Raw genomic sequence first — 112,397 nt, forward strand, 5'->3', positions numbered from 1 at the left:
TGCGCCACAGCAAGGAGGGGGTGTTTTCCAACAACCAGCATATCTGCGGCACCTTGTCGATGGGATCGGACCCGGCCAAGGCCGTGTGCGACCAGTGGGGCAGCACCTACGATCATCCGAACCTGTTCCTGTGCAGCACCGGCGTGCTGCCGACGTCCGGCACCTGCAATTCGACCGAAAACGGCCTGGCCCTGGCGCTGCGCACGGTCAAGCATATTCTCGGCGAACAGGGAGCGACAGCATGATGACGAACTTCAGGCTGGCCGCTGGCGCGACCCTGCTGTCCCTGGCGGCGATGCCGGCGCTGGCCGCCGATACGGCCAGCATCGAACGGGGCCGCTACCTGGCCACGGCCGGCGACTGCATCGCCTGCCATAGCGTGCCAGGCGGGAAACCCATGGCTGGCGGCCTGTCGCTGGCAACCCCGCTCGGCGCCGTCGTGGCGACCAATATCACGCCGTCGAAAACCCATGGCATCGGCAACTACACGCTGGCGCAATTTTCCGCTGCGCTGCGCCACGGCGTGCGCGCCGATGGCGCCAACCTGTATCCGGCCATGCCCTACACGGCGTATGCCAAGGTGAGCGACGCCGATACGGCGGCCCTGTACGACTACTTCATGCATGGCGTGGCGGCGGTCGACGCGGCCCCGGCGAAAGTCACCGACTTGCCGTTTCCGTTCAATATCCGCCTGTCGATGGCTGGCTGGAACCTGCTTTTCCTGGACAAGACGCCCTATGTGGCCGATGCGTCCAAAAGCGTGGAGTGGAACCGCGGCGCCTATCTGGCGCAAGGCCTGGCGCACTGCACCACCTGTCATACGCCACGCAATGCGTTGATGGCCGAGCAGTTGTCGAAGGAACTGGGCGGTGCCGATCTTGGGACCTGGCATGCGCCCAATATCACTTCGGACGTCAACAGCGGCGTCGGCGGCTGGAGCCAGCAGGAACTGGTCGACTACCTGCGCACCGGCCGCGCCGCGAACAAGGCGCAGGCGGCAGGGCCGATGGCCGAAGCCATCGATCACAGCCTGAAGCACCTGAGCGACAGCGACCTGAACGCCATTGCACATTACGTCAAGAGCGTGCCGGCGCTGCGCGATGCGGCTGACACCAGGGCGGTGACGCAATGGGGCCAGCCTGGCAACGAGCTCTCTGCGATCCGTGGCGTGGCGCTGCCGAAAGACCTGAACAAGATGAGCGGCGCGCAGCTGTACGATGCCCAATGCGCGAGCTGCCATCATGCCAGGGGCGAAGGCAGCGCCGATGGCAGTTTGCCGTCGCTGTTCCACAACTCGGTGACGGGCCGCAGCAACAGCAACAACCTGGTGATGGCCATCCTCGATGGTGTCGAGCGCCAGGACGGCGGCAGCGGGCATCTGATGCCGGCGTTCCGCCAGACCCTGTCGGACGAGCAGATTGTTACTTTGGGCAATTACGTGCAGAAGATGTACGGCAATCCCGACGTCAAGGTAACGGCGCAGCAGGTAACGACCTTGCGCAATGGTGGTGCACCGTCCAGCCTGATAGGCCTGGTGCGTGGCGGCATCATCGTTGGGCTGCTGGCCTTGCTGCTGGTCTTCCTGTGGTGGCGCCGGCGCAAGCAGGAATGAACCCCATCTGCCGGGCATGCTAGTATACGCAAATCAATTGCGTTTTTAGGCACGCCCGGTCTTATGGTTGCAAACAGTTCCTGGATCCAGAGGTGGTTGGCATGGCTGGTCATGGCCATGCTGGTGCTGCAGCTGTTCGGCCTGACGCAACATCATCATGCCCCGGGCAGCCAGGCGCCCGACTGCGCCAGCTGCTTTGCCGGCAGCGTGCCGCCGGCCGACCAGGCGCTGGCGCCACCGGCACTGCTGGTGCTGCGCCTGGCCGGCAGCTATTCTCTTTCTTCAGCAGTGCAGCCGGCCAGCCCGGTACTGCGCAGCTTTCTGATTCCGCATGCGCACGGGCCGCCGGCCCTGGTCTCCTGATACCGCTACCACGACCGCAGGGCGCAAGCAGCCGCTGCGGCCTTGTTGTCATTGCCGATCGAGACCATCTTGCTGACCATTTCCAAACTGGAGCACCGCTACCACGGTGTGACCGTACTATCCTTGCCTTTTTTTGAACTGGCGCGTGGCCAGCACGCGCTGCTGCTGGGGCCATCGGGCTGCGGCAAATCGACCCTGCTGCACCTGCTGGCGGCCATCCTGAGCCCGCAAAACGGGCGCATCGCTATCGACGGCGTCGACCTGGCGGCCCTGGCGCCGCGCGAAGCCGATGCCTGGCGCGGCCGCCATGTCGGCCTGCTGCCGCAGCAGCTGGCGCTGGTCGCCAGCTTGTCCGTGCGCGACAATGTGCTGCTGCCGGCCTATGCCTGCGGCTTGCCTCCCGACGTGGAACGCGCCCAGGCGCTGCTGGCAGGGCTGGGCCTGGCCGACAAGGCGCACGCCATGCCGCATCAACTGAGCGGCGGCCAGCGCCAGCGCGTGGCGATCGCGCGCGCCATGTTTACCCAGCCACGCTTGCTGCTGGCCGACGAACCGACCGCCAACCTGGACGATGCCGCCTGCGCGCAAGTGGCCGCCTTGCTGGCGCGCCAGGCCAGGGACGCCAGCGCCTCGCTCCTGATCGCCAGCCACGATGCGCGCCTGATTGCCGCCTTGCCCGGTGCCGCCGTCTTGCGCCTGCCGGCGCGCGGGGAGCTGCCATGCGCCGCCTGAACGCCGTGACCATGGCGCTGGCCGCGCTGCGCCACAAACCGCTGGCCACTTGCCTCAATCTGCTGCTGATGGCGATTGGCGTGGCGATGATGACCTTTATCCTGTCGGCCTCGCGCCAGCTGGAGGACGGCGCCCTGAGAGACGCCAACGGCATCGACATGGTGGTCGGCGCCAAGGGCTCGCCGCTGCAGCTGATTTTGTCCTCGATCTACCATATCGATATCCCGACCGGCAATATCCCGGCCGCCGCGCAGGCCGAACTGGCGGCCAATCCGCTGGTGGCCGAGGCGATCCCGCTGGCGCTCGGTGACAGCTACCAGGGCTACCGCATTGTCGGCAGCACCGCTGATTATATTCGCCACTACGGTGGCCAGGCGGCCAGCGGCGTGCGCTTCGGCGGCACCATGCAGGTGGTGCTGGGGGCTGAAGTAGCACGTCGCACGGGGACCTTACTGGGTGCGCGCTTTGCCGGCTCGCACGGCCTGGTGGCCGGCGGCGAGGTCCACACCCATGCGCCGTACACGGTGGTGGGCATCCTGCAGCCGACGGGCACCGTGCTGGACCGGCTGATCGTCACGCCGGTCGCCTCAGTGTGGCGCGTGCACGAAACCGACCCGGACGAACCGCATGCGCAGGTCAATGAGGGCGAGCATGAAGCGCAGCATGAAATCACCGTGCTGCTGGTGCGCTATGCCTCGCCGCTGGCGGCCATCAGCCTGCCGCGCTGGGTCAACAGCCAGACCCGTTTGCAGGCGGCGCAGCCGGCGCTGGAATCGGCCAAATTGTTCGAGCTGGTGGGCGTGGGCGCCGATGTGCTGCGCGCGATTGCCGCCATCGTGCTGGCCGTCGCCTGCCTGTCGATGTTTGTTGCGCTGTACCACGCGCTGGAAGAGCGCAAGACGGACCTGGCGATTTTGCGCGCGCTGGGCGCGCCGCCACACAAGCTGCTGCTGCTGTTGCTGACCCAGGGCCTGGCGCTGGCTTTGGGCGGCGCCGTGCTGGGCTGGCTGCTGGGCCATGCGGCGGTAGGCCTGTTGGGCGCGCTGATGGAAGGCCAGCAGAACCTGGCGCTGTCGGCCTGGGCCATGGACCCGCAGGAAGCGTGGCTGCTGCCGGCCGCCTTGCTGGTCGGCCTGCTCGCTTCGATCGTGCCCGCCGTGCGCGCCTACCGCACCGATATCGCCGCCACGTTGGCGCATTCCTGAAGGAGACATCATGAAATCATTGCTGCTTGTTTTGCTGCTCGCCGCTGGCACCGCGCACGCGGCCAAGGTGACAACCCCTGCCACCGCCGACCATCCGCCATCGTTCTTCGCGCCATTGGAGGACATTCCCGGCGTGCTGCCCTGGAGCCTGCTGTCGAAAGCCACCACCGTCAAGGCGAAAGGCGGGCGCATGGTGCCGAAATATACGGAAGAAATCACTGCGCTGGACCAGACCGAAGTCAAGGTGCAGGGCTTCATGATGCCGCTGCAGCCAGGGCAGAAGCAGAAGCATTTCCTGCTGACGGTGACCTCGGCCAGCTGCCCGTTCTGCCTGCCGGCCGGGCCGGAAGGGGTGGTGGAAATCAACAGCAGCACGCCGGTCAAGTTCACCTATGCGCCGATGGTCATGAGCGGCAAGATGACGGTGCTGAAAAGCGACTCGATGGGTTTGTATTACCGCATCAACGACGCCAGCCTGGTGCAGCCGTGAATGCGGTATTGCTGGCGGCGGCGCTGGCGGTGGCACAGCCCAACCCTGACTTCAAATTGCCCACCCTGGACGCCAGCCGCAGCGTGACCCTGGCCGCCTTGCCCGGCCCCGTATTGCTCAACTTCTGGGCCAGCGACTGCCTGCCTTGCGTGCGCGAATTGCCGCTGCTGCAAGCGCAGTCGCAGCGCCTGCCCGGCTTGCGCTTTGTCGGCATCGCCATCGACGAGGGGCGGCGGGCGGCGCCGTTTGCGCACAAGGCGGGGGCGGCGTATCTGCAACTGGCGGCGCCGGGCCGGCAGGATTTGCTGCGCCAGTTCGGCAATCCGCTGGGCGCCTTGCCCTATACGGTGGTGCTGAACGGCGCGCACCAGGTATGCACCACGCGCCTGGGCGCCGTCGATGCGCAGTGGCTGCAAAAGGCAGCGCAAGCTTGCGTCTCTCCCTGATATTTGCAAACGGTTTGCATTAGCCGGTCTTATGTAATATCATTAGTTACATGAAACCTGACAGCAAACTTTCATCGATATTGCATGTGCTATTGCATATGGCGCATGCCGGACGCCCGATGACGTCCGACGAGATGGCCGCCTGCCTGGGCACCAATCCGGTGCTGGTGCGGCGCGTAATGGCGGGCCTGCGCGAGCGCGGCTATGTGGCCTCGACCAAGGGCCATGGCGGCGGCTGGACCATCAACTGCGATCTTGAACAAGTCACCCTGCGCGATATCTACGACGCCGTCGGCGCGCCCACCGTGTTCGCCATGGGCAACCGGGTCGAGCAGCCCGGCTGCCTCGTCGAGCAGGCCGTCAACCAGTCGCTGGCGAGTGCCTTCGATGAAGCCGAAGCCCTGCTGATCGCCCGCCTCGGCGAAGTCAGCCTGGCCGACCTGTCCTCGCGTTTCAGCCAACTGCATGCCAACCACCGGAGCCATACCCATGAAACCAACTGAACTTCAACAGCCCTATGACGTCATCATCGTTGGCGGCAGCTATGCGGGCTTGTCCTGCGCCATGCAACTGGGCCGCGCGCGCCGCCGCGTGCTGGTGATCGACGCCGGCCAGCGCCGCAACCGCTACGCCAGCCACTCGCACGGCTTTCTCACGCAGGACGGGCGCGCACCCGCTGATATCGCCGCCGACGGCAAGCGCCAGGTGCTTGCTTACCCCACGGTGAGCTGGCGCGAGGGCAGGGCACTGCAAGCCGCGCAAACGGCTGGCGGTTTCGAGGTGCTGCTGGACGATGGCAGCACCGTGCAGGCCCTGCGCCTGGTGTTGGCCAGCGGCGTGGTCGACGAACTGCCGCCGGTCGAGGGCTTGCGCGAACGCTGGGGCGCCAGCGTGTTTCACTGCCCGTATTGCCACGGCTATGAACTCGATCAGGGGCCAATCGGCGTGATCGCCACCGGCCCCTTGTCCATGCATCATGGCCTGATGCTGCCCGACTGGGGCACGGTGACGTTTTTCCTCAATGGCGCCTTTGAGCCCGATGCGGCGCAGCTGGCCGAACTGGCGCGGCGCGGCACGACGGTCGAATCGAGACTGATTTCGCGCATCACCGGCGTGGCCGACGTGGTGCTGGCCGATGGCAGCACGCACGCCATGGCCGGCCTGTTCGTGGCACCGCGCACGCAGCAGGCCAGCCCGCTGGCCGAACAGCTGGGCTGCGCGCTCGATGAAGGTCCGATGGGCCCGGTCGTGCGCACCGACGAGATGAAGTCCACCAGCCTGGCCGGCGTGTTCTGCTGCGGCGACGCCGGCCGCGCGGCCGGCAATGTGGCGTTTGCCGTGGCCGACGGCGCCATGGCCGGCGTGGCAGCGCACCGTACACTGATGTTCGGCCTGCCCCAGGCAGCTTGACCTTACGGTTTGCCGGGGTTTGATTGCCGTTCTGGCCTGGATGCCTTAAAATCATAAAATGCAACTCAATTGCATTAATAATGATTTCAAGGATGCCATGAACCACCGACTACCCAATGTAGCAGTGAAGCCAGGCTTTTTTCTGATGCAAAGGGCCGGCGTGTTTGCCTGGCCGGCCTGGCTGCGCGTGCTGGCCGTGCTGCCCGCCTGCAGCTTGCTGTGGCTGGGTGTGTACTGGGCACTGGCGTGAGCGCGCTGGCCAGCGTGCGCCAGCTGTCGGTGCGCTATCAAGGCACCGAGGCGCTGCACGGCATCAACGGGCATTTCGAACGCGGCGGCCTGTACGCGGTGGTGGGCGCGAATGGCGCCGGCAAGAGCACCTTGTTGAAAGCCATGCTGGGCCTGGTGCCGCTGGCCGGCGGCACGGTGGAACTGCACCTGCCGCGGGCGCGCATCGCTTATCTGCCGCAGCAGTGCGAGATTGAGCGCGGCTTTCCCATGCTGGCGCGCGACTGCGTGCTGCTGGGCGCCTGGCAGCGCGTGGGCTTGTTCGCCCGCGTGCCGGCCGAGGTGCAAACGAGGGTGGACCAGGCGCTGGCGGCGGTCGGCATGGCCGATCTGGCGCAAGCCCCGATTGGCGCGCTGTCGGCCGGCCAGTTCCAGCGCCTGCTGTTTGCGCGCCTGATGGTGCAGGAGGCCGAGCTGTTGCTGCTCGATGAACCGTTCAACGCCATCGATGCGGCCACCACCGCGCTGCTGCTGGCATTGATCCGCGAGTGGCACGGCCAGGGCCGCACGGTGGTAGCTGTGCTGCACGACCACGCCCAGGTGCATGCGCATTTTCCGCAGGCCGTGCTGCTGGCGCGCCGGTTGGTGGCGTGGGGTGATACGCAGCATGTGCTGAGCGCGCACCATCTTGAACGGGCGCGCGATGGTGATTGAGTTTGTGGCCGGACCGTTCCTGGAATTTGCCTTCATGCGCCGCGCGCTGGTGGCCGTGCTGGCGTTGTCGCTGGGTGCGGCGCCGCTCGGCGTGCTGTTGACCTTGCGCCGACTGAGCCTGGTCGGCGATGCGCTCAGCCACGCCGTGCTGCCCGGTGTGGCGCTGGGTTTCATGTTTTTCGGCCTGTCGCTGACCGCATTGAGCATCGGCGGTGTGCTGGCCGGCATGCTGGTGGTGCTGGCTGCTGCGCTGGTCAGCCGCCATACGCGCATCGCCGAAGACGCCAGCCTGGCAGCTTTGTACCTGGTGGCGCTGGCACTGGGCGTGATGCTCATTTCCCTGCAAGGCTCGCAGATCGACCTGCTGCATATATTGTTCGGCAATGTGCTGGGCGTCGACCGTGATGGCCTGCTGCTGGTGGCCGGCGTGGCCAGCGCCACCTTGCTGCTGCTGGCGCTGGCGTACCGGGGGCTGCTGCTGGAAAGTTTTGATCCGGCTTTTCTCGCGGCCGTGCATGGAAGCAGGGCCTGGTTCCAGCAGCTGTTTTTGATGCTGGTGGTGGTCAATCTGGTGGCGTCGTTCCAGACCTTGGGCACCCTGATGGCGGTCGGCCTGATGATGCTGCCGGCCATCTCGGCGCGGCTGTGGCACCACAGCTTGCCGGCACAACTGGTCCATGCGGCTTGCCAGGCGATGCTGGCCGGTGTCAGTGGTTTGCTGCTGTCGTATTACGCGGCCCTGCCATCGGGACCCGCGATCATCGTCTGCGCCGGATTGTTGTATGCCGGCTCCTTGCTGCTGTCGCCGCACGGCGCGCTGGCCGCGCTGCGCCGCGCGCGCAACTGATTTTTACCTTGGATTCCCCATGCTCCGTTTAAACAAAAATATGATATTGACCGCCGTGGCCTTGAGCCTGGCCCTGCTGCTGCCACAGCGTGCAGCGGCCGAAAAACTGCCGGTGGTGGCCAGCTTCAGCATCCTGGCCGACCTGGTGAAAGTGGTGGGCGGCGAGCGCGTCGCCGTGACCTCCCTGGTAGGGCCGGACGCCGATGCCCATGTGTTCGACCCCACGCCGCAGGACGCGGTGCGCATCGCGCGCGCCAGGCTGGTGGTGGTTAACGGCCTCGGTTTCGAAGGCTGGCAGCAGCGTTTGCTGCAGGCGGCCCGCTACCGGGGCGAGGTGGTGGTGGCGTCCACCGGTGTCAAGCCGCGCGGCCATGAACATCAAGCTGACCCTGATCATGGCCACGAACACGGGCACGAGCATGGCCACCTCGATCCGCACGCCTGGCAGGACCCGCACAACGTCATGCTGTATGTCGCCAATATCGCCGCCGCGCTGGCGCGGGCCGACCCGCAAGGCACCGCCATCTACCGCGCCAATGCGGCAAGCTACCAGGTGCTGCTGCGCGAACTGGACGCCTGGGCCGGCGCGCGCTTCGCGCAAATTCCCGTCAACCAGCGGCGCGCCGTCACCGCGCACGCGGCGTTTGACTACCTGGCCGCGCGCTACGGCCTGCGCCTGTCGGCGTTGCAGGCCCTGTCGACCGAAAGCGAACCGAGCGCCCGCGCCATGGGCGAGCTGGTACGGCGCATGCGCGCCGACGGCACGGCCGCCGTGTTTGCCGAAAACCTGCACAACGCGCGCCTGCTGCGCCAGCTGGCGGGCGAGGCTGGCGTGACGGTGGGCGGCAAGCTGTATTCGGACGCCTTGTCCGCGCCGCGCGGCCCGGCGCCCACCTATTTGGCGCTGATGCGCTACAACGTCGACCAGCTGGCTCGCGGCATGCAAGGCAATCCCCCTTAGAACACCTAACATAACCTACTGCGCGTCGTGATTTGCGGCCTCCGATGCTCACTGCCTCGGCGGCCCCGTACATTCGCACAGCTCCGCATCTCGGCCACAACTCACTGCCGCTCGCTACGGTTTTGTTAGGTATTCTTCAGCGATAATGGCGCCTGGACTTTTCAGGAATCACCATGAATGCTCAAGCGGCGCCGCCATCCGATCACCCTGACGAAGCGCGGAAGGCTCGTTGGATAGCGCTGCTGGTGGCGGGCGCTTTTTTCATGGAAAACCTCGACGGCACCGTGATCACCACCGCCGTGCCCGACATCGCCAAGTCATTCGGCGTGGCGCCGCTGGACCTCAATATCGGCGTCAGCGCCTATCTGCTGACCTTGGGCGTGTTCATCCCCATCAGCGGCTGGGTGGCCGACCGTTTCGGCGCGCGCAAGGTATTTGCCGCGGCGCTGGCGCTGTTTACCATCGCGTCCGTCCTGTGCGGCATGGCCGACGGCCTGCTGGAATTCGTGCTGCTGCGCGCGTTGCAGGGCGTGGGCGGCGCCATGATGGTGCCGGTCGGGCGGCTGGTGGTGCTGAAAAGCACTCCCAAGGACAAGCTCATTTCCGTGATCGCGACCCTGACCTGGCCGGCGCTGGTGGCGCCCGTACTGGGGCCACCGCTGGGCGGCTTCATTACCAGCTACAGTTCCTGGCGCTGGATCTTTTATCTGAACCTGCCTCTGGGCCTGCTGGCGCTGTTTTTTGCCTGGCGCCTGATTCCCGATCACCGGCCCAGCGAACGCAAGCCTTTTGATGCCGTCGGTTTCCTGTACGCGGGCGGCGCGCTGCTGTCCCTGACCTGGGCCGCCGAAACACTGAGCCGGCCCGATGCGCCGTGGAGCGAGGCAGGGTTTTTCCTTGCGCTCGGTGCGCTGCTGGGGACTCTGGCCGTGCGCCATCTGCGCCGGGCCGTGCATCCGTTGATCGACTTGCGTACCCTGGGCACGCCCACCTTTGCCGTGGCGATTTACGGCGGCTCGCTGTTCCGCATGGCGATCGGCGCCGTGCCCTTCTTGCTGCCACTGCTGTTCCAGGTCGGCTTCGGCCTGAACGCTTTTCACTCGGGCATGCTGGTGATCGCCGTGTTTGCCGGAAATCTGATGATGAAACCTGCCACCACCGGCATCCTGCGCCGCTTCGGCTTCAGGCCGGTACTGCTGGTCAATGGCGCCATCAATGTGCTGTCCCTGCTGGCCTGCGCCTTTCTGACGCCTGCGACTCCCATCTGGCTGATCGCCTTGGTCCTGTTCATCGGCGGCCTGACGCGCTCGATGCAGTTCACGGCCTACAACACCATCGCCTTTGCCGACATGGCGCAGGCCCGCATGGCCGCCGCCAACACCCTGTTCAGCACCGCTTTCCAGGTCGCCATGGGCTTGGGCGTGGCGCTGGGCGCGCTGGGCGTGCGCCTCGGCCACTGGCTGGCGCGGACGGCCGGCATTCAACAGATGCCGGCCGCCGAGTTTCGCCTGGCCTTTGTGCTGGTGGCTGTGGTCAGCCTGCTGGGCATGATCGATACCTGGCGACTGCAAGCGGGCGCCGGCGATCATCTGTCGAAGAAGGCCTCCGCTTAGGCCGCAAAACCGCCGTCGATCTTCAGCCCGGCGCCGGTGACGAACGCCGCTTCTTCGCTGGCCAGGTAGGCCACCATGCCGGCGATTTCGTCGCCGGTGCCGTGGCGCGGCAGGGCCATCAGGCCGTGCATCAGGTCGGCGAAGTCGCCGGTGGGCGGGTTCATGTCGGTGGCGACCGGGCCAGGTTCCACGTTGTTGATGGTGATGCCGCGTGGACCCAGGTCGCGCGACAGGCCTTGCGTCAGGCCCGACAGCGCCGACTTGCTCATGGCGTAGGCGGCCGCGCCGGCAAACGGCATGCGGTGCGCATTGGTGCTGCCGATATTGATGATGCGCCCGCCCGACGGCATCAGCGGCACGGCTGCCTTGATGGCGACAAACACGGCGCGCACGTTGACGGCCAGCGTCTTGTCGAAGTCTTCCAGTGAAAAATCGTCGATGGAACCAGGCACGAAGACGCCGGCGTTATTGACCAGGATATCGAGCTTGCCGGTCACTTTTGCCGCCTCGGTGACGGCCGCCGACAGCGCTTGCGCATCGGCCGCATCGGCTTTCACCGCCTGCGCCTGGCCGCCGGCATCACGCACGCTGGCGGCCAGCGCTTCGGCTTCATTGCTTGAGCTTTGATAGGTGAAGACGACATGGGCGCCCTGGCGCGCCAGGCGGCGCACGATGGCGGCGCCGATGCCGCGCGAGCCACCGGTGACAAATGCGGTTTTGCCGGCGAAGGGCAGGGAGGTGGAGTTTTGCGTGGCAGTCATGACGGGCTTTCAAAGTGTGGGTAAGGAGTAGCCAGTATCTGCCTGTTGTTAATGATGCGCTAGCCAGTAATCGATACAATCACTTTCAACCATTGGTATCAAATGAGCAGATAGAATGGCGGCATGGAAGCGCTCAATCATTTGCAATCATTTGTGCTGTCGGCCGAAGCCGGCAGCTTTTCGGCGGCCGCGCGCCGCCTGGGGCTGACGCCGGCCGCAGTCAGCAAGAACGTGGCGCGCCTGGAGGCCAGCCTGGGCTTGCGCCTGTTCCAGCGCAGCACGCGCAAGCTGACCCTGACCGAAGGCGGCGAGCGCTTTTTGCAGCAAATAGGCGGTGCGCTGGCCACCTTGCGCGAAGCGATCGCCGATGTGGCCGAGGAGGGCGGCCAGCCAGCCGGCATATTGAAAATCAGCCTGGCGCCGTCGTTCGGCCGCAGCTATGTGGTGCCGCTGCTGGCCGAATTCATCCGCCGCTATCCGGGCGTGATCCCCGACTGCCATTTCGATAACCGCCAGGTCGACCTGATCGGCGAAGGCTTCGATGTCGCCATCGGCGGCGGCATCGAACTGACGCAAGGCGTGGTGGCGCGCGAACTGGGCCACGCCCATATCGTCGCCACCGCCTCGCCCGCCTATATGCGCGGCAGGCAGATGCCGTCGCATCCTTCCGACCTGGCGCAGTTCGACGGCGTGGCGCGCCGCTCTGCCGGCAGCGGGCGCCTGCGCAGCTGGGTACTGCGCGACGGCCAGGGCGGCGAGGGCGTGGCCGAATGCCGGCCACGCGCCATCTTCGACGATCCGGAAGCGATGGCGATGGCGGCCATCGACGGCGTCGGTGTAGCCCTGCTGCCGATGCCGCATGCGCTGGCGCATTTGCGCAGCGGCGCCCTGATCCGCTTGCTGCCCGGCTGGCGCGCCGATTCCGGCCCCCTGTCGCTATACTATCCCGGCAAGAAACTGCTGCCCGCCAAAACGCGGGTGTTTGTCGACTACCTGCTGGAACAATTCCGCCAGCAGGACTTCGCGGCGCAGATCACCCCCGATTAACTGATGAACCGACCTGATGACGACCGACTACAGCCTGTTTTACCAATACGACGGCGCCATGCCGGCACGCTTTCGCGAAGTGCGCGTGTTTGACGCCACTGTCTGGACCGCCGAAGGCGCGGCCATGACCTGGGGCGAGGAAACCCGTACCGTGCATGCCGGTGATGCGTCAGCGCGGGCCGCCTATGCCGCCTTCTGCGCGGCCGCGCTGAGCGAAGGCTACACCCTGGAGCGCGCCAGCCTGATCGACCCCGCCGTGTTCGACGCGCCGCTGTTACAAACCTTGCTCGTCACCGCCACGCGCCAGGCTGTCGCCTTCGTTCGCGCCGCCCATCCCGACCAGCATTTCAATGCCTGGGCGCTGCTCAGCGACGACAGCGCCATGACGATTTCCCTGCTCGCCAACAGCCGCGAAGCACTGGCTACCGCGGAAGACGAAAACGAGATGTTCTGGAATCCCGGCGAATGGCAGTTCGATGAAGGCGGCGCATATTTTGACAGCGCCTATCGCTTGCTGCTGCAGGCGCACCGCGGCTTGCCGTTCGAGGTCGATTTCGAGGTGTTTCGCGCCAGCGCGTTCGAGGCGGGCATCGCGGCCTTGGAGCAGCTGGCTGCGGAAGGGCTGTTTGGTACGGGCGTTGAACGCGAGGAGACGCTGGTGCTGTTCGAGGTCAGCGATAGCGAGGAACTGGACGGCGTACTGGAGCGGTTGAATACGCCGAAGATGGTCATGCGGCTCAATGACTGGATGGCAAGCTGGGACCAGTGAATATAAGGGACATATCAATGCCAAATTTGCACATCACACTGCCATTCCAGAATGAAAGCACAAAAGTGCTGAAGATTTATCTGGAGCCAATTCCGGAATACTTTTTTGTACAGCCTGGTGAAAAAGTCGTGGTGCATGGGATCTGTGACGCCAATACAGTTAATACCGTATTTACCGTCGCTCCCAATGACGATTGTATCGTGGTGTATGCACCAGGCGAAATCGGCGGGTTTGTCGACTGTTACCTGACGCGCGATGGCGTACGATTGAAGCCGGATGGGCATTGATTCTCGCACCGAAGATAATCATGGCTGAAGTGCCAGCTCCAGCTTGAATGAGCAATTTTCTTCAGATAGTCAGCCCGCCACCAGCACAATCCGCGTAATTTCCGCCGGCGCGCCCACCCGTTTCGGCGGCCCCCAGTAGCCCGTGCCGCGGCTGACGTAGATCTGCAGCTTGCCGCTGCGGTGCAAACCCGCCACATACGGCTGCTGCAGCGGCACGAACAAATTCCATGGCCAGAACTGGCCGCCGTGGGTGTGGCCTGACAGTTGCAGGTCGAAGCCTGCCGCTTCGGCGGCCGGCGCGCTGCGCGGCTGGTGCGCCAGCAGGATGCGGGGCAGGCCTGGCGGTGCGCCGGCGATGGCTGCCTGCGGGTCGCTGGTGTTGGCCGGGTCGAAATGCGCGGCGTTGAAGTCGGTCACGCCGGCCAGCACCAGTTGCGCGCCGTCGTGTTCGATTACCTGATGCTGGTTCATCAGTACCTGCAAACCCAGGCGCCGAAATTCGGCCACCCATGGCGCGGCGCCGGAATAGTATTCGTGGTTGCCGGTGACGAGGAACACGCCGTGGCGTGCGGTCAAGGTGCCCAGCGGCGCCGTATGCGCGCCCAGTTGCGGCACGGTGCCGTCGACAACATCGCCGGTAATCGCGATCGCATCGGCATCCAGGCTGTTGGCGCGTTTCACCATCGCCTCGACCCAGGCGCGCTTGATGGTGGCGCCGACGTGAATGTCACTCAGCTGGACGATGGTAAAGCCATGCAGCGCCGGCGGCAGCCCGGCGATGGCGACCTTGACGTCTTTTACGCGTGCCACGCGGCGTGCATTGATGAAACCGATTACGGTGGCCAGCGAGGCCAGGAAGATGACCCCGACTGCGCTCGCTTGCGCATGCAGGCGCGCGGGCGGGTACAGCATCAGCAGTTCGCGCAGCACGGCCAGCACGAACAGCGAGGAAAAAAAGCCCATGCACAGGGAACCGGCCCAGCTCAGGCGGTCGGCCAGGCGCGCGTCATTGGTGAGGCCGCGCGAAAAAATCGTCATCGGCATCAGCATGGTCGAAGCCAGCAGTATGGCGCCGCCCAGCAGCAGGCCGGCCAGGCCGATGTTCAGGGCCGGCAGCAGCAGATAGCCCAGCACGGCGTGCAGGGCGCCGAGGATCATGGTGATGCGTAGCAGGGGCGGGCGCAGGCTCATGGTGGATGACAGTCAGGGTTCCAGGGCGTCGAGGCCCAGGTAGGATGAAGTGAGGCGCGCAAAGGTGCCGTCCTGGCGCATGCGCGCGAAAGCGCGGTCAAAGGCGGCTGCCAGCGCGGCCGAATGAGCGCTCTTGCGAAATACCAGATAAGTGTCGAAGCGCGTTAGCGGCGGCGTGATGCGTTTGACGCCTTGCAGTTTCAGCTGGCGCAGCGTGTACAGCCCCACATAGCTGTCGGCCAGCACGGCGTCGATGCGGTGCAGCGCCAGCTTCTGGAAGTTGGCCGCGTCGGTCGGCACTTCGGCCACGCTCCAGCGCCCGCTGGCCACGCCGGCGGCTATCTCGTCGGGCAGGCGAAAGCCGGCGCGCACGCCGATTACCTTGCCGGCCAGGTCTTCAAGGCGGAAGGCAGGCAGGCCGCCGCCCTGGCGCACGAACAGCGCATATTCGGTCGGCTGCAGCGCTACCTTGCCAAATTCCAGGTACTGTTCGCGCAGCGGCGTGCGGCTCAGGGCGAACGCGCAATCGACGGCGCCGTCGGGTTTGGCCAGTTCGCTTTCCAGGCGGCGCCAGGGCGTGGCGCGAAACGCGATGGATATTCCCAGCCGGCTTGCGGCCTCGCGCAGCACGTCCACGTTCAGGCCTTCGATGCGGCCGTCGTTCTGCATGAAATAGGGCACGAACACATCGTCGTGGCAGACCAGGCTGGCCGGCAAGGCGTCGTTTGCCACCGGCGCGGCCCAGGCCAGCGCAGGCAGCGCAAGGCAGGCGGCCGCCAGCGTGCAGCGCCAGCTTGTGCCAGCGCGCAGCCTATCTGCCAACATGCAGCCCCAGGGTGGCCAGCTTGCCGAAATCGACTGGCTTGGCAAAGTGGTCGTCGAAGCCGGCGTCCAGCGCCGCGCGCCGGTCGTGTTCCTGGCCGTAGCCGGTCAGGGCGATCAGCTGGAAATCTTGCGGGATCGGCAGCTGGCGCAGCTTGCCTGCCACTTCATGGCCGTTGATGTCGGGCAGGCCGATATCGAGGAAGACGATGTCGGGCTTGAATTCCAGCGTGCGTTCGATCGCCTGCGCGCCGGTGTAGGCGGTGCGCACCTGGTGGCCGTCCAGTTCCAGCAGTTCGGCCAGCGTGTCGGCGGCGTCTTCATTGTCGTCGACCACCAGGATGCGCTTGCTGCTGCCGGCCACCGGCTCGGGCTCTGCCACGGCTTGCGGCGCGGCTGTCAGGTCGAGCGGCAGATCGATTTCAAACGTGCTGCCCAGCCCGACGCCGGGGCTTTGCACGGTGACCTGGCCGCCGTGAAGTTCCACCAGCTTGCGCACCAGCGACAGGCCGATGCCCAGGCCGTCCTGTACCCGGTCCGGCGCGTGGCCGCTCTGCTCGAACAGGCCGAAGATGGTTTCGATGCTGCCGGCGGCGATGCCGATGCCGTTGTCCGCCAGGTGGATAGCCACACGCTCGCCCTGGCGCTCGGCGCTGATGCTGATGGCGCCGCCCGGCGCGGTAAACTTGGCCGCGTTGAGCAGCAGGTTGGCGAGGATCTGCGACAGGCGCACCGGGTCGCCGTGCACCCACAGTTCTTCCTGCGGCAGCGCCACGGTCAAGGCATGGCCACGCCCGGTGACGATGTGCGAACTGGTCTCCAGCGCGCTATTGATGATGCTGGCCAGGCTGACCCGTTCCCACTGCAGCGAGATCTTGCCCTGCGAAATGCGCGACACGTCGAGCAGGTCGTCGACCAGGCGCACCAGATGATCGGTATGGCGGCCGATGGTGGCGCGGGCGTTTTCCTGCATCGCCGGCACCACCGGGTCGAGCTTGCGCAGCAGCGCCAGCGCAGTGCGGATCGGGCCGAGCGGATTGCGCAGCTCGTGCGCCAGGGTGGCCAGGAATTCGTCCTTGCGCCGGTCCACTTCGCGCAGTTCGCGCTCGACCCGGCCCAGGCGCAGCAGCGCCTTGACGTTGGCGATCAGTTCATCGGGTTCGATCGGCTCGACCAGGTAGTTGTCGGCGCCGCCATCGAGGGCGCGGATCTTGTCGGCCGTGCCGATGAACGAGGCCGAGGTCTGCAGCACCAGGATGGTATTGGTGTCGGGGTTGTCTTTCAGCCGGCGGCACACTTCCAGGCCATTGATGTCGGGCAGCTTGACGTCGAGCAGGATCAGGGCCGGCCGGTCCTTGGCCGCGCGCAGCAGGGCGTCGCCGCCATTCGACGCTTCGATCACATTGAAGCCGGCGCGCGTGAGGATGCGCGACTTGGCGTAGCGCGCGCCGTCGCTGTCATCGACATTGAGTATCAGTGCATCGCTATTGTTGGACGAAAACATGCGCTAGTTCCCAGGTTTAGTTGCCATGCGGCGCGGCGCGTCCTGCATGGGATCTTGCGTCGTTGGGCTGCCGGATTGCTGGATCAGCGCGCGCAGGCTAGCCAGCAGTTGCGGGCGCAGCAGCGGTTTGATGTAATAGGCATCGGCGCCCAGCGCCAGTCCCTTGCGCCGGTCCTCGACTTCCGTGGCGACGATGACGGGCACCTGGCGCCGCAGCGGATCGTTTTTCAGCTCGGCCAGCCAGTGCCAGGCATTTTCGCCGTGCAGCAGGATGTCGAGCAGCACGGCGGCAGGCGGATCCTGCGCCCATGCTTCGACGGCTTCGCGCACGCTACGCGCGAACACGGCGCGAAACTCGGTCTCGGCCAGGAATTTTTCATACAGCAGGCGTATCGATGCATTGTCTTCCACCACCAGCACGGGAATGCGCTGGTCGTGCGCGGTTTCCTGCGCCGGCTGTGGCGCCGCGTCGCCGGTACCGGCGTCATGCCGGACCGGCAGGGTAACCGAAAACACCGAACCGACGCCGGGCGTGCTGTCCACGGCGACCTTGCCATCGAGCAGGGTCGCCAGGTTGCGGCACAGTGGCAGGCCAAGGCCGGTACCCTTGACCCGGCGTTGCAGGTGGTTTTCCACCTGGCTGAATTCTTCGAAGATGAGTTGCTGGTCTTCGGCGCTGATGCCCAGGCCCGTGTCGGACACGGAAAAATGGATCATGCCTTCCGCGGGCAGCGGCGTGGCGCTGACGATGATGGCGCCCGTTTCGGTAAATTTGAGCGCATTCGAGATGAAATTGCGCAGGATTTGCGACAGCTTGCCTTCATCGGTATGCATCTCCAGCGCCGGATCCGGATCGATGAAGGTCAGGTTCAGCGATTCGGACACCAGCAGCGGGCGCAGCATGCCGCGCAGGGCGCTGAACAGGTCGGCCACGTTGAAGGTATTGGCGTGCACATCGACCTTGCCCGCTTCGATCTTCGCCAGGTCCAGCAGGTCGTTTACCAGGTCGTTCAGGCCGACCGCGCTTTGCAGGATGAACATCACCTGTTTTTCCTGTTCCGTCGACAGCTCGCCGTCGACCTTGTCGATCAGCAGCTTGGCCAGCGCACGGATCGAGCTTAACGGCGTGCGAAATTCATGGCTCATGTTCGACAAAAAGCGCGACTTCATCTGGTCGGCGCGGCGCAGGTGGTCGGCCTTTTCGTCGAGTTCCGCATACAGCGCCACCACGCCGCGGTTGGTGTCTTCCAGCTCGCGCGTCAGCTGCAGCAGTTCGTCCTGGCGCGTCTTCAGTTCGGCCAGCGTCGCCAGCAACTCATGGTTCTGCTGCTGCACCTCGGACAGGGTGATGTCGGACGGTAGCGCCTGCAGGCTGCCGGACAGCGCGCCGATCATCGGCCCGGTCAGCAACGGCGCCTCGCGCGGGAAGAACTTTTGCAGCGTGATCTCCGTCCCCTTGCCCGGCACACTGTGGATATGGAAGCGGTCCATCAGGCGGCGCGCGCCCAGGATGCCCAGGCCCATGCCGGTTTGCGACTCGTACTGGCCGGCCAGGATGCGGTCGAGCTGGGCGATGCCGGGGCCACGGTCTTCGATGCGGATGGCAAGCACCTGCGGCGCCGTGCTGCCCTCGATGGCGAAGTGGATCTTGCCGGTACCAGCGTAGTTCCAGACATTGCGCGCCAGTTCCGACACCGCCGTGGCGATGCGCACCTGGTCCTGCACGCCGAAGCCGCACAGGGCGGCGATCTGGCGCGCGCGCTGGCGCGCACCCACCACGTCGAGTTCATTGCCGATCACCGCCGTCAGGATGCGCTGGGTCATGCCGTCCCCGGCGCGTCGTCGTCCGCCATGTGCTCGCGCAGCACCACCACGCCGACGTCGTCGCGCCCGCGCGAAAAGTCGCGGTACAGCACGGCGGCCACCAGGGCCGGGTGGCAATGCGTCAGGCCCGGGTATTGATCGAGATCCCAGCGCGTATGCAGGCCGTCCGAGTGCATCACCAGCAAGGTGCCGGTTTGCCACGGATGCTGGAATTCCTGCACCTTGCGCAGATTGCTGCCGACGATGCCGTTATGCGACAGCAGGTGACGGCATTGGCCGCCATCGAAAGCATAGGCGGCGATATTGCCGACGCCGGCATAGCGCAGTTCGCGCCGTTCGCGGTCGACATGCGCCACTGCCATGGCGGCACCACGCGTGCCGGCCAGCGCGGCGTGCGCCAGTTTCAAAAAAGCGCCGGGCAGCGGCGCCAGGCCGGGCGCGCAGCTTTCCAGCAGGGCGCTGGCTTTTTCAGACGCTTCGGCCGCATGTGGGCCATGGCCCAGGCCATCGGCCATCACCAGGCTCATTTCATGGCCCTCGAAGACCACGTTCCAGGCGTCGCCGCTGACCTCTTCGGAGGCGAGCGGCAGGCAGACGGCGCCGACCTGCCAGCCCGGATCGGCCGGCATGGGCGCGTTGACCGTCGTGCCCCATACCACCATCATCAGCACCGTACCCATGCCCGGCAGGGAGTACAGGTCGAATTCCTGGCTCAGGCGGCGGATCGCGCCCAGGCCCACGCCATAGGTGCCGGCCGTCGACTGGCCGTCTTCCATGTATTGGGCCACGTTGCGCATGCCCGGGCCCTTGTCGATGGCCAGCACTTCGATGCCTTGGGTGCCACCGCGCGTGACCTTGCGCAGCAGGATTTCGCCATGGCCGGCGTGCTTGACGATATTGGTGGCCGCTTCGGTGATCAGGATGGCCAGCTGGCCGGTGCGCACATCGTCAAAACCGATGCGCCGCGCCAGCATATTGCCGGCGCGGCGGGCCGCGGCGATTTCGCTCGGTTCGCCAACCAGGAACCGTTGTTGCCTGAATGCGTCAGGCGAGAGTGCGGGTGCAGGTGCAGCAGGGTTCAAAACAGCTTCCATTTCACAATCGTGACGGTGGTGCCGGCACCGGGTGTGGTGTCGATCTGGAATTCATCGGACAGGCGCTTGGCGCCGCCCAAGCCCAGTCCCAGGCCGCCGCCGCTGGTATAGCCGTCGGACAGCGCCAGAGGGATATCGGCGATGCCCGGGCCCTGGTCGCTGAAACTCAGTTCCAGGCCCTGGCGGCTGCCGTCGCGCAAATAATTGATGCGGCCTTCGCCGCCGCCGCCATAACGCAGCACATTGCGCGCCAGTTCGCTGGCCGCCGTGATGTACTTGGTCTGCTCGACCAGGCCGAAACGCATGGCGATCATGCTTTCACGGACCTGCTTGCGCAGGCGTACCACGTCTTCGTCCGTATGCAGCGGCAGCACCTGCGCTTCGCCGGGGCCGCTCATGGGGCACCCGCAATGGTTGCGCGCTCACGCGCCCTCAATCCCACAGGCTGCCCCGTTCGAGCAGCTTGATCCCCAGTTCCACGTTCAGCGCCGTGCTGACGCCGTCGAGTGTCAGGCCCAGTTCCACCAGCGTGATGGCGACGGCAGGCTGCATGCCCACCACCACCGTGCGCGCGTCGAGGATCTTGGCCATCGCCGCCGTATTGCTGATCATGCGGCCGATAAAGGAGTCGACGATATCGAGTGCGGAAATGTCGATCAGCACGCCGGTGGCGCGGTCCTTGACGATGCGCGCCGTCAGGTCGTCCTGCAGGGTCATGGCCAGGCGGTCATGCATGTCGACCTGGATCGTGACCAGCAGCAGCCGGCCCATGCGTAAAATGGGAATTCTTTCCATGGGCGTCTCAGTGCTCTTGCTTGGAGTAGGTGATGGTGGAACCCGTGCGTTTCAGGGCCACCACGAAGGCGTCGGCCAGGGTGGCCTTGGTGATCACGTCCTCCAGGTTCACGCCCAGATGCACGATGGTTTGCGCGATCTGCGGGCGGATGCCGCTGATGATGCAGTCGGCGCCCATCAGGCGCGCGGCGGCGATGGTTTTCAGCAGGTGCTGGGCCACCAGGGTGTCGACGGTGGGCACGCCGGTGATGTCGATGATGGCGATCAGGGCGCCGGTGTCGACGATTTTCTGCAACAGGCTTTCCATCACCACCTGGGTGCGGGCGCTATCCAGGGTGCCGATCAGGGGCAGGGCCAGTACGTTTTGCCACAATTGCACCACCGGCGTGGACAGCTCCAGCAATTCCTGCTGCTGGCGCATGATGACCTGCTCGCGCGCCTTTTGATAGATCTCGATGGTCAACAGGCCCAGCTTGTCGAACAGGTTGCTGGTATTGACGATGGCGTCACCCAGTTGTTCCGGCGTGCCGCTCAGCGCCGCGCGCAGGTAGCCGAACAGCGGTTCCTTGAGCGAGAAGATGAAGCTGGCCGTGTCGATCGGCGAATAGCCCTGGCGTACGCGCGACTGCGAAATCTCGGTCAGCAACTGGCGCGTGTCGTCCCAGGCGCGCGCTTCGATGTCGAACGAGTCGCTGCTTTCCAGTGCGCCGGCCAGCGAGGGCAGGAATTGTGTCGCCTGCTGGCGCAGCTCGTTTTCCGCGATTTTGTCACGGCGCATCAGGCGACCGATCAGGTCGGCCATCCAGCCTTCCAGCAATTGGGTATGGTGTTGGCTGATAATGCTGGCCAGTTGCCTGGCCTGGCCCGCGCCTGTCTCTGTATTCATGCTCATCCTTGGCTGGTAATGTTTGGTATGCCGTTCGTCCCGTCAACGCCGCTCGGTAGCGGCGCCGGGACACAATCTGTCGAGATCGAATTATAGGCTGTACAGGCTATTTTATTACGTTCTCTTGAGCAATTTACAGCAAAAGGATGAGACTTTTTAACCACGCCATGAAAGCTCAGGTTTTCATGGCGATCACCACCTTGCCTTTCGCGCGGCCCGTCTCGACATGCGCCAGCGCCTGCGCTGTCTCGGCGAACGGGAACACGCGATCGATCACCGGCCGGATCGCGCCTGCGTCGACCAGTTCGGCGATCTGGCGCAGCTGGGCGCCATCGGCGCGCATGAACAGGAAGTCATACCGTACCTGGCGCAGGCGCGCCTTGCGGCGCACGCCAGCGCTCAGCAAACGGATCGCTGTTTTTACCAGCCACGGCGCGCCGAGTTTTTGCGCAAAGGCCGGGTCGGGCGGGCCGGAAATCGAGATCAGGCGGCCGCCCGGTTTGAGCACCCCCAGCGATTTGACCAGGGTGGCGCTGTCCTGGCTGTGCAGCACCACATCGTAGTCGTGCAGCATGGCGGCGATATCGTCCTTCCTGTAGTCGATCACCAGGTCGGCGCCCAGTTCCCTGACCCAGCCCGCATTGGCGGCGCTGGTGGTAGTGGCGACAAACGCGCCCAGGTGTTTGGCCAGCTGGATCGCAAAGCTGCCCACGCCGCCCGAGCCGGCCTGGATAAAGACCTTTTGCCCTGGCCGCAGTTGCGCCAGGCCGACCAGCGCCTGCCAGGCCGTCAGGCCCACCAGCGGCAGCGACGCTGCCTGTTCCATCGTCAGGGTCGCAGGCTTCCTGGCCAGCGCATGCTGTTTGACGGCGATGCGTTCGGCAAACGCGCCGATGCGCATGTCGCCGGGGCGCGCATAGACCTCGTCGCCGGTCTGGAAGCCGGTCACGTGCGCGCCCACCTGCAGCACCGTGCCGGCCACATCGTGGCCCAGCACCAGCGGCAGCTGGTAGGGCAGGATCAGCTTGAATTCGCCGTTCTTGATTTTTGCGTCCAGCAGGTTGACGCTGGCGGCATGCACTTGCACCAGCACTTCATCGCAGGCCAGCACCGGTTCGGCCACCTGGGCCAGGCGCAGCTGCTGTTGTTTGCCGTAAGCGTCGAGCAGATAGGCTTGCATGGTTCAGCCCTCCAGCCGCAGGTCTTTGCGCACGCCCGCGTCGACCATGCCGGCCGGCGCAAAGCGGCGCAGCAGGCGCAGGCCGTTCGCCCGGCCCGGCGTATAGCGCAGCTGTGGCGTGCGCGCGCCGGCGGCCTTGACGATGATGCGAGCCACCAGTTCCGGGCCCTCGGCGCCGACCAGCACGTCCTTGACGCGCTGCCCGACTTTTTCGCAGATGGCGCGGTAGGCGGCCAGCGGCGCGTCCGGCGCCATCAGGTTGGCGTCGAACGGCGTGTTGATATAGGCAGGTTCGACCACCGACACGCGTACCCCGGCCGTGCGCAGCTCATGGTCGAGCGCTTCGGAATAGCCGGCCACCGCATGCTTGCTGGCCGAATACAGGGCCATATAAGGCATCGGCAAAAAGCCCAGCACCGAGCCGATATTGATGATATGGCCGCTGCCTTGCGCGCGCATCTGCGGCGCCACGGCGCACGTCATGCGCACGATGCCGAAGAAATTGGTGTCGAAGATCGCTTGCGCCTGCGCCAGCGAGCTTTCCTCGGCAGCGGCCGGCGCCACGCCGAAGCCGGCATTATTGACCAGCAGGTCGATGCGGCCGGCGCGCTGCAGCACTTCCTTGACCAGCGCCTCGACCGAGGCGTCGCTGGTGACGTCGAGCACCAGCATCTCGACGCCCGAAATGGTTTGTGCCGCGCCGCGGCGGCTGGTGCCGAATACGCGGTAGCCGGCCTGGGCCAGGTGCTGCGCCGTGGCCTGGCCGATGCCGGACGAGGCGCCGGTAACGAGCGCGATGCGCTGGGTCTGTTGATGCATGAAGGACTCCTGGTGATGATGGCTGGTGCGGTGGGTGGGTTCGTGTTACTATCTTTTTAGTACGAATATTACTATCATTTTGAAAGTAAAAGTAAACCATTGCCATGAATAGTGAAAATAATTTCGCCGCCGGCGTGTGCCCCATCGCGCGCAGCCTTGCCGTGTTCGGCGACACCTGGAGCCTGCTGATCCTGCGCGACGCGCATGCCGGCCTGACGCGCTTCGACCAGTTCCGCAAGAGCCTGGGCATCGTGCCGACCATGCTCACGCGCCGCCTGGCGACGCTGACGCAGGAAGGCCTGCTGGAAAAGCACCGCTACTCGGACAGCACGCGCGAGGAGTATCTGCTGACCGATGCAGGCCGCGACCTGCTGCCGGTGCTGTTCATGCTGGGCGAGTGGGGCAGGCGGCACCGCTGCGAAGGCAAGCTGTCGCGTATTTTCGACGCTGAAGCGGGCACCGAAATCAAGCCGGTGGTGATCGATGAAGTAACGGGCGCCAGGATAGGCACGCGGCCGCTGCGCCTCGACTTGCCCAAGGCCTGAACGGTCAGCGCGAAAGGCGCTTTTTTGTCTGCGCTTTTAAACATGTATTGTGTTTGCATGTTTAAGCGTAAAGCGCTACACTGGCAGCACTTCTACTTGAACAGAACAATGATGAATATCGATAAATTCAAACATGAGCACGTGGCCATCCTGTCGGCGATCGACCAGTTGCGCGAACTGGCACGCAGCGGCGTGGCAATGCAATCGCAGGCGATCGCCGCACAGATCGTCGCCATGAGCGGCTTGATCAAGCTGCACCTGGCCGTCGAGCAGCGCTATCTGTATCCGGCCGTGCAGGCGAGCGGCGTGGCAAAGGTGGCGCGCCTGGGGCTCCAGTATGAAAACGAAATGCAGGGCATCGCCGGCGACTACCTGGCCTTTGCCGGCCGCTGGAACACGGCCGCGCGCCTGGCGCAGGAACCGGACGCGTTTCGCAACGAAGCCAATACCGTATTGCACGCGCTATACCAGCGCATGCGGCGCGAAGACACGGAACTGTACCCGGCCATCGAAGCCATCTGATTTTTCACATTCATCTACCATTTTTCACAGGAGTCTCACATGCTGACCCAGCCACAACGCGACATCGTTACCGCCACCGTGCCCATCCTCGAACAGGGCGGCGAAGCGCTGACCCGCCACTTCTACCTGGGCCTGTTCCGCGATTATCCGGAAGTGCTGCCTTACTTTAACCAGGCGCACCAGCACAACGGCGAGCAGCAGCGCGCGCTGGCCAACGGCGTGCTGGCGTATGCGCGCAATATCGAACGGCTCGATGCGCTGGGCGGCCTGGTGGCCACCATCGTCAACAAGCATGTGGCGCTGCAGATCCGCGCCGAGCACTATCCGCTGGTGGGTGCCAGCCTGCTCAAGGCGATCCGCGAAGTGCTGGGCGCCGATGTGGCGACTGACGCCGTGATCGAGGCCTGGGGCGCGGCCTACGGCCAGCTGGCCGATATCCTGTCCGGCGAAGAAGGGCGCATCTACAAGGCGCAGGCCAATGCGCCGGGCGGCTGGAGCGGCGCGCGCGATTTTCACGTCGTCAGCAAGGTGGCAGAGAGCGCGGAGATCACCTCGTTTTTGATGGCGCCGGCGGACGGCAAGCCGGTGCTGGACTTTGCGCCGGGCCAGTATATCGGGGTAGTGGTGACCGTCGACGGCGTGTCGATGCGGCGCCAGTATTCGCTGTCGGCCGCCAGCAATCAAGAGACGTATCGCATCAGCATCAAGCGCGAGCCGGGCGGCAAGGTGTCGAATTATTTCCATGATCAGGTACAGGTGGGCGATACGCTGCAGCTGACGCCGCCGTCGGGCGAATTCGTGCTGGCCGAGTCTGGCAAGCCTTTGGTGCTGATCAGCGGCGGCGTAGGCATCACGCCGACCCTGGCCATGCTGACGCAGGCGCTGCGCGGCGGGCGCCCGGTGCACTTCATCCATGCTGCGCGCAACCATGGCGTGCATGCGTTTCGCGCGCAGATCGACGAACTGGCGGCACGCTATCCTCAACTGAAGCGCCATTACTGCTATGCGGAACATGGCGGGCTTGAACATGCGCCGGACGCGGTGGGTTTGCTGGACCAGGCGCAGCTGGAGCAGTGGCTGCCCGAGTCGCGCGATATCGATGCGTATTTCCTGGGGCCGCAGCCGTTCATGCGCGCCGTGAAACGCTATCTGCGTGAGTTGGGCGTGCCGGAAAGCCAGACCCACCATGAGTTTTTCGGCCCTGCGTCCGCCCTGAACTGAAAACGAAGAAAACCTGCCCGCCGTAAGGGGCGGGTAAGCCTCGCCCTTTATTGTGAAGCCAAGCTCGACGCAAAAGAGCATGGTTTCATATAAAAGGAGGCAACAAATGCAAGACGATCTGGTTCAAAAAATCAAGGGCGACCCGAATTATCACAAACTGGTCAAGGTACGTTCCAGTTTTGGCTGGTGGCTGACAGCCGCGATGATGGTGGTCTATTACGGCTACATCCTGCTGATCGCCTTCAACAAGGAATTTCTCGCCTCGAAAACCGGCGCCGGCGTGATGACCTGGGGCATGCCGATCGGCCTGTTCGTGATCGTCTTCACGGTGGTGGTGACCGGCATCTATGTCAGCCGCGCCAACAAGCAGTTCGACGAATTGACGGCCGCCATCGCCAAGCGGGTGCAGGCATGAGCGCCGTCCAGCAATTCCAGCGCGCCCTGGCAGGCTTGGCCCTGGCGGTCGGCAGCGGCGCAGTCATGGCCGCGGGCGCCGACCTGGGCCAGGCGGTGAAGCAGCCGACCAACTGGACCGCGATCATCATGTTCGCCGTGTTCGTCATCTTTACCCTGTTCGTTACCAAGTGGGCGGCCGCCAAGACCAAGTCGGCCTCCGACTTCTATACGGCCGGCGGCGGCATCACCGGCTTCCAGAACGGCCTGGCGATCGCCGGCGACTATATGTCGGCCGCCTCGTTCCTCGGTATTTCCGCCGCCGTGTTCCTGAACGGCTACGATGGCCTGATCTACGCCATCGGCTTCCTGGTCGGCTGGCCCATCATCACCTTCCTGATGGCCGAGCGCCTGCGCAACCTGGGCCGCTATACCTTTGCCGATGTCGCGGCGTATCGCTTCAAGCAGGCGCCGATCCGCATTTTCTCCGCTTCCGGCACGCTGGTGGTGGTGGCGTTTTACCTGATCGCGCAGATGGTTGGCGCGGGCCAGCTGATCAAGCTTCTGTTCGGCCTGGAATACTGGATCGCCGTGGTGCTGGTCGGTACATTGATGATGATTTACGTGCTGTTTGGCGGCATGACGGCCACCACCTGGGTGCAGATCATCAAGGCGGTAATGCTGCTGGGCGGCGCCACCTTCATGGCCGTGGCCGTGCTGGCGCAGTTCAATTTCAGCCCCGAAGCGCTGTTCGCCAAGTCGGTCGACGTACACGCCGCCAAGGAAGCCATCATGGGCCCCGGCAGCTTTATCAAGGATCCGATTTCCGCGATCTCGTTCGGCATGGCGCTGATGTTCGGCACCGCCGGCCTGCCGCACATCCTGATGCGTTTCTTCACCGTGCCGAGCGCCAAGGAAGCGCGCAAATCGGTGTTCTGGGCTACCACCTGGATCGCGTATTTTTATATCCTGACCTTCATCATCGGTTTTGGCGCCATCGTTTTGGTCAGCACCAATCCCGAATTCAAGGACGCAGCCGGCAAGCTGCTGGGCGGCAATAACATGGCGGCGGTGCACCTGGCCAAGGCGGTTGGCGGCAATGTGTTCCTGGGCTTTATGTCGGCCGTGGCGTTTGCCACCATCCTGGCAGTAGTGGCTGGTTTGACCCTGTCGGGCGCTTCGGCGGTCTCGCATGATTTGTACGCCACTGTCATCAAGAAGGGCAAGGCCACCGGCGCGAACGAACTGAAAGTGTCGCGCGTGACCACCATCGTGCTGGGCATTATCGCCGTCGTGCTGGGCATCGCCTTTGAAAAGCAGAACATCGCCTTCATGGTCTCGCTGGCCTTCGCGATTGCCGCTTCGGCCAACTTCCCGGTGCTGTTCATGTCGGTGCTGTGGAAAGACTGCACCACGCGCGGCGCCACCATCGGCGGCTTCCTGGGCTTGACCACGGCAGTGGCCCTGACGGTGGTGTCGAAATCGGTATGGGTCGACGTGCTGGGCCATCCGGAAGCGCTGTTCCCCTACGCTTCGCCGGCGCTGTTCTCGATGACGGCCGGTTTTGTCGGCATCTGGCTGTTCTCCATCCTCGACAAGAGCCCGCGCGCACGCATCGACCGCGCCGGCTACGAGGCGCAACAAATGCGTTCGGAAACGGGCATCGGCGCGTCTGGCGCCAGCGCCCATTGATGTAGCAGGCATGGCGTAAAGAAAAGGCCGGTGCGCAAATGCACCGGCCTTTTTTTATCGCCAAATAAACACCCGGTCCGGCGGCAATCATGGCATAGTCCCCGGTTACGCCTGACTGGAGTCCGAAGTTGTATGGATATGCCGCCGACCTTTCCCTGTGACGCCGCCAAGGAAGGTCCCCGGGCTTTCGAGCCGTTTCTGCAGGCCATGCCCATGGCCTGTGTGGTGATGACGCCACAAATGATCATCGTTTCCGCCAATCCCGCCTATTTGCGGCTGGCCGGACGCAGTGCGGCCGAGATCCTGGGCCGCAATATCTTCGACGCCTTTCCCGGCAATCCACACGATCCGCATGCCGACGGCGCCGCCAACCTGCGCGCCTCGCTGCTGCGCGTGTGCGCCACCGGGCGCGCCGACAAGATGGAACTGCAGCGCTACGACATCGCCACGCAGGAAAATGGCAGCGATTTCCAGACCCGCTACTGGAAGATCCAGAACATGCCGGTGCCGGACGCCGATGGCGCGGTGGCGTGGATCATGCACACAGCCGAGGAACTGACGGATTTCTACCTGCCCCGCAAGAACACCCTGCGCGATGTGCTGGCCAGCCTTGCCGAGTCGCTGCGCGACCTGAAGAGCGAGAGCGAGATCGGACATGCGGCGTCGGCCATCCTGGGCCAGGCGCTGGGCACCAGCCGGGTCGGCTACGGCACCATCGCCCAGGCCGACGATACCCTGACTGTCGTGCGCGACTGGTGCGCGCCGGGTGTCGAGACTCTGGCTGGCGTGACCGAGCTGCGCAGCTATGGCTCCTTCATCGATGACCTCAAGCGCGATCGCTTCATTGCGATTGCCAATGTGGACCACGATCCGCGCACGGCGCCGGCGGCGGCCATGCTGCGCGCGCGCGATGCGGCCGCCTTTGTCAATGTGCCGGTGGTGGAAGATGGCGTGCTGGTGGCCGTGCTGTTCGTCAACGACACGCGCGAGCGGCACTGGACGGCCGAAGAACTGGTGCTGGTCAAGGAAGTGGCGGCGCGCATCCGTATCGCGGCCGAGCGTGCGCACGGCGCGGCGGCACTGAGCCAGAGCGAAGCGAAGTTTCGCATCATCACCGACGCCATGCCGCAGATGGTGTGGTCGACCCTGCCGGACGGCTATCACGATTACTACAACGAACAATGGTACCGCTACACGGGCGTGCCGCCGGGCTCGACCAATGGTACCGGCTGGAACGATATTTTCCATCCCGACGACCGCGCGCGCGCCTGGGACGCCTGGCGCGACAGCCTGGCCAGCGGCAAGGTATATGAAATCCAGTACCGCCTGCGCCACTACAGCGGCGTGTACCGCTGGGTGCTGGGCCGGGCCTTGCCGGTCCGCGACCACTTCGGCGGCATCACGCGCTGGATGGGCACCTGTACCGATATCGACGACCAGAAACGGGCCGAGGACGAACTGCGCCGCCTGGGCGTGCGCAAGGACGAATTTCTGGCGATGCTGGCGCACGAGCTGCGCAATCCGCTCGCGCCCATCAGCAGCGCGGCGCAGTTGCTGATGCTGGGTGCAAGCGACCCGCAGCGGGTGCAGAAATCGGCCGGCGTGATCCAGCGCCAAGTGCGCCACCTGACCAACCTGGTCGATGATCTGCTCGATGTGTCGCGCGTGACGCGCGGCCTGGTGCAGCTGGACCGGCGCGTGATCGACCTGCGCGAGGCGCTGCATGGCGCCATCGAACAGGTGCGCCCGGCGATCGAGGCGCGCGGCCACCAGCTGGCGCTGGACTTGCCGGCGGCGCCGCTGCCGGTGCATGGCGACCGGACAAGGCTGGTGCAGGTGGTGGCCAACCTGCTGGCCAATGCCGCCAAATATACGCCGCCCGGCGGCCATCTCGGCTTGTCCCTGCGGCTTGAAAACGGCCAGGCCTGCATTACCGTCAGCGACAACGGCATCGGCATGGCGGCCGATCTGCTGCCGCATGTGTTCGAGCTGTTCGTGCAAGCCGAGCGTACGCCGGACCGCGCCCAGGGTGGTCTGGGGCTGGGCCTGGCGCTGGTGCACCGCATTGCCCAATTGCATGGCGGCAGCGCGCGGGCGCGTAGCGGCGGGCTGGGCCAGGGCAGCACCCTGACCGTCTGCCTGCCGGCCTCCAGCGCGCAGGCGCACGACAGCGCGCCGTTGCCGGCCGGTGCGCCGGAAACCTTGCTGCCGGCCAGCGCAAGCTTGCCGACCTTGCTGCTGCTGGACGACCATGTCGATGGCGCGCAGATGCTGGGCGCCTTGCTGCGCGCGCGCGGCTTCGAGGTGACGATCGCCCATGACGGCGCCAGCGTGCTGCGCCTGGAGCAAGCGCGCCATTTCGACGTGTATATCCTCGATATCGGTTTGCCCGGCATGGACGGCTACGAACTGGCGCGGCGCCTGCGCGACAACGCCGGCACCGCCCGGGCGCGGCTGCTGGCGCTGACCGGCTACGGCAAGGCGGAAGACCGCCAGCGCGCGCTGGACGCCGGTTTTGATCATCACCTGGTCAAGCCGGTGGATTTGCCGGCGCTGCTCAGGCTGCTGGCCAGGTGAGAATAAGCTCGACGCTTGCAGTATCAGCTTTCCAGCTTTAATGGAATCACGGTCGCCAGGTCCGCCCCGGCCAGCGCGGCCGGCGCCGGCGCCAGAATGGTTGCCAGGGTCACCTGGTCCAGCACGGCCAGGAAAGCACCGGTGGCCTGGCCCAGCGCCGATTTGAGCTTGCAGTCCGGCGTCAGCGGGCAGGTATTGTTTTCCTTGTTAAAACACTCGGCCATGAAGAAATCGCTTTCCGTCTCGCGCACCACCTTGCCGATATTGATCTCGGACGGCTCGCGCGCCAGGCGCAGCCCGCCGTTGCGCCCCCGTACGGTTTCCACGATGCCCGACAGGCCAAGCTGGTGCACCACCTTCATCAGATGGTTTTTTGAAATCAAATGCAGGTCGGCGATATCCTGGATGGTGACCAGCCGGTCGCGGTTGGCGCCCAGGTACATCAGGGTGCGCAGGGTGTAGTCGGTATAGGCGGTCAGTCGCATGGCAAGTTCAGTCTTCAAATTCAGCGCTTAAAGATGTGGAATACATCCTTGTTTCTGGTGCCAGCATACAGCAAAAGAACGTCGTTTTCATGGCCTGCGAATGAAAAGCAGATTGCAATTCGGCTAAATGCGTAGTAAATTTTCATATTGTTGGACGAAGCTTCCACGAACAAGCAGGCAGCAAGCCCTGTAACACTCTTTTTGCATGGAAAAAGGGCGCATAATGAAGGAGATGCCAGGGCATTGAAGTAAATTTACTACAAATTGAAGAATGCGTTTTCCTTGACGGAGATGCATATGCGCAATCAGTGCGGTCCGCTTGCGGCTGCCCCGGGAATGACTACCATGCAAATGAATGAAGTAAAAGACGAACTGCTCAGCAGCGATATACGCCAGCTGGGCCGCCTCTTGGGCGACGCCATCCGCAGCCAGCTGGGCGACGCCGCCTTCGACGGTATCGAAAACGTGCGCCAGCTGGCGATCCGTTTCCGCCGCGACAATGACGAGACGGCGCGCGCGCAATTGTCCGATGCGCTCGAAAGCATGTCGCAGGAAGAAACCACGCAACTCATCCGCGCCTTCAGCTACTTCTCGCTGCTGGCCAATATTGCCGAAGACCAGCACCATATCCGCCGCACGCGCGCCCACCTGATCGCCGGCTCACCGCCGCGTCAGGGCAGCTTGCGTCACGCCGTGGGCAATGTATTTGACGCCGGCAAGGCCGATGCGCTGGAAACCTTTTTTGAAGACGCGTTTGTCAGCCCCGTGTTCACGGCGCACCCGACCGAAGTGCAGCGCAAGAGCATCCAGAATTGCCAGCTGGCCATCGCGCGCCTGCTGAACGAACGCGACCGTGTGCAGATGACGCCCGATGAATCGGAACAGAACGAGGAAGCGCTGGGGCGCGGCATCGTCACCTTGTGGCAGACGCGCTTGCTGCGCACCACCAAGCTGTCGGTCATGGACGAGGTGGAAAATGGCCTGTCGTTCTACGACCATACGATCTTGCGCGAACTGCCGCAGCTGTATTCATCGCTGGAAACCATGCTGGCCCAGCGCGATGCGCGCTGGGAAGATGCCGAATTGCCCAACTTCATGAAGGTCGGCAGCTGGATCGGCGGCGACCGCGACGGCAACCCGTTTGTGACGGCCGATATCCTGCGCAGCACCTTGCAGCAGCAGGCCAGCAAGGTCTTTGGTTTTTACCTGGAAGAACTGCGCAAGCTCGCTTCGCAATTGTCGCTGGCGCAAAAACTCAATGGCTGCAGCGCGGAACTGGCCGATTTGGCCGAACGCTCGGCCGATGCCTCGCCGCACCATGCGGATGAGCCGTACCGCCGCGCCCTGCATGGCGTGGTGGCAAGGGTCGAGGCGGCGCGCTATGTGCTATGTGGCAAGGGCAAGCAGGCTGAAGGCGTGCAGCCGTATGCCTCGGCGGCCGACCTGCTGGCCGACTTGGACGTGGTGCATCACTCGCTGGTGGCCAACGGCCTGCGCGCGCTGGCGCGTGGCCGCTTGCGCCAGCTGCGCCGCGCCGTGAAGGTGTTCGGTTTTTCGCTGGCGCCGCTGGACCTGCGCCAGAATTCCGACGTGCACGAGCGCGTGGTGGGCGAACTGTTTGCCGGCGTGCAGCCTGGCCTGGTCTATCTCGAGCTGGACGAAGAAGCGCGCATCACCTTGCTGCTGAAGGAACTGGCTTCGCCGCGGCTGCTGATGTCGCCGTATGCTATCTACTCTGAAGAAACCACCGGCGAACTCGATATCTTCCACGCGGTGCGCGAGGCGCATGCCAAATACGGCCGCGAATCGGTGCCGAACTGCATTATCTCGAAGGCGGCCAGCGTCTCGGACCTGCTGGAAGTGGCGCTGCTGCTGAAAGAAGTGGGCCTGCTGCGCCAGGACAGTTTGCAGGTTGACGTGAATATCATCCCGCTGTTTGAAACCATCGACGATTTGCGCGCCGGCCCGGCCATCATGTCGCGCGCCTTTGGCCTGCCGTTCTACAGCGGCCTGCTGGCCTCGCGCGGCAAGCAACAGGAAGTCATGCTGGGGTACTCGGACAGCAACAAGGACGGCGGTTTCCTCACTTCCGGCTGGGAACTGTACAAGGCGGAAATTGAACTGGTGAATGTATTCAAGGAACACCAGGTCAAGCTTCGCTTGTTCCATGGCCGTGGCGGCTCGGTTGGCCGCGGCGGTGGCCCAAGCTATGAAGCCATCCTGGCCCAGCCGGCCGGCGCCGTGCAAGGCCAGATCCGTTTGACGGAGCAGGGCGAAGTCATTACCGCCAAGTATGCGAACCCGGAAGTGGGGCGCCGCAACCTGGAAGTGCTGGTCGCCGCCACCATCCAGTCGACCCTGCTGCCGCAAGCGCAGTTGCAGCCCAAAGCCTCGGCCGGCGCGGGCCACCTGGCCGCGATGGAAGAGTTGTCCGGTACCGCCCTGAACGCCTACCGCGAGCTGGTCTACGGCACCGAAGGTTTTGAACAGTATTTCTGGGAATCGACCGTGATCGCCGAGATTGCCGCGCTGAATATCGGCAGCCGCCCGGCCTCACGCAAGAAATCGACCTCGATCGAAGACCTGCGCGCAATTCCCTGGGTGCTGAGCTGGGCCCAATGCCGTTTGATGCTGCCGGGCTGGTTCGGCTTCGGTTCGGCCGTGCAAGCGTATTTGAAGGCCTATCCGGACACCGGCGCCGAGCTGCTGCGCGGCATGTACCAGGACTGGCCGTTCTTTACCTCGCTGCTGTCGAACATGGACATGGTGCTGGCCAAGAGCGATATCGCGATTGCCGGCAAGTATGCCGAGCTGGTCAAGGACGAAGCCTTGCGCACGGCGATTTTCACGCGCATTCGCGCCGAATATGCGGCCACGCTGGAGGCCCTGAAACTCATCACCGGCCAGGAAGAATTGCAGCAAGCCAATCCGTTGCTGCAGCGCTCGATCCGCCACCGCTTCCCGTATATCGATCCGCTCAATCACGTGCAGGTGGAACTGCTGAAACGCTTCCGCGAAGGCAAGCAGGACGCCGCCGCACGTACCGGCATTCATCTGTCGATCAATGGTATTGCGGCGGGCTTGCGCAATAGCGGTTAGGCCGTCAGCCCGCAGCGGAAATCCGGGGTCAGACCCGTCGGGTCTGACCCCAGCACTTAACTCGGCAAGCTCATAAGGCATGCCGACTTACGAACTTTATAAGAAAGCACCCATCATGACTCTGCAAACCCAGCAACGCGCGACCAAGATCGTCGCCACCATCGGCCCCGCTTCCAACGATATCGACACCCTGGTGCGCATGTTCAAGGCGGGCGTCGACGTGGTGCGCTTGAACTTTTCGCACGGCAAGGCGCAGGACCATATCGACCGCGCACGCATGGTGCGCGAAGCGGCGGCCCTGTGCGGCCGCGAAGTGGCCATCATGGCCGACTTGCAAGGCCCTAAAATTCGCGTCGGCAAGTTTGAAGAAGGCAAGATTTTCCTGGAAAACGGCGCCAAGTTCGTGCTGGACTCCAAATGGGGCGAAAACGGCGAGCTGGGCAACCAGGAACGCTGCGGCCTTGACTACAAGGAACTGCCGCGTGACCTGCGCGCCGCCGACGTGCTGCTGCTGAACGACGGCCTGATCGTGCTGACGGTCGATAAAGTGATCGGCAGCGAGATCCACACTACCGTGAAAATCGGCGGCGAACTGTCGAACAACAAGGGCATCAACCGCCAGGGTGGCGGCCTGTCGGCGCCGGCGCTGACGGCGAAAGACATGGAAGACGTCAAGACCGCCATGAGCTTCCAGGCCGACTACGTGGCCGTGTCGTTCCCGAAAAACGCCACCGACATGGTGATGGCGCGCCAGCTGGCCAATATCGCCGGCGAAGCGTGGGACCACAAGCCGATGATGATCGCCAAGATCGAACGCGCCGAAGCGATTCCTGCGCTGCAGGAAATTCTCGACGCCTCCGACGGCATCATGGTGGCGCGTGGCGACCTGGCCGTGGAAGTGGGCAATGCGGCCGTGCCGGCCCTGCAAAAGCGCATGATCAAGATGGCGCGCGTGTCCAACAAGCTGGCGATTACCGCCACGCAGATGATGGAATCGATGATCGTCAACGCCGTGCCGACCCGCGCCGAGGTTTCCGACGTGGCCAACGCCGTGCTCGACGGCACCGACGCCGTGATGACCTCGGCTGAAACGGCCTCGGGCCGCTACCCGATCGAAACCGTCGAGGCGATGGCCGCGATTTGCCTGGACGCGGAAAAATGGGATACCGTCAAGCTCGACGCCGATTTCCTGAATGCCACTTTTACGCGCATCGACCAGTCGATCGCCTATGGCGCCCTGTTCACGGCGTATCACCTGCGCGTGAAGGCGATTGCCGCCCTGACGGAGTCGGGTTCGACCGCCTTGTGGATGAGCCGCTGCAATATCGATATCCCGATCGTCGCGCTGACCCCGAGCGTGGCCACGCAACGCAAGCTGGCGCTGTATCGCAACGTCAGCACGATCAGCCTGGAGTCCGGCACCGACCGCGACAAGGTCCTGAAACAGGCGGAAGAGCTGCTGGTCGAGCACAAGGTGGTATCGAAAGGCGACACCGTGGTGGTGACCTGGGGCGAGCCGATGGGCAAGGTGGGCGGCACCAACTCGTTGAAGATCACCAAGATCGGCCAGCACTGATCGCCCATGGCTGGCCGGGACCATGCAAATTGGAACCCGGCCGGCCGCGCCCGTACGGCCCATGTGTTACCAGATGCATCTGCGCTTGAACGCGCGAACGTTTCTGATACCATCGGCGGCTGGTAGTTATTTCGGGAGCAAAGCATGGCAATATGGCATCGGCTAGTGGCGTGGGGTGTAGGTGGCTTGCTGTTGGCAAACACGGCGTTTGCCGCGCCACCTGAGGCATCCGATAGCGCGCCCGCCTGGAGTCGGATCAGCACGCTGGCAGGTTTGCCTCCCGAGGTCAGCGCTTATCTGATCGAGCGCACCGGACTGGCCGACCAGGGTGGCGATTACAACGACAGCTGCGTGCTCGATCCCGCCCGGCCCTCGATGCGCTTCGTGCTCGGCGCTGTCAGCGAGAACGACGTTATCGTGGCTGTCGAGCATGGCGGCCGGGGCCACGGCATCAATACCTGGTCATTTCGGCGAGAAAATAATCATTGGAAGCCCAGGGAGCAGGGCCGTATTACCTCGGGCGTGACCTTGATGACCGCCAAAATACTGGTCGAGCAGCACCAGAAGTCAACGCATCACCTGTAGTCGTCCAGCTTAAGAACGACTGAAAATAGCGCTGCGGGCGGCCAGTTGCCGCACCCGCGCGCAAACCGCCATTGCGCCGCCCGCAGTTCCATGTCAGCATGCCTCTTCCCTGAACGCTATTGCGGAGTGCGCCATGACTGCCTATATTCCTGCCCTGATCTGGTCGATGTCGGCCTTTGCCTGCCTCTTCATTGCCAAGCGCCGCAACTTGAAAACCACCTCGCCCATGGCATGCATGGTCACCTTGCTGGGGCCGCTCGCAATTCCGTATGTGCTGGCCTTGAAACCCGTGAAACGGAACGATGCGTGACCGACAGCGAACAACATGTGGCCGACAGCATCGCCCAATGGGTGTGGTCGGGTTTTTACACGCGCGACGATATCGAACAGATGATGGACGATATCGTCGATGACGACTGCGATGTCGATGCGTTGCGCTCCTTGATAGGCCCGAAGCTGCGCGAGAAGCAAAAGGCCGAACGCAGCTGGCCGGCGCTGACCGATTGCGACCGGCTCGACAAGGTCTTTTATGACCTGCACGAGCAGGGTATCTGCGCGCTGGCCAATGCCGGCTACACCAAGTCCGATGGTTATTCCGACGTGGCCGAAGCGGTGGCGGACGCGCCTGACGGTCATTACACGGGCTATTGTTTTTATCACGGCCAGGACGTCGAGCGTGCCATCGAAGGCCATGGCGTGATGCTGGCGTTTGGCGACCTGGGCGATGACGACGCACGGGGCATGCAGGTGGGGCAAGTCATAGTCGATGCTCTGCGCCAGGCCGGCTTCCAGGTCGACTGGGATGGCACCATGCAAACGCGCATCAATCTGCCCGTGTTTGACTGGAAAAGGCGGGCGGCGGCGCAAGCATCATGATTTTTGACATCGTTGCGGATATCACGTTTCTCGAGGACGTGGCTGAGCCCAAGCTCAACGGCGTGAAGAGCGGTTACGCACCGCACCACAAATTCCCGCACATCGACTGGCTGGCCAGCGGCTGCCACTACTACCAGGATGAAGAGTGACATTTTCCCGGTGAAACCATCGAGGCCGGCATCCGTTTTGTGAGCTGGGAGCTGTTGAGCGAATCCTTGCTGCCAGGAATGGAGTTTGAAGTACGCGAGTTAGGCAGAGTAGTCGGTACTGGGCAGATAAAAGACATACGAGGCAGTTAGCCAGGCACTGGCCCGGGAGTACCCTCAGTTTGCTTCTGAAAGGGCGTTGAAAAGGGCCCACATTCCTTCGCGTTTGTTTATCACAAGCGAGTGCCGGGCAGGCCGCAGGGACTGACCCAAGGCGCGGCCCGCCTTTTGGCTTATTGGCTCACCGCCCGATCAGGAATAATCCATTGGAAATCCGTCAGCGTGAGCGGCGCCAGGCAGCTGCTCTTGGGATTGAGCGAGGCGCGCAGGTTCGGGCACGCCGGATTTTGATAACTGGCCACGCCCGGCGTCATCGCTTGAAAACTGCTCGGCCAGCCCGCGTTCGCGTGGCAGGTGTAGCAACTGGTGGCGACCGGATGCGTGACCAGTTCAATATACGGGTTGGTGGCAACGGGCAGCAGTTCCGGATTGTCTTTTTCCGGGATGCCATAGGCTTGCGTCAGCAAATAATGCTTCCATGGTCCCTTGGCTTGCGGGTTGGCGGGGCGGTTGGCGGCATATGGCATGCTGTCGGGCATGTCCGACCACCATACGCTTTGCAGACCCCAGCTGGGAATTTCCTTGGTATTGATATGCATGGCGACCGTCACCAGATAATCGCCGGCGCCGAATGGCTGGCCGCTCAGCCAATAGCTGGCGGCGTTGATGATGGCCTTGTCGGCCTCGTCGAAGCTGTCCCAGTCGGCCTGGCTGACCTGGTGATGGTAAAAGTCCTGCAAGCCATATATTCTGGCCGCTTTCGTGATCGTCGGCCATGGCGTGGTGGCGTCGTGCCGGAACACGCCATGCAGGTAGCTTACTTGCGCTATTTTGCCGACCTGCTTGCCGCTGGGGTCGATGGCAGCCAGGGTGTTCCACTTTTCGTAGCCCGCATAACCGGGATAGCTTGCGCCAAAGTCGTTGTGCCACACCGGCAAGGCGCTCAAGCCCGTGGCCTTGACGGGCCAGTACATATGCTTGGTCACCACATAGCTGGCCGGCGCATTCAGGTTATGTACCCTTTTGCCAGGATCGTCCTTGCTGTACAGGGCGTCCAGCGTGCTTTTCTGGTAGACCGGCTGTTTCGGATCGCGGATGAAGTCCAGCGCTTCCTTGCTGAGCGATTCAGTCGCGATCATGATATCGCCGTTGAAGGCAAAATGGCTGCCGTCGCGGATGCTGAGCTTGGTTTTCCCTCCTTCGCTGGAGCTGATAATCGCGTTCGGATACGCCTTGACGACCTGGGCCGGAACCACGTAAGCGGGGGTATCCGGCAGGTTGACGGGCGGCAGGGTGCTGGCGCCCAGGCGTCCCATGCGGCGCTTCGGGGTACTGCCGGCCGCCGTGTCGCCGGGTGCGGCATTGGCTGAAATGGGCTTGCTGGCAAACGCATCGCTTGTGTTTGGCCAGGTGTACCAGACCGGCCAGGCCAGGCCGGCCGCCGGCTGCATGATGCCGGCCCACAGCCGCCAGCCGTGCGCTCGTACAACGGCATTGTTGCCTTGCGTTACCGCCGCCTGCAGCGCGCGCGTTTCGGCCGGCTCCAGGTAGCCGTAGCCCTTTGGAAACGGCTGATAAGCGGGCTCGGCGGCGGAAGCGGCGACGGCGAACAGCAGAGCGAGGCTGGCGCAAGCTGGCTTGAAGACGGACATGAACGTTCCTGGAGAAGTTGGCAACAATGGCAATGGTATCCCCAAATCAATTGTAGATTCTATGCAATTGTCACGCGACGGGCCTGGCGCTGCTTTCTGGCGCAACGCACGCTGAATTGACCATATGTGCGGGACCGCATATAAGAACCGCCACTGCAAACTTAATATTCACACATCGCCACACAGATGATGAAGGGTTTGCCATGGACACTCGTTTGCCCGCCACACCGAATTCCCCCGCCCCCGCAGCACCGCCGGTGCCGCTGTATCCGCTCAAACTGAGTGTCAATGGCCGCCAGCACCAGTTGCACGTCGAAGCCTGGGTCAGCCTGCTGGACCTGTTGCGTGACCGCCTGGCGCTGACCGGCACCAAGAAGGGCTGCGACCACGGCCAGTGCGGCGCCTGCACGGTGCTGGTCGATGGCAAGCGCATCAATTCCTGCCTGACCCTGGCGCTGATGCAGGAAGGACGCAGTATCAGCACCATCGAAGGCATGGCCGAAGGCAGCGAGCTGCATCCGCTGCAGCAGGCCTTTATCGCCCACGATGCTTTCCAGTGCGGCTACTGCACCCCGGGCCAGCTGTGTTCCGCCATGGGCCTGATGGCCGAAGGCCAGGCGCAGACGCGCGCCCAGGTGCGTGAACTGATGAGCGGCAACGTTTGCCGCTGCGGCGCCTATCCGCAGATCGTCGAAGCGCTGGCTGACGTGATGCAGTTGCCGGCCGAACACGAGGACGGCCGCGCCACGGCGCCGGTCGGCATGGTGCCGGCATGAACCCGCTTTCGTTCGTGGTGCCGTTCGACCAGTCGGCTGCGCTGACGCAGATCCAGGCCGAAGGCGCGCGCTTTATCGCCGGCGGCACCAACCTGGTCGACCTGATGAAAGAGCGCGTGATGCTGCCGCAGCGGCTGGTCGACATCAACCGCCTGGCGCTGGACGCCATCGAGGAAAATGGCGATGGCGGCCTGCTGCTGGGCGCACTGGCGCGCAATGCGGCCACCGCCTACCACCCGCTGGTGCAGGAACGCTATCCGGTGCTCAGCGCGGCGATCCTGGCCGGCGCCTCGCCGCAGATCCGCAATATGGCCAGCAACGGTGGCAACCTGCTGCAGCGCACGCGCTGCCATTATTTCTATGATATCGGCGTGCCTTGCAACAAGCGCGAACCTGGCACCGGCTGCCCGGCCATTGGCGGCGTCTCGCGCCAGCACGCCATACTCGGCGCCAGCGACGCCTGCATCGCCACCCATCCCTCCGACATGTGCGTGGCGCTGCGTGCGTTAGGCGCCGTGGTGCACGTCGCTTCAAGCCGTGGCGAACGGGCGATTCCGTTCGGCGAATTCCACCGCCTGCCGGGCGACCAGCCACAAATCGACACCACCCTGGCGCCAGACGAACTGATCACGCATATCGCCTTGCCGGCGGCGCCGCAATTTGCCGCGCACGCCGTCTACCTGAAACTGCGCGAGCGCGCTTCCTATGCGTTTGCGCTGGTGTCGGTGGCGGCCATGCTCGATATCGGCGAGGACGGGGCGATCCGCGCAGGCAGGGTGGCGTTGGGCGGCGTCGCGCACAAGCCGTGGCGCGTGGAGGAAGCCGAAGCGATGCTGCAGGGGGCACCCGATGCGGCGCGCTTTGGCGCCTTTGCCGACCGTCTGCTGCACGGGGCGCAGGGGCAGGGCGGCAACGATTTCAAGCTTGTCATGGCAAGGCGCGCCATCGTGCGCGCCCTGAGCATGGCGGTGGCGGGCACGCATAACAATACCGGCCATGGCAGCACGGTGATGGCAAGGGGGGCGGCATGAGCACATTGATCAAGGAACTGCGCACACCGGTGGCCGATGCCGGTACCGGGCACGTCAGGACGGGCACGGCCGTGTCGCGCGTCGACGGGCGCGACAAGGTGACCGGGGCGGCGCGTTATACGGCCGAATTCCTGGTTGACGATCTGCTGCATGGGGTAGTGGTCAACAGCACCATCACGCGTGGGCGCATCGTGTCGATCGATACTGCCGCCGCGCTGGCCCAGCCCGGCGTGGTCGAGGTGATCACCTATCAAAACCGGCCGAAGATGCGCAGTTTCGACCTGTTCTACAAGGACATGACGGCGCCCGCCGGCGCGCCATTTCGCCCGCTGTACGACGAGCGTATCGTCAGCAATGGCCAGCCGGTGGCGCTGGTGGTGGCCGAAACGTTCGAGGCAGCGCGCCATGCGGCCGCGCTGGTAGACGTGCAGTACGCGCTGGAGCCGCATGAGACCGGCCTGCTTTATTACCTGTCGCGGCCGCATGAACCGAAGAGTTTCAAGGCCGGCTATTCGCCACCGCCCGATGAAAAAGGCCATGCCGAGCAAGCCTGGCAGGGCGCCGACTGCAAGATCGACAGCCAGTACTACAGCGGCGTGGAGCATCACAATCCGATGGAGCTGTTCGCCTCGACCGTGATCCGCTCGGCCGACGGCCACCTCACCATCTACGACAAGACGCAAAGTTCGCAGAACAGCCGCTGGTATGTTTCGCGCGTGTTCGGCCTGTCAAAATCCGAGGTGACGGTGCGCAACCCCTATGTGGGCGGCGCCTTCGGCTCGGGCCTGCGGCCCCAGTACCAGTTGCCGCTGGCGGTGATGGCTGCCTTGAAACTGCAGCGCTCGGTGCGCGTGGTGATGACGCGCCAGCAGATGTTCAGCTTTGGCCACCGGCCCGAAACCTGGCAGCGCGTGAAGCTGGCGGCCAGCCGCGACGGCATGCTGCGCGCCATCTGGCACGAGGCGGTGGCCGAGACGTCGCGCTTTGAAGACTATGTGGAAGTGGTGGTGAACTGGTCGGGCCAGCTGTACGCCTGCGACAATATCCGTCTCGGCTACCAACTGGTGGACCTCGACCAGTTCACGCCGATGGACATGCGCGCACCCGGTGCGGCCCACGGCGTGCATGCGCTGGAAGTGGCGATGGATGAATTGTCCTACGAAGTCGGCATGGACCCGCTGGCCTTCAGGCTGAAGAACTACGCCGAGTCCAACCCGATGGACGACCTGCCGTATTCGACCAAGGAACTGCGCGCCTGCTATGCGCAAGGCGCCGAGCGTTTCGGCTGGAGCGCGCGCCCGGCCGCGCCGCGCAGCCGGCGCGAAGGTACGGAGTGGGTCGGTTGGGGCATGGCCACCGGCATCTGGGATGCGATGCAGATGTTTGCCCGCGCCAGCGCCGTGCTGCATGCGGACGGGCGCCTGGTGGTCAGCAGCGCAGCCACCGATATCGGCACCGGCACGTACACCGTGATGGCCACCATCGCGGCCGAAGAACTGGGCCTGCCGCTCGAACATGTCGCCTTCCAGCTCGGTGACTCGACCCTGCCTGTGGCGCCCGTTGAAGGCGGCTCGTCGCACGTGACCACTGTGGGTTCGGCGGTGCAGGGCGCCTGCGAAAAACTGAAAAAGTCCTTGTTCAAGCTGGCCAGGCAACTGCCCGACACGCCGTTTGCCAAGGCGCGCTTTGCCGACGTGGAATTCGCCGAAGGACGGCTGCGGCTGCGCCGCGATCATGCTGCCGGCATCGGCCTGGCGGCGCTGCTGCAGGCGGCGGAAGTGACGCAACTGGAGGAAAAATACCTGCTGCTGCCGAACATGCTCAAGCAGAAAAAATACGTGCGTGCCGTGCACTCGGCGGTGTTCTGCGAAGTGCGCGTGGACGAGGAGTTCGGCACGGTGAGAGTGACGCGCGTGGTCAGCGCGGTGGCGGCCGGGCGCATCATCAATACCAAAACGGCGGCCAGCCAGGTCAGCGGCGCCGTGGTGTGGGGCATCAGCCAGGCGCTGCATGAAGAAACCCATATGGACCAGCGCCTGGGCCGCTTCATGAACCACAACCTGTCCGAGTACCACGTGGCCGTGAACGCCGACATCCACGATATCGACGTCATCTTCGTGCAGGAGGACGACCGCATCGTCAGCCGCCTGGGCGCCAAGGGCGTGGGCGAGATCGGCATCGTCGGCGTGGCGGCCGCCATTTCCAACGCCATTTATCACGCCACCGGCAAGCGGGTGCGCAGCACGCCGATGACGCCGGACAAGGTGATGAGCGACGGAGTGGTTGCTTGAGCGCTGCCGTGCTTATTTCAGATTGCTGCGAAAGAAGCTGGCCAGCTTGTCAAACGGGATCAGCTCGACCCGGTCATACAGATCGACATGACCGGCACCCGGAATCATGACCAGTTCCTTGGGCTGGCCCGCCAAGCGGTAGGCTTCTTCACTGAATTCGCGTGAATGGGCCTGGTCGCCGGTAATGAACAGCATCGGGCGCGGCGAGATCGTCTCGATATCGTTGAACGGATAGAAGTTCATGAACTTGACGTTGCTGGTCAAGGTAGGGTGGGTGGTGGTCAGCGTGGTGGCGCCCTGTGGCGTATATTCGCCGCGCGGCGTGCGGTAAAAGTCGTAGAATTCGCGTTCGATCGGATGGCTGTTTTCCGTCAGGGCGTGCACCGTGCCGCTGGTGTAGGCCATGGCGCCGCCGCCGAACTCCACGTCGCGCTGGGCCGCCGCTGCGGCGATCACCTGCTTGCGCTGCGCCAGCGTTTGCGAGTGGTTCAGTGCATTGCGGTTGGCGCCGCCCATGTCGTACATGCTGACGGTGGCAATCGCCTTCATGCGCGGGTCGATCTTGGCCGCGCTGATGACAAAGCTGCCGCTGCCGCAAATGCCCAGCACGCCGATGCGCTGGCGGTCCACGGACGCCTGTGTGCCCAGGAAATCGACCGCGGCGCTGAAATCTTCCGCATAGATGTCCGGTGAAACCGCATTACGCGGCTGGCCTTCGCTTTCGCCCCAGAATGACAAATCCAGCGACAGGGTCACGAAGCCCTGTTCGGCCAGCTTTTGCGCATACAGGTTGGCGCTTTGTTCCTTGACCGCACCCATCGGGTGGCCGACGATAATGGCGGCATGGCGCTCACCGGCCTTCGCTCCCTTCGGCAGGTACAGATTGCCGGCGACCTGCATTTTGTACTGGTTCTTGAAGACGACTTTTTGCGCCGTTACCTGGCTGCTGGCGTAAAAATTGTTGGCTCCTCTGGACATGTCTGCTCCTGTTGCGTTGAATGATGCACCGATCATCAGTGCGAGTATCGAAAGATATTTTTTCATCGTTATTCCTGGGGGTGGGGGAGGGAGAAGTAACTCAAAAAAGTAACTCAAGGCTGCAGCCGCCTGCCATTGCCGACCAGCAGGCAGGCCATGGCAAGCAGCGTTGCGCCACCGAGCAGGGTGGCCGTGACGGAAAAATTGTCGAGCAGCAGGCCGCCGAAAGCGGCGCCTGCCATGATCGACAGCTGGATCGCCGCCACCATCAGGCCGCCGCCACTTTCGGGCGCGTCGCGCACGCCCCGGGTAAGCCAGGTCGACCAGGCGACAGGAATCGCCGCATTCAGCGCACCCCAGGCGGCAAGCGCCAGCGCCACCCCCCACAGCTGGTGGCCAACAGCCAGCAGCAGCACGGTCACCAGCCCCAGCGCCAGCGGCAGCCAGCGCAGCAAGGCGTACAGGTGGCGGGCCAGCAGCACGGTGGCGCCGTAGGTGCCGGCAAAGCCGGCCACGCCCAGGCCCAGCAACAACATCGACAGTTGCGGCACGCTCACTTGGGTATAGGTTTCAAGGAAAGGGCGGAAATACGTAAAGCTGGTAAATGCGCCGCCAAACGACAGCATTGCGCCGGCCATCGCCAGTGCCACATGGCGGCGCTTCAACAGGCCCAGCACGCTGACCGGCGATTTGGTTGCATCGGGCGGCAAGGATGGCAGGCTGACGGCTTGCCACAGCAGGTTGGCCAGCACCAGCGGCACCAGGGTCCAGAACGTGGCGCGCCAGCCGATAATGGCGCCAAAGTAGCTGCCCATCGGTGCGGCAAACGCAGCGGCCACGGCATTGCCGGTGTACATCAATCCCAGGGCCTTGGGTACCGACTCGCTGGGTACCAGCCGCATCACGGTGGCGGTGGACAGGGCCCAGAAGCCGCCGATGGTAATGCCGAGCAGGGCGCGCGCCAGCATCAGCACGGCAAAGTTGGGCGCCATGGCGATCAGCACCAGCGACCCCAGCATGGTCCAGGTCAGTGCGATCAGCACATGGCGAAGATCAAAGCGGCGCGCCGCAGCCGGTATCAGCAGGCTGGTGGCAACGGCGAACAGGCCCGAGACGGCGATCGCCTGGCCGGCCATGCCTGGCGTGGCTTTCAAGTCCTGCGCAATCGGCGTAAGCAGGCTGACGGGCATGAATTCGGCCGCGATCAGCAGCGCCACGCACATGGTCATGGCGCCGACGGCGCTCCAGGCGGGCTGGCTGGCCGCGCCAGGGTGGTCAATCACAGGAGTAGATAGTTGCATGGAAGTCGGGGGCTTGAGAAGGAAGCACCGATGGTAGCTGCGTTCGCGCGCCCGAAAACGCGCCGCATCTGCTAGGGTTTATGCGCGGGCGTCATCAATCGATTGCCTCTGGTCGCCTGTTAGAATGAACAATTACCATTCCCTTCCAACTCCCATGGCGCGCGACAATATCAACGATATCCAGGTGTTCCTGGCGGTGGCGCGCGAGCGCAGTTTTACGCGCGCGGCCGCTACCCTGGGCATGTCGCAGTCGGCGCTGAGCCATATCGTGCGCGCGCTCGAAGCGCGCATGGGCGTGCAGCTGCTGGCGCGCACCACGCGCAGCGTGGCGCCGACCGCCGCCGGCCAGCGCCTGTTGGAGAACGTGGCGCCGCGCTTCGAAGAAATCGAAGCGGAAATCGCGGCCATCAGCGACATGGGTGGCAATCCCGCCGGCACCATCCGCATCACGGCTATCGACCATATCATCGACAGCGTGCTGTGGCCGCGCCTGGCCCATCTGCTGCCGCAATACCCGGACCTGCGCATCGAGATCAATTCCGACTACCGCATGCACGATATCGTGGCCGAACGCTATGACATCGGCGTGCGCTACGGCGACCAGGTGCAGCAGGACATGATCGCCGTCAGGCTCACGCCGGACGTGCAGATGGCCATCGTCGCCGCGCCCGATTACTGGCATGGCCGGCGTGCGCCGACCACCATCGCCGACCTGCAGCAGCATAACTGCATCACCTTGCGCCTGGCTGGCGGCGGACTGTATGCCTGGGAATTGCGCGATGGGGAGCAGGCGCTGGACGTGCGCGTAAGTGGCCAGGCGACCTTCAACAGCGCCTGCCAGATGCTCAATGCCGCGCTGTACGGTGTCGGCCTGGCGTTTTTGTCGCAGGAGATGGTCGCGCCCTACCTGAAGGATGGGCGCCTGGTCAGCGTGATGGACGAATGGTGCCCGGCGTTCCCCGCGCTGCACGCCTATTACCTGTCGCGCCGCCATACCTCGCGCGCGTTTTCGCTGGTGATCGAGGCCTTGCGCTACCAGGGGTAGGCGAGGCCAGGCCAACGTGATTGCTTGTCAGGGCGCGACGTGGGTGTGGTAGATCTTGCTCACCACAAGCCACTTGCCCTCGATTTTCAGCAGGTTGAAAAAGTCGGTAAAGCAGAAGCCCGATACATCGTTGGTGTCGATGCGCGCGCTGGCGGCGGTGCCCGCGATATCGACGTTGACGATGGCGCCCTGCACCTCGGGTGATGGGCGAAAGCCGGTATCGATGCCGTCGAACAGCGTCTGGATGGCGCCGCCGGCCAGCTTGCCGTCGGCGTCAACGCCGAACATGGTGGCCTGCGCATGGAAAGCCGGCCGCATGATGCTGCTGTCGGCCTGCTTGCATCCCTGGTTGTACTTGTTCAATACCTCGACGATGGCCTGGTAGTCCTGCACGTAAGTTGGTTTGTTCATGTTGTCACTCCTGTTGGTCATGGTGGGAAGGCCGGCCAGGCTGGCCGGCATGGGGTCAAGCTTGGGGTCAAGCCTGGGAGTCAAGCCTGGTTCTGATGCGCAAAGGCTGGCGTCCACGGTCCCAGTTCGTCCAGCTTGCTGGCGCGGTGTTCCAGCCACCAGCCGGCTTGCGCATGCCAGTTGGCATGGGACGTTTGCTGCGCATGCAGCGGAAAGTGCGGGTTGCGCAGCGCCGCATGGCCCAGCGCGACCAGGTCGGCCTGGCCGGACGCGATAATGGCGTCGGCCTGCGCCGGATCGACGATCATGCCGACGGCCATGGTGGCGATATGGGCCTCGCGGCGTATCTGCGCGGCGAACGGTACCTGGAAACCATAGCCGTTCGGATATTCATAGACGCCGAAGCCGCCCGACGAGCAATCGATCACGTCGACGCCCACCGCCTTCAGTGCTGCGGCCAGGGCCACGCTGTCGGCAATGGTCCAGCCGGTGCTGCTGCCATCGACGGCCGACAGGCGCACGAACAGCGGCTTGTCGTGCGGCCAGATGGCGCGCACGTCGCGGGCAATTTCCAACGCCAGGCGGATGCGGTTCTCGAAACTGCCGCCGTATTCGTCGCTGCGGTCGTTGGTCAGCGGCGACAGGAAAGCGTTGAGCAGGAAGCCGTGCGCGTAGTGCAGTTCCAGCACCTCGAAGCCGGCCTGCAGCGCGCGGCGCGCCGCGGCGGCAAAATCGGCGCGCACCCTGGCGATGCCATCTGCATCAAGGGCGGTTGGCGGCAGCCAGCCATCGGCCACCGGGCGCGCGCTGGGCGACACCACCTCCCAAGGCGTCTCGCCGCGCGCGGCGTCGGTGTCGTTCAGGGGGCCGTTGCCTTCGAAGGCGCGCTGGATGCAGGCCTTCGGTCCGGCATGAGCAATCTGGATGCCGGGCGTGGCGCCATACTCCTTGGCAAAGCCGCATCAGTGCATCGTATGTGGCTTACCATATCCTGGTCGAACCGCATCTGGCCGCGTTCCTGGCGCAATACCCGCTGATCAATATCGAGGTCTCGCTGGACAATCAATTGACCGATATCGTCGGCGCCGGTTTTGATATCGGCATCCGCATGGGGCGAAAGCTGCAAAATGACATGATTTCGGTGCAGTTAGGGGCGGTGCAAAAACGCATCGTGGTGGCGGCGCCCGATTACCTGCGCCAGCGCGGCGAACCGCAAACCCTGGCCGGGCTGCTCAAGCACGATTGCTTGCGCCAGCGCTATTCGGTCGGCGGCAGGCTGTATGACTGGAAGTTCGACGATCGCGGCCAGACAGTACACATCGATGTGCAGGGGCGCTTGATGTTTGACGAGATGCGCTCGGTATGCGATGCGGCGGTGCAAGGGCAGGGTATCGCTTTTATCCTGGAAGCCTTTGCGCGGCAGGCGCTGGACGATGGCAAGCTGCGGCATATCCTGGTGTCACATGGCGCGCTGGACGACGCTTTTCATCTGTATTATCCGCATCGCCAGCATATGCCGGGCAAGCTGCGCGCCTTTGTCGACTTCATGCGCATGGCCAATCATCGGCCATCGTCCTGATGGCAAGCGGCCGTCACATGCCGCGCTGTATCTCTTCAGAAACGATCGCCGCAAGTTCGGTCAGGGCCCAGGTCTGCTCATGGCTCAGCTGCCGCGGCTTGCGGTCGAGCACGCACAAACTGCCGAGGCGGCAGGCGTTGCTGTCCAACAATGGCACGCCGGCATAGAAACGTATCGCTTCCTGGCCTGTCACCAGCGGATTTTCTGCAAATCGCGGATCTTGCAAGGCGTCTTCCACGATCATGATCTTGTTATCAAGCACGGTGTAGTTGCAAAACGCCCATGACCTCGGGGTCTCGGTCATGCTCATGCCCAGGCGCGCCTTGAACCATTGACGGTCCTCGTCCAGCAGCGAAATGAGCGAGATCGGCATGTCCGTCAGCAGTGCCGCCACACGCACGATGCGGTCGTAATTGATGTGCGCTGGCGTATCGAACAAGCCCGTGGCACGCGTGGCGCGCAGTCGCGCACTTTCGTCCATGAGCTCGGACAAATGCTCGTGCAAGACGCGTTTGGCAGGCCGCCGCATGTTTTTCGGTTCCGCCATGCTTGGCACCGGCAAGCGGTCATGGTCGGGATGCAAAACGCCAAGGATGGAGGCAAGCGTGATGCGGCGATGCCCGCCCGGCGTTTTCCATGACTCCAGTTTTCCCAATTCCACCCATTTTTGCACGGTACTGACCGCCACGCCCAGCAAATCTGCTGCCTTGGTGGTGGTGACGATTTCGGGATCCACACCCGGTTCTGTAGTTGCTCGCATCTTTATCTTTCCTTCAAGTTCATCGCATATCGACTGACGATGCTTCCCTGGCATGCAGTGATTTTAACAAATTTCGTTTGCTCAAGGAAATATTTGATGCCATAATTGGCGCAAATTTAATGATTTCATCAAATTCGTCAAATTTATAATTTTAAATGAGTGCGTTTTCTGACCGGATACGTGCTCCTGACGGGCTCGCATCGAGCTTTAAAAAACTCACTTATCCTTTATGAAAAACTTCAGCATCAAAAATCTCATCGTCTCCGTGATCGGCTTGCTGGTCCTGGTGACCATCGCCGTCGGCGCGCTCGGCCACTATGCGGCAAGGCGCTCGGTCGACCTGCTGGAACAAACCTCGCTCAAATCGGCACAGCAGCAATTGACGATCGCCAGCCTGATTTATCGCATGGAGTCCAACCGCAGCCAGATCCTGCAAGCGCTGCAACATAACCCGGGCAGCAAATACGCTGTCATGCACGATCATCCGCTGAATAACCATTTCAAGAATATTGCCGATAATACCAAGCAACTTCAAAACGAACGTGAGGCCTTGCTTGCCTCCCTGCGTCGCCAGGCAACGAAAGATGCGGTGAACCATTGGCTGAACGAAAGCCAGAATCTGGGGCAGGCGCTGATTGCCGATGCATCGCGCGCCATCGAGGCGAATGACTGGGATCGTGCACAGGAAATACTGATTCGCGGCATCAATCCCACGTATTTGAAGGGCTATAAAGCCTATCAGCAACTGCAGAATTTTATGTCGCAACGAAACAGGCAGGAGAGCGTGGACCTGCATGCCGAACTCGATGCCATCAACCATATGGTGTTCGCTGCGATCATCTTTGCCGTGTTGCTGGCCGGTGGCGCAACGGTGTATCTGATACGCGCCATTACCAGGCCACTCGATGCCGCAGTGGTGGTCGCCCGTCGGGTGGCGGGCGGCGATTTGAGCGTGCAGGTCGATGTGACGTCGAATAACGAATTTGGCCAGTTGCTTGGCGCCCTGCGCGACATGACGGGCAGCCTGACGGGCATCGTGCATGAGGTCAGGACCGAGAGCGATATCATCGCCACGGCATCGAGCCAGATTGCTTCAGGCAATATGGACCTGTCCTTGCGCACCGAGCAGCAAGCAAGTTCGATCGAAGAGACCGCCGCCTCGATCGAAGAGCTGACCGGTACCGTGCGCCAGAATGCGGATAATGCCCGCCAGGCAAGCCAGCTGGCGGCGACGGCGTCCGAGGTGGCGCTGCGTGGCGGGGCCGTGGTGGCCAAAGTGGTCGCCACCATGGACGATATCAAGGATTCGGCCCGCCAGATCGTCGATATTATCGCGGTCATCGACAGCATCGCTTTCCAGACCAATATCCTTGCCTTGAATGCGGCGGTCGAGGCGGCCCGTGCCGGCGAGCAGGGGCGCGGTTTTGCCGTGGTTGCTACCGAAGTGCGCAATCTTGCACATCGCTCGGCGGGCGCCGCCAAGGAGATCAAGGAGCTGATCACCAATTCTGTGGGCAAGGTCGATAACGGCAGCCGTCTGGTCAACCAGGCCGGGACCACCATGGACGAAATTGTCCAGAGCGTGGGGCGGGTGACCGAGATCATGGGCGAGATCAGCAGCGCCAGTGCCGAGCAGAGTTCAGGCATCGAACAGATCCACCAGGCGATCAGCCACATGGATCAGGCCACGCAACAAAATGCGGCGCTGGTCGAGGAAGCGGCCAGCGCCGCATATTCCCTGCAAGACAGCGCCAGCAGCCTGGCGGCCAGAGTGAGCATTTTCAAGCTGGGCCAGCCGGTGCCGCCACCCCAGGCGATGCCGGAGCGGCTGCGCCTGGAGTCCGTGCCGGACCAATCATGGCTTCGCGCCTGAAGCCGGCCTGTGGCAGATTGGCTACGGCGCCAGCCTTGACGGCATGGGGCAAGAATTGCGATAATGAGAATTATTCTCAATTGTGCAGGAACCCATCGTGCAGATCGCGCAGTCCAGCCAGGCCATCGCCGGCATTTACAGCAGCCACCATGGCTGGCTGCTGCGCTGGCTGCGCGGCAAATTGCCCTGCGCCGACCAGGCGGCCGACCTGGCGCACGATACCTTCGTGCGCTTGCTGGCGGCGCCGCAGGCGGCCATGCCGGCCTTGCGCGAGCCGCGCGCCTACCTGACAACGGTGGCGCAGCGCCTGCTGATCGATCATTTCCGGCGCCTGTCGCTGGAACAGGCCTGGCTTGAAGCGCTGGCGCAGCAGCCGGAACTGCTGATGCAGTCGCCGGAAGAGCGCTTGATCATCGTGCAAGCGCTGCAGCGCGTTGACGCCATGCTTGCCGGCTTGCCCGATGCGGTGCGCAGCGCCTTTTTGATGGCGCATGTCGATGACATGGGCTACGCCGAGATCGCCCAGCGGCTGGGTGTCAGCGAGCGCACCGTCAAGCGCCATATGGTGCAGGCGTTCGAGCAATGCATCGTGCTGATATTGTGACCACCGCGGTCAGTCCCGGCGCAGCGCGCGTGGCGGCGCAGTGGCTGGTGCGCCTGCGCGACGGTGCCTTGAGCGCGGCCGAACAGCAGCAATTCGACGCCTGGCGCACCAGTCATCCCGATCACCTCGAGGCCTGGCGGCGCGCCGAACTGGTGTGCCAGGCCATGGCCATCGTGCCGCCCGCGCTGCGCCAGCACCAGGGCGAACGCCGCCGCGCCGTCAAGCACCTGGCCGTGCTGATCGCCTGCACCGCGCCGCCTTTGTGGCTGGCCAGCCAATCCGCCGTCTGGCAGTCGTGGCGCGCCGGCGTCAGCACCGCTACCGGCGAGATCCGTCAGGTGCTGCTGCCCGACGGCACGCAGCTGGCCCTTAATACCGCCACCGCCATCGATGTGGCATTTGACGATGCGACCCGCCTGATCGTGCTGCATGCGGGCGAAATCCATCTGCGCAGCGCGCCCGATCCGGCCAGGGTAGCGCGCCCGCTGCTGGTACGCTCGGCCAGCGGCAGCGTGCGCGCCATCGGCACGCGTTTTTCGGTGCGCGAGGAAGGCGGCCTTTTCTCGCCGCACACGCAGGTATGCGTGATGCAGGGCGCGGTGGAAATCGTGCCGTCGCAAGCGCGGCATGCGGCCCGCATCGTCGCCAGCGGCTGGCAAACCAGTTTTGACGCGAATGGGGTGGCCGGCGTTGCCGCCGCACCGGCCAGCAGCGAGGCCTGGCTGCAGGGCGTGCTGGTCGCCGAACGCATGCCGCTGTGCGAAGTATTGGCGCAGCTCGCGCGCTATCGGAATGGTGTGGTGCGCTGCGACCCGGCCGTGGCGCAGCTGCCGGTCGACGGCATTTTCCAGCTCAGGGATACCGACCGGATGCTGGCGCTGCTCCAGGTTTCACTGCCGATTCGGATCAGCCTGCGCACGTCGTACTGGGTCAGCGTCGGGCCGGCTTGAAAATAGTTGGCGCTGCATGTCCCTTCCATGTCCCTTTTTTATATCCCCTTCGTCATAACAGATAGAACAGCACTTCTGACGATCGAAAGGGACTCCATGCTTTTGCCGCACCGCTCTAACGCCACACCGATTCCATTGCACCCCACCGCCGGCGCAGTGCGCGCCGCGCTGGTCCTGTTGCTGGGCGCTTCGGCCGCCGCGCTTGCCATCGCGCCAGCGCCCGTGCGCGCTGCCGAAACGGCGCCGTCAACGGCCGCGCGCGACTATCAGATCGCCGCCGGTGACCTGCAAACGGCGCTCGCCAGCTATGCCGTCGCCGCTGGCGTCAACGTGTCGACTCAATCGACGCCACTGGCGGGCCTCTACAGCAAGGGCCTGCAGGGTCGCCATACGCCGTTGCAGGGCCTGCAGAAGCTGCTCGAAGGCAGCACGCTGGAAGCGATCGACGCCGGCAATGGCAATTACCTGGTGCGCAAGGCAGCCGAGGCGAATGTCGCCACCATGCCGGCCGTGACCATCAATGCCGAGGCTGACCGCAATACCGAAGGCACCGGTTCGTACACGACGAAAACCATGGGCACCGCCACCGGCCTGTCGCTGTCGCAGCGGCAGACGCCGCAGTCGGTCAGCGTCATCGCGCGCCAGCAGATGGACGATTTTCATCTCGCCACCTTGCAGGACGTGGCGCTGGCCACGCCCGGCATCTATACCAAGCAGCCCGGTGTGACGGACCAGGAAACCTCGTACTACGCGCGCGGTTTTGCGCTGACTCACGTCAATGTCGATGGCCTGCCACTGGACGTCACCGGTTTCAACCAGCGCAATGTATCGGCCGACATGATCATGTACGACCGCGTGGAAGTGGTGCGCGGCGCAACCGGCCTGATGGAAGGGGCGGGCGCGCCGTCGGGCAGTATCAACCTGGTGCGCAAGCGCCCGACCGCCACGCCGCTGGTGAATGGTTCGGTGGCGCTGGGCAGCTGGAAGGACCGGCAACTGACGCTTGACGCCAGTGCCGCCCTCAATGAATCGGGCAGCCTGCGCGGCCGGGTGGCGGGCAGCTGGCGCGACAGCGACAGTTTCATTGACGTCGTCAATAACAGGAACGGCACGCTGTACGGCATCGTCGAAGCCGACCTGGGGCCGGACACCGTGCTCGGTGCCGGCTTTTCGCGCCAGAGCAGCCGCACCGACGGCGTCTCGGTCGGCCTGCCGACGTTTGCGAACGGGCGCCACATGAATTTGCCCCGTTCCACTTTCCTCAACAATGCCGATTCCTTCCAGGACCGCGACAACGACGTGCTGTTTGCCGACCTGGAGCATCGCCTGGGCGGCGGCTGGAAGGCGCGTCTTGCCGTCACCCATATCGACGCCAGATCGTCGACCCGCAATACCACCAACAGCCGCATCGGCGGCCAGGACTATTTGCTGGAACAATCGGAAACGGGCTGGAAATACAGCACCGGCCAGGTGGTGGCGGACCTGCGCGCCAGTGGTCCCGTGACCTGGTTCGGCCGCCAGCATGAAGTGATACTGGGCGCCAGCTACCGCGATGACGACTCGGATGCGGCCCAGTCATGGCAAGGCGCGGGTACGCGCGTCATCGATATCCGCAGCTGGAACCCGCATGCCTATCCGATGCAGGCCGGCGTGCTTGAGCCCTATAACTGGGGCCGCAAGACGCGCGAGAAGGGCCTGTACGCGGCAGGCAACTTCAGCCTGGCCGACCCGCTGCACCTGGTGCTGGGCGCGCGCCTGGGCTGGTACACGCAGGATGTGACGGGCTGGTACGAGACGCAATTCACGTGGAAGCGCAGCCTGGACGAAAGCGCCAAGGTCACGCCTTATCTGGGCCTGGTCTACGATCTGGACAAGCATCACTCCGTGTATGTCAGCGGCACGCAGATCTTCGAGCCGCAAAGCAGCATGGACGTGAACGGCAATACCTTGCCACCATTGAGCGGCACCAATTACGAGGTGGGCGTGAAGGGCGAGTATTTTGGCGGCGCGCTCAATACCAGCGCCGCGCTGTTTCGCATCAAGCAGCGCAACCGCGAAATGGCCGACGAACGCAACTGCCCGAGCGGCGGCGCCATCTATTGCGCGCGCGCGGCCGGCGCAGTGGAAAGCGAAGGCGTGGACCTGCAGCTGTCCGGCTCGCCCTTGCCAGGCTGGCAGATCGCCGGCGGCTACACGTATGTGATGGCAAAGTACACCAGAGACGATATCGCCGCCAATGTCGGCCAGCGCATCGCCACCGACGAGCCGAAGCAGTTGTTCAAGCTGTCGACCACCTGGCAGCCGGGCGGCGCCCTGGCGCCATGGAGCGTCGGCGCCTCGGTGCAGGCGCAGGACAAGATGTTCCGCCGCGACACCGGCTTTTATACTTCGCAGGGGGCGTATGTCGTCGCGGGCCTGACGGCCGGCTACCGCATCAGCGACAAGCTGCAGCTGCGCCTGAACATCGACAATGTGTTCGACCGCCATTACTACCAGGCGCTGGGCTACAGCTGGTCGGGCGGCTTGGCGCGCTATGGTGCGCCGCGCGGCGCGCTGCTGACGCTGAGCTATAAAATGTAGGACTGGCCAGCGGAGCGCGCCGCCGGCGGCGCCTCTGCTACACTGCCGAGCCTGACCATTTTGCCATGATTGCCATGTCCATCACACCCACCCTGACACCGCTGAAGCGCGCCTTTGAACAATCGCGTGCCGAGAAAAACATCGAACTGATACTGCCCGAGCTGCTGCGTGCGCAGTTCCATGTGGTCATTGGCGGACAAAGCGAGCAGATCGACCTGTTCCTGGTGCCGTCGCCCGATCCCGAGCGCCGCTGCGTGACCGTGGCCGAAGAACTGGCGTTCCTGGCCGGCATCGATTATCCGAAGATTCCCGTTACCGGCCGCCAGCTGGTCGCCTCGATTCCGCCTGAAATTGAAATCGTCATACTGCACGGCGACGGCGCCAACTACCTGACGCGCGAGCAGTTGGCGTGGTTTCGCGGCATGCCGCAGCTGCACGCCTGAGCGGCATCAGGCCGGCGTCGACGCCGGCCAGTATCGTGTCGCATAATCGCCGCAAGACCTTGCTTTCCTTCTAACGGACTTGCTGAAGGTCCTATGAATATTTTCCAAAAGCAACTATAATCCCCCTTCTTCAGAATCATCGTCACGCCGGTTGCCGCTTTGTCATTGGCCGCGCCGGGGTTTGCACGCATGCCGCTTTTCCCATTCACGGAAGGCATCTGGAAGACATCTTTTCCCGCCCCGAAAACGCGGGCTGGCGACCGTGCAATCATCCGGTCGATACTCCCTGTTCCTGTTTGCCGCGTCGCCTGATTATTGCGATAGCGGCGCCCCTGGCGCGCGTTGCGCCGCTTGTTAATCTTATGCTCACGGATGCACACAGCATGCTCAGTTCCATCTTCGCGACCGGCCCGGCCTCGCTGCCTTACCAATACGGCACCCATGACGGGTCGCTGGTGCTCATTTCGGTTGCCATCGCCATCTTTGCCTCGTTCATGGCCCTGCAAGTGGCCGGCATGGCGCGCGACAGCGACGTGTGGCTGCAGCGCCAGACGGCCATCGTGACGGGCGCCATTGCGCTTGGTGGCGGCATCTGGTCGATGCATTTCATCGGCATGCTCGCGTTCGACCTGTGCACCCATGTCACGTTCGAACCGCGTTTGACGTTGCTGTCGATGTTGCCGGGCATGGGCGCTTCGTGGGTCGCGCTGCACCTGCTGGCGCGGCCGCAAATCAGCCGCGCGCAATTGCTGGTTGGCGGCGTGCTGGTCGGCACCGGCATCGGTTCCATGCATTACAGCGGCATGGCTGCCATGCAAAGCGCGCTTGACCTGCACTATGACCCGGCGCTGTTCGCCCTGTCGCTGGTGGTGGCCATCGTCATGGCCGTGCTGGCCCTGTGGATACGCTTCGGCCTGGCCGCCTCGCGACTGCAGCTGCGCCCGATGACGGCGCTGCTGGCCAGCAGTGTGGTGATGGGCCTGGCGATTTCGGGCATGCACTACACGGGCATGCTGGCGGCGCGCTTTTCCGGCCTGCCTGCCGCCGGCAGCAACACGATCACGGTGCAGGCCTCGTTTATCGCGCTGGCGGTGGCCTTGATCACTGTCACCCTGACCGTCTTCGTCGCCGCCGCGAATGGCCTGCTGCGCTACCGCCAGTTGCTGCGCCACGCCAGTGCGGGCGAATCGCGCCTGCGCGCCATCGTCGACACGGCCGCCGACGGCCTGATCACCATCGATGGCCAGGGCAAGGTGCGCTCCTTCAATCCGGCCGCCGAAGCGCTGTTCGGCTGGCGCGAAGCCGATATCCTCGGGCGCGATGCGAATATTTTGCTGCAGGATGACGATGCGGCGCGCTACCAGGGCTATCTGCGCGAATTCCTGGCCACCGGCGTGTCGCGCATCCTCGACAGCGGGCGCGAGCTCGAAGGGCGCCACAAGAATGGCGCGATGCTGCCGATCCGCGTCGCCATCGGCAAGATCGACACCCCCGGCCAGCCGCTGTTCGTGGCTTTTGTCACCGACATGCGCTCGTCGCGCGACATGGAACAGGCGCTCAAGGACAGCGAGCGCCAGTACCGCACCCTGATCCGCAATATCCCGGGCGTGTCTTTCCATTGCGCCTTTGCGCCGCAGTGGCAGATGATCTTCATCAGCGACGCCGTGTTCAACCTGACGGGCTGGATGCCGCAGGACTTCATCGACGGGCGCGTCAATATCTTTGAACTGGTGCATCCGGATGACCGCCAGCGCGTCAACGACACCTGCGTGCAGGCCGCCGGCCAGAAGCGCGACTTTGAAAACGTCTACCGCATGATCCACCGCGACGGTCGCGAACGCTGGGTGCGCGAGAGCAGCGGCCCGGTGCTCGACAACGACGGCGTGGTGCGCTGGATCGACGGCGTCATCCTCGACATCACCGAAAGCGAACTGCGCAATGCCGAATACGAAGGCAAGGTCACGGCCATTTCGCGCGCCATGGCGGTGATCGAATTCGACCTGCAGGGCCGGGTGCTGGCTGCCAACCAGAACTTCCTCGACCTGGTCGGCTACCAGCTTGACGAAGTGCTGGGCCAGCATCACAGCATGTTCTGCGAATCCGATTACGTACAGTCCGAAGCATATCCGCTGTTCTGGCAGCGCCTGGGCAATGGCGAATTCGACGCCGCCGAATACAACCGCATCGGCAAGGACGGCAGGAAGATCAGCATCCAGGCCTCGTACAATCCGATTTTCAATGCCGACGGCAAGCCGTTCAAGGTGGTCAAGCTGGCCACCGATATCAGCGAACAGCGCGCCATGCAGGAAAACCTGCGCGCGGCCAAGGACCGCGCCGAACTGGCCGCCGAGTCAAAAACCTCGTTCCTGGCCAATATGAGCCACGAGATACGCACGCCGATGAACGCCATTATCGGCTTCACGGAAGTGTTGCTGGGCACGGCGCTCGACACCCTGCAGCGGCGCCACCTGACGACGGTGCGCCAGTCGGCCCGCTCGCTGCTGGAACTGCTCAACGACATCCTCGACACGGCCAAGCTGGAAAAGGGCGCGACGGAACTGGAACTGGTGGACTTTTCGCTGCCCGACCTGGTCGATCACGTGGCCGCCTCGCTGCGCATTACGGCGCACAACAAGGAGATCGAGCTGCTGGTCGACTACGATCCGCGCGCCGGCCAGTTCTTCCTCGGCGACGCGCGCCGCATCCAGCAGGTGCTGACCAATCTGATCGGCAACGCCGTCAAGTTCACCGAGGCCGGGCAGGTGCGCGTGGCTGTCGACATGCAGGGCGACAGCGTGCATATCGCCGTGCACGATACGGGCATCGGCATTCCGGCCGACCGCCTCGACAAGATTTTTGCGCCATTTACCCAGGCCGACTCATCGATGAGCCGGCGCTTCGGCGGCACCGGCCTGGGCACCACCATTTCGCTGCAACTGGTCGAACTGATGTACGGCAGCATCACGGTGGAAAGCACCCTCGGCGTGGGCAGCGTGTTTCATGTGCTGCTGCCGCTGGCTCCCGGCAAGGTGGTGCTGCGCCGCAGCGAGCAGCCGGTGCTGGCCTTGCCGCCGCTGCGCATCCTGGCGGCCGACGACGTGCCGCAGAATATCGAACTGCTGATGATCAGCCTGGGCGCGGCCGGCCACCAGGTGATCACCGCCAGCGATGGCGAAAGCGCCGTGCGTGAATTTCGCAACGGCAGCTACGACATCGTGCTGATGGACGTGCAGATGCCGCGCATGGATGGCCTGGAAGCGACGCGATTGATACGCGTGCATGAACGCGAGCAGGGCTTGAAACCTACGCCGATCATCGCCCTGACGGCCAGCGTGCTGGAACAGGACCGCCGCGCCGCGCAGACTGCGGGCATGAATGGCTTCGCTTCCAAGCCGCTGGAAATGCACAAGCTGACGGCGGAAGTGGCGCGTTTGCTCGATATCGCCGTGGTTGCCGAGCTGGCGCCGGAGCAGGGCGCGCTGGGCTTCGCCGGCGGCCAGGTCGACTGGCAGCGCGGCACGGCACTGTGGGGCGGGCGCGATGCGCTGGCGCGCGCCATCGGCCGCTTTGCAAAAACCAATGCCGACAGCACGTCCCTGCTGGCGCGCGAGATCGACCGCGGCAGCGCCAGCGTGGCCGGCCACCTGCTGCACCGCCTGAAGGGCGCGGCCGCCAACTTGTGCCTGGTGCAGATCGAGGGCATCCTCGGGCGCATCGAGCAGGCGATCCATTACCAGGGGCCGGTGGCCGAACTGCTGGAACAGCTGGCGGCGGCATTTGCCGCGCTGGCCGCCGAGGTGGGCGAGGGCACCAGCGCCGGCGCAGCCAGCGTTGCCAGTGTGCCCGCCGCCAGCGCGCCATTGGACCACGCGGCCGCCGAGGCCGCGCTGCGCAAGGCGATCGCCAGCCTGGAAGGCGGCCAGCTCGATGACGCCCTGATGGCGGACGTAACGGACCTGCTCGCGCCGCACGGCCGGCAGCGCCAGCTGCAAACCCTGGCCGGCGCCATCGACGACTTCGAATTTGCGCGCGCTGCCGCCGTGCTCAGGCAGTTGCTTGAGTGGCTGCAGGCGCAGGCGACCGAAGAAGACGGTGCTGTATCATCCTGAACCGAATCCGAGTTAATGTATCGACATGAAATTACCCGAACAAAAACCGACCCTGCTGCTGGTCGACGATGAAGCAACCAACCTGCAGGTGCTGCGCCAGATCCTGCAGGACGACTATCGCCTGCTGTACGCGAAGGACGGCGAAAAAGCGCTGGAGCTGGCGCAGGCCAACCCGGTCGAGCTGATCCTGCTCGATATCATGATGCCCGCCATGACCGGCTATGAAGTGTGCCGCCAGCTCAAGGCCATGCCGCTTACTGCCGCCATCCCCGTCATTTTCGTCACTGCCCTGGCCGACGTGAAGGACGAAGCGGAAGGTTTTGACGTGGGCGCCGTCGACTACATCACCAAGCCGGTCAGCCCGCCCATCGTGCGTGCCCGCGTGCGCACGCATCTGTCGCTGGTCGACGCGGCCGAACTGCGCCGCTCGCGCCTGCAGGTAATCCAGCGCCTGGGCCAGGCGGCCGAGTACAAGGACAACGAAACGGGCATGCACGTGATCCGCATGAGTTATTACGCGCGCCAGCTGGCGCTGGCTGCCGGCTTCAGCGAAGCCCAGGCCGAAGACCTGCTGAACGCCGCGCCCATGCACGACGTGGGCAAGATCGGCATCCCCGACGCCATCTTGCAAAAGCCGGGCAAGCTCGATGCGGACGAATGGCAGGTCATGCGCAGCCACGCCGAAATCGGCGCCGCCATCATCGGCGAACATGCGGGAGGGTTGCTCAAAATGGCGCGCACCATCGCCCTGACGCACCATGAAAAATGGGACGGCAGCGGCTACCCGAACGGCCTGAAGGGCGAGGAAATCGCCCTGGAGGGACGCATCGTGGCGATCGCCGACGTGTTCGATGCCCTCACCAGCGAGCGCCCCTACAAGCGCGCCTGGACGGTGGAAGCGGCGATCGAGACCATGCAGCGCGACAGCGGCACGCATTTCGATCCCGAGCTGGTCGCTCTGTTCATTGCCAATTTACCGGCCATGCTGGAGATCAAGGCGCAGTGGAAGGAACCGGGTTGAGGTTCAGGGCGGGTCCGCCAGGAGGTGGTCAGCCAGCAAGCGGGCATAGGCGGGGCTGTCGCTGAACTTGATAGATGAGCATGTCATGGTGTTGCTCAAGATATCCATCTTGCGTGAAGAAATTGCATACGCAAGTTGGCCTGGATGGCGCCGCGACGGATAAATGAAGCCATGGATCGCATCGCCTTGCCCGGCGATGATTTGATCAAGCTGCCAGCCCAGCCATTGGCACCATGCATGATCGGGGCTGCGCAACTGATCATAGATGCCGAGCCGGCTGGCGGCCAGGCCCGTCAGGTCCAACAGCCGTAGCGGCTGGCCGAACGGAGTGTGGCGATCAGGGCATTTTCCGCCCCTGACTGAATGAAAAACGTGCCGGGCCGGGTCACATCATTGCGGCAAAGCTGCGCTTCCCGCACCGCGGTATACGTATCTTCCGCAACATAGATCCAGTGAAAAGGAAAGCCTTTCAAGCCGGCCAGCGCTTCCGGCGGGCCGAAGCGATAGGTGCGCTCGACCTTCTTCGGCCAGATCGATGCCGGATTCCACGCGGCGCGGATAAATGGTTTTCCTGCATCGCGTGTGATGATATTTCCCAATAGTTCGCTGCGCAGCAAGGCGAGCGGCGCCAGGCACTCCGCGATCGCGGGCGGTATAGCCACCACTTCAACGGCAGCCATGTGCTAGCCTACGATATCGGCCAAACCCTTGTGTTGCCATGTTGCCGCCGCCATCACCTGTCGCATCCTTTCGCGCGCTGGCAACTCCAGCAGCGCCTGCTGACTGGGATGGAGCTCGCCGCGCGTGTCAAACGGCTTGCCTGCAAGCATTTCCGCTGGCGACAGTTCGTTCAATTCTTCGGCGCTGCCGACCCAGAAGGCATGAATGTCATTATTTGGCTGGCCGGCAAGGATGGAGAGGACGGGCGCGATCAGTTCCGGCACCGGCTGGACAAATTGCCAGGCCGGAAATTCTTTGCCGATACTGCGTCCTGCCGGTGTCACGCAGTAAAACCGCCCGCTGTCCACTGCGCGGTACAGCGACGCTTGCGAGAGTTGCACCCATCCTTGTTCGAGTACTTCCTGCGCCTTGAGTTTTGACACGGGCAGAGAGTTATTGGCTGCTGGCAATGCGCCGCCCAGCGACATGCGCGCCTCGTCGAGCGCGCGCGTGGCCAGGTTGATCAGGCGGCTGCGATCGGGGCCTTGCGCCAGGATGTCGAGCCGGGCAGTGACCAGCCGCGAGAATTGTTCCACCGCCCGCAGGTCGCTGTTGGACAATTCCTGGTCGTCAGGCGCCAGCATGTCGTGCTTCAAATTGGCTGTCATATTTACCTCCGGCAAGTTCGATGCAGCAACCGCTGGCGTCATATGCAGATCACCAAACGTACAACAGGAGAATAGACGACATTCTTGTCTTTCGCAAGTTTATCATCGCATGCAATTTTCTTGATATGGCAAAATATTCGACAGGCGGGTTCCCAGCCGTTCAGATATCAGAACGAATAAACCAGCGTCAGCGAGGTCTGCGTATCGGTGTTCTTTTTATCATCCGGCACGCGCGTGTCGTTGCGGGCGCTGAAGGCGGCCTTCATCTGCATGGTGCCGTTGATCTTGGTGCTGAGCGCCGATTCGGCGATCGAGTGGGTGTTCGAGGTGCCGCGCTCGACGCTGACGGTTTGCGTAAACATCGCCGACTGGCTCACTTTCCATTTCATGGCGGCCGCGCCGCGGATGGTCAGGCCGTGTTCGGATATGCCTTCGTCGTTGGTACCGCTGAAGTAGCCCGGACCGACTTCCACGTCGACGCTCTTGTCGTCTGACTGGTACCAGCGCGAGCCGTGACCGACGGCAAAGGTGCTGTACTTGGTGTAGGCGCCGAAGCGGTCGTTCACGTGCGAGGCCAGCACGAACAGTTTTTCATTGTCCGACATCAGCTTGTAGGCGGCCTTGCCGGAAGCGGAAAAGCGCTCGGCCGAGCGCTCGCGGTAGCGGTGGCCCTCGTCATCGGTATTCTTGTCTTCCTTGAAGTAGCCGCTGAAGATGTACTGGTTGCTCCAGTCGTCGAGTTCCTGGCGCGCGTCGATCTTGCCGGTAACCGAGGTGCCGGCCGTATTGCCCGAGGTGGTGATGGCGCCCAGTTCGGCCGAAGTGCTCCAGCTGCCGATCGGGATTTCGTCGAACAGCAGGCTTTGCTTGGTGTCCTTGGCGATGGCGCCGGCGTGCGCGGTGGCCAAAGCCAGCGCCAGTACGAGGGTAGGAATGGATTTCATGGCTGTGTGCTTGTGTGTGGCGGGCGCACCGGCGCGGGCGCGTCCCATCAAGATCGAGCGCGTATTGTACCTGAGCCTGCAATCACCCGTCCTGCGCACGCGGTGCCTTGACTCTGCTATAGTTCAGGCCATCTTATCAACTTGCTATCTGCGCCGGGAGTGTCCATGAAGTCAGTCTGCAGTGCCATTGTGCTGGCCTCGGCCGCCACGCTCGCCGTCGCGCAGGTGCCGGCCGCCACGCCGTCGGCGCCGGCCCTGACCCAGGCGATGATCAGCGCCGCCGTGCGCGAGACCCTGGCCGAAGAAAAGCGCACGCAGGCCGAATCGGGCCAGCCGGCGATACAGCAGGTGACCATCCGCGCCGACAAATACGAACAATTCGCCGCCGCCTTCAGCGAAGCGAAAGTGCCCGACTGCCTGCATCCGGATGGCCTGAAACGCCAGCCGACCAACCTCGGGCCGATCGGCGTGGTCGGCGTGTATGCGCTGCCGTTCGTGGCAATCGCCAAGCTGCGCGGCAAGTGTAATTAGCCGGATTGACGCGTTTGCGCGGCGCCAGGGCTGGCAAGCCGCGCCCGCCTGGCGTATGCTGCGCACTTCCACCGATTTATTACAAGGACTCACCGTGCGCTGCCTGGTCATCGAAGACGAAGCCGATACTTCCCGCTATATTTGCGCCGGCCTGCGCGACGCCGGCCATGAGGTCGTCGCTTGCGACAACGGTGTCGACGGCATGCGCCTGGCTTGTGGCGAGGAGTGGGATGCGCTGGTGCTCGACCGCCTGCTGCCGGGCGAGATCGACGGCCTGGCCATCGTCGCGCGCCTGCGCGGCATGGGCCGCAATACGCCGGTGCTGGTGCTGTCGGCGCTGTCCAGCGTGGATGAGCGCGTGCGCGGGCTGCGCAGCGGCGGCGACGATTATTTGTCCAAGCCGTTTGCCATCGACGAGCTGCTGGCGCGCATCGAAGCGCTGCTGCGCCGCGCCGCGCCGGTGCCCGACGCTACCCAGTTGCAGGTGGCCGACCTGGTGCTCGACATGCGCACCATGCGCGTGACGCGCGCCAACCGCCAGATCGCCTTGCAGCCGCGCGAGTTCCGGCTGCTCGAATACCTGATGCGCCACCAGGGCCAGTCGGTCACGCGCGCGATGCTGCTCGAAGCGGTGTGGGATTACCATTTCGACCCGCAGACCAACGTGATCGACGTGCAGGTCAGCCGCCTGCGCACCAAGATTGACAAGGAATTTTCGCCGGCGCTGATCCACACGGTGCGCGGCGTGGGCTATACCCTGGGCGTGCTGGAAAGCGGCCCGCATGCCTAAATCGATCGCGGCGCGCCTGGCGATAGGCTACGGCCTGCTGCTGGCCATTTCGATTGCCATCGTCTGCGGCGTGTTTTATTTCGGCACCATCGGCGTGCTTGACCGCAGCGTCGACCGCAAGCTGGCGATCCTGTCGGAACGCCTGGCCGCCTTGTACCTGCCCGAGGACAGCACGAAAACATCGGCCGAGATCGCCCATCTGCTGACCGACCGCACCGACAGCGACACGGAGATATTCCTGCTGGTCAGTGCGCAGGGAAGCCGCATTTCCGGCAATCTGTCGAGCTGGCCGGTGGCCGACAGCCCGGTCGGCAAGCTGCTGCACGTGCACGTCACGCGCGAGGGACGCGTGGTGCCAGCGCGACTGCTGATCCGTGACCTGATCGACGGCTCGCGCCTGTACGTGGGCCGCGCCATGCTGGAAAGCGATTCGATCCGCACCCTGGTGCTGCGTTCGATCGCCTATGGCGGCGGGGTGGCCGTGCTGCTCATGGTGGCCGGCGCCTGGCTGTTCCGGCGCCAGCTCGAAGCGCGCATCGGGCAGATACGCCGCACCGCCGCCGACATCGAAGCGGGCGACCTGTCGCAGCGCATACCGGTGGCCAGCGACGACGAATTCGGCAAGCTCAGTTGCGACATCAACCGCATGCTCGATCGCATCGAGCAGCTGATGGAGGGCGTGCGCCATGTGTCGAACGCCATCGCCCACGACCTGCGCACGCCGCTGGGGCGCGTGCGCAACAAGCTCGATGGCGCTCTGCGCCAGCAGCAGACGGTGGACGCCTGGCAGGGCGCGGCGCAATCGGCGATTGCCGACATCGATGACCTGACGCGCGTATTCGACAAGCTGCTGCAGATCGCGGCGGCCGAATCGGGCATGCGCCCCGAGAATTTCAGCGAGATCGACCTGCAGCAGATCGGCGCCGACATCGTGGAAATGTACGAGGCGACGGCCGACGAGCAGGGCGTGCTGCTGGTGCAACTGCATGGCCCGGACCTGCCGGCACGCGGCGACCGCAACCTGCTGGGCAGCGCACTGGCCAGCCTGGTCGACAACGCCATCAAGTATGCGGGGCAGGGCGCCACGGTGGAAGTGTCGTGCGGCCAGGACGGCGCTGGCGCCTGGCTGGCCGTGCGCGACAACGGCCCCGGCGTGCCCGCCAGCGAGTTGCCGAAGCTGACGCAGCGCTTTTACCGCCTCGACAAAAGCCGCCATTTGCCCGGCAATGGCCTGGGCCTGTCCATCGTTGCCGCGATCGCGGCCCTGCATGGCGGCAGCCTGGAGATCGAGGATGCGGCGCCGGGCCTGTGCGTGCGGCTGCGCCTCAATCACTAGCTGCATGGCCGACCGCATGGACCACCGCATGGACCACATTACCAACTTGTAACCCCCCTGGTTTTTCGTCTCGCCTATCATCTGTGCTACCCGTCGCGGAGCGGCTGCACCCCGGTGCGGCCGCCTGGTCCGGGCTGCTCGCGGCCACGGCCGCGCATCTGTACACGACTGCACGAGCGCCGAAGAACCGTTGCCATGACATCCTTTATCGCCGGCCTGGCGCCGCAAGCGCCGCCCGCCCTTGACCGGGAAGGCCACCATCTCAAGGCCATGCTGGGCGCGCTGGTGTTTCCCCGTCAGCGCGCGCGCTGGCAGGCTTTTATCAGCGACACGCCAGGCATGGCGGCGCTGGCGCAAGAGCATCCCTGTTTACTGTACAAGATCTACCGCCCCTACGCGCAGCGCGGCGCCGGCTGTGCGGCCCGCGTCACTTTGCTGCAAGGACATTACCGCTTTTTATGGCAGGCGGGCGCGCGTCCGCTGGTGGAATATGCGGCGCGGCGCGCACTGGTGCTGGCCAGCGTGGAAGGGCGCGATGGCGCCTTGTACCGGCTGCAGCTGACGGCCATCCACGAAAGCCACCGGGAAGGGGAACTGTGCCTGCGCCTGATGCGCAACGGCGAACCGCTGTACTTGGCCTGCTTCCTGTTTCGCCCGCACCGCGCCGGCGCCAGCGTGCAGCTGGGCGCGCTGCAAGGCTTGCGATCAAGCGCCGGCGCGCAGGCCGTGCGCGAGGCCACCCGCGCCTTGCACGGCTGCCGGCCGAAAAACCTGATGGTGGCGCTGCTGCGCGACCTGGGCGACTTTTACGGCTGCCGCCAGCTCGAACTGGTCAGCAACGCCAACCGCATCGCCCTCAATGGCCGCCGGCGCCGGCAGATCTCGTCAGACTACGACCTGGCGTGGGAAGAGCTGCATGCATTGCCCGGCAGCGATGGCAATTACCGGCTGCCGTGTACGCCGTGCCGGGAACCGGACCTAGCCGATGTACCGTCAAAAAAGCGCGCCGACGCGCGCCGACGTGGCGCGATGCTGCTGCAGTTGTCGGCCACCATGCGCTGGCAGTTGTCGACCCTGCGCAGCCTGCCCGCCGAGGTCGCGGCCAGCATGCCGGCACCGCGCCATGCCGCCGTTTCTTGAGGCAAGCGCGGTTTTTTGAGGCCGTACCCGGCGAAGCTGGCGCGATGGGCGTATACTTGCGGCGTCTTTTAACTAGAAGCCAGTCACCCCCATGCCAGCAACTTTCCCTCTCTCGCGCATGCGCCGCCTGCGCGCCAACCCGCAATTGCGCGAACTGTTCCGCGAAACCGAGATCAATCCGCGCGACCTGGTGTTGCCGATCTTTGTCGACGAAGGCGCCAGCGATTTTGTCGACATCAAGTCCATGCCCGGCGTGCGCCGCATCCCCGAAGCGAAGCTGGCGCAGGAAGTGGAGCGCTATGCGCGCGCAGGCCTGCGTTCGGTAATGACCTTCGGCATTTCGCACCACAAGGACAGCCACGGCAGCGACACCCTGAATCCGGACGGCCTGGTGGCGCGCATGTCGCGCATCATCAAGGACGCCGTGCCTGAAATGGTGGTCATGTCCGACACCTGCTTTTGCGAGTACACCGATCACGGCCATTGCGGCATCCTGCATGGCGACACGGTCGACAATGACAGCACGGTACTGAACCTGGGCAAGCAGGCGGTGATTGCCGCCCGGGCCGGCGCCGACATTATCGCGCCATCGGCTGCGATGGATGGCCAGGTGGCGGCGATCCGCAGCGCGTTAGATGCGGCAGGTTTCCACGACACCCCCGTGATGGCCTATTCGACCAAGTTTGCCTCCGGCCTGTACGGCCCGTTCCGTGAGGCGGCCGGCAGCACTCTCAAGGGCGACCGCAGGACTTACCAGATGGACCCGATGAACCGCCGCGAAGCGATCCGCGAGTCGCTGATCGACGAAGCCGAAGGCGCCGACGCGCTGATGGTGAAACCGGCTGGTGCCTACCTCGATATCATCCGCGACCTGCGCGAAGTGACGCGCCTGCCGATCGGCGCCTACCAGGTCAGCGGCGAATACGCGATGATCAAGTTCGCCGCGCAAGCCGGCGCCATCGACGAGCGCCGCGTGGTGCAGGAAACCCTGGGCGCCATCAAGCGCGCGGGCGCCGACATGATCTTTACATATTTTGCGATGGATGTGCTGAACAACCCATATTAAGCGTGATCGGGCGCGCGCCATTCTGGGCTATCATGGCGCGCTGCCTTTCCCGATACTTTTATGCCCCTGAAAATCTCCCGCATCCTGCATGCCGGCTATGTCTTCGACTGCGACGGCAGCGCCATCGCTTTTGATCCCATCGTCGAAAACCCGTTCAGCCGCAACTGCCACGCGTTTCCCGACGTGCGCTTCGACGTTGAGCAAGTAAGACAGCTGCGCCTGGACGCCGTGTTTATCTCGCATTTCCACGACGACCATCTGTCGCTGGAAAGCCTCGATTTTCTCGACCGCGCCACGCCGATCTACCTGTACTGCATCTTCGACGAGCTGTTCGACATGATCCGCGCGCTGGGCTTTGCGAAAGTGGAGCGCCTGCACGTCGACGTGCCGGTACAGATGGGCGCGATCGAGGTGATACCGCGCCGCGCGCTCGACGACGATGTCGACTCGCTGTTCCAGGTACGCGCGGCCGGCATGAATGTGCTCAACGTGGTCGACTCCTGGATCGGCCCCGAGACATTGGCGCAGCTGGCGGCCCTGGGGCCGTGGGACATGGTACTGTGGCCGTTCCAGACCATGCGCGAGGTGGCCGTGATCGCGCCCCGGCTGGCCGGCCCGGCGCGCCCCACCTTGCCCGACGACTGGCTGGAACAGCTGCAAACGCTCCATCCCCGCTATATCGTGCCCAGCTCCTGCCAGTTCGTGCAGGAGCCATGGTCCTGGTATAACCACGCGATGTTTCCGGTGACGTACCGCCGGTTCGCGCGCGAGGTAGTTACGGCGCTGCCGTCAGCCACGGTGCTGCGGCTCGACCCGTCGGTGTCGGTGCTGCTCGATGCCGATGGATTGACGCCCGCCGCGCCGCTGCCGTGGGTGATTCCGGTGGGGCCGCAGGAGGTCGATTTCGATTACCGGCCGGGTTTGGCGCCGCCGCAAACCGCGGACATCGCGCGCCGTTTCCCGGCACTGAGCGCGCAAGATGCTGCGCTGGCGCTGGACTTCTGCCGCCATGGCTTGCTGGAGCGCTACCGCGACATGGAGCTGTTCGAGGACAGCTACTTCCAGCAGCCGCGCCTGTGGCGCTTGTCGCTGTATGGCCACGATGGCGCGGCCACCGTGTTGCATTACCGCATCGATGGCGACCTGATCGACCTGGTGCCGCAGACCGATGAAGCGCCGTCGTGGACCACCGAGGCGCCTCTGGCGAAATGCCATGCGGCGCTGGTGCTCGGCGAGTCGCTGACCTCGATGTACCTGCGCATCAACGATGCCGATTTCGATGCCGCCACCCTGGCCGAGTTACGCGAAGCCGATATCACCGACGACCCTTTGATACGCTGCCTGTTCAATGACGCGATAGGCGCCTACCAGGCGGCGCAGCTCAGGCGCCTGGGTTACATTGTGGGCACGCACTGAAGAAAATCGCCGGACGCGGTAAGATAGCTTATCTCTGAACAAGGACACCACTATGGCAAATACGACTGAAACTGCAATCCTCGCTGGCGGCTGCTTCTGGGGCGTGCAGGACTTGCTGCGCCGCTATCCTGGCGTGGAAGCGACCCGCGTGGGCTACACGGGCGGCGACGTGGCCGACGCCACCTATCGCAACCACGGCACCCACGCCGAAGGCATCGAAATCACTTTTGACCCCAGCGTGATCAGCTACCGCCGCCTGCTCGAACTGTTTTTCCAGATCCACGATCCCAGCACGGAAAACCGCCAGGGCAATGACCGCGGCACCAGCTACCGCTCGGCCATTTACTACACCACCGATGAACAGAAGCAGGTGGCCGAAGAAACCATTCGCGACGTCGACGCCTCCGGCCTGTGGCCAGGCAAGGTGGTGACGGAAGTGGCGCCTGCGGGCCCGTTCTGGCAAGCCGAACCCGAACACCAGGATTATCTGCAGCGTTTGCCGAACGGCTACACCTGCCATTACATCCGTCCGGACTGGGTCTTGCCGCAACGCCAGCAATAAGGAGGGCAGGGCCGTGCGCTACTGGCGGGTCGAACGCAAGCATTCGGAAGGCCAGCTGGACCTGGGCCGCGCCTTTGACCTGATGAGCGCCATCGGCCATCTTGATGTCAACGCCATGGCCGGCGCCATCCTGAAAACCGTGGCCAGCGCCGCGCCCATTGTCCAGTGCACCATCTTTGCCTATGAATTCGGCAACCGGCCACGCACGGTGGCCGTGGCCGACCGGCGCGGCGGGCGATTCCTGCAGGACATCGCCGACAGCTACGCGCGCCACTACTATGCGCTGGACGGCAACCAGCGCGTGATCGCGCCGGCCTCGCCCAGGCAGGATTGCGCCATCGTGCTGCACCAGCAGGCCAGCGACGAAATCGATCACCCCGGCTACCGCGCCGCCTGCTATCAACGGCCGAATGTCTCGGACCGCTTGTCGCTGCTGGTGCAGCCGGCCGGCGATATCTGGCTGTCCGTCAATTTTTACCGCGACAGCGCCCAGGGCAAGTTCGCGCCCGGCGAAATCGCCGCCATCGAAACCCTGGCGCCGCTGTTCGCCCACGGCGTACAACACCATTACCGTCTGAACGGCCAGCCGCTGCAAGGCGCCGGCCCCATGATGCTGGCCAGCCTGCGCCGGCATTGCCCCGAGCTGAGCAAGCGCGAACTCGACGTTTTACGTGGCGTGCTGGAAGGCGCAACCGCCGTCGAGATCGCCGACGCCATGGGTTTACAGCCCTCGAGCGTGGTCACCTACCAGAAGCGCGCCTACAAGCGCATGGGCATTTCCAGCCAGCGGCAATTGTTTGCGCTGTGCCTGGGGCCGCAAGCGGCCTGAGCCTTCATACGTCTTTCGAACCACGGATGTCCCCAAAATGGGGACAACCAACGACGTAGGCGTCTGCATACTGTGTCTCAAGCCGGGATCACCCGGCAGCCCACGCCAATAACAATAAAAATCGCGTGGCAAGGACCTTATGGAGACAAGCATGACCCTGGCCACCGCCACGCATTCCCCCGCGCGCCCCATCCGTGACGCCGCCGCCACGCAACTGGAACAGCAGGTGATACGCAAGGTATCGCGCCACCTGTTGTGGTTTCTGTTCCTGCTGTTCGTGTTTTCTTTCCTGGACCGCATCAATATCGGCTTTGCCGGCCTGACCATGATGCAGGACCTGGGCTTGTCCGGCACCCAGTTCGGCTTTGCCACCACTTTGTTCTATATCGGCTATATCGCCTGCAGCATTCCCAGCAATATCATCCTGGCTCGCCTGGGCGCGCGCCGCTGGATCGGCTCCATCATGATCGCCTGGGGCCTGGCCTCGACCGCCACCATGTTCGCCAGCAGCCCGGCCAGCCTGTACCTGCTGCGTTTCCTGGTCGGCGTGACGGAAGCGGGTTTCTTGCCCGGCATGCTGCTGTACCTGACGTTCTGGTTTCCCAGCGCTTACCGGGCGCGGGCCAATGCCCTGTTCATGATCGCCATGCCGGTGACGGCCGCCATCGGCTCGGCCCTGTCCGGCCTGATTTTGGGCATGGACGGCCAGTGGGGCCTGTCTGGCTGGCAATGGCTGTTCCTGCTTGAAGGCCTGCCGTCCGTGCTGCTGGGGCTGGCCGTGTATGGCTATCTCGACGATGCGCCGGGCAAGGCCAGCTGGCTCAGCAAGCTGGAACAGCAGGCGCTGGCGCGCATGCTGGAGGCGGAAAAACCGGCCGTGGCGCCAGCGGCGGCGCTCGCCAAGCCATCGGTGGTGGCCGAAATGTGCTCGCCCACCGTGCTGAAATTCGGCCTCGCGTATTTTTGCCTGGTCAACACCCTGGCGATGGTGGCCGTATGGACGCCTTTGATCGTGAAAAGCTTTAATAGCGGCGCCAGCAATACCACCATCGGCCTGCTGGCGGCCATTCCCCAGGTCTGCACCGTGATCGGCATGATCGCCTGGGGCCGCCGCTCGGACCGGCTGCAGGAACGGCGCTGGCATATCGTCTGGCCGATGCTGCTGTCGGCCTTGGGCTGGCTGCTGACCGCGTACTCCGGTCATCCTGTGTTGCAGTTGCTCGGTATCTGCATGGCCTCGACCGGCGCCTATACCGCCATGTCGGTGTTCTGGACCACGCCCGACGGCGCCCTCAGCTTTGCCGCGCGCGCCATCGGCATTGCCGTCATCAATGCGACCGGCAATATTGGCTCGGCCCTGAACCCGGTGGTGGTGGGCTGGCTGAAAGACTATACGCACAGCTTCGCCACCGGCCTGCTGTACGCCAGCGCGCTGCTGGTGGTGGGCGCGGCCATCGTGCTGACATTGCCGATCAAGCGTGGCAAGGCCACGGCATCCATTTGAAAGGACCATCATGACACCCGAATTTCAACCGTATCCCCATGTGCCCAAGGTTTATCCGCCGGGCAAGCCAACCGGCAAAGGCATCGAACACGCGCCGGTGCTGATCGTCGGCGGCGGCCCGGTCGGCCTGGCCACCGCGCTCGGCCTGGCGCACCATGGCGTGCGCTCGATCTTGATCGAAGCCGACGATGGCGTCTGCACCGGCAGCCGCGCCATCTGCATTTCGCGGCGCAGCCTGGAAATCATCGAACGCCTCGGTGCGCTGGAAGGCTTTTTGGCGAAAGGCTTGCCATGGGCCGGCGGGCGCAGTTTTTATCGCGACGAGGAGGTGCTGCACTTCAGCATGCCGCAAGATGCCAACCAGAAGCTGCCACCGATGGTCAACCTGGCGCAATACCATATCGAGCAATACCTGCTCGATGCGGCCGAGCGGCATGCCGGGCTGATCGATATCCGCTGGCAGACGCGCGTCACCGCCGTCGAACAGCATGCGACTGGCGCCACCGTCACCCTGGCCACGCCGGACGAGACTTACCAGATCGATACCGACTGGCTGGTGGCCGCCGATGGCGGGCGCAGCGTGGTGCGGGAGGCACTGGGATTGAAACTGCAGGGTACCAGCTACGAAGGGCGCTATGTAATTGTCGATATCCACCTGAAAAGCGATCGGCCGACCGAGCGCCTGGCGTATTTCGACCCGCCGTCGAACCCCGGTTCGACCGTGCTGGTGCACAAGCAGCCCGACGATATCTGGCGCATCGACTACCAGCTGCGCGACGACGAAGACGCGCAGGCGGCGGTACTGCTGGAAAACGTGGCGCCGAGAGTCGACAGCCTGCTGGCCATGATGGGGGAAACCGCACCCTGGCATCCGGTGTGGATCACCATCTACAAGGCCAATGCCTTGACCCTGGAAAAATACCGCCATGGCAGGGTGCTGTTTGCCGGCGATGCAGCCCACCTGGTGCCGATTTTCGGCGTGCGCGGGGCCAATTCCGGCATCGACGACGCCGACAACCTGGCCTGGAAGCTGGCCTATGTGGTGCAAGGGCAGGCGGGCCAGGCCTTGCTGGACAGCTATTCCGACGAGCGCGTATTTGCCGCGCATGAAAACCTGCGCCATGGCACCAAGAGCACGGAATTCATGGCGCCTCCCACGTTTGCCTTTGAATTAATGCGCACCGCCGTGCTGGGCCTGGCCGGCAAGCATCCTCAGGTGCGCTCCCTGATCAACCCGCGCCAGACCAGCGCGATTGCTTATATGCAGTCGCCGCTGAACGCGGCCGATACAGATGAATTTTTGGCCGGGCCGGCGCCGGGCACGGTATTGCCCGAGTGTCCGCTGGTGCTGCTGGAGCATGACAGGCAGGCGGCGCGGCATATTACCGACCTGGTCAACCTGGGCCAGGGCCGGTTCACCGGCCTGTACTTCAGTGACGATGGCGCCGTGCCGGCCGAACTGCAGGCCTTGACAAGATCGTTGCCGCTGCATGTCGAGGCCGTGCGCCTGTCGCCGCAGCTGGCCGCGCTGTTCGGCGCGCGGCATGGCAGCGTGTACCTGGTGCGGCCCGACGGCCATGTGCTGGGGCGCTGGCACGATGCGACGGCAGCTCAGGTGAGCGGGGCGCTGGAAAATATCATCAGCAAGGAGGCGGCATGACCGACATCGAACTGGACAATCTCTACACTGAACTGTGCCACACCATGGGCGCCATTGGCGAAGCGCGCTCGCCACTGTTCCTGGCCCGCTTTGCCTTGCTGGCGATGGGCGCCGTTGGCGATGCGCAGGTCGTGCAGCGTTTGCTGCGCGAGGCGGCCGCCAGCGAAGGTGACGCCCGGCAATAAACGAACGGCGCAAGTCGCTGGCGTGCTCTACAATTACGGATCAAGCAAGTTTTTGCATACTCCGTAGTTGAAGGGAAACCCCCAGTCGTGACTTCCAAGCCGATCAAGATAGCCGCCACCCTCGTGGTGGCGCTGGCCGCAGGCGCCGGCATCTATACATTCACCCGTCCCGCCACGCCGGCCCAGCCGTCCGCCGAAACGGTAGCCAAGGACGCGGCTGCAAAGAAAGCCAGCACCGATGCCGCGCTGGTCGCCGCGCAGTTGCGCGAACTGCTGGCCAATTTCCGCAAGATTATCGTACTGCTGGCAGACGAAGACAGCCAGCCCGAAGGCGCGCGCGACGAAGCGAGGAAAGTGGGCCAGGCGCTGTTCCACGACAACCAGGAGCGCACGGCAAAGCTCGACACCCTGCTGGACCAGCTGATGGCGCCCGGCAACCCCGACCGTTTCAACGCCATCGACGGCTTGCTGACGTATATCGAATCGGACGCCGGCCTGTACGACGCCGACCGCCTGGCGTTTCGCGAACTGCTGCAAGGCTTGCTGGCCGATGTGGCGAAAGACGGTTCCTTGCCGGCGATCAAGCTGCACAAGCGCATTTCGGAAGATCTCGACGCGCTGGCCGAGATCGAGCGTAACTATGAGAAGGAAATCCGCCAGATTTTCGGCAACATGGGCCAGCGCGCGATCGAACTCAAGCGTGAACGCTGGGACGACTATGTGGCGCAACTGAAAAAGCGCTACAACCGCGAACAGATCCTCAAGGAAAACGGCATCGTCACGCCGTACGCCAAGCCACCGGCCGGGTCCATACCGGAACCCAAACCTGCTGTAAACAAAGAGGATGCGGAAATTTTCGGTTTGAATTTGCCGAAAAAAACCATCGTGCTGACTTTTGACGATGGCCCGCACCGGCGCTACACGGAAGAAATCAGCGCGATTTTGAAGCAATACGGCGTGCCGGCCGTGTTCTTCAACGTGGGTCGCAACCTGGGCAGCCTGGACGCCCAGGGCCACGCCAAGCTGGGCGCGGGCGCCGAAGTGAGCCGCAAGCTGATGAAAGAAGGCTATGCGGTGGGCAACCACAGTTTTACCCATGCGCAGTTGTCGAAGGAGACCGGCGACAAGCTCAAGGGCGAAATCCTCGGCACCGACACCTTGTTGAAAGCCATCAGCCCCGAGCGTGCCGCGCTGTTCCGTTTTCCTTATGGCGCGCGCAACAGCGAAGGGATGGCCGCGCTGGCCGACGCGCACCTGAAATCGGTAATGTGGAATATCGATTCGCTGGACTGGGCCGACCCGGTGCCGAGCTCGATTACCAACCGCGTGCTGGCTTCGGTCGACAAGGCGGGGCGCGGCATTATCCTGTTCCACGATATCCATGAGCGCACGGTAAAAGCCTTGCCGGCCATTCTCGACCGCCTGGTGGCCGAAGGCTATCAGTTCGCCGGCTGGGATGGCACCACCTTCAAGTCGGCCAAGGGCGAGGCGCCGGCGCCCGAGAAGGTCGCCGTCCAGGCCGGCTACGCCAATTCCTGGGCGGTCGTGATCGGCATCGATGACTACGCCAAATGGCCCAAGCTGCAATATGCGGTGCGCGACGCGCAAAGCATCCGCGAAACCCTGATCGAGAAATTCGGCTTTGCGCCTGAGCGCGTGGTGACCTTGAAAAACGCGGAAGCGACGCGCAACAATATCCTGGCCGCCTTCCACGACAAGCTGGCCCATGGCGGCGTGCAAAAGAACGACCGCATTTTTGTGTTCTTTGCCGGCCATGGCGCCACCCGCAAACTGAGCTCGGGGCGCGACCTCGGCTATATCGTGCCGGCGGACTCCGACCCGGCGCAGTTCGCCACGGACGCGATCCCGATGACGGAAATTCAGAATATCGCCGAAAGCCTGACGGCCAAGCACGCGCTGTTTGTCATGGACGCCTGCTACAGCGGCCTGGGCCTGACCCGTGGCGCCGGCAACAGCTCTTTCCTGCGCGATAACGCCAGGCGCATCGGCCGGCAAATGCTGACGGCCGGCGGCGGCGATCAATTGGTGGCCGACGGTGGCCCGAACGGCCACTCGGTCTTTACCTGGACGTTATTGCAAGGCCTGGCCGGCAAAGCCGACCTCAACGGTGACGGCCTGATCACGGCCACCGAACTGGCCGCCTATGTGGCGCCGGCCGTCTCCAGCGTGTCGAACCAGACGCCGGCCTTTGGCAGCCTGCCCGGTTCCGAAGGCGGCGACTTCGTGTTCGAATTGCCGGGCGAGACCGAATTCCTCAGCCCGAACACCACCCAATTGTCGACCGAGGCGATCGCCATGAACAGCAAGCTCGACGCCAAGCCGGCAGCGGCCAGCGTGACGGTCAAGGACTTGCAGGGCGGCGAGCAGAAGATCGTCACGCCGGGCGCCGTGCCGAGCACCACGCGCCAGCTGGCCCAGCGTGCCAACGACCGTGGCTTGCAGCACTACAAGGAAAAGCAGTACGACCTGGCCGAAGCGCAATTTACGGAAGCGCTCAAATTGCGTCCCGACTTCGCCCTGGCCGCCAACAACCTGGGCTTCGTGTTCTACAAGCAGGAAAAATACCGCGAAGCGGCACGCTGGTTTGAAAACACCGTCAAGATCGACCCGTCGCGCGCGATTGCCTACCTGAATCTGGGCGACGCCTACTTCAAGGCCGGCGACGGCGCCAAGGCCAAGCTGGCCTATAAAACCTATCTGGAACTGGCGCCGACGGCCGCCACGGCGCCGGCCGTGCGGCAGAAGATGGAGAAGCTGTAAGCATGGCGGCGGTTGACCCCATCGTCCACGTGTTTACGGCCAGCGGGCGCTTTACCAGCCGCGAAGCGCTGCAACTCTATCTGTTGCCCGGCTATACGGATGATGGCGACCTCGTGCCGTCACCGTTTTTGCTGGAAACAGGACTGAGCGGCTACGAGCCCGCATGCATCGAAAGCGTACTGGCGCCTTCGCCGCAGCCCTTACAACAGTTGCTGCAGAGCATGTCGTATGGTGACAGCTGGCTGGCGCTGGCGCTAGCCGATGCGAACGGCCTGTTGGCCGATACTGTTGTATGCGTGTATGCGCCAAATATGCTGGCGCATCCGCAGCAATGCACGCTGGCCCGCCTGGGCGCGTATCACTACCACAGCGCTGATTAGCGCTCCTCGCGGATCAGCTGGTTCACCGCCGCCAGCAAACTGGTGCCCGAAGTCGTGATAAAGCGGGCGCCGGCCGCTTCGGCTTCCTTGCAATAGCTGGCAACGGTATTCTTGCTGCAATAGACGATAATTGGCAGCTCCGGCTGGGCCACCCGCACCTCGCGCACCGTGCGCACGCCCGCGTCCTTGAGGCGCTGGCCGCCTTCCAGGCGCGCCATGTCGGTAATCAGCAGGGCATACTGGTTCTTTTGCAGCAGGCTCATGGCTTGCGCCAGCGATTGCACCAGGTCGACCTTGATGTTTTCGCGCACCAGTTGTTCCACCAATAACGTGTTGTTGCGCGGATGGTCGTCCAGCCACAGCACGCGCGAGGGCGGCTTCTGCGCCCTCGGCATGCTGGCCAGCGACGCCACGGCTGGCTGGCCGTCGTCGTTTGTACGCGCCAGCAGCAGGCCAGTCACCGCTTCCTGCATGTCTTCCAGCGATTTCTGTTGCAAACGGCTCAGCTCCGTCACCTCGATTTCCCTGCCACTTTCCAGCCTGATCGATTCGTTCTGGACCAGGGTGTCGGCCTGCTTGATCATGATGGACAGGTAAATACGGGTAAGCAAGTAGCCGATCAGGAAGCCGTGGACGGAAAAAAACAGCATGACGCCGCCCACCACGGCCCTGGCCGTATCGGCATCGATGGCCAGGCTGGGTGCGATAAAGGCCGCTATGCCCCGTGCCGTTGCGGGCAGGCTTTTTAGTTCGATCAGGCCCACGCCGACAATGATCTTGGTCAGCCAGTCCGATACTTCCACCAGGTTGGAATTGATTTCCATCGGCGAGGGCGTGCCGAGAAAAATGGTATTGCTGGCGCCGGCCGCCGCTTCCATGGCAGCGGGCTCGTCGCTGGCACGCCGCTTGCCATTGGTGCGCTCTTCCGCCGGCGGCATATTGACGGTGCCCGAAGGCAGGCTGCGCGGTATGCCGAACAGAAACCCCAGCAGCATGCCGCTGACGCAAAAGCCCAGGCTCCACAGCAGAGCCGGCACGGCATGGTAATACGGTGGAAACAGGGCGCCGGCGAGCACCGCCAGCATGCCGGCCAGCAAAATCGACAGCAGGATATACGGCAAGACATCGCGCTTGGCGGAGATGATGCGCCTGGCCGGCTTGGCCGCGCTGTCGGTCTGGTCCATGGTCATTCCCTACTGGTCAGAAAAACAAAATTTTTGAATCCAGCAAGCAAGTCGTCCCGTATATTGATATTGCATGAGACACATTCACAAGCCCGCTCTTACATCATAAAAACTGGAGACGAGATGCATTTGAGAAAAAGCAAACTGGGGGCAGCTTGCCAGTTGGCGCTGCTGTGCATGGCAGGCCAGGCGCTGGCCCAGTCCGATGGTGCGCCGGCCGACGAAGCGCGCACTGTACGCGTGGCGGGCCACTATGACAACGCCGTTGGCACCTCGGATGCGGCCAGCCAGGGCGTGATTACTACCGACCTGATAGTCAACCGGCCGGCTTTGCGTACCGGCGAACTGCTCGAATTCGTACCCGGCCTGATCGTTACCCAGCACAGCGGCGACGGCAAGGCCAACCAGTATTTCCTGCGCGGTTTCAACCTCGACCACGGCACCGATTTCGCCACCTTTGTCGACGGCATGCCGGTCAATATGCGCACGCATGCCCACGGCCATGGCTATTCCGACCTCAATTTCCTGATCCCGGAACTGGTGCAGCGCATCGATTACAAGAAAGGCCCGTATTTTGCGGGCGAGGGCGACTTCGCCTCGGCCGGGGCGGCGCGCATCCGGCTGATGGACAAATTGCCGCAAGGCACTGCCAGCCTGTCGGTGGGCCAGCATGGCTATGTGCGCGGCGTGCTGGCAGATTCGGTGGCCGCCATGCAGGGTACCTTGCTGTATGGCCTGGAACTGAACCGCAACGACGGCCCCTGGGACAGCCCCGAGCGCGTAAGAAAATACAGCGGCGTGTTGCGCTACAGCCAGGGCACGCAGGACGACGGTTTCAACGTCACCGCCATGGCGTACAAAAACAGCTGGAATTCCACCGACCAGATACCGTTGCGCACGGTGCAGTCCGGCCAGATCGGCCGCTATGGCGCGCTCGACCCCAGCGACGGCGGCGATACCTCGCGCTACAGCCTGGCATGGGCCTTGCGCAAGCGCACGGATAATCGCTTGTTCGAATTCGACGCCTATGTGATCCGTTCGCAGCTTGATTTGTACAGCAACTTTACCTATTTCCTGGCCGACCCGGTGCTGGGCGACCAGTTCCAGCAAAGCGAGCGGCGTACAGTGGCGGGGGTGAACGCCAGCGAAAGCTGGAATACCGAGCTGGCCGGCTTTGCCATGCGTAACAAGATCGGCGTGCAGGCGCGCTACGACAAGCTGTCGCCGGTCGGCCTGTATGGCACGCAGGAAAGAGTACGGCACAATACAGTGCGCGAAGACCGGGTGCGCGAAGGCAGCGTGGGCCTGTATGCTGAAAACAGCACGCAGTGGCTGCCGTGGCTGCGTTCGGTGGTGGGATTACGCCATGACACCTACCGTTTCAATGTCGCCAGCAGCGTCGAGGGCAACAGCGGCAAGGCCAGCGACGGCATGACCTCGCCGAAACTGTCATTGATTTTCGGGCCGTGGAGCAAGACCGAATTCTTCGCCAATGTCGGCAAGGGTTTCCACAGCAACGACGCGCGCGGCACCACCCAGACCCGCTTGCCCGACGGCACGGTATCGTCACCCGTCACGCCGCTGGTGGCAACCCGCGGCATGGAGCTGGGCGCACGCACCGAATGGCTGCCGGGCTTGCAAAGCTCGCTGGCGCTATGGCGCCTCGATATCGCTTCCGAACTGCTGTTTGTCGGCGACGCCGGCGAGACCGAACCGAGCCGCGCCAGCCGCCGCCACGGCATCGAATGGAACAACCATTATATTGCCGCGCCCTGGCTGCTGTTCGACCTGGACCTGGCCGCCTCGCGTTCGCGCTATACGCAGAACGACGCTGCTGGCAATTTCATTCCCGGCTCGATCGACAAGGTGGCCTCGTTCGGCGTGACCCTGACCGACCAGGGGCCGTGGTCGGCAGCCTTCCAGCTGCGTTACTTCGGCCCGCGCCCGCTGGTGGAAGACAATAGCGTGCGCTCGGCCTCGACCACTTTGGCCTACGCGCGCCTGGGCTACCAGCTCAATCGCCAGGCCCGCGTTTCGCTCGACATATTCAATCTGTTCGACAAGCGCGCCAGCGATATCGATTACTACTATGCCTCGCGCCTGCCTGGCGAAGCGGCCGAAGGGGTGGAAGACCGGCATTTTCATCCGGTCGAGCCGCGCTCGGTGCGCTTGACCCTGGCGTACGCTTTCTAGCAAACCGGCTCTGCTACACTGCGGGCATGACAGATCATTTAGTTAAAACCAGTAAATTTCTTTCGCTGATACTGCGCCATGCGCCCGAGACCATCGGCTTGACCCTGGACGCCAACGGCTGGGCCGAAGTGGACCAACTGTTGGCGCAAGCGGCCAGCCATGGCAAGGCCATCTCGCGCGCGCAGCTGGACGCCGTGGTGGCGAACGACAGCAAGACGCGCTATGCCTTCAGCAATGACGGCCTGCGCATCCGCGCCAACCAGGGCCACTCGCTGGCGGCCGTCGATATCGACCTGCCGCCGGCAATACCGCCAGCCCGGCTGTACCACGGCACGGCCAGCCGTTTTGTCGAGTCCATCCGCAGCCAGGGCCTGATCCCAGGCAGCCGCAACCATGTGCATTTGTCTGCCACCGAAGACACCGCCGTCAGCGTCGGCAGCCGCCATGGCAAGCCGGTGGTGCTGGCGGTCGACACGGCCGCCATGCAGGCGCAGGGCCATGTGTTTTACTTGGCGGCCAATGGGGTGTGGCTGAGCGACGCTGTGCCAGCCGCGTTCATCACTTTTCCATCAGATGGCGCAAGCGCGACTGCGCCTGGCCTTGCCGCTTGCGCCGCCACACCAGCACGCCAGTGATGCTCAGCATCGCCACCGCCAGCCCCATTACGCTAATGAACAGCTTGAACGCCCAGCCCCACATCGAGGCCATGTGCAGCGCGCTGAGCCAGCTGCGGATGGTGTCGCCGCTGGCCGTGCCGGTCGGCAGCCAGCTGGCCAGCAACTGGCCACTGGCGGCGTCGAAGAACACGGTGGTCAAGCCCTTGTGCGCGCGCACGTCGCGGCTGCTGCGCACTTTGTAGCTGTACACGCCCAAGCCCGGTTCATACGCCAGCGCGTTTTCTTCGATAATGGTGAAGGATTGACTGCGTGCCAGCTCGCTCATCAAGCTGCGGCCCTGGCTGCGCGCTGCCTGCCAGCTCAAGTGCGGGCCGGGCGTGGCCTGGTGGCGGCCGACGATTTCCTCGGCCGGCTGGTGCGCAAAAAAGGGGTTCATCACGGCTGCATAGGCGCCGTACAGGTTGAAGGCGACGCCGCTCCAGGCGAATACCAGCAGCATGGCCCACAGCCACAGGCCGCCCGCGCGGTGCAGGTCGAATACCAGCTTGTAGCTGCCGCCATGGCGCCGTACGCGCCAGGACGGCAGCCAGCGCGCCAGCCACGGTTTGCCGGTCGCCGGCCGTTTCTTCAGGCGGGCCGGAAAGGTCAGGGCGGCGCCGACAAAGCAGTCCACGGTCCATATAATGGCGACCAGGCCGAATACCAGCAGGCCGGTGTCGCCCAGGGCCAGCGAATGATGCAGCCGCTCGACAAACGGCAGCAGGTTGATCAGGCCCTGGCCGATCTCGCCCGATTTGCGCTGGCCCAGCACCGCGCCCGTGTAGGGATCGACAAATACCTCGTCATGCGCCAGCGGTGCGCCACCAGCAGCGCGCAGATAGAACACCATGCTGTGGTCCGGTGGCGCCGACAGCGGAGCATACAGCACCTGCGCCTGTAGAAAGCGCGCCGCGATTTGCTCGCGCAGCAGCAGCGGATCGAGCGGCATGGCGCCCTTGGTGGGCGGCGACACGCGAAATACGGCCGGCATTAGCGCGCCTTCCAGTTCGTCGGTCCACGCCAGCAGGCTGCCTGTCAGGCCTGCCACCAGCAAAAAGCCGGCCATCAAGAGGCCGGCGTAGCGGTGCATGGCCGCCAGCGCCGGCCGGAAAGCCAGCCGCATCAGAACTTGTACATGGCGCTGAGATTGGCCGTGCGTTCGGCGCTGCGGTAGCACAGGCCGGGCAGGTAGCCGCAGTCGAACAGCGTCTGCTTGTTCAGCACATTATTGACGTTAAGGCTGACATTCCATGGGCCGCGCGTGATGCCCAGCGCCGCGTCCCACTGCGTCATGCCGCCATTGCGGATATTCAGGCTGTCGCCATCGGAGTTCGACCGCATGGCGCCGATAAAGCGCATGCCCAGCGCCGCATAGGCAGGCACGGTATCGGCCACGGTGAACGACTGGCGCGCCCAGGCCGAAGCGCTGTGGCGCGGCGCGCCTTGCTGCTGCAGTCCCTGGTCGCCGTTGTTGCTCTCTTTGATGTCGGTAGCGAGATAGGTGTATTGCGCGATCAGGCTCAAGCGGCTGGCCAATTCCGTGCGCGCTTCCAGTTCCAGGCCGCGCGCTTCGACCTTGCCGGTTTGTACCAGGAAGCCCGGGTTGCCGGCGGCGGCAGTGGAAACGTTGTCGCGTGACAGGTCGAAGATGGCGGCCGTATAGCTGGCGCGCTGGCCCAGCGGCTCATAGCGCACGCCCGCTTCGAACTGCTTGCCGCGCGACGGTTTCAGCGCGCCGCCACCGACCGCCGTGCCCAGCTCGGGCGAAAACGAGCTGGCGTAGCTGACATACGGCGCCCAGCCATTGTCGAACAGGTAGACCGCGCCCAGGCGGCCGGTGGTGGCCGACGGCGACTGGTCGTAATCGGGCCGCACGGCGCCGGTCAGCACGCTGGTGGTGGTTTGCGACTGCGTGGCCTTGTCGTGGCGCAGGCCGGCCGTGACCACCCAGCGCTGCCATTTCAGCTGGTCCTGGGCGTACAGGCCCAGCTGGCGCGACGGCGCGCGCGCCTGCGTGGGATTGGTGCCAGGCTGCTTTTGCTGCGGCGCATACACCGGCTGGTACAGGTCGAGCGGCGTGATAAAGCCGACTTTATAGATATAGTCGTCGCGGTTGCGGATGTTGGCGTAGTCCACTCCCAGCAGCAGCAGGTGCGACAGCGCGCCGCTGGCAAAGCGCGCCTGCAGCTGGGTATCGGCAAACAGGCTGTTCGATTCCGTATCGACCGGGCGGAAATAGCGCTCGATGGTGGCATCGGTATTCAGTTCCAGAGGGAACACGTCGGTGCGCTCATTTTTCAGGTGCGTGTAGCGCAGGTTCTGGCGCAGCGTCCAGGTGTCGTTGAACCGGTGCTCGAACTCATAGCCGGTCATGGTATTGCTGCGCTTGAAACGGTTGTCATAGCCCATCAGGTTGACCCTGGGGTCGACCTGGCCGCGCGGGCCGGGTTCTTGCAGCTGATTCGGGAACGCGTACTGCTGGTTGTCGTGCTCATGGCGCGCCAGCAGGGTCAGGCGCGTGCCGGTGCCGATCTGCCAGGTCAGGGAAGGTGCGAAATACAGGCGGTTGTCGCGGTCGTGTTCCAGGCGCGTGCCCGCCTCGCGGCCCAGCATCACCACGCGGTAGGTCCAGGCGCCTTGCTCGTCCAGCGCGCCGCCGACGTCGGCTTTCAGCTGGCGGCGCTGGTAGCTGCCGTATTCCAGGCCCACTTCGCGCACCGCGTCCAGGCTGGGGCGCTTGCTGACGGCGTTGACCACGCCACCCGGCGGAATCTGGCCGTACAGCACCGAGGCGGGGCCGCGCAGCACTTCCAGGCGTTCCAGGCCATACGGTTCGATCGAGGCGCCAAAGGTGCGGCCCGAATTGCGCAAGCCGTCCTGCAGGATGCCGGCCGTTTCGATGGTAAAGCCGCGCAGCAGCGACGAGTCGTCGCTGCCCAGCGGGCGCTGGTTGGGCGTGACGCCGGCCGTGTAGCGCAGCGTTTCATCGAGCGACTCGGCATTGCGGTCGCTGATTTCATCGGCCGTGACGACCGACACCGATTGCGGGTTTTCATTGAGCGCCGTATCGGTCTTGGTGGCCGAGCTGCTGCGGCGCGCCACATAGCCGCGCACCGGGCCGGTGGCCGCTTCGCGTTCGGCGCTGGCATTGATGGTGATCGCCGGCAGCGTGGCGTTGATGGCGGCTGCCTGTGTTGAAGACTCAGGGGTGGCCTGCGCTTGCAGCGCGAATGCGCCGTTCGCACCCGCGACCAGGCGCAGGCCTTGTCCGCGCAGCAGTGCATCGAAACCCTGGCGCACCGTGTAGCTGCCGGCCAGGCCGGCGCTGCGCTTGCCTTGCAATAGCTGCGCCTCGGCTGACAATTCCACGCCGGCCGCGCTGGCGAAACTGGTCAGCACCCGTTCCAGCGGGCCGGCCGCGATCGCATACTGGCGCTTGCCTTCGGTGTCGCCGGCGGTTTGTGCCAATGCCTGTGCTTGTACTGTGGTGGCGGTGAAGGCCAAGGTGCCGCCCAGCAGCACGGCATGGATGGCAAGGGCGAGGGCAGTGGGGCGCATGACGGGAACAGGCGATTGCAGGCGGTGTGCCATGGGGACATCCTTTGTCGGTTGATTGGTGTTGTTCCTCGTATTCCGAACCAGAACAAAAAACCCTCAACTTATTTTTGATTATTTTTTAAAGGATGGTCAGTCAACCTTGGCGCGGGCGCACCGTGACCCAGAAACGCGTGCGGTAAGCGAGTTCCACCGGCAAGCTCAATGCCAGGTTGGCCAGCGAGCGGTCGATATCGCGCAGCGAATACACGCCCGTCACGCGCAGCCCGGCAATGCGCTCGTCGCAGCGCAGCACGCCGTGCCGGTAGCGTGCCAGTTCGGCCAAAAGGTCGGCCAGGCGCATGCGTTCGGCCACCAGGCTGCCCTGGGTCCAGGCTGCGGCACTTTCTTCGACCTGGCCATGCGCCTGCGCGGCGTGGTTCGAGTAACTGCCGCGCGACCCTGCCGGCAGTCGCAGCGCTGGCGCGCCTTCGTGCAGCGGGCGCATCTCGACCACGCCCTCGAACACCGCCACGTCGCTGCTGTCAGCTTCCGCGCGCACGATAAAGCGCGTGCCCAGCGCGGTGGCCGTGCCTTGCCGCGTTTGCACCAGCAGCGGCCGGTGCCTGCTGGCCGTGTCGGGCGCACTCTGGACCAGGATGGCGCCGGCGCGCAGCACGATGCGCCGCTCGCCGGCGTTGTACGCCACGTCAATGGCGCTGGCAGTGTCGAGCACCACCTGGCTGCCGTCTGCCAGCACGATGGCGCGGGTTTCACCGATGGCCGTGCGGTAGTCCGAGGTTGCCCGCTGCCATAGTCCCGTTTCATGCGCCAGCAAGGCCGCGCCGCCGCCGCTGGCGATCAGGCCCAGGGCTTGCAGTACGCGCCGGCGATGCTGCTGGCGCGGTGCTCCTGTCAGCGCGCCGCGCGCCACTTCGCGCGGGATGCTGTCGAATTGCTGCTCGAAGCGCTGCAGCCGTGCCCAGGCTCGCTCATGTTCGGGGTGGGCGGCGCGCCAGGCAGCGCAGGCGGCGGCGTCGGCCTCGCTGGCCTCGCCCGACCACAGCCGCGCCATCCATTCGGCGGCGCGCTGCAGCACGGCTGGCGCGATCGGCGTGGCGCTCATGCAGCTTGCACAGCGCAGCAGGCCAGCAGCGCGCGCACCATGTATTTTTCCACCGACGACACGGAAACGTCGAGACGCCGGGCGATTTCGCGGTAGTCGAGTCCCTCGACCTTGCACAGCAAGAAAGCCTGGCGCACCTTGGCCGGCAGGCTGGCCAGGACGGCGTCGATTTCCGTCAGGGCTTCGATAATCAGCGCGCGCGTTTCCGGCGTCGGCGTGGCTGCCGGCGGCAAATGGGCCAGCGCCTCCCTGTACGCCGCTTCGATATGACGGCGGCGGAACAGGTCGATCATCAGGCCATTGGCGATCTGTGCCAGGTGCTGGCGCGATTCTTCGGGCCGCGGCGCGCGGCCCCTAGCCAGGATGCGCAGATAAGTGTCGTGCGCCAGGTCGGCCGCGTCAAAGGCGCTGCCCAGCTTGCCACGCAACCAGCCCTGCAGCCAGCCATGATGATTGCTGTAGAGCACTTCGATTTGCTGATGCAGTTCCAGTTCGGGGCGGACCATGATGCTTCCTGGGCAAGCCGCTGGCGATGGGCCGGGCATTGATGCGATTGAGAATTGTTCGTATTGTAGCTCAATCGCTACCGTCTGCGCCTATCGTCAGGCGCTGATCAGTTTAATGTCGGCAATTCTCTCCACCAGCCATACCGCCGCCACCAGCGCGATCGCCAGCGAGCCCCAGGTAAATAACTGGCGGTAAAACCAGCTCTTGCGCAGCCACCAGGCCAGCGGCAGGAATACGGCAACGATCGCCAGCTGGCCGATCTCCACCCCCACGTTAAAGCCGAACAGGCTGCTGGCCAGTGCCGACTGCGGCAAGCCCAGGTCGTGCAGCACGCTCGCAAAGCCGAAACCGTGGATCAGGCCGAACACGAACGCCGCCACCGGGCGCCTGCCGCGAAACAGCGGGTACAGATTGTTCAGCGCGGCCAGCACCACCGAGGCGGCAATCGCCGACTCGACCCAGCGCGAGGGCAGCGAGACCAGCGACAGGCTGGCCAGGGTGAGGGTGATCGAGTGGGCCAGAGTGAACGCCGTGACGACTTTCAGTACGTCGATAAAGGCGGCGCGCAAGCTGGCCTGCTGCTCGCGCAGGCCCGGCAGCAGCACCGCCGGCAGCAACAGCGACAGCAGGAACAAAATATGGTCAGTACCGATCCAGATATGCCAGATCCCATGCTTCACATACGCGCCAAACTGCGCCACCCGGTCCGGCGCGGCCATCGACAAGGTCTGGCGTGGACTGTCCGGGTCGAAAATCGCCGTTTGCGTCTCGCCGTCGTGGGTCAGTTTCAGCAGGCCCTTGTGCTGCGGATCGAGGTCGGCGAACAGGGTATAGCCGATATCCAGGCTGGCGGGCGCGGCCTTGCCGGGGCAGGTGGCGCTAAAGCGCAGCACGCTATACGCGCCGTCAGTATGGTTGTCGATCAGCTGCTCACCAGGCTGCAGGGGGCACGCGCCCGCAGCGGTGGCGATATGCAGGCGCTGCAGCGCATACGCGGCTATTTGCGGATGGCGCGCGCGGATCTCGTCCCAGGTCAGCGCGCCGTCGCCGTTGCCGTCCAGGCCGATGGCGAAATCGAGGTCGCGCAGGGCGATATCCCATTGACCGGTGATCTGCTGGCCCTGCACGCTGATGGCCAGGTAGCTGTCGCTGGGTTTGTGCGCTTGCGCAGGCGAACACCAGGCGCACAGCAAAAACAGAAAGGCGATCAGGCGGGCGTTCACAGGACACCCGCTTTCTTCACCAACGCTTGCAGCGCCACGTCTTCAACGTGATTGGTCTTGATCCAGGCCAGCACAGGCTGCGCTGCGGCACCGTCGCGCGCGGCGACGGCCGCTTCCAGCAGGATGCGCATATCGGCAGCCTCCTTCTGGATCACCCAGTTCTTTTGCGCCAGCAGCAAGGCGCCGGGAATATCGCGTTGCAAAAACAGGGCAAAGCGTGCCTGTTCGCGCTGGTGTACGGTGTCGCCGCGCTGCATGGCGGCGTTGAAGCGGGCCGCCAGTTCGGCGCTGGCCGCTTTCAAGGCGGTTTCCTGTCCCGGCACGGCTTGCATGGCCAGCGCCTGGCGCAGCAGCAGGGCGTCGATGCGCTGCTGGTCTTTCAACAAGGTGATTACCTCGGGCGCGCGCCGCTGATCCAGCAGAAAGTCGCTGTAGGCACCCAGCAGATAGCTGTCGCGCGGCTGCTGCGCCAGGGCTTGCTTGAAGCGCGTCTCGGCCAGTGTGCTTTCGCCACGGCGCGCGGCCATTTCGGCCAGCAGGCTCAAGGCCCAGTGTTCCAGTTCGGGCGCGGTGCCGGCGCTGCGCTCGAGGGTGAGGTTTAATAATTGCTCGCTTTTCGCGGCACGGCCCGTCACGCCCGCCACATTGGCGATGCAGGTGACGGTCACCAATTGGGTAGTGAGAGCCGACAGGCGTGCGCAGCTGGCGGTGGCTTTTTCGTAATCGCCCTGCACGGTCAGCACGGTGGCGCGGGTCAGCCAGGCCTGGGCGTTGGCCGGTTCCTGCGCGATGACCGCATCCAGGTCCTGCAGGGCGTCGCCGAAATGATGGGTGCTTTGCAAGATGGTGGCGCGCAGCAGGCGTACCGGCACCGGTGGCGCCGCTTGCCGCCACCAGGGCGCCAACGCCGCTTGCGCATAACCCAGGTAGCGCGGGTCGGTCTCGCTGCGCGACAGGCCGATATAGCGCTGCGCCAGGCTGGTGGCCAGCGCCAGGTCCTGCGGCTTCTGGCTCAGTTGCGCGCGCAGGCTGCGCAGTTCGCTTTGGGTGGTGTCCGCGCGGCGCGGCAGTTGTTCGATGACGGCATTGCCGTCCTTGGGGAGATACGGCGCGGCATGCGCCAGGCAAGGCAGGGTGAAAAATAGCAAGAACAATTTTCTCATCAGAGAGGGCTCCGGGCCTGCGGTCGGGTGATACGGGCCGCCGGGGCAATGCCCGGGCGGCCCGCTGTGCTGCTTACAACGGTACCGGTTCCTTGTCTTCCGGCGAAGTGGCAACGATGGCGTCGATGCTGACCGCGTCCTTGTCTTCGCTGGTGGTCAGGATGGTATTGCTGACAGCCACGAAAAACGTGTCGAGCAGGGCCACCGGTGGCGGATTGACGCCGCCGCTGCCGCTGTCGTCATTGTGGCTGCTGTGGCCGCCACCGCAGCCGGCCAGCACAGCGGTGGCTGCCAGGGCGGCAATTACATGCAACTTTTTCATGTCGGACTCCTGTGTTGGGTTCGATTACATCTGTGGCGAGCCGGCGATCGGGGTTGCCAGGTAAGGGAAACCTGGCGTGAACACTTTTTCGTCAAGGTAGGCGCCATCCGTGAAGTGCAGGCCGCCAGCTGGCGCATCGGCCGGTGCGCAGCCGATATTGAGGGTGCACAGCTTGCCCATCGCCACGCGCAGCACCACGTCGACCACGTCGTCGCCAGGACGGCGGCCGTTCGGGAAGCCGGCATTGTCGCCGCCGATGACGCCCAAGCGGTTTTGCGCGCCGACGGCGGTGGCCGCGATCGAGGTGTTCAAACGCAGCATTTCCGAGGCCGTCACCGTGGTCGGCTGGTTCACGCCCTTGATACCGGTCAGGAAAGTCGCGACCAGGTCATTGCGCGGGAAGTTGGTCGGGGCCTTGGCGCCGGCCGAACCGAACAGCACTTCGACCAGAGCCGGTGCGGTCGGGTTGGTCACATAGTCGGCAAACTGCGCGTCGCCTGACGGTTTGCTGGCATTGAAGCGGTCCTTGTCCTTCAGGCCGATCACCAGTTCATTCACCAACGGCATGCCCAGGCGCGATACCTGCACCCAGGCGCCGCCTTCTTTCGACGCGGTGGTGGTGGTGCCCGGCGCCGGGTTGAGCAAGCGGCCCTGGCGCAGGCTGGCGGTGGTCCAGCCGCCGATGACAGGGTCGGCGCCTGCCGTCAGGCATGAAGTAGGCACTTCCATTTCGATGGCGGTGACGTTTTTCTTGGCCAGGTCATCCTTGGTGGCCGATTCGGCGTTGGCGGCAAACTCGGTGGCGGGTGCCTTGATATTGATCAAGTCAAACGTTTCGCCCAGGTTCACCACGAACGGGTCCTTGCGCTGGCCGACAAACATGCGCGCCGGCGTGGCGCAGCCGGGAATATTGACGGCATACACGTGCTGGGCCGCATAGGCCGCATAGTTCGGGATCGACTTGTTGCCGATATTGTCGACCGGCTTGTCGAAGGTGGTGCCGCCGCCGGTGGCATTGGTGACCGCTGTGCGGGTGCCGCTGCGCCGGTCGCCGCGCACCACGGTGACGCTGTAGGTTTCACGCACGTTCAGGCCGGCCGGGTTGACCGTGTCGATGGCGCCGCCGTTGATCGCCAGCGGAATCGACACTTTCTTGCCGCCCACGGTGAACTGGGCGTCCTTGATGGTGTTGGTGAAGCGGAACTGGAAGGTGAGGTCTTCCTTGCCGTCGCCATTGTTATCGATATGAATTTCGTACAGCGCTTGCGGGTCCATGGTGAAGTAGTTCGGGCCGCCATAGGCGTCCTGCAGCGGCACATAGTCGGCCACCAGGGTGGTGTAGGCGCCACGGCCCGCTTCATAGCTTCGGAACATATAGAAGTCGGTGGCGTCGACTTTTGGGTTTTGCGTGATGAACGGTGCTTCGCGGTGGCTGGAAGCGAAGGCCGATGGCGCGAACGCCATGACCAGCAGATTGCCGAGGATGGCGGCGCCCAGTGCGGTTTTCGATTGTAACAATGACATGTCGATTCTCCCTGAATTGTTGTTCGCAAAGGCAATACTTCAATGAATTACGGAGCTGCCCAACTTGTACGGATGGCAAACGTGACCGGATTCAAATTCTTGCAATTTTTTTGGGGAAGAATCGGCATCGATCGGTTTGCGGGGCTGGCAGGCCCCCATCCAATCTACGCGTTTCTTTTGGTACAAGAAAAATAAATATTGAGCGAACAAGAAATAATGGCAGTCTGGCCATTCTTCAGCGCGGCCGCCAGCGTTTGCCGGGCGGCAGGGCAGCCGGGCCGCGAACACGCTGCGGCGCGGCCGGTGGGAATGCGTGAGTTTGTCGCTATGGAGTCGATAGGCTGGACTCGCCTGCCTCGCCGCGTGGCTACCAGGCCAGCACTTTGGGCCCCAGCAGGGCGCCGATGGCGGCGGGGACCAGCATGCCCAGCACATACCAGAAGCCGACAAAGCTGGCGGCCATTTCAGGGCAGTGCAGGCAATACACGAGGGCGGCCGTGCTGCCGGCGGCAAATCCGGCGGCCGCGCCCGCCAGGCGCAAACGGGTGGGCGCCAGCTGGCGCATGGCGCGCAGCACGGCGGCCAGCATCGGCAGCGACAGCAAGGCGATCAGCAGCGGGCAGCTGCGCCAGGTGGCGCCCCAGAACAGCTCGGTGCGCTGCTCGGGCGCCGCCGTGGCGACGGTGAAGGCGCCCAGCGCCCACATCAGCAGCAGCGGCACGGCCAGCCAGGGCAGCAGGGTATTGATATTGGCGCCAGGCACGCCCAGGCGGCGGCTGGCATGCCAGGCCGCCAGGCAGACGCTGGCGACAAACGCCACCTTGATCCAGAAGTCGGGCTGCAACGCCAGTTGCGCCAGGTTGGGGCGCACGCCAAGCAGGGCCACCATCAGGGCCACGCTGGCCAGCAGGCCCGCGCCCAGGGTGGCGGCGGTGCGCCAGCGCGCACCCGGCGGCGGCGCGGCGGCCACGTCGGGGCCGCTGGCCAGCATGGCGATCAAATCATCGGTTTTCATGTCGTTGTACTCCTTAAATTGGCTGCCAGCGCCTTCAGGCCGCGATGCACGGCCACTTTCACGCTGGCTTCCGAGATGCGCATGGCGCTGGCCGTGTCGCGCACCGACCAGCCGTCGAGCTTGGTATGCACGATGGCGTCGCGCTGCTGCGCCGGCAAGGTGGCCAGCAGCCTGGCCAGGTCGCGGCTGGCCTCGGCCGCATCCGCGTCGGCGCTTGAAAACAGCGCCTGCGCATCGTCGTCCTCGTCATACGGCGTGTGCAGCGCATCGCGCCGCGCATGCCGGCGCAGCCAGTCGATCAGCTTGTAGCGGGCGATCGCATGGATCCACGACGTCAGCGGCACGCCGGTATCGTACGTCAGGCGCTGGTTATGGATCGCCAGCAAACATTCCTGCACCAGGTCTTCCACCTCGTCCGGCCAGCGCTGCAAGCGCCGGCGCAAAAAGGCGCGCAAATGGGCGCTGGTCGCTTGCAAAAAACTGCGGTACGCCTGCGCATCGCCATCGAGTCCACGCAGCATCAGGCCATGCAGGCGCAGCTCGGTGCCGTGCAGTTGCTCACTGACAGGTATTCGTTGCATGTGGACCTTTGGTGACAGGCGGTGAACAATATTTTTAAAATAATCGACGGGGCCTGTAACCAATTGCGCTGCCGTGGCGAATTGAGGGGCAAGCACGCTTCTTTTTTACTATAACGGTTACTCATCATGAATATCAAGCACCGCCTGTCAGCAATCCTCGTACCCGTCCTGCTGTCGGCCATCGCGGCGCAGGCGGCCGCCGGCCCGCGCTGCGAAGTGGCCAGCGGCGAGCGCACGGCGGCGCTGGTGGAGCTGTACAGCAGCGAAGGCTGTTCCAGCTGCCCACCGGCCGACCAGCGCCTGAACGCCTTGCGCAAGGAAGCGGGCGCGGCCGGCCTGGTGGTGCCACTGGCCCTGCATGTCACCTACTGGGACCGCATCGGCTGGGCCGATCCGCTGGCGCAGCCGCCGTTCGACGCGCGCCAGGCCGAACTGCTGCGCGACCAGCGCCAGCACGTGGCGTACACGCCGCAGTTTTTCGTCGGCGGCAAGGAAGTGCGTGGCTGGGACGCGCAGTTGCCCGCGGCGATCGCCCGCATCAACGCGACCCCGGCAACCGTCAACCTGCGCCTGTCGGCCATGCCGGGGCAGGACGGCAAGCTGCTGCTCGACGCGCAGGCGGCGGCCGTCGATGGCCATACGGGCGGCAAGCTGTACCTGGCCATCAGCGAAAGCGGCATCGTCTCGCAGGTGCTGCGCGGCGAGAACCGCGGCGCCACCCTGCGCCATGACGCGGCCGTGCGCCTGTGGCTGGGGCCGGTGCCGCTGGTCCAGGGTCGCGCCAGCCTGCGCCGTGAAGTGAGCCTGCCAGCCGGCTGGCACCAGGACCGGCTGCAAGCCGTTGCCTTTGTGCAGCAGGCCGAAGGCAGCACCATTTTGCAAGCCGTCGGCATGGCGCCTTGCGCACGAGGCGCGCTGTGATGGCCGCCCACGCCGCAACGGGCGCCGTGATCCATCCCGCCTGGCTGCGCCTGACGCACTGGCTCAACGCGGTGGCGGTGGTGCTGCTGGCCACCAGCGGCTGGCGCATCTATAACGCGGCGCCGTTCTTCCCGTTCGAACTGCCGCGCGCGCTGACCCTGGGCGGCTGGCTGGGCGGCGCCCTGCAATGGCATTTCGCCGCCATGTGGCTGCTGCTGGCCAATGGCGTGCTGTATCTGCTCATCAATATCGCCAGCGGCCGGCTGCGCCGCCAGTTCTTTCCCCTGTCGCCAGGGGCGCTGCTGCGCGACCTGGCCGCCGCGCTGAAAGGCAAGCTGGCCCATGCCGATCCGCGCCACTACAACATGGTGCAGCGCGCCGCCTATCTGTTCGTCATGCTCGATTGCATCGTGCTGGTGCTGTCGGGACTGGTGCTGTGGAAATCGGTGCAGTTCCCCCTGCTGCGCGAGCTGCTGGGCGGCTACGAGAGCGCCCGCCGCGTGCATTTTTTCGCCATGGCGGCGCTGGTGGGTTTTGTGGTGGTGCACCTGGTGATGGTGGCGCTGGTGCCGCGCACCTTGCTGGCCATGCTGCGCGGACGTTAGGAGTTACTCATCATGAAAAAAACCATTATCGTGCACCAGCAGGGCCAGGCCATGCTGGCCGACGCCCTGCGCCAGGTTGCGCAACCGTCGCGGCGGCAATTCCTGCAGCGCAGCCTGAGCCTGGGCGGCCTGTCCTTGCTGACGGGCTGCAATATCGGCGACCAGGCCAGCGTGGACGCCGCCCTGGTGACGGTATCGCGCTTCAATGACAGGGTGCAGGGCTGGCTGTTCGATCCGTCCAGGCTGGCGCCGACCTACCCCGATTCCATGATCACAAGGCCGTTTCCCTTCAATGCCTATTACGGCGAGGACGAAGTCGAGCAGGTCGACGGCGACGCCTGGCGCGTAGAGTTGAGCGGCCTGGTGGCGCACAAAAAGCCGTGGAGCCTGCCGCAACTGCGCGCCTTGCCGCAGCAGACGCAGGTCACGCGCCATATCTGCGTGGAAGGCTGGAGCGCCATCGGCAAGTGGGGCGGCGTGCCGTTCGCCCATTTCCTCGACCTGGTCGGCGCCGACAAGACGGCGAAATATATCGCCTTCAAGTGTGCCGACGATTACTACACCAGCATCGACATGGCCACCGCGCTGCATCCGCAAACCATCATGGCGCTGAGCTGGGACGGCCAGCCGCTGCCGCCCAAGTATGGCTACCCCATGAAGCTGCGCATGCCGACCAAGCTGGGCTACAAGAATCCCAAGCATGTGCAGGCCATGTTCGTCACCAATACCTATACGGGAGGGTATTGGGAAGACCAGGGTTACAACTGGTTTGGCGGTTCCTGACAGTTTTTCAGCAGTACCAGTGGTACCTGTAGCACCTGTATCAAACCCGGGCATAGTCCCATCCAACCTCAAGACAAGGAATTATCATGAAAAATACCATCGCCACCATCACCGCCATTATCGCCACCACCATCTTCATGTCGGGCGCCGCCCTGGCCCAGGATGCCATGAAGAAAGATCCGATGGCCAAGGATGCCTCGGCCGACGCCATGCACAAGGACGGCATGGGCAAGGACGGCATGGCCAAGCCGATGCCGAAGAAACACATGAAAAAAGATGCCATGGCCAAGGACGGCATGATGAAAAAAGATGACATGAAAAAAGACGAGATGAAAAAGGATGAGATGAAGAAAGACGCCATGGCCAAATAAACGCCGATCGTGGCGTCATCGCCGGGCAGGGTGTAGACTGGCAACTCATCGCTTTTCTTCCTGCCTGGCCATGACCGAAACGCCCGCTGCCGCGCCAGCTTCACGTCCTCCGCTTACCCCTCTTGCTCCCATCGCTGGCGCTGAAAAATCCATGCGCCGCCGCTCCCTGTTCGCTGCCTGCGGCGCGCACGCCGTGCACGACGGCCTGACGGACGCCATCTATGTGCTGCTGCCGCTCTGGCAGGCGCAGTTCGGCCTCAGCTATGCCATGGTGGGGCTGTTGCGCGCCGCGTATTCGGGCACGATGGCCAGTTTCCAGCTGCTGGCCAGCCGCATGGCCAAACGCTGGGGGCGCGAACGCATGCTGGTGGCCGGCACGGCGCTGGCGGGCCTGGCCTATCTGCTGGCCGGCCTGGCCGGTGGCCTGGCGGTATTGCTGATGGCGCTGCTGCTGGGCGGCTTGGGCGCCAGCGTTCAGCATCCGCTTGCCTCGTCGATCGTGACCGACACGCATGAGGCGGGCGGCGGCGTGAAGGAGGCGCTGTCACAATACAATTTCGCCGGCGATATCGGCAAGACCCTGATTCCCGCGCTGGTCGGTTTGCTGCTGCTGGTGTGCAGCTGGCAGGCCAGTGTCGGCCTGCTGGGGCTGCTGGGCCTGGCCGCCGCCGGCTTGCTGTGGTGGCTGTTACCCAAGCCGGACGAGGTGCGGGCCAGCCAGCAAACCGTGCGCAAAGCCATCGCCGGCAAACAGGCGCGTGGCGGCTTTCATGCATTGCTGGCGACCGGCACCCTTGACAGCGCCGTGCGCATGGGGTTTCTCACCTTTCTGCCATTCCTGCTGAAAAGCAAGGGCGCCGGTACGGCGGGCATCGGCCTGGCCCTGTCGCTGCTGTTCGTCGGCGGTGCTTTCGGCAAGCTGCTGTGCGGCTATCTGGGCGCGCGCATCGGCATGATGAAAACCGTCTGGCTGACCGAATCGATGACCTCGCTGTTGATCGTGCTGGCGCTGTGGCTGCCGCTGGCCGCCGTCATGGCCATGCTGCCCTTGCTGGGCCTGGCGCTGAACGGCACCTCGTCAGTGCTGTACGGCATGGTGCCGGAACTGGCGGCGCCCGGCAAGCGCGAGCAGGCTTTTGCGCTGTTCTATACGGGCAGCATCGGCGGCGGTGCCGTCGCGCCGGTACTGTTCGGTGCGCTCGGCGACGCCACCGGCGTACCGCTGGCCTTGCTGGCGCTGGCCGCCATGCTGCTGCTGACCTTGCCGCTGGCGTGGCGCGTGCAACAGGATTTGCAGCCGTGATGCCTATGCGTTTTTGATTTCCTTTTTTGCCAAGGTGGTTTTTTGATGCGTACTTTGATATTCGGCACCGCGTTGCTGGCGTTTTTGTCTCCGGCCATGGCTGCCGGGGAAGACACAACCCAGGTGTACTTCAGCAATGGCCAGCTGGAATATATCGGTCCCATCAATCAGACGGCGAACCAGCAATTGACCGCGCTGTATGACAGCCTGGCGGAGAAGCCGGCCGTGCTGTCGATACGCAGTCCGGGCGGCGAAGTCAATGCGGGCATGGACCTGGGCGGATGGGTGCGCGCGCGCAAGCTCGATGTCCGGGTGATGGAGTTCTGCCTGTCGTCCTGCGCCAATTATGTTTTCCCTGCGGGAATCAAAAAGATCGTCAGCAACTTTGCCATGATCGGTTACCACGGCGGGCCGGGCAAGCTGGAGAAACTGACCCTCGATGACAGCGCCCAAAAGATCTATGCCGCCTTGACGCCAGAGCAGCAGAAAGCATTCATGGCCGAGATCGACAGTCTCAGCCGCCAGGGCGGCAACCGCGAAGCGCAGTATTTCGAGCAACTGGGCGTGCGCGCCGATATCAGCTCGCTGGGCCAGAACGAACGCTACGACCAATTCGTCAAGGCCAACCCGAATGCGGCCGGCTGGACGTATAGCCTGGAAGACTTCGCCCGGCTGGGCGTGCACGATATCTCGGTCATCAATCCGCCGTGGAAACCGGGCGGCGCCGCGCGCGCGATGGTGTTTCTGATGATACCGGTCGACAGCAAATAGATGAAGCCGCTGGACTTGCCCGCCAGCGCATCCATCGTCTACACTCGCCGCATGAAAAATTTTGAAAAGCGGCGCGACCGCTACGAGCTGTTCAGCTCGTTTGAAAATCCGCTGGTCAATATCAATTTCCTGCTCGACGTGCCGGATTTCCGGCCCTGGTGCAAGCAGCAGGGAATTCCCGTATTCCACTTCTTCCTGTATTGCGTGCTGAACACGGTCAAGCAAAGCGACAACTTCATGTACCGCATTCTTGATGGCGAAGTGATCAGGATCGATGACTTTCCCGCTTCCTACACCGTCATCAATGCCGACGATAATCTGAACTACACGCGCTTCGAGATGACCGACCAGCTGGACCTGTTTATCGCCCGCAGCCTGGACGCCAAGCGCATCGCCGAAGCTTCAGCCAAACTGATCAATACCGGCGAAGGGGAAAGCGTGCGCGAACAGCGCCACAATATCTTTATTACCAGCCTGCCATGGCTGGACCTGCGCGCCATCGAGCACCCGGTCTACCGCCATGGCGACGCCGATATCCCGTGCATCAGCTGGGGCAAGTTCGGCGCCGGCGTCGATGGCCGCATGGCGGTGCCGTTTTCGGTGCAGGCGCATCACGGCTTTGTCGACGGCTACCATATCCAGAAGCTGGCGCAGGCACTGGATCAGCGCATCGCCGCCCTCATCGCCTAGGGGCAATATGCGCTGGGCACCTGTCCCAGCACCCGGCGAAACGCGGCCGTAAAGGCGCTGGGGCTGGCATAGCCCAAGTCGAGCGCCACGCGGGTAACGGCTTGGCCGTCGGCCAGGCGCGCAATCGCCGTCAGCAAACAGGCTTGCTGGCGCCACTGCGCAAAGCCGAGGCCGGTCTGGGCGCGGAACATGCGCGTGAACGTACGCCGGCTCATGCCTGCCTGGCCAGCCACGGCGTCGAGGTCGTCATGCAGATGGGGTTGCCGCAGCAGGCTGGCGCACAGGCACGCCAGCCGCGCATCGTGCGGTAGCGGCGCACTCAGGGGCAGCGCCGGCATGGCGCCGATTTCATCGAGCAGCAAGGCCATCAGCCGGCCTGCGCGCGAGTCGGGCGCATACAGCGGCTCCACTTTGACCGCCTCAGCGAGCAACTGGCGCAGCAGCGGCGTCGCATCGAGCACCCGGCAGTCTGGCTGCAGTTGCACTCGGGCAATGGCGCGCTGGTCAACAAAAACATTGAGCATCGTCACATCACCATGCATGCGCATGGCGTGCTCCATGCCGGGCGGCAACCAGCAGGCGCCTTGCGGCGGCACCAGCCAGTTGCCTTGCGGCGTATGCACGCTGATGGCGCCGCTGGCCGCGCAGGCAAACTGGCCGCGCGCGTGGCGATGGCTGGGAAATTGCGTGCCGGCGGCATAGTCGCGCCTGGTGGTGATCAGCTCACGCGGCACCTCCGTATAAAAATCGCTCATGGCCCGAACTCTACAGTATCTGACCCGCTAACGGTAGCGGGCCGACTGCGTGACCGTTACCATCGCTGATTTGAAAGGTAACAATATGGTCAATTCCTGTCATCGCCATGGCAAGGGCGAGCACGCTGTGATCGTCCTGCACGGTTGGTTCGGCGACGCGCAGGCGTTCGCACCGATGGAAGCAGGGCTGGACGGCAATCGCTTCAGCTATTTCTTCATGGACAGCCGCGGCTATGGCGCCATGCGCGGCGCGGCCGGCGAATACACGATGGAGAAAGTCGCGCGCGATGCGCTGGCGCTGGCCGACAGCCTGGGCCTGGCCACCTTCAGCGTGCTGGGCCACTCGATGGGTGGCATGGCGATGGAAAGGCTGGCCTTGCTGGCGCCCCGGCGCCTGCGCAAGCTGGTGGCGGTGGCGCCCGTGCCCTGTTGCGGCGTGGCGCTCGATGCACCGGCGCGTGCGCTGTTTCTTGAAGCGGCCGGCAACTTGACGGCACGGCGCGCAATTATCGACCGCAGCACGGACGGGCGCCTGCCTGCGGCCTGGCTGGACTGGAAAGCGCAATACTCCTGGGCCAGCGCCGAGCCGGTCGCCTTTGCCAGGTATTTTGTTTCCTGGAGCGACACAGATTTCAGCGCCGAAGTGGCGCAGGCGCGGCTGGATGTACCATTGCTGGCGCTGGTCGGCAGGCATGACCCGCGTTTCGATGCGGCCCTGATGCGCCGCACTTATCTGGCGTGGTATCCGCAAGCAACACTGGCAGTGCTGGACAATGCGGGCCACTACCCGATGAACGAAACCCCGCTGGCGCTGGCGGCCAGCATCGAGGCTTTCCTGCTGGCTTAGGCCGCCTTGCTGCGCAGGCGCAACAAGCTCAGCCCCAGCAGCACGAAGGCGCCGCCCGAAATGCGGTTGAACAGCTTGGCGCGGCCGGGGCTGGCCAGCTGGCTTTTCAACAGGCGTGCCAGGGTGGCGTAGAACAGATGGGCCAGCATGGCGCAGGCGACAAACGAGGTCGTCAGCACGGCGAACTGGATAGCCACCGGCTCGCCCGGCGTAATAAATTGCGGGAACAGCGCCGAGAAGAACAGGATGGCTTTCGGGTTGGTCAGCGCCACCGTCAGGCCCTGGCGGAAAAGTTTCCAGTTCGAATGTGGATTGGCCGCGCGCGGCTGCAAGGAAACGTCCGCTGCGGCAACGATGCTGGTCTTGCTGCGCCACTGCTTGATTCCCAGGTAGACCAGGTACAAGGCGCCGGCCAGTTTCAACAGCATGAAGGCGGTGGCCGAGGTGGCCAGCACCACGCCCATGCCGGCCATGGCGACGCCGGAAATAATGAACAGTCCCACGCCATTGCCCAAGCTGCTGACCATGGCGCGGCGCGGGCCGACGGCGATCGAATTCGAGATCGCCAGCAGCACGGCCGGGCCGGGCGAAAACGTGACAAGCAGGGCAACGCCGCAAAACAGCAGCCAGTTCGAGAAATGCATGGGGTACCTGTATAAAAAATCAAGCGGCCCCTATTGTACGAAGTTTTGCCGCCGGCCGGGTCGCTTCCTCTTATTTAGGCCGTAGCGAGTCCAGCTGCGCATCGGGCGGCGCCAGGTTACCCACGCGCTGGCGTTTGACGGCTTCTGCGACGGCGCGCGCCACGTTGCGCACCTCTTCCTGCATCGCCGTGTCGCGGTCCAAGGTTTCATGGCTTTGCGCGTAGCTTTCGTAATAGCCGATATAGCGGTCCAGCCTTGCCTTGGCGCCGGCCGCGACCAGGCCCATCCAGTCGAGCCAGTCGGACAGGCCGCGCCGCACGCCCTCGATGCCGGCCACGTCGCCATGCACCACCAGTCCATAGGCGCGCCCGGCCAGGTGCTTGGGATAATCCCAGCCCTGCAATTCCAGCGCCTTGGCTTCGACCGCCTTCTTGCCATGGGTGGAGGTGGGGTCGGGATTGCCGCCGTCGGCGCACACCAGGCGGTCTATCATCTGCTTGAGCACGGCTGGCGTCTGGTACCAGTAGACAGGCGTCATGATGATCACGCCGTGCGCCGCTGTCCATTGCTCATAAATCGACGCCATCCAGTCGTTGACCTGGCGCTCGCCATGGTTGGGGTAGCAGCTGCACGGCCAGTGGCATAGCGGCATGGCGGTCGAGACGCAGCCCTTGCACGGGTGGATATGCAGGTCATACGAGGAAGTGAGCAGGCTCAGGTCCAGCAGTTCCACCACCACGCCCTCGGCTTCGAGGACTTCGCGCGCCCATAGTGTCATGCGCCAGGTTTTTGAAATTTCGCCAGGGCAGGTGCCGTCGTTGCGGGCCGACGCGCAGATCAGCAGCACGCGCGACGGCGTGGCCGGATCTTTCTGGCGCGCTTCGGCCGCCAGCAGGCGGTCACGGGTTTCCTTCCATTCCACCGACAGGTCATAGTCCGGGTCGGCAAAGCCGGGGCCGGCCTTTTGCGTGACGGGCGCTTTGCGGCTGTCCTGGTAATTGCTCCAAGCCACGTCTTCCACCTGAGCCAGCGCCGCGCGCACCTTGTCGAAGGTAGGGTCGGCGAACGAGCGCACGAATTGCAGATGGAATTCGTCGCGCTGCAATTTTGCGGGGGCCTGGCCCTGGCGTGCTGGCGGAATGGCTGGCTTGTCTTTCATCGCTGGCATGGCGCTCTCCTTGTGTGATGAATCATGCTGGCAGCGTGGGGCGGGTGGGTCTGTGCGTTGCGCAACGGTAAGCCCTGATGCTTGATAATTTTCCATTTATGGAATATATTCCCATATATGGAAAATACAGAACACGCTACTGAGCTGCGCCTTGCGCAGCGCTTGCGCCAGCTGCGCATGGAGCAGGGTTGGTCGCTGGACCAACTGGCTGCGCAAAGCCAGGTCAGCCGTGCCACCCTTTCGCGCCTGGAAAACGCCGAGGTCAGCCCCACCACCAGCGTGCTGGGCCGCTTGTGCGCCGTCTATGGCCTGAGCATGTCGCGCCTGCTGCGCATGGTGGAAGAGGACTTTCCAGCGCTGCTGCGGCATGCGGACCAGCCTGTCTGGAGCGATCCGCAAACCGGCTTTCGCCGCCGCTCCGTCTCGCCGCCGTCGCAGGCGCTGGCCGGCGAAGCGCTCGAATGCGAGCTCGACGCCGGCGCCCATATTGCGTATGCGACGTCGCCCCGGCCCGGCATGGAACACCATTTGCTGATGCAGGAAGGCAAGCTGGCCGTGACGGTCGATGGCCAGCGCCACGACTTGCTGCCCGGCGACTGCCTGCGCTACCAGTTGTCCGGCCCCAGCGCCTTCGATACGCCTGCTGACAGCGGCGCGCGCTACTTTTTATTGATTGTGTGATCACTTGTGAGGACCCCATGCAGCTTGTCACCCTGGACGCCGACGCCATTTCCGCGCACCTGCCGCAACTGTCCGCCTTGCTGCACGCCTGTGTGCACCACGGCGCCAGTATCGGCTTTATCCTGCCGTTCGGTCCAGGCGACAGCGATGCCTTCTGGACCCGCAATGTGATGCCAGCCGTGGCGCAGGGCAAGCGCCTGCTGCTGGTGTGTGAACTCGATGGCGCAATCGCCGGCGCGGTGCAGCTGGACTGGGATACGCCGCCCAACCAGGCGCACCGGGCTGAAGTGCGCAAGCTGCTGGTCCACCCCGCATACCGGCGGCGCGGCATCGCGCGCCAGTTGATGCAGGCGGCGGAAGAGCATGCGCGCGCCTTGCCGCGCCAGTTGCTGACGCTCGACACGTGCACCCACGACCACGCCGAACCCTTGTATGCATCGCTGGGCTACGATATTGCCGGCGTGATTCCCGGCTACGCGCTGGCGCCCGAAGGCGGCAGGCTGGACGCCACCACCGTCATGTACAAGCAGCTGACGGGGCATGGCCGCTGACGGCAAATCAGTGATCGTCCTACAGCGCCCCGCGGCGTGTTCTGAATGCCCGTCGTGCCTGCAGCACCTAAACTTCAGTGTTCATGTTCATGTTCATGTTCATGTTCAGGCCGGGCCTGCCGCGCGGTGATTTGAAGCGGGGCCTGCTGGGCCTGTTCGATCCACCTGTGCACCGGCAAGCTGCCGGACCAGCCCTGAACATTTTTCACCTGACCAAGGAGGCAGCATGCCTACAGGCACCAATCCCAAGCGCGAGCGCGAATTCAAACACCTGGAAAAAGAGTTCAAGCAGGAAGGGCGCTATCCGGGCCGCGAAGAAGAAGTGGCGGCGCGCATTGTCAACAAGCAGCGCGCGCAGCAGGGCGAAACGAAGCAGGCCAAGGAGGACGGCGATTTGCCGATCGACGGCTACCAGCACATGACGGTGGCGCAAGTGCGCGAGCGGCTGGCCGGCATGACGCCAGCGCAGGTCAAGCGCGTGCGCAGCTATGAGATGGCACACAAGAAACGCAAGGGTGTGCTGGCGGCGTTGGACGCTTAGATCAGCGTGAGTATCGCGCCGCACCGGGCAATCTCATTGTGTGCGCAAGTAGGCCAGCAGGTCGGCTACCTGCTGCGCGTTGCCGAGGCCCCAGAAACGCATTTTATTGCCAGGAATAAAATCGCCGGGCGCTTTCAGGAAGCTGGCCAGGTTTTGTTCAGTCCACACGATATTCGCGTTTTTCATGGCCGTCGAGTAGCGGTAGTCCGGCGTCGTGCCCGCCTTGCGGCCGATTACCCCTGTCAGCTTTGGGCCGAAACCGGCGCGCGCGGCAGGGCCAACCTGGTGGCAGGACGCGCATCTGTAAAACGCTTTTTGGCCGGCAACGGGGTCGCCTTTCAGTGCGGCGGCCGGCGCTGGCGCCGCGCTGGCGTGGGCGGCGAATAAAACGCTGCTCAGGCTCAAGGCACACCGCAGGCGCGAGAACGATATCGGGAAAAGAGTCATGGTATGTAGTGGTGCTTGCTGCGCGCATGGCGATGGGGTATTTTACAGCGCGGGCGGGTTCAGCGCTTCTGCGCCCCCAGCGCCGCCATCGCTGACGCCAGCACGATGCAGGCAATCGCCAGCCACTGCATCGAACTCAGATGCTCGCCCAGCACCGCCATCGCCGCCAGCGCGCTCACAGCCGGCGCGGCGCTGCTGAACATGCCGAACACGCCCTGCGGCAAGCGGCGCAGGGCGAAGATTTCCAGGGTATAGGGTAGCGCGCTCGACAGCATGGCGATCGCCAGCCCCATCAGGGCCAGCGATGACGACAGCAGCGCCGTGCCCGCATAGGCCGCGCCGATCGGCACCGTCAGCATGGCCGCCACCGTCATGCCCCAGGCCACCGCCTGGCCACCCTGCAGTGAAGAAGCGCGCTTGCCGAAGATGATATACAGCGCCCAGCAGGTGGCCGCGCCCAGCGCATACGCCACGCCAACCGGGTTCAGGCTGCCCGGACTACCCTTTAGCGGCAGCAGCAGATACAGGCCGAACACGGCGCAGCTTACTGCCAGCAGGTCGCGCGGCCGGCGCGACGACAGCATCGCCACCGCCAGCGGTCCCGTTACCTCGATGGCCACCGCGATGCCGATCGGTATCAGCGCAAACGCCCGGTAAATCAGCAGATTCATCAAGCCCAGCACGGAACCGTACACCAGCAAATTGAACACATCCTTGCGCGTGAGCGAAAAACGCCAGGGCCGGAACACCGCCAGCAAAAATAGCGCCGAAAACCCCACCCGGTAGGCCGTAATGCCCTCGACGCCGATCACCGGAAACAGGTTTTTGGCCACCGCCGCGCCCAGGTTGACGGAGATCTGCCCTCCCAGTACTGCCAGGGAAGGGAGCAGGATGCTGTCGGGAACGGGAGAGGTGGTGGCGGGCGAGGTCATGGGGCGTGATTTTAATACGCCACGCTTGAATAGTGGCTGGCTGATTGGATGTACGCGGCGTATGCTTGGCGAGCAGGTCGTCAAATTTGCTTTTCTACACGGAGCCCACATGAAACGAGTCACCGGCATCGGCGGTATCTTTTTCCAGGCGAAAGACCCGGCAATCTTGCGCGCCTGGTATCAGACCCATCTGGGCATCGATGTGCAGGACTGGGGCGGCGCGGCGTTCAGCTGGGCCGGGGAGGATGGCCAGCCCGGCGCCGGCAACACCATCTGGAATATCGCGCCGGCGCAGGACAATCCGTATGCGCCCGGCACGTCGTCCTTCATGATCAATTACCGGGTCGACGATCTCGACGCGCTGCTGGACGCCTTGCGGGCCGAAGGCTGCAATGTGCTGGAGGTGGGCGAGGCGTCGGAATACGGCAAGTTCGGCTGGGTGCTTGACCCCGAGGGCAACAAGGTTGAACTGTGGCAGCCGCCGCCGGGGCAGTAAGCATCGTCACTGCCGTGCTGCCAGCGCCGGCAAATTCCATGGCGTGACGATCTGGATCGCCGACAGCGACTGGGCCTTCTTCAAAGGTGGCAGCGCGCCCAGCGCGCGCAAGATATCCTGGCAGGCGCGGCGCATGTCCTGGCCCAGGTCATGGTGCAGCACGGCCTGGATGGCGCCAGCGCGCAGCAGCGCCAGGTTGTCCGCGTCGAGATCATGGCCGATAAAGACCTGGCAGCGCCGGCTCGCCTGGGCGAACGCTTCGACGATGGCTGCATTGCCGCCGCCTATCGAATACACGCCGGCAATGCCCGGGTGCTCCAGCAACGCCTGGGCTACCTGTGGCCCCGTGCTGCCATCGATGCCGTGGCCTTCGCTCACTTCGACGATGGACAAGTGCCGGTGGCGTTCACGCAGCGCGCGGCGAAAACCGAGCTCGCGCTCTTCCTCGCCGTGGTAGCGGTTGCTGCTGAGGGTGACCAGCACCTGCTGCTGCGTGCCCCCCATCCACTGGCCGATCAGGTAAGCCGCCGTTTCGCCGGCGGCGCGGTTGTCCATGCCGATGTACGTGCTGCGCCGCGAGCCGGGCAGGTCGGTCACCAGCGTCACCACGGGAATGTTCGCCTCCATCAGCCTGGCCACGGCGGCCGAGATTGGCGGCAGGTCCGGCGCCTTGAGCAGCACGCCATGGCTGCCATTCTTGCGTATGCGGTCCAGCAGCTCGACGATGCGTTCTACCTCCAGCGTTTCATGCAGGTGAAAACGCGAGCGCAGCACGGCCGGGTGCAGCGACGGCAGCTCCGCCTCCAGCGCCTGGCGCACCGAGTCCGTGAAACGCTGCGGCGCCACCATCAGCACATCGATCATGAATTTCTTGCCGGACAAGCCCACCTGCACGCTCTGCCTGGCCAGTTCCTCCTGCGCCTGCAGCACGCGGCGCACGGTCGAAGCGTGCACGCCCGCGCCGCCCTTGACGACGCGCTCGACGGTGGCAAGGCTGACGCCGGCCTGCAGTGCGACAACTTTCAAAGGAAAAGGATGGGCCATGGTTTGACGGTTTCTTGAGGGGTTTTCGGATCAAAAATGCGGGTTTCCTTGCTTATACTGATTTTACATTCAAAAAACACAGGAGACCTTCATGCACGAACACCTTGCCGCCAGCGCGCCGCCGCAGCCTTACTGGCTGTCCAGGCAGGACTGCGACCTTGACGCATTCCACCACCTGACCAGCCGGCAAACCGATATTGCCGATTACCCGCACGCAGCAAGCGTGCAGTCGAAGGTGCCGGTCTACGACTGCGACAGCGTGCGGCACCTGGGCCAGGACCCGGCAGCGTTGCAAGCGCTGCAGGCCGAATGGGGCAGGGCGCTGCTCAGCGGCCCCGGCGTGATCGTGCTTCAGCGCGCCGTGGCGGACATCGATATCCTGGAGCAAGTGAGTGGCGTGTTTCGTGAGCTGATCGCCGAGCAGCATGCCAGCGGCAGCGCCAGTGGCGACCATTTCGCCAAACCCGGCGCCAACGACCGCATCTGGAATGCCCAGCAAAAGCTTTGCCTGCGCGACCCTGCCGCGTTCGCCCGCTATTACGGCAATCCGGTGCTGGCCTGGATCAGCCAGGCCTGGCTGGGGCCCGGCTACCAGATGACGGCGCAGGTCAATGTAGTCAACCCGGGCGGCGCGGCACAGTCGGCGCACCGCGACTACCACCTGGGCTTTCAAAGCGAGGCCAGCAGCGCCAGCTATCCGGCGCATGTGCATCGGATGTCGGCGGCATTGACCTTGCAGGGCGCTGTTGCCCATTGCGACATGCCGCTCGAATCGGGGCCGACGCTGTACCTGCCGTATTCGCAGCTGTACCCGGCCGGCTACCTGGCGTATCACCAGAGCGCGTTCCGCGATTATTTCGAACAGCACAAGGTGCAACTGCCCCTGAAAACCGGCGACGCTGTGTTTTTCAATCCGGCGCTGTTCCATGCCGCCGGCCACAACCGATCAAACGACATCCGGCGCATGGCCAATCTGCTGCAGGTGTCGTCGCCGTTCGGCCGCGCCATGGAAACGCTGGACCGCCAGGCCATGAGCCAGGCCCTGTATCCGGCCCTGCTGGCGCTGCGCGCGCAGGGGCAAACCCGCGACGAAGCGGCGCACGCGGTGGCTGCCTGCGCCGAAGGCTATGCCTTTCCCTGCAACCTCGACCGCGACCCGCCGCTCGGCGGCATGGCGCCGGCCACCCAGCAGCAGATCATGCTGCAGGCGCTGGACGAACAATGGCCACCTGCGCGCCTGGCCGCGGCGCTGGCCGACAAACAATGGCGCCAGCAAGCCTGAGCATCTACCTGTAACCAAGAGAGACAATATGACCAATACCATCCGCATCGGCCTGATCGGCGCCGGCTACATGGGCAAGGCCCACACCATCGCCTGGAAATCCGTGCGCAGCATTTTCAACACCGAATTGACACCTGTCTGCGAACTCATCTGCACCAGTAGCGAAGAAGGCGCCGCGCGCTGCGCCCGGGAACTGGGCTGGAACCGCGCCACCGGCGACTGGCGCGTGCTGGTGGCCGATCCGCAGGTCGACGCCATTATCATCGCTACGCCGCCGCATACCCACAAGGAGATCGTGCTGGCCGCGCTGGCGCTGGGCAAACCGGTGTTCTGCGAAAAACCGCTGGGCTTTTCCGCCGCCGAATCCCTGCTGCTGGCCGAGGCGGCGGAAAGCGCCGGCGTGGCCAATATGGTGGGCTTCAACTATATCCGCACGCCGGCCAGCCAGCTGGCGCGCCAGATCATCGAAGCGGGCGAGATCGGCGAAATCATCCATGTGCAGGCCGAGCACGTGGAAGACTATCTGCACGACCCGCGCGCGCAGGCTTCGTGGCGCACGCGCGCGGCCACCGCCACCCAGGCCGGCGCCCTGGCCGATGTCGGCTCGCACCTGATCAACCTGGTGCTGCGCCTGGCCGGCCCGGTCGACAGGCTGGTGGCCGACATGAACGTGGTGCATGCGCACCGCGACGGGCCGAAGGGCCGGGAAGCGGTGGAAAACGACGACCAGGGCAACTTGATGCTGCGCTTTGCCAGCGGTGCCCTGGGCGCATTGACGTTCAGCCGCGTGGCGGCCGGGCGCAAGATGGGTTATACGTACCGCATCACGGGCACCAAAGGCGCGCTTGCCTTCGACCAGGAAAACCAGAACGAACTATGGCTGTACGACGCCAGCCGCCCTGCCCAGCGCCAGGGTTTCCAGCGCATCATGATGGGCCCTGCGCACCCCGACTACCTGGCGTTCAGCCAGGGCGCCGGGCACGGCACCGGCTATAACGACCAGATCGTGATCGAGGCGCGCGACTTCTTGCAGGCGATCGCCAGCGGCAAGGCCGTGTGGCCGACGTTTCGCGATGGCTACGAGGTCGACAAAGTGGTCGATGCCGCGCTGCGCTCGATGCACGAGCGGGGCTGGGTGTCGCTGGAATAAAGCCGTCAATCCAGCTTCAAGGCCTTCGCCACATCCCGCCACGCCACATATTTGAAGTTCTGCGGCCCGTCCGGCAAGCGCTTGTAGCCGTCCTGGATCACCAGCATGCCCTGCGCATACGGGCCGCCCAGGTTGCTTGAGGTCACTTCCAGGCCATCGGTCTCGGAGGTACCGTCGATGCCGGCGGCCAGGTTGAAGCCGACCTTGAAGCGCCCGCGCACCTTGTAGGGGGCGAGGGCGTCGAGCACCACGTAACTGCTGTCGCCCTGGCTCGATACCACCAGATAGCTGGCCGCGCCGTCGCGGCCGTGGTAGATGGCCATGCCTTCCACATCGGCCGCCAGGTTGGCGCCGACCGGCAGCACCATGGCCAGCGCATCGGGCCTGGCCGCGTCGGCCGAGGTGGTCCACACGCCGCGCCGCTCTTCGCCGAGGAACAGCCGGCCGCTGGCGTCATCGGCCACGCAGCCTTCGGGTTGGGTAGCGACCTTGAAGCTGCGCAGCAGGGTGGCGCTGAATTTGCCCTCAACCATGCCGATCCTGTACTGCTGGAACGTGCCGTCCTTGTCGTTGATGAAGGCTTCGACGCCACCCGCTTTTGGCTGGTACAAGCACATGCCGTAGATATCGTTCAGGCCGGTGGCAAAATTGCCGGCCACTTTGACTTCGCCATTGGCGGCGATGCTGAACAACATCATGGTGTTGTCGTCGCGCCGGGTGGCGACGGCCAGGTCGACTGTCGTGCCGCCCAAGTTAATTCCCTGGCGCACGTCGACATTGTTCAGCCGGCCCACTTCCAACAGCTGGGTTTGTTTGCCTTGCAGGTCGTAGACCAGCAAGCCCTGCTTTTTATTCGTGCCCAGGATGCGCGCATCGGCAGGGTTGCTGGCCAGCCAGATGGCCGGATCGTCGGCCGCGTCACCCTGGCGCGCCATCGGCTCCGTTTGCGCTTGCGGTTCGACAATGGCCATGGGCATGGCCTTTTCAGACTTGCCTTGCCATGCCAGCGCCCGCGACTGCCAGCCATTTTTGCCGCGCAGCAGCAACTGGCCCTGGTCCAGCGCCAGCTGGCTGTCACCCTTGCGCACGTCCAGCACCACGGTTTGTGCTGCCGAAGCTGTCCAGCGGCCGTCCTTGCGGGCCAGCAGATGCAGCTTTTCGGCTTTGGCGTCCAGCACCGCCACGCCGCCCGGCAGCACGGCCAGGGCGCCGGCGCCGCCGTCAAGCTGGCCGTAAGGACGGCGCAGGGCCACGGCCTCGCGACTGCCCATGCCTTCGGACTCGGCTTCATAGGCCCATACGCCCAGATTGCCTTCGCTGACCAGCAGCCGCTTTGCGCCATCATCGACCCGGCAATGCTTGACATGCGGCGGCAGCGCCAGCTTGCGCACCAGGCGGCGCTGCTCACCCTGCATCACCCATTGCTCGGCCTGGCCGTCCTTGGCGACCAGGAACAGATGATCGAGCTGCTGGGCGTCGCGGTACAGGCAGGATGCTTCCACCGAAAAGGTGGCGTCGGGAAACGGCGCCAGCCGCACCAGCTTGCCCGCTTGCAGGTCTACCGTGACGGGCACGGGGCGCTGGGTGTCGGCTTCGAGGAATACGGCCAGCACCTTGTTGCCGTCGATGCGGCTATCGAGCTGCTTTGCCCGTACGGCGATGCTGTCTTGCTCGCGGCCGTTGGCGTCGAACAGGTGCAGGCCGTGCTTGTCCAGCGCCAGCCAGCCACCGCCGGGCAGGCGCGCCAGTTCTTCGGCCTGTTGCGTAAAAGCGGGCAGGGTGGCGGCCAGCACGCTGGCCGGGGCAGCAAACGCGGCCAGCAGGGCGGCGCAGAGCAGGGATTGTTTCATGCTCGTTTTCATTAAAAAGCGCTCGCTTTCAGGCTCAGCTTGTAGGTGCGGCCGTATTGTTCGTTCTGCACGTTGAACTGCTTCGTGCCTTGATACACATAGTATTTTTCATTGTTCAGGTTGGCCGCTTCGAACGTCAGTTGCAGTTGCTTGCTGACCTGGTAGGACAGCGAAAAATCGAGCTGCTTCTGGCTGTCGACGATATGGTCCTGGCTTTGCTGCAGGATATCGCCGCCCATTTCCAGCAAATACGGCGACTTGTAGTTGAGCGCCAAACGGGCGCTGACCGGCCCCGTTTCATAGCCCAGCATGATGTTCATGACCTGGTTCGACTGGCCCGGCAGGCGTATCGTGCGTCCGATCTGGCGCCCGGCCGCCTTGTCAAACCGGCCTATCTGCGCCGACGAGGTGGTGAGCGTGCCATTGACGCCCAGCAGGAACTGGTTGAACGGCGCTGGCAACATGCGCAGCGGCTGCATATAAGAAAGTTCGATGCCTTTTACCTTGGCCGCGCCGCCATTCGCATACGAGCTGGCGCTGGTGTAGCTGGCCCACTGGCCGGTGCCGGCCAGGTTGGTGGTATAGGTGAAATTCTTGATGTCCTTGTAGAAACCATAGGCCGACACCACGCCGTCGTTGCCCAGCACGCGCTCGATGCCCAGGTCCAGGTTGTTGGCTTTCAAGGGTTTCAGGTCCGGGTTGCCGATCACCGCTTCCGTATTGCTGGCCAGGCTGACGCCGGGCGCCAGTTGGCTGAAGTTGGCGCGTACCACAGCCTGGGTCCAGGCCGCGCGCACGCTGGTTTTATGGTCGAGATCGTAGCGCGTTTGCAGGTTCGGCAACCAGTTGGTATAGGAACGTTCACGGCTCAAGGGCGTGGCGACGCCGCTGCTGTTCACTTGCGAGCCGGCGGCCTCGAAACTGGTGCGCTCGGCGCGCACGCCGCCCAGCACATGCCAGGCGTCAAAATCAACGCTGTTCTGCACGTACATGGCATCGATGTCTTCGTGCATGCGGTAGTCGTTGATGATGGATTCGGTGGACAGGCGCGCCTTGTCGCGGTCCAGCCCGGCGACGCGGGCGCGGATCGCTGCCGGGTCGAGCGCCACGCCGATAGCCCCCAGGTCGTAGTCGAGATTGCGGCCCTGCACGAACGCGCTCATGGCGGTGCTGCCGGCGCCCCAGTAATTGCCGCTGGTGGCCTTGCTGCTGTTATACGCCCATTGATTGGTGTCATTGGTTTTTTCGCGGCGGCTGGTCTTGGCGCCGAATTTCAGGGTGGTAATGTCGAACTTGCGGGTGAGATCAATGCGCGCATGGTGTTCCGTGTCTTTCGAATAGCGCTGCTGCAGGGTAATCGCGTTCAGCGCATAGCCGGCCGGGTCGTACAGCGCGGCAGGGCCAGTCAGGAGCGGCTGCTGGCTGTCGGTAAATGCCACGCCGGCGATATTGCTGGTGGCGCGAAAACGTCCGTCGTTCAGCGACTCGGGCGTGTCTTCGGTGGCGCGGCTGGCGCCGCCCTTGATATCAAACGTCCAGTCGCCCGCCTTTTGCTGCGTGCCCAGTACCATGGACCTTACCTGCTGCGTGTATTTGCGCTGGCGGATGCGGCGCTCGGCGCGCGCCGTGCCGGTTTCGCCTTCGGCCAGGCTGCCGCCGGCGATATTGCTGATGGTCAAGCGGTCGCGCACTTCATTGTCGGAAAACTCGCTCAGGAACGAGCGTAGGAACCAGCTGTTGCCCGCTTCCGGACGGTAGTCGAGATTGACGGCCAGCGCGCCGCGCTTCCTCACCGGCAGATAGTCGCGCAGTTCCACGGTGCTCAGGCGGCCATTGGCCCAGGCGCCGCCGGTTTCCACGTCATCGGAGCCGAACGAGCGCTTTTCGGCGCTGATGCCGGCCGCCACGCCCAGTTTGCCGTCGAGAAAACGCTGGGCCCACAGGGCACCGCCGCTGGGGCTGGTCTTGCCGGTTTTTTCATCGTGGCTGGCGGCGACATTCGCCGACAACAGTTTGCCGGGCACGTCGAAGGCCGACAGCGATTTCACTTCCACCGTGGCGCCCAGCGAGTTGGCGTCCATTTCCGGCAGCAGGGTTTTCGATACTTCCAGGGTGCGGATCAGGCCGGCGGGCAGGATGTCGAGCGCGACGGCGCGGCGGCCCGCTTCGGGCGAAGGCACCAGCGCACCATTGATGGTGACGGCGTTCAGGTCCGGCCCCAGGCCGCGCACGGTGATATAGCGG

At 64.2% G+C, this 112,397-nt stretch carries 110 protein-coding genes and 1 pseudogene (2 of these 111 running past the window's edge); 70 read left to right on the forward strand and 41 right to left on the reverse strand.

Features of this window, described 5'->3' with window-relative positions:
• From AC0Z42_RS02115 to AC0Z42_RS02180, 14 genes are all read left to right on the forward strand, one after another.
• Positions 1-245, forward strand: partial view of a GMC family oxidoreductase gene (locus tag AC0Z42_RS02115; protein ID WP_485466572.1) — the end only. Its footprint begins 1,363 nt before the window's first position; 245 of the gene's 1,608 nt are visible here — the last part of the coding sequence; the start codon falls outside the window, past its left edge; its stop codon occupies positions 243-245.
• The gene (locus AC0Z42_RS02120) at positions 242-1,612 is read left to right on the forward strand and encodes a c-type cytochrome (protein ID WP_485466573.1); all 1,371 of its coding nucleotides are present in this window, start codon (positions 242-244) and stop codon (positions 1,610-1,612) included. The genes AC0Z42_RS02115 and AC0Z42_RS02120 overlap by 4 nt, the downstream gene beginning before the upstream one ends.
• Before the next feature lie 96 nt (positions 1,613-1,708).
• Complete coding sequence (locus tag AC0Z42_RS02125) at positions 1,709-1,975, forward strand: hypothetical protein (protein ID WP_485466574.1); 267 nt, start codon at positions 1,709-1,711, stop codon at positions 1,973-1,975.
• 69 nt (positions 1,976-2,044) lie between these two features.
• A complete protein-coding gene (locus AC0Z42_RS02130) occupies positions 2,045-2,707 on the forward strand; it encodes an ABC transporter ATP-binding protein (RefSeq protein WP_485466575.1) in 663 nt (220 codons plus the stop codon).
• Positions 2,695-3,912 carry an ABC transporter permease gene (locus AC0Z42_RS02135; protein ID WP_485466576.1) on the forward strand — a complete coding sequence of 406 codons (1,218 nt, stop codon included), beginning with the start codon at positions 2,695-2,697 and terminating at the stop codon, positions 3,910-3,912. The genes AC0Z42_RS02130 and AC0Z42_RS02135 overlap by 13 nt, the downstream gene beginning before the upstream one ends.
• Positions 3,913-3,922: 10 nt before the next feature.
• The gene (locus AC0Z42_RS02140; RefSeq protein ID WP_485466577.1) at positions 3,923-4,402 is read left to right on the forward strand and encodes a DUF3299 domain-containing protein; all 480 of its coding nucleotides are present in this window, start codon (positions 3,923-3,925) and stop codon (positions 4,400-4,402) included.
• Positions 4,399-4,848, forward strand: a complete 450-nt coding sequence (locus tag AC0Z42_RS02145) for a TlpA family protein disulfide reductase (RefSeq protein ID WP_485466578.1) — start codon at positions 4,399-4,401, stop codon at positions 4,846-4,848. The genes AC0Z42_RS02140 and AC0Z42_RS02145 overlap by 4 nt, the downstream gene beginning before the upstream one ends.
• 50 nt (positions 4,849-4,898) lie before the next feature.
• Positions 4,899-5,351, forward strand: coding sequence for an Rrf2 family transcriptional regulator (locus AC0Z42_RS02150; RefSeq protein ID WP_485466579.1), 453 nt, complete (start codon positions 4,899-4,901; stop codon positions 5,349-5,351).
• On the forward strand, positions 5,338-6,258 hold the full coding sequence (locus tag AC0Z42_RS02155; RefSeq protein WP_485466580.1) for an NAD(P)/FAD-dependent oxidoreductase: 921 nt from the start codon (positions 5,338-5,340) through the stop codon (positions 6,256-6,258). The genes AC0Z42_RS02150 and AC0Z42_RS02155 overlap by 14 nt, the downstream gene beginning before the upstream one ends.
• Positions 6,259-6,355: 97 nt before the next feature.
• Entirely contained in the window at positions 6,356-6,508 is a 153-nt protein-coding gene (locus AC0Z42_RS02160; protein ID WP_485466581.1) for a hypothetical protein, read from the forward strand.
• Positions 6,505-7,200, forward strand: a complete 696-nt coding sequence (locus tag AC0Z42_RS02165; RefSeq protein WP_485466582.1) for a metal ABC transporter ATP-binding protein — start codon at positions 6,505-6,507, stop codon at positions 7,198-7,200. Before AC0Z42_RS02160 ends, AC0Z42_RS02165 begins: the two co-directional genes overlap by 4 nt.
• Positions 7,190-8,047 (forward strand): metal ABC transporter permease, encoded by an 858-nt coding sequence (locus AC0Z42_RS02170; RefSeq protein ID WP_485466583.1) that lies wholly within the window; start codon positions 7,190-7,192, stop codon positions 8,045-8,047. The genes AC0Z42_RS02165 and AC0Z42_RS02170 overlap by 11 nt, the downstream gene beginning before the upstream one ends.
• Before the next feature lie 40 nt (positions 8,048-8,087).
• Positions 8,088-9,008, forward strand: a complete 921-nt coding sequence (locus tag AC0Z42_RS02175; protein WP_485466584.1) for a metal ABC transporter solute-binding protein, Zn/Mn family — start codon at positions 8,088-8,090, stop codon at positions 9,006-9,008.
• Positions 9,009-9,181: 173 nt separating this feature from the next.
• Complete coding sequence (locus tag AC0Z42_RS02180) at positions 9,182-10,621, forward strand: MFS transporter (RefSeq protein WP_485466585.1); 1,440 nt, start codon at positions 9,182-9,184, stop codon at positions 10,619-10,621.
• Here AC0Z42_RS02180 and AC0Z42_RS02185 read toward each other — a convergent pair.
• Complete coding sequence (locus tag AC0Z42_RS02185; protein ID WP_485466586.1) at positions 10,618-11,382, reverse strand: SDR family oxidoreductase; 765 nt, start codon at positions 11,380-11,382, stop codon at positions 10,618-10,620. The genes AC0Z42_RS02180 and AC0Z42_RS02185 overlap by 4 nt on opposite strands.
• A 123-nt stretch (positions 11,383-11,505) precedes the next feature.
• Here AC0Z42_RS02185 and AC0Z42_RS02190 point away from each other — a divergent pair, with 123 nt between their 5' ends.
• Genes AC0Z42_RS02190 through AC0Z42_RS02200 form a run of 3 tightly spaced genes read left to right on the forward strand, consistent with a single transcriptional unit; the run spans position 11,506 to position 13,485 of the window.
• Entirely contained in the window at positions 11,506-12,429 is a 924-nt protein-coding gene (locus tag AC0Z42_RS02190) for a LysR family transcriptional regulator (protein WP_485466587.1), read from the forward strand.
• A gap of 16 nt (positions 12,430-12,445) precedes the next feature.
• Positions 12,446-13,198 (forward strand): DUF4303 domain-containing protein, encoded by a 753-nt coding sequence (locus AC0Z42_RS02195; protein ID WP_485466588.1) that lies wholly within the window; start codon positions 12,446-12,448, stop codon positions 13,196-13,198.
• 17 nt (positions 13,199-13,215) lie between these two features.
• Positions 13,216-13,485: a hypothetical protein gene (locus AC0Z42_RS02200; protein ID WP_485466589.1), complete on the forward strand. Its 270-nt coding sequence runs from the start codon at positions 13,216-13,218 to the stop codon at positions 13,483-13,485.
• A 69-nt stretch (positions 13,486-13,554) separates the two neighbouring features.
• Here AC0Z42_RS02200 and AC0Z42_RS02205 read toward each other — a convergent pair whose 3' ends face one another.
• The 10 genes from AC0Z42_RS02205 to AC0Z42_RS02250 form a co-directional block, all read right to left on the reverse strand.
• Positions 13,555-14,676 carry a metallophosphoesterase gene (locus AC0Z42_RS02205; protein ID WP_485466590.1) on the reverse strand — a complete coding sequence of 374 codons (1,122 nt, stop codon included), beginning with the start codon at positions 14,674-14,676 and terminating at the stop codon, positions 13,555-13,557.
• A 12-nt stretch (positions 14,677-14,688) separates the two neighbouring features.
• Positions 14,689-15,501 carry a substrate-binding periplasmic protein gene (locus tag AC0Z42_RS02210; protein ID WP_485466591.1) on the reverse strand — a complete coding sequence of 271 codons (813 nt, stop codon included), beginning with the start codon at positions 15,499-15,501 and terminating at the stop codon, positions 14,689-14,691.
• A complete protein-coding gene (locus AC0Z42_RS02215; RefSeq protein WP_485466592.1) occupies positions 15,488-17,002 on the reverse strand; it encodes a response regulator in 1,515 nt (504 codons plus the stop codon). Before AC0Z42_RS02215 ends, AC0Z42_RS02210 begins: the two co-directional genes overlap by 14 nt.
• A gap of 3 nt (positions 17,003-17,005) precedes the next feature.
• Positions 17,006-18,826, reverse strand: coding sequence for an ATP-binding protein (locus AC0Z42_RS02220; protein ID WP_485466593.1), 1,821 nt, complete (start codon positions 18,824-18,826; stop codon positions 17,006-17,008).
• Complete coding sequence (locus AC0Z42_RS02225; protein ID WP_485466594.1) at positions 18,823-19,920, reverse strand: SpoIIE family protein phosphatase; 1,098 nt, start codon at positions 19,918-19,920, stop codon at positions 18,823-18,825. Before AC0Z42_RS02225 ends, AC0Z42_RS02220 begins: the two co-directional genes overlap by 4 nt.
• Complete coding sequence (locus AC0Z42_RS02230; RefSeq protein WP_485466595.1) at positions 19,905-20,318, reverse strand: anti-sigma regulatory factor; 414 nt, start codon at positions 20,316-20,318, stop codon at positions 19,905-19,907. The genes AC0Z42_RS02225 and AC0Z42_RS02230 overlap by 16 nt, the downstream gene beginning before the upstream one ends.
• 34 nt (positions 20,319-20,352) lie before the next feature.
• Complete coding sequence (locus AC0Z42_RS02235; protein WP_485466596.1) at positions 20,353-20,715, reverse strand: STAS domain-containing protein; 363 nt, start codon at positions 20,713-20,715, stop codon at positions 20,353-20,355.
• A gap of 7 nt (positions 20,716-20,722) precedes the next feature.
• Positions 20,723-21,601 carry an STAS domain-containing protein gene (locus tag AC0Z42_RS02240; RefSeq protein WP_485466597.1) on the reverse strand — a complete coding sequence of 293 codons (879 nt, stop codon included), beginning with the start codon at positions 21,599-21,601 and terminating at the stop codon, positions 20,723-20,725.
• Between the two features lie 175 nt (positions 21,602-21,776).
• Positions 21,777-22,781, reverse strand: coding sequence for an NADP-dependent oxidoreductase (locus tag AC0Z42_RS02245; RefSeq protein ID WP_485466598.1), 1,005 nt, complete (start codon positions 22,779-22,781; stop codon positions 21,777-21,779).
• Between the two features lie 3 nt (positions 22,782-22,784).
• A complete protein-coding gene (locus tag AC0Z42_RS02250) occupies positions 22,785-23,600 on the reverse strand; it encodes an oxidoreductase (protein WP_485466599.1) in 816 nt (271 codons plus the stop codon).
• A 104-nt stretch (positions 23,601-23,704) separates the two neighbouring features.
• Between AC0Z42_RS02250 and AC0Z42_RS02255 the strand changes: the two genes are divergently transcribed.
• From AC0Z42_RS02255 to AC0Z42_RS02280, 6 genes are all read left to right on the forward strand, one after another.
• Positions 23,705-24,145 carry a winged helix-turn-helix transcriptional regulator gene (locus tag AC0Z42_RS02255; protein ID WP_485466600.1) on the forward strand — a complete coding sequence of 147 codons (441 nt, stop codon included), beginning with the start codon at positions 23,705-23,707 and terminating at the stop codon, positions 24,143-24,145.
• Between the two features lie 108 nt (positions 24,146-24,253).
• Entirely contained in the window at positions 24,254-24,667 is a 414-nt protein-coding gene (locus AC0Z42_RS02260) for a hemerythrin domain-containing protein (protein ID WP_485466601.1), read from the forward strand.
• Between the two features lie 39 nt (positions 24,668-24,706).
• Entirely contained in the window at positions 24,707-25,888 is a 1,182-nt protein-coding gene (hmpA, locus tag AC0Z42_RS02265; RefSeq protein WP_485466602.1) for an NO-inducible flavohemoprotein, read from the forward strand.
• Between the two features lie 106 nt (positions 25,889-25,994).
• On the forward strand, positions 25,995-26,303 hold the full coding sequence (locus AC0Z42_RS02270; RefSeq protein ID WP_485466603.1) for a DUF485 domain-containing protein: 309 nt from the start codon (positions 25,995-25,997) through the stop codon (positions 26,301-26,303).
• A complete protein-coding gene (locus tag AC0Z42_RS02275) occupies positions 26,300-27,973 on the forward strand; it encodes a cation acetate symporter (protein WP_485466604.1) in 1,674 nt (557 codons plus the stop codon). The genes AC0Z42_RS02270 and AC0Z42_RS02275 overlap by 4 nt, the downstream gene beginning before the upstream one ends.
• 132 nt (positions 27,974-28,105) lie before the next feature.
• The gene (locus AC0Z42_RS02280; RefSeq protein WP_485466605.1) at positions 28,106-30,550 is read left to right on the forward strand and encodes an ATP-binding protein; all 2,445 of its coding nucleotides are present in this window, start codon (positions 28,106-28,108) and stop codon (positions 30,548-30,550) included.
• 23 nt (positions 30,551-30,573) lie between these two features.
• Here AC0Z42_RS02280 and AC0Z42_RS02285 read toward each other — a convergent pair whose 3' ends face one another.
• Positions 30,574-31,035 (reverse strand): RrF2 family transcriptional regulator, encoded by a 462-nt coding sequence (locus AC0Z42_RS02285; protein ID WP_485466606.1) that lies wholly within the window; start codon positions 31,033-31,035, stop codon positions 30,574-30,576.
• A gap of 345 nt (positions 31,036-31,380) precedes the next feature.
• Here AC0Z42_RS02285 and ppc point away from each other — a divergent pair, with 345 nt between their 5' ends.
• From ppc to AC0Z42_RS02315, 6 genes are all read left to right on the forward strand, one after another.
• A complete protein-coding gene (gene ppc, locus AC0Z42_RS02290; protein WP_485466607.1) occupies positions 31,381-34,134 on the forward strand; it encodes a phosphoenolpyruvate carboxylase in 2,754 nt (917 codons plus the stop codon).
• A gap of 115 nt (positions 34,135-34,249) precedes the next feature.
• Positions 34,250-35,710 (forward strand): pyruvate kinase, encoded by a 1,461-nt coding sequence (gene pyk / locus AC0Z42_RS02295; RefSeq protein WP_485466608.1) that lies wholly within the window; start codon positions 34,250-34,252, stop codon positions 35,708-35,710.
• Positions 35,711-35,854: 144 nt separating this feature from the next.
• Complete coding sequence (locus AC0Z42_RS02300; protein ID WP_485466609.1) at positions 35,855-36,295, forward strand: hypothetical protein; 441 nt, start codon at positions 35,855-35,857, stop codon at positions 36,293-36,295.
• 133 nt (positions 36,296-36,428) lie between these two features.
• The gene (locus AC0Z42_RS02305; RefSeq protein ID WP_485466610.1) at positions 36,429-36,605 is read left to right on the forward strand and encodes a hypothetical protein; all 177 of its coding nucleotides are present in this window, start codon (positions 36,429-36,431) and stop codon (positions 36,603-36,605) included.
• Entirely contained in the window at positions 36,602-37,171 is a 570-nt protein-coding gene (locus tag AC0Z42_RS02310) for a DUF6891 domain-containing protein (RefSeq protein ID WP_485466611.1), read from the forward strand. The genes AC0Z42_RS02305 and AC0Z42_RS02310 overlap by 4 nt, the downstream gene beginning before the upstream one ends.
• Complete coding sequence (locus tag AC0Z42_RS02315; RefSeq protein WP_485466612.1) at positions 37,168-37,320, forward strand: hypothetical protein; 153 nt, start codon at positions 37,168-37,170, stop codon at positions 37,318-37,320. The genes AC0Z42_RS02310 and AC0Z42_RS02315 overlap by 4 nt, the downstream gene beginning before the upstream one ends.
• A 290-nt stretch (positions 37,321-37,610) precedes the next feature.
• On the opposite strand, the gene AC0Z42_RS02320 is transcribed toward AC0Z42_RS02315, so the two are convergent.
• Positions 37,611-39,089 (reverse strand): hypothetical protein, encoded by a 1,479-nt coding sequence (locus AC0Z42_RS02320; protein ID WP_485466613.1) that lies wholly within the window; start codon positions 39,087-39,089, stop codon positions 37,611-37,613.
• Between the two features lie 203 nt (positions 39,090-39,292).
• Here AC0Z42_RS02320 and AC0Z42_RS02325 point away from each other — a divergent pair, with 203 nt between their 5' ends.
• From AC0Z42_RS02325 to AC0Z42_RS02335, 3 genes are read left to right on the forward strand one after another with little or no spacing between them, the layout of a single operon-like run.
• Positions 39,293-39,865, forward strand: coding sequence for a (2Fe-2S)-binding protein (locus AC0Z42_RS02325; protein WP_485466614.1), 573 nt, complete (start codon positions 39,293-39,295; stop codon positions 39,863-39,865).
• Positions 39,862-40,896, forward strand: coding sequence for an FAD binding domain-containing protein (locus tag AC0Z42_RS02330; RefSeq protein WP_485466615.1), 1,035 nt, complete (start codon positions 39,862-39,864; stop codon positions 40,894-40,896). The genes AC0Z42_RS02325 and AC0Z42_RS02330 overlap by 4 nt, the downstream gene beginning before the upstream one ends.
• Positions 40,893-43,187, forward strand: a complete 2,295-nt coding sequence (locus AC0Z42_RS02335; RefSeq protein ID WP_485466616.1) for a xanthine dehydrogenase family protein molybdopterin-binding subunit — start codon at positions 40,893-40,895, stop codon at positions 43,185-43,187. Before AC0Z42_RS02330 ends, AC0Z42_RS02335 begins: the two co-directional genes overlap by 4 nt.
• Before the next feature lie 12 nt (positions 43,188-43,199).
• On the opposite strand, the gene AC0Z42_RS02340 is transcribed toward AC0Z42_RS02335, so the two are convergent.
• Both AC0Z42_RS02340 and AC0Z42_RS02345 read right to left on the reverse strand, forming a co-directional pair.
• Positions 43,200-44,165, reverse strand: a complete 966-nt coding sequence (locus tag AC0Z42_RS02340; RefSeq protein ID WP_485466617.1) for an alpha/beta hydrolase — start codon at positions 44,163-44,165, stop codon at positions 43,200-43,202.
• Between the two features lie 113 nt (positions 44,166-44,278).
• Entirely contained in the window at positions 44,279-45,466 is a 1,188-nt protein-coding gene (locus AC0Z42_RS02345) for an MFS transporter (protein WP_485466618.1), read from the reverse strand.
• A 154-nt stretch (positions 45,467-45,620) separates the two neighbouring features.
• On the opposite strand from AC0Z42_RS02345, the gene AC0Z42_RS02350 reads away from it, so the two are divergent.
• On the forward strand, positions 45,621-46,511 hold the full coding sequence (locus tag AC0Z42_RS02350; RefSeq protein WP_485466619.1) for a LysR family transcriptional regulator: 891 nt from the start codon (positions 45,621-45,623) through the stop codon (positions 46,509-46,511).
• 27 nt (positions 46,512-46,538) lie between these two features.
• On the opposite strand, the gene AC0Z42_RS02355 is transcribed toward AC0Z42_RS02350, so the two are convergent.
• Both AC0Z42_RS02355 and AC0Z42_RS02360 read right to left on the reverse strand, forming a co-directional pair.
• Positions 46,539-46,922 (reverse strand): nuclear transport factor 2 family protein, encoded by a 384-nt coding sequence (locus tag AC0Z42_RS02355; protein WP_485466620.1) that lies wholly within the window; start codon positions 46,920-46,922, stop codon positions 46,539-46,541.
• Between the two features lie 80 nt (positions 46,923-47,002).
• A pseudogene (locus AC0Z42_RS02360) lies at positions 47,003-47,860 on the reverse strand (oxidoreductase); the annotation flags it as partial.
• Positions 47,861-47,883: 23 nt separating this feature from the next.
• Here AC0Z42_RS02360 and AC0Z42_RS02365 point away from each other — a divergent pair.
• Positions 47,884-48,501 carry a LysR substrate-binding domain-containing protein gene (locus AC0Z42_RS02365; RefSeq protein ID WP_485466771.1) on the forward strand — a complete coding sequence of 206 codons (618 nt, stop codon included), beginning with the start codon at positions 47,884-47,886 and terminating at the stop codon, positions 48,499-48,501.
• 13 nt (positions 48,502-48,514) lie between these two features.
• Here the strand turns inward: AC0Z42_RS02365 and AC0Z42_RS02370 are convergent, their stop codons facing one another.
• Entirely contained in the window at positions 48,515-49,315 is an 801-nt protein-coding gene (locus AC0Z42_RS02370) for a GAF domain-containing protein (protein WP_485466621.1), read from the reverse strand.
• 175 nt (positions 49,316-49,490) lie between these two features.
• Between AC0Z42_RS02370 and AC0Z42_RS02375 the strand changes: the two genes are divergently transcribed.
• The 7 genes from AC0Z42_RS02375 (at position 49,491) to AC0Z42_RS02405 (ending at position 60,841) form a co-directional block, all read left to right on the forward strand.
• Positions 49,491-51,134 (forward strand): methyl-accepting chemotaxis protein, encoded by a 1,644-nt coding sequence (locus AC0Z42_RS02375; RefSeq protein ID WP_485466622.1) that lies wholly within the window; start codon positions 49,491-49,493, stop codon positions 51,132-51,134.
• Positions 51,135-51,231: 97 nt separating this feature from the next.
• Entirely contained in the window at positions 51,232-51,738 is a 507-nt protein-coding gene (locus AC0Z42_RS02380) for a sigma-70 family RNA polymerase sigma factor (protein ID WP_485466623.1), read from the forward strand.
• Complete coding sequence (locus AC0Z42_RS02385) at positions 51,717-52,688, forward strand: FecR domain-containing protein (RefSeq protein ID WP_485466624.1); 972 nt, start codon at positions 51,717-51,719, stop codon at positions 52,686-52,688. Before AC0Z42_RS02380 ends, AC0Z42_RS02385 begins: the two co-directional genes overlap by 22 nt.
• A gap of 96 nt (positions 52,689-52,784) precedes the next feature.
• A complete protein-coding gene (locus AC0Z42_RS02390) occupies positions 52,785-55,268 on the forward strand; it encodes a TonB-dependent siderophore receptor (RefSeq protein ID WP_485466625.1) in 2,484 nt (827 codons plus the stop codon).
• A gap of 74 nt (positions 55,269-55,342) precedes the next feature.
• Positions 55,343-55,711, forward strand: a complete 369-nt coding sequence (locus AC0Z42_RS02395) for a hypothetical protein (protein ID WP_485466626.1) — start codon at positions 55,343-55,345, stop codon at positions 55,709-55,711.
• Positions 55,712-56,094: 383 nt separating this feature from the next.
• Positions 56,095-59,820: a PAS domain S-box protein gene (locus AC0Z42_RS02400; RefSeq protein ID WP_485466627.1), complete on the forward strand. Its 3,726-nt coding sequence runs from the start codon at positions 56,095-56,097 to the stop codon at positions 59,818-59,820.
• Positions 59,821-59,845: 25 nt separating this feature from the next.
• A complete protein-coding gene (locus AC0Z42_RS02405; protein ID WP_485466628.1) occupies positions 59,846-60,841 on the forward strand; it encodes an HD-GYP domain-containing protein in 996 nt (331 codons plus the stop codon).
• 3 nt (positions 60,842-60,844) lie between these two features.
• Here AC0Z42_RS02405 and AC0Z42_RS02410 read toward each other — a convergent pair whose 3' ends face one another.
• The 4 genes from AC0Z42_RS02410 to AC0Z42_RS02425 all read right to left on the reverse strand — a co-directional run bounded on the left by AC0Z42_RS02410 (position 60,845) and on the right by AC0Z42_RS02425 (position 63,113).
• On the reverse strand, positions 60,845-61,144 hold the full coding sequence (locus tag AC0Z42_RS02410) for a hypothetical protein (protein ID WP_485466629.1): 300 nt from the start codon (positions 61,142-61,144) through the stop codon (positions 60,845-60,847).
• On the reverse strand, positions 61,135-61,521 hold the full coding sequence (locus AC0Z42_RS02415) for a hypothetical protein (RefSeq protein WP_485466630.1): 387 nt from the start codon (positions 61,519-61,521) through the stop codon (positions 61,135-61,137). The genes AC0Z42_RS02410 and AC0Z42_RS02415 overlap by 10 nt, the downstream gene beginning before the upstream one ends.
• Positions 61,522-61,524: 3 nt before the next feature.
• Positions 61,525-62,169, reverse strand: a complete 645-nt coding sequence (locus AC0Z42_RS02420) for a hypothetical protein (protein ID WP_485466631.1) — start codon at positions 62,167-62,169, stop codon at positions 61,525-61,527.
• A 167-nt stretch (positions 62,170-62,336) separates the two neighbouring features.
• On the reverse strand, positions 62,337-63,113 hold the full coding sequence (locus tag AC0Z42_RS02425; RefSeq protein WP_485466632.1) for a DUF481 domain-containing protein: 777 nt from the start codon (positions 63,111-63,113) through the stop codon (positions 62,337-62,339).
• 165 nt (positions 63,114-63,278) lie between these two features.
• Here AC0Z42_RS02425 and AC0Z42_RS02430 point away from each other — a divergent pair, with 165 nt between their 5' ends.
• From AC0Z42_RS02430 to AC0Z42_RS02490, 13 genes are all read left to right on the forward strand, one after another.
• Positions 63,279-63,644, forward strand: coding sequence for a hypothetical protein (locus AC0Z42_RS02430; protein ID WP_485466633.1), 366 nt, complete (start codon positions 63,279-63,281; stop codon positions 63,642-63,644).
• A gap of 55 nt (positions 63,645-63,699) precedes the next feature.
• Entirely contained in the window at positions 63,700-64,434 is a 735-nt protein-coding gene (locus AC0Z42_RS02435; protein ID WP_485466634.1) for a winged helix-turn-helix domain-containing protein, read from the forward strand.
• Entirely contained in the window at positions 64,427-65,770 is a 1,344-nt protein-coding gene (locus AC0Z42_RS02440; protein ID WP_485466635.1) for a sensor histidine kinase, read from the forward strand. Before AC0Z42_RS02435 ends, AC0Z42_RS02440 begins: the two co-directional genes overlap by 8 nt.
• Positions 65,771-65,965: 195 nt before the next feature.
• Positions 65,966-66,910 (forward strand): DUF535 family protein, encoded by a 945-nt coding sequence (locus AC0Z42_RS02445; protein WP_485466636.1) that lies wholly within the window; start codon positions 65,966-65,968, stop codon positions 66,908-66,910.
• Between the two features lie 91 nt (positions 66,911-67,001).
• Complete coding sequence (gene hemB, locus AC0Z42_RS02450) at positions 67,002-67,976, forward strand: porphobilinogen synthase (RefSeq protein ID WP_485466637.1); 975 nt, start codon at positions 67,002-67,004, stop codon at positions 67,974-67,976.
• 60 nt (positions 67,977-68,036) lie between these two features.
• Positions 68,037-69,392 (forward strand): MBL fold metallo-hydrolase, encoded by a 1,356-nt coding sequence (locus AC0Z42_RS02455; RefSeq protein WP_485466638.1) that lies wholly within the window; start codon positions 68,037-68,039, stop codon positions 69,390-69,392.
• Between the two features lie 52 nt (positions 69,393-69,444).
• Positions 69,445-69,954, forward strand: a complete 510-nt coding sequence (msrA, locus tag AC0Z42_RS02460) for a peptide-methionine (S)-S-oxide reductase MsrA (protein ID WP_485466639.1) — start codon at positions 69,445-69,447, stop codon at positions 69,952-69,954.
• Positions 69,955-69,967: 13 nt separating this feature from the next.
• The gene (locus AC0Z42_RS02465; RefSeq protein WP_485466640.1) at positions 69,968-70,783 is read left to right on the forward strand and encodes a helix-turn-helix transcriptional regulator; all 816 of its coding nucleotides are present in this window, start codon (positions 69,968-69,970) and stop codon (positions 70,781-70,783) included.
• Between the two features lie 151 nt (positions 70,784-70,934).
• Positions 70,935-72,287, forward strand: a complete 1,353-nt coding sequence (locus AC0Z42_RS02470) for an MFS transporter (RefSeq protein ID WP_485466641.1) — start codon at positions 70,935-70,937, stop codon at positions 72,285-72,287.
• 10 nt (positions 72,288-72,297) lie between these two features.
• Positions 72,298-73,947, forward strand: coding sequence for an FAD-dependent oxidoreductase (locus tag AC0Z42_RS02475; protein WP_485466642.1), 1,650 nt, complete (start codon positions 72,298-72,300; stop codon positions 73,945-73,947).
• Positions 73,944-74,132: a hypothetical protein gene (locus AC0Z42_RS02480; RefSeq protein ID WP_485466643.1), complete on the forward strand. Its 189-nt coding sequence runs from the start codon at positions 73,944-73,946 to the stop codon at positions 74,130-74,132. The genes AC0Z42_RS02475 and AC0Z42_RS02480 overlap by 4 nt, the downstream gene beginning before the upstream one ends.
• A gap of 87 nt (positions 74,133-74,219) precedes the next feature.
• On the forward strand, positions 74,220-76,913 hold the full coding sequence (locus AC0Z42_RS02485; RefSeq protein ID WP_485466644.1) for a polysaccharide deacetylase family protein: 2,694 nt from the start codon (positions 74,220-74,222) through the stop codon (positions 76,911-76,913).
• Positions 76,914-76,915: 2 nt separating this feature from the next.
• On the forward strand, positions 76,916-77,293 hold the full coding sequence (locus AC0Z42_RS02490; protein WP_485466645.1) for an immunity 22 family protein: 378 nt from the start codon (positions 76,916-76,918) through the stop codon (positions 77,291-77,293).
• On the opposite strand, the gene AC0Z42_RS02495 is transcribed toward AC0Z42_RS02490, so the two are convergent.
• Positions 77,290-78,477 (reverse strand): response regulator, encoded by a 1,188-nt coding sequence (locus AC0Z42_RS02495; RefSeq protein ID WP_485466646.1) that lies wholly within the window; start codon positions 78,475-78,477, stop codon positions 77,290-77,292. The two genes, AC0Z42_RS02490 and AC0Z42_RS02495, sit on opposite strands and share 4 nt — an antisense overlap.
• Before the next feature lie 123 nt (positions 78,478-78,600).
• Between AC0Z42_RS02495 and AC0Z42_RS02500 the strand changes: the two genes are divergently transcribed.
• Together AC0Z42_RS02500 and AC0Z42_RS02505 are read left to right on the forward strand one after the other, a co-directional pair.
• Positions 78,601-80,670, forward strand: a complete 2,070-nt coding sequence (locus tag AC0Z42_RS02500) for a TonB-dependent receptor (RefSeq protein WP_485466647.1) — start codon at positions 78,601-78,603, stop codon at positions 80,668-80,670.
• Positions 80,671-80,696: 26 nt separating this feature from the next.
• Positions 80,697-81,305: an RNA 2'-phosphotransferase gene (locus AC0Z42_RS02505; protein ID WP_485466648.1), complete on the forward strand. Its 609-nt coding sequence runs from the start codon at positions 80,697-80,699 to the stop codon at positions 81,303-81,305.
• Here the strand turns inward: AC0Z42_RS02505 and AC0Z42_RS02510 are convergent.
• The 10 genes from AC0Z42_RS02510 to AC0Z42_RS02555 form a co-directional block, all read right to left on the reverse strand.
• Positions 81,229-82,449 (reverse strand): PepSY-associated TM helix domain-containing protein, encoded by a 1,221-nt coding sequence (locus AC0Z42_RS02510; protein WP_485466649.1) that lies wholly within the window; start codon positions 82,447-82,449, stop codon positions 81,229-81,231. The two genes, AC0Z42_RS02505 and AC0Z42_RS02510, sit on opposite strands and share 77 nt — an antisense overlap.
• A complete protein-coding gene (locus AC0Z42_RS02515) occupies positions 82,449-84,917 on the reverse strand; it encodes a TonB-dependent siderophore receptor (protein ID WP_485466650.1) in 2,469 nt (822 codons plus the stop codon). The genes AC0Z42_RS02510 and AC0Z42_RS02515 overlap by 1 nt, the downstream gene beginning before the upstream one ends.
• 100 nt (positions 84,918-85,017) lie before the next feature.
• Positions 85,018-85,986: a FecR domain-containing protein gene (locus AC0Z42_RS02520; RefSeq protein ID WP_485466651.1), complete on the reverse strand. Its 969-nt coding sequence runs from the start codon at positions 85,984-85,986 to the stop codon at positions 85,018-85,020.
• A complete protein-coding gene (locus AC0Z42_RS02525; protein ID WP_485466652.1) occupies positions 85,983-86,492 on the reverse strand; it encodes a sigma-70 family RNA polymerase sigma factor in 510 nt (169 codons plus the stop codon). Before AC0Z42_RS02525 ends, AC0Z42_RS02520 begins: the two co-directional genes overlap by 4 nt.
• Before the next feature lie 96 nt (positions 86,493-86,588).
• The gene (locus tag AC0Z42_RS02530) at positions 86,589-87,716 is read right to left on the reverse strand and encodes a HupE/UreJ family protein (RefSeq protein WP_485466653.1); all 1,128 of its coding nucleotides are present in this window, start codon (positions 87,714-87,716) and stop codon (positions 86,589-86,591) included.
• Positions 87,713-88,879: a tetratricopeptide repeat protein gene (locus AC0Z42_RS02535; RefSeq protein ID WP_485466654.1), complete on the reverse strand. Its 1,167-nt coding sequence runs from the start codon at positions 88,877-88,879 to the stop codon at positions 87,713-87,715. Before AC0Z42_RS02535 ends, AC0Z42_RS02530 begins: the two co-directional genes overlap by 4 nt.
• A 73-nt stretch (positions 88,880-88,952) precedes the next feature.
• Positions 88,953-89,201, reverse strand: coding sequence for a hypothetical protein (locus AC0Z42_RS02540; protein WP_485466655.1), 249 nt, complete (start codon positions 89,199-89,201; stop codon positions 88,953-88,955).
• A 24-nt stretch (positions 89,202-89,225) separates the two neighbouring features.
• Positions 89,226-90,725, reverse strand: coding sequence for a DUF4331 domain-containing protein (locus tag AC0Z42_RS02545; RefSeq protein ID WP_485466656.1), 1,500 nt, complete (start codon positions 90,723-90,725; stop codon positions 89,226-89,228).
• Between the two features lie 367 nt (positions 90,726-91,092).
• Positions 91,093-91,740 (reverse strand): NrsF family protein, encoded by a 648-nt coding sequence (locus tag AC0Z42_RS02550; RefSeq protein ID WP_485466657.1) that lies wholly within the window; start codon positions 91,738-91,740, stop codon positions 91,093-91,095.
• Entirely contained in the window at positions 91,737-92,321 is a 585-nt protein-coding gene (locus tag AC0Z42_RS02555) for a sigma-70 family RNA polymerase sigma factor (protein ID WP_485466658.1), read from the reverse strand. The genes AC0Z42_RS02550 and AC0Z42_RS02555 overlap by 4 nt, the downstream gene beginning before the upstream one ends.
• A 126-nt stretch (positions 92,322-92,447) precedes the next feature.
• On the opposite strand from AC0Z42_RS02555, the gene AC0Z42_RS02560 reads away from it, so the two are divergent.
• The 7 genes from AC0Z42_RS02560 (at position 92,448) to AC0Z42_RS02590 (ending at position 97,765) form a co-directional block, all read left to right on the forward strand.
• Complete coding sequence (locus AC0Z42_RS02560) at positions 92,448-93,242, forward strand: DUF1223 domain-containing protein (protein WP_485466659.1); 795 nt, start codon at positions 92,448-92,450, stop codon at positions 93,240-93,242.
• Complete coding sequence (locus AC0Z42_RS02565) at positions 93,242-93,847, forward strand: cytochrome b/b6 domain-containing protein (RefSeq protein WP_485466660.1); 606 nt, start codon at positions 93,242-93,244, stop codon at positions 93,845-93,847. Before AC0Z42_RS02560 ends, AC0Z42_RS02565 begins: the two co-directional genes overlap by 1 nt.
• A 51-nt stretch (positions 93,848-93,898) precedes the next feature.
• The gene (locus AC0Z42_RS02570) at positions 93,899-94,630 is read left to right on the forward strand and encodes a molybdopterin-dependent oxidoreductase (protein ID WP_485466772.1); all 732 of its coding nucleotides are present in this window, start codon (positions 93,899-93,901) and stop codon (positions 94,628-94,630) included.
• 86 nt (positions 94,631-94,716) lie between these two features.
• Positions 94,717-95,001: a pentapeptide MXKDX repeat protein gene (locus AC0Z42_RS02575; protein WP_485466661.1), complete on the forward strand. Its 285-nt coding sequence runs from the start codon at positions 94,717-94,719 to the stop codon at positions 94,999-95,001.
• A 151-nt stretch (positions 95,002-95,152) separates the two neighbouring features.
• A complete protein-coding gene (locus tag AC0Z42_RS02580) occupies positions 95,153-96,304 on the forward strand; it encodes an MFS transporter (RefSeq protein WP_485466662.1) in 1,152 nt (383 codons plus the stop codon).
• Between the two features lie 45 nt (positions 96,305-96,349).
• Positions 96,350-97,075: a hypothetical protein gene (locus AC0Z42_RS02585; RefSeq protein ID WP_485466663.1), complete on the forward strand. Its 726-nt coding sequence runs from the start codon at positions 96,350-96,352 to the stop codon at positions 97,073-97,075.
• A complete protein-coding gene (locus tag AC0Z42_RS02590) occupies positions 97,076-97,765 on the forward strand; it encodes a CatA-like O-acetyltransferase (protein WP_485466664.1) in 690 nt (229 codons plus the stop codon). It begins immediately after the preceding gene.
• On the opposite strand, the gene AC0Z42_RS02595 is transcribed toward AC0Z42_RS02590, so the two are convergent.
• Positions 97,762-98,520 carry an AraC family transcriptional regulator gene (locus tag AC0Z42_RS02595; RefSeq protein ID WP_485466665.1) on the reverse strand — a complete coding sequence of 253 codons (759 nt, stop codon included), beginning with the start codon at positions 98,518-98,520 and terminating at the stop codon, positions 97,762-97,764. The two genes, AC0Z42_RS02590 and AC0Z42_RS02595, sit on opposite strands and share 4 nt — an antisense overlap.
• Positions 98,521-98,605: 85 nt before the next feature.
• Between AC0Z42_RS02595 and AC0Z42_RS02600 the strand changes: the two genes are divergently transcribed.
• Positions 98,606-99,367 carry an alpha/beta fold hydrolase gene (locus tag AC0Z42_RS02600; protein WP_485466773.1) on the forward strand — a complete coding sequence of 254 codons (762 nt, stop codon included), beginning with the start codon at positions 98,606-98,608 and terminating at the stop codon, positions 99,365-99,367.
• Here the strand turns inward: AC0Z42_RS02600 and AC0Z42_RS02605 are convergent.
• Positions 99,364-100,011: a LysE family translocator gene (locus AC0Z42_RS02605; RefSeq protein ID WP_485466666.1), complete on the reverse strand. Its 648-nt coding sequence runs from the start codon at positions 100,009-100,011 to the stop codon at positions 99,364-99,366. The two genes, AC0Z42_RS02600 and AC0Z42_RS02605, sit on opposite strands and share 4 nt — an antisense overlap.
• Before the next feature lie 70 nt (positions 100,012-100,081).
• On the reverse strand, positions 100,082-101,170 hold the full coding sequence (locus tag AC0Z42_RS02610; RefSeq protein WP_485466774.1) for a flavodoxin family protein: 1,089 nt from the start codon (positions 101,168-101,170) through the stop codon (positions 100,082-100,084).
• A 126-nt stretch (positions 101,171-101,296) separates the two neighbouring features.
• On the opposite strand from AC0Z42_RS02610, the gene AC0Z42_RS02615 reads away from it, so the two are divergent.
• The 3 genes from AC0Z42_RS02615 to AC0Z42_RS02625 all read left to right on the forward strand — a co-directional run bounded on the left by AC0Z42_RS02615 (position 101,297) and on the right by AC0Z42_RS02625 (position 102,952).
• Positions 101,297-101,860 (forward strand): helix-turn-helix domain-containing protein, encoded by a 564-nt coding sequence (locus AC0Z42_RS02615; RefSeq protein WP_485466667.1) that lies wholly within the window; start codon positions 101,297-101,299, stop codon positions 101,858-101,860.
• Positions 101,861-101,877: 17 nt separating this feature from the next.
• Positions 101,878-102,411 carry a GNAT family N-acetyltransferase gene (locus AC0Z42_RS02620; protein WP_485466668.1) on the forward strand — a complete coding sequence of 178 codons (534 nt, stop codon included), beginning with the start codon at positions 101,878-101,880 and terminating at the stop codon, positions 102,409-102,411.
• A gap of 226 nt (positions 102,412-102,637) precedes the next feature.
• Entirely contained in the window at positions 102,638-102,952 is a 315-nt protein-coding gene (locus tag AC0Z42_RS02625) for a hypothetical protein (protein WP_485466669.1), read from the forward strand.
• Positions 102,953-102,985: 33 nt separating this feature from the next.
• On the opposite strand, the gene AC0Z42_RS02630 is transcribed toward AC0Z42_RS02625, so the two are convergent.
• Positions 102,986-103,357: a c-type cytochrome gene (locus AC0Z42_RS02630; protein WP_485466670.1), complete on the reverse strand. Its 372-nt coding sequence runs from the start codon at positions 103,355-103,357 to the stop codon at positions 102,986-102,988.
• 101 nt (positions 103,358-103,458) lie between these two features.
• A complete protein-coding gene (locus AC0Z42_RS02635; RefSeq protein WP_485466671.1) occupies positions 103,459-104,331 on the reverse strand; it encodes an EamA family transporter in 873 nt (290 codons plus the stop codon).
• A 109-nt stretch (positions 104,332-104,440) separates the two neighbouring features.
• Here AC0Z42_RS02635 and AC0Z42_RS02640 point away from each other — a divergent pair, with 109 nt between their 5' ends.
• Positions 104,441-104,827, forward strand: coding sequence for a VOC family protein (locus AC0Z42_RS02640; RefSeq protein WP_485466672.1), 387 nt, complete (start codon positions 104,441-104,443; stop codon positions 104,825-104,827).
• A 6-nt stretch (positions 104,828-104,833) separates the two neighbouring features.
• Here AC0Z42_RS02640 and AC0Z42_RS02645 read toward each other — a convergent pair whose 3' ends face one another.
• Complete coding sequence (locus AC0Z42_RS02645; RefSeq protein ID WP_485466673.1) at positions 104,834-105,871, reverse strand: LacI family DNA-binding transcriptional regulator; 1,038 nt, start codon at positions 105,869-105,871, stop codon at positions 104,834-104,836.
• A gap of 91 nt (positions 105,872-105,962) precedes the next feature.
• Here AC0Z42_RS02645 and AC0Z42_RS02650 point away from each other — a divergent pair, with 91 nt between their 5' ends.
• Positions 105,963-107,153 (forward strand): phytanoyl-CoA dioxygenase family protein, encoded by a 1,191-nt coding sequence (locus AC0Z42_RS02650; RefSeq protein ID WP_485466674.1) that lies wholly within the window; start codon positions 105,963-105,965, stop codon positions 107,151-107,153.
• A gap of 28 nt (positions 107,154-107,181) precedes the next feature.
• Positions 107,182-108,303, forward strand: coding sequence for a Gfo/Idh/MocA family protein (locus tag AC0Z42_RS02655; RefSeq protein WP_485466675.1), 1,122 nt, complete (start codon positions 107,182-107,184; stop codon positions 108,301-108,303).
• Positions 108,304-108,308: 5 nt separating this feature from the next.
• On the opposite strand, the gene AC0Z42_RS02660 is transcribed toward AC0Z42_RS02655, so the two are convergent.
• Together AC0Z42_RS02660 and AC0Z42_RS02665 are read right to left on the reverse strand one after the other, a co-directional pair.
• On the reverse strand, positions 108,309-110,153 hold the full coding sequence (locus AC0Z42_RS02660) for a phytase (protein WP_485466676.1): 1,845 nt from the start codon (positions 110,151-110,153) through the stop codon (positions 108,309-108,311).
• Positions 110,154-110,164: 11 nt separating this feature from the next.
• Positions 110,165-112,397, reverse strand: the 3' portion of a protein-coding gene (locus tag AC0Z42_RS02665) for a TonB-dependent receptor (protein WP_485466677.1). Its footprint extends 296 nt past the window's final position; 2,233 of the gene's 2,529 nt are visible here — the last part of the coding sequence; its start codon lies beyond the right edge, outside the window — the gene reads right to left on this strand; it ends in the stop codon at positions 110,165-110,167.

Source organism: Janthinobacterium sp. 1L-D-8-B-C4 (assembly GCF_057291295.1).

Coding starts and splice junctions, on each gene's coding strand:
- AC0Z42_RS02120 (WP_485466573.1), top strand. CDS start 242: ATGATGACGAACTTCAGGCTGGCCGCTGGCGCGACCCTGCTGTCCCTG.
- AC0Z42_RS02135 (WP_485466576.1), top strand. CDS start 2,695: ATGCGCCGCCTGAACGCCGTGACCATGGCGCTGGCCGCGCTGCGCCAC.
- AC0Z42_RS02140 (WP_485466577.1), top strand. CDS start 3,923: ATGAAATCATTGCTGCTTGTTTTGCTGCTCGCCGCTGGCACCGCGCAC.
- AC0Z42_RS02150 (WP_485466579.1), top strand. CDS start 4,899: ATGAAACCTGACAGCAAACTTTCATCGATATTGCATGTGCTATTGCAT.
- AC0Z42_RS02155 (WP_485466580.1), top strand. CDS start 5,338: ATGAAACCAACTGAACTTCAACAGCCCTATGACGTCATCATCGTTGGC.
- AC0Z42_RS02160 (WP_485466581.1), top strand. CDS start 6,356: ATGAACCACCGACTACCCAATGTAGCAGTGAAGCCAGGCTTTTTTCTG.
- AC0Z42_RS02170 (WP_485466583.1), top strand. CDS start 7,190: ATGGTGATTGAGTTTGTGGCCGGACCGTTCCTGGAATTTGCCTTCATG.
- AC0Z42_RS02175 (WP_485466584.1), top strand. CDS start 8,088: ATGATATTGACCGCCGTGGCCTTGAGCCTGGCCCTGCTGCTGCCACAG.
- AC0Z42_RS02180 (WP_485466585.1), top strand. CDS start 9,182: ATGAATGCTCAAGCGGCGCCGCCATCCGATCACCCTGACGAAGCGCGG.
- AC0Z42_RS02185 (WP_485466586.1), bottom strand. CDS start 11,382: ATGACTGCCACGCAAAACTCCACCTCCCTGCCCTTCGCCGGCAAAACC.
- AC0Z42_RS02190 (WP_485466587.1), top strand. CDS start 11,506: ATGGAAGCGCTCAATCATTTGCAATCATTTGTGCTGTCGGCCGAAGCC.
- AC0Z42_RS02195 (WP_485466588.1), top strand. CDS start 12,446: ATGACGACCGACTACAGCCTGTTTTACCAATACGACGGCGCCATGCCG.
- AC0Z42_RS02200 (WP_485466589.1), top strand. CDS start 13,216: ATGCCAAATTTGCACATCACACTGCCATTCCAGAATGAAAGCACAAAA.
- AC0Z42_RS02205 (WP_485466590.1), bottom strand. CDS start 14,676: ATGAGCCTGCGCCCGCCCCTGCTACGCATCACCATGATCCTCGGCGCC.
- AC0Z42_RS02210 (WP_485466591.1), bottom strand. CDS start 15,501: ATGTTGGCAGATAGGCTGCGCGCTGGCACAAGCTGGCGCTGCACGCTG.
- AC0Z42_RS02215 (WP_485466592.1), bottom strand. CDS start 17,002: ATGTTTTCGTCCAACAATAGCGATGCACTGATACTCAATGTCGATGAC.
- AC0Z42_RS02220 (WP_485466593.1), bottom strand. CDS start 18,826: ATGACCCAGCGCATCCTGACGGCGGTGATCGGCAATGAACTCGACGTG.
- AC0Z42_RS02225 (WP_485466594.1), bottom strand. CDS start 19,920: ATGGAAGCTGTTTTGAACCCTGCTGCACCTGCACCCGCACTCTCGCCT.
- AC0Z42_RS02230 (WP_485466595.1), bottom strand. CDS start 20,318: ATGAGCGGCCCCGGCGAAGCGCAGGTGCTGCCGCTGCATACGGACGAA.
- AC0Z42_RS02235 (WP_485466596.1), bottom strand. CDS start 20,715: ATGGAAAGAATTCCCATTTTACGCATGGGCCGGCTGCTGCTGGTCACG.
- AC0Z42_RS02240 (WP_485466597.1), bottom strand. CDS start 21,601: ATGAATACAGAGACAGGCGCGGGCCAGGCCAGGCAACTGGCCAGCATT.
- AC0Z42_RS02245 (WP_485466598.1), bottom strand. CDS start 22,781: ATGCAAGCCTATCTGCTCGACGCTTACGGCAAACAACAGCAGCTGCGC.
- AC0Z42_RS02250 (WP_485466599.1), bottom strand. CDS start 23,600: ATGCATCAACAGACCCAGCGCATCGCGCTCGTTACCGGCGCCTCGTCC.
- AC0Z42_RS02255 (WP_485466600.1), top strand. CDS start 23,705: ATGAATAGTGAAAATAATTTCGCCGCCGGCGTGTGCCCCATCGCGCGC.
- AC0Z42_RS02260 (WP_485466601.1), top strand. CDS start 24,254: ATGATGAATATCGATAAATTCAAACATGAGCACGTGGCCATCCTGTCG.
- hmpA (WP_485466602.1), top strand. CDS start 24,707: ATGCTGACCCAGCCACAACGCGACATCGTTACCGCCACCGTGCCCATC.
- AC0Z42_RS02270 (WP_485466603.1), top strand. CDS start 25,995: ATGCAAGACGATCTGGTTCAAAAAATCAAGGGCGACCCGAATTATCAC.
- AC0Z42_RS02275 (WP_485466604.1), top strand. CDS start 26,300: ATGAGCGCCGTCCAGCAATTCCAGCGCGCCCTGGCAGGCTTGGCCCTG.
- AC0Z42_RS02280 (WP_485466605.1), top strand. CDS start 28,106: ATGGATATGCCGCCGACCTTTCCCTGTGACGCCGCCAAGGAAGGTCCC.
- AC0Z42_RS02285 (WP_485466606.1), bottom strand. CDS start 31,035: ATGCGACTGACCGCCTATACCGACTACACCCTGCGCACCCTGATGTAC.
- ppc (WP_485466607.1), top strand. CDS start 31,381: ATGCAAATGAATGAAGTAAAAGACGAACTGCTCAGCAGCGATATACGC.
- pyk (WP_485466608.1), top strand. CDS start 34,250: ATGACTCTGCAAACCCAGCAACGCGCGACCAAGATCGTCGCCACCATC.
- AC0Z42_RS02300 (WP_485466609.1), top strand. CDS start 35,855: ATGGCAATATGGCATCGGCTAGTGGCGTGGGGTGTAGGTGGCTTGCTG.
- AC0Z42_RS02305 (WP_485466610.1), top strand. CDS start 36,429: ATGACTGCCTATATTCCTGCCCTGATCTGGTCGATGTCGGCCTTTGCC.
- AC0Z42_RS02315 (WP_485466612.1), top strand. CDS start 37,168: ATGATTTTTGACATCGTTGCGGATATCACGTTTCTCGAGGACGTGGCT.
- AC0Z42_RS02320 (WP_485466613.1), bottom strand. CDS start 39,089: ATGTCCGTCTTCAAGCCAGCTTGCGCCAGCCTCGCTCTGCTGTTCGCC.
- AC0Z42_RS02325 (WP_485466614.1), top strand. CDS start 39,293: ATGGACACTCGTTTGCCCGCCACACCGAATTCCCCCGCCCCCGCAGCA.
- AC0Z42_RS02330 (WP_485466615.1), top strand. CDS start 39,862: ATGAACCCGCTTTCGTTCGTGGTGCCGTTCGACCAGTCGGCTGCGCTG.
- AC0Z42_RS02335 (WP_485466616.1), top strand. CDS start 40,893: ATGAGCACATTGATCAAGGAACTGCGCACACCGGTGGCCGATGCCGGT.
- AC0Z42_RS02340 (WP_485466617.1), bottom strand. CDS start 44,165: ATGTCCAGAGGAGCCAACAATTTTTACGCCAGCAGCCAGGTAACGGCG.
- AC0Z42_RS02345 (WP_485466618.1), bottom strand. CDS start 45,466: ATGCAACTATCTACTCCTGTGATTGACCACCCTGGCGCGGCCAGCCAG.
- AC0Z42_RS02350 (WP_485466619.1), top strand. CDS start 45,621: ATGGCGCGCGACAATATCAACGATATCCAGGTGTTCCTGGCGGTGGCG.
- AC0Z42_RS02355 (WP_485466620.1), bottom strand. CDS start 46,922: ATGAACAAACCAACTTACGTGCAGGACTACCAGGCCATCGTCGAGGTA.
- AC0Z42_RS02370 (WP_485466621.1), bottom strand. CDS start 49,315: ATGCCAGGGAAGCATCGTCAGTCGATATGCGATGAACTTGAAGGAAAG.
- AC0Z42_RS02375 (WP_485466622.1), top strand. CDS start 49,491: ATGAAAAACTTCAGCATCAAAAATCTCATCGTCTCCGTGATCGGCTTG.
- AC0Z42_RS02385 (WP_485466624.1), top strand. CDS start 51,717: ATGCATCGTGCTGATATTGTGACCACCGCGGTCAGTCCCGGCGCAGCG.
- AC0Z42_RS02390 (WP_485466625.1), top strand. CDS start 52,785: ATGCTTTTGCCGCACCGCTCTAACGCCACACCGATTCCATTGCACCCC.
- AC0Z42_RS02395 (WP_485466626.1), top strand. CDS start 55,343: ATGTCCATCACACCCACCCTGACACCGCTGAAGCGCGCCTTTGAACAA.
- AC0Z42_RS02400 (WP_485466627.1), top strand. CDS start 56,095: ATGCTCAGTTCCATCTTCGCGACCGGCCCGGCCTCGCTGCCTTACCAA.
- AC0Z42_RS02405 (WP_485466628.1), top strand. CDS start 59,846: ATGAAATTACCCGAACAAAAACCGACCCTGCTGCTGGTCGACGATGAA.
- AC0Z42_RS02415 (WP_485466630.1), bottom strand. CDS start 61,521: ATGGCTGCCGTTGAAGTGGTGGCTATACCGCCCGCGATCGCGGAGTGC.
- AC0Z42_RS02420 (WP_485466631.1), bottom strand. CDS start 62,169: ATGACAGCCAATTTGAAGCACGACATGCTGGCGCCTGACGACCAGGAA.
- AC0Z42_RS02425 (WP_485466632.1), bottom strand. CDS start 63,113: ATGAAATCCATTCCTACCCTCGTACTGGCGCTGGCTTTGGCCACCGCG.
- AC0Z42_RS02430 (WP_485466633.1), top strand. CDS start 63,279: ATGAAGTCAGTCTGCAGTGCCATTGTGCTGGCCTCGGCCGCCACGCTC.
- AC0Z42_RS02435 (WP_485466634.1), top strand. CDS start 63,700: ATGCTGCGCACTTCCACCGATTTATTACAAGGACTCACCGTGCGCTGC.
- AC0Z42_RS02440 (WP_485466635.1), top strand. CDS start 64,427: ATGCCTAAATCGATCGCGGCGCGCCTGGCGATAGGCTACGGCCTGCTG.
- AC0Z42_RS02445 (WP_485466636.1), top strand. CDS start 65,966: ATGACATCCTTTATCGCCGGCCTGGCGCCGCAAGCGCCGCCCGCCCTT.
- hemB (WP_485466637.1), top strand. CDS start 67,002: ATGCCAGCAACTTTCCCTCTCTCGCGCATGCGCCGCCTGCGCGCCAAC.
- AC0Z42_RS02455 (WP_485466638.1), top strand. CDS start 68,037: ATGCCCCTGAAAATCTCCCGCATCCTGCATGCCGGCTATGTCTTCGAC.
- msrA (WP_485466639.1), top strand. CDS start 69,445: ATGGCAAATACGACTGAAACTGCAATCCTCGCTGGCGGCTGCTTCTGG.
- AC0Z42_RS02470 (WP_485466641.1), top strand. CDS start 70,935: ATGACCCTGGCCACCGCCACGCATTCCCCCGCGCGCCCCATCCGTGAC.
- AC0Z42_RS02475 (WP_485466642.1), top strand. CDS start 72,298: ATGACACCCGAATTTCAACCGTATCCCCATGTGCCCAAGGTTTATCCG.
- AC0Z42_RS02480 (WP_485466643.1), top strand. CDS start 73,944: ATGACCGACATCGAACTGGACAATCTCTACACTGAACTGTGCCACACC.
- AC0Z42_RS02490 (WP_485466645.1), top strand. CDS start 76,916: ATGGCGGCGGTTGACCCCATCGTCCACGTGTTTACGGCCAGCGGGCGC.
- AC0Z42_RS02495 (WP_485466646.1), bottom strand. CDS start 78,477: ATGGACCAGACCGACAGCGCGGCCAAGCCGGCCAGGCGCATCATCTCC.
- AC0Z42_RS02500 (WP_485466647.1), top strand. CDS start 78,601: ATGCATTTGAGAAAAAGCAAACTGGGGGCAGCTTGCCAGTTGGCGCTG.
- AC0Z42_RS02505 (WP_485466648.1), top strand. CDS start 80,697: ATGACAGATCATTTAGTTAAAACCAGTAAATTTCTTTCGCTGATACTG.
- AC0Z42_RS02510 (WP_485466649.1), bottom strand. CDS start 82,449: ATGCGGCTGGCTTTCCGGCCGGCGCTGGCGGCCATGCACCGCTACGCC.
- AC0Z42_RS02515 (WP_485466650.1), bottom strand. CDS start 84,917: ATGGCACACCGCCTGCAATCGCCTGTTCCCGTCATGCGCCCCACTGCC.
- AC0Z42_RS02520 (WP_485466651.1), bottom strand. CDS start 85,986: ATGAGCGCCACGCCGATCGCGCCAGCCGTGCTGCAGCGCGCCGCCGAA.
- AC0Z42_RS02525 (WP_485466652.1), bottom strand. CDS start 86,492: ATGGTCCGCCCCGAACTGGAACTGCATCAGCAAATCGAAGTGCTCTAC.
- AC0Z42_RS02535 (WP_485466654.1), bottom strand. CDS start 88,879: ATGAGAAAATTGTTCTTGCTATTTTTCACCCTGCCTTGCCTGGCGCAT.
- AC0Z42_RS02540 (WP_485466655.1), bottom strand. CDS start 89,201: ATGAAAAAGTTGCATGTAATTGCCGCCCTGGCAGCCACCGCTGTGCTG.
- AC0Z42_RS02545 (WP_485466656.1), bottom strand. CDS start 90,725: ATGTCATTGTTACAATCGAAAACCGCACTGGGCGCCGCCATCCTCGGC.
- AC0Z42_RS02550 (WP_485466657.1), bottom strand. CDS start 91,740: ATGAAAACCGATGATTTGATCGCCATGCTGGCCAGCGGCCCCGACGTG.
- AC0Z42_RS02555 (WP_485466658.1), bottom strand. CDS start 92,321: ATGCAACGAATACCTGTCAGTGAGCAACTGCACGGCACCGAGCTGCGC.
- AC0Z42_RS02560 (WP_485466659.1), top strand. CDS start 92,448: ATGAATATCAAGCACCGCCTGTCAGCAATCCTCGTACCCGTCCTGCTG.
- AC0Z42_RS02565 (WP_485466660.1), top strand. CDS start 93,242: ATGGCCGCCCACGCCGCAACGGGCGCCGTGATCCATCCCGCCTGGCTG.
- AC0Z42_RS02570 (WP_485466772.1), top strand. CDS start 93,899: ATGCTGGCCGACGCCCTGCGCCAGGTTGCGCAACCGTCGCGGCGGCAA.
- AC0Z42_RS02575 (WP_485466661.1), top strand. CDS start 94,717: ATGAAAAATACCATCGCCACCATCACCGCCATTATCGCCACCACCATC.
- AC0Z42_RS02580 (WP_485466662.1), top strand. CDS start 95,153: ATGCGCCGCCGCTCCCTGTTCGCTGCCTGCGGCGCGCACGCCGTGCAC.
- AC0Z42_RS02585 (WP_485466663.1), top strand. CDS start 96,350: ATGCGTACTTTGATATTCGGCACCGCGTTGCTGGCGTTTTTGTCTCCG.
- AC0Z42_RS02590 (WP_485466664.1), top strand. CDS start 97,076: ATGAAGCCGCTGGACTTGCCCGCCAGCGCATCCATCGTCTACACTCGC.
- AC0Z42_RS02595 (WP_485466665.1), bottom strand. CDS start 98,520: ATGAGCGATTTTTATACGGAGGTGCCGCGTGAGCTGATCACCACCAGG.
- AC0Z42_RS02600 (WP_485466773.1), top strand. CDS start 98,606: ATGGTCAATTCCTGTCATCGCCATGGCAAGGGCGAGCACGCTGTGATC.
- AC0Z42_RS02605 (WP_485466666.1), bottom strand. CDS start 100,011: ATGCATTTCTCGAACTGGCTGCTGTTTTGCGGCGTTGCCCTGCTTGTC.
- AC0Z42_RS02610 (WP_485466774.1), bottom strand. CDS start 101,170: ATGAAAGACAAGCCAGCCATTCCGCCAGCACGCCAGGGCCAGGCCCCC.
- AC0Z42_RS02615 (WP_485466667.1), top strand. CDS start 101,297: ATGGAAAATACAGAACACGCTACTGAGCTGCGCCTTGCGCAGCGCTTG.
- AC0Z42_RS02620 (WP_485466668.1), top strand. CDS start 101,878: ATGCAGCTTGTCACCCTGGACGCCGACGCCATTTCCGCGCACCTGCCG.
- AC0Z42_RS02625 (WP_485466669.1), top strand. CDS start 102,638: ATGCCTACAGGCACCAATCCCAAGCGCGAGCGCGAATTCAAACACCTG.
- AC0Z42_RS02635 (WP_485466671.1), bottom strand. CDS start 104,331: ATGACCTCGCCCGCCACCACCTCTCCCGTTCCCGACAGCATCCTGCTC.
- AC0Z42_RS02640 (WP_485466672.1), top strand. CDS start 104,441: ATGAAACGAGTCACCGGCATCGGCGGTATCTTTTTCCAGGCGAAAGAC.
- AC0Z42_RS02645 (WP_485466673.1), bottom strand. CDS start 105,871: ATGGCCCATCCTTTTCCTTTGAAAGTTGTCGCACTGCAGGCCGGCGTC.
- AC0Z42_RS02650 (WP_485466674.1), top strand. CDS start 105,963: ATGCACGAACACCTTGCCGCCAGCGCGCCGCCGCAGCCTTACTGGCTG.
- AC0Z42_RS02655 (WP_485466675.1), top strand. CDS start 107,182: ATGACCAATACCATCCGCATCGGCCTGATCGGCGCCGGCTACATGGGC.
- AC0Z42_RS02660 (WP_485466676.1), bottom strand. CDS start 110,153: ATGAAACAATCCCTGCTCTGCGCCGCCCTGCTGGCCGCGTTTGCTGCC.